This is a genomic window from Paenibacillus solani (genome assembly GCF_001277345.1).
In the GTDB taxonomy this organism is placed as follows: domain Bacteria; phylum Bacillota; class Bacilli; order Paenibacillales; family Paenibacillaceae; genus Paenibacillus_AQ; species Paenibacillus_AQ solani.
This window is the reverse complement of sequence record NZ_LIUT01000001.1, coordinates 3,107,045-3,214,429: the sequence shown is the minus strand read 5'-3', so window position 1 is coordinate 3,214,429 and position 107,385 is coordinate 3,107,045. Positions and strand designations below refer to the sequence as shown.

General features: G+C 44.6%; 122 protein-coding genes and 4 pseudogenes. 103 read left to right on the top strand and 23 right to left on the bottom strand.

What is annotated here, in order from left to right; all coding sequences use genetic code 11:
• The first annotated feature begins 175 nt into the window (after window positions 1-175).
• From AM231_RS14685 to AM231_RS14550, 28 genes and pseudogenes are all read left to right on the top strand, one after another.
• On the top strand, window positions 176-847 hold the full coding sequence (locus tag AM231_RS14685) for an O-methyltransferase (protein ID WP_054403200.1): 672 nt from the start codon (window positions 176-178) through the stop codon (window positions 845-847).
• A gap of 83 nt (window positions 848-930) precedes the next feature.
• On the top strand, window positions 931-1,461 hold the full coding sequence (locus AM231_RS14680; RefSeq protein WP_054403199.1) for a 2'-5' RNA ligase family protein: 531 nt from the start codon (window positions 931-933) through the stop codon (window positions 1,459-1,461).
• A gap of 59 nt (window positions 1,462-1,520) precedes the next feature.
• Complete coding sequence (locus AM231_RS14675) at window positions 1,521-2,033, top strand: hypothetical protein (RefSeq protein ID WP_054403198.1); 513 nt, start codon at window positions 1,521-1,523, stop codon at window positions 2,031-2,033.
• Between the two features lie 31 nt (window positions 2,034-2,064).
• A complete protein-coding gene (locus AM231_RS14670; RefSeq protein WP_242615156.1) occupies window positions 2,065-2,502 on the top strand; it encodes a GNAT family N-acetyltransferase in 438 nt (145 codons plus the stop codon).
• Between the two features lie 54 nt (window positions 2,503-2,556).
• The gene (locus AM231_RS14665) at window positions 2,557-3,165 is read left to right on the top strand and encodes a hypothetical protein (protein ID WP_054403197.1); all 609 of its coding nucleotides are present in this window, start codon (window positions 2,557-2,559) and stop codon (window positions 3,163-3,165) included.
• A gap of 23 nt (window positions 3,166-3,188) precedes the next feature.
• Entirely contained in the window at window positions 3,189-3,803 is a 615-nt protein-coding gene (locus AM231_RS14660) for an alpha/beta hydrolase (protein WP_054403196.1), read from the top strand.
• A gap of 35 nt (window positions 3,804-3,838) precedes the next feature.
• Window positions 3,839-4,051 carry an NUDIX hydrolase gene (locus AM231_RS14655; protein ID WP_054403195.1) on the top strand — a complete coding sequence of 71 codons (213 nt, stop codon included), beginning with the start codon at window positions 3,839-3,841 and terminating at the stop codon, window positions 4,049-4,051.
• Between the two features lie 135 nt (window positions 4,052-4,186).
• Entirely contained in the window at window positions 4,187-4,981 is a 795-nt protein-coding gene (locus AM231_RS14650) for an aminoglycoside phosphotransferase family protein (protein ID WP_054403194.1), read from the top strand.
• Window positions 4,982-5,155: 174 nt separating this feature from the next.
• Window positions 5,156-5,731, top strand: a pseudogene (locus tag AM231_RS14645) (GNAT family N-acetyltransferase).
• 88 nt (window positions 5,732-5,819) lie between these two features.
• Window positions 5,820-6,620 carry a hypothetical protein gene (locus AM231_RS14640; RefSeq protein WP_242615209.1) on the top strand — a complete coding sequence of 267 codons (801 nt, stop codon included), beginning with the start codon at window positions 5,820-5,822 and terminating at the stop codon, window positions 6,618-6,620.
• 80 nt (window positions 6,621-6,700) lie between these two features.
• Window positions 6,701-7,117: a hypothetical protein gene (locus AM231_RS14635; protein WP_054403193.1), complete on the top strand. Its 417-nt coding sequence runs from the start codon at window positions 6,701-6,703 to the stop codon at window positions 7,115-7,117.
• A gap of 45 nt (window positions 7,118-7,162) precedes the next feature.
• The gene (locus tag AM231_RS14630) at window positions 7,163-7,762 is read left to right on the top strand and encodes a class I SAM-dependent methyltransferase (RefSeq protein ID WP_054403192.1); all 600 of its coding nucleotides are present in this window, start codon (window positions 7,163-7,165) and stop codon (window positions 7,760-7,762) included.
• Between the two features lie 273 nt (window positions 7,763-8,035).
• A complete protein-coding gene (locus tag AM231_RS14625) occupies window positions 8,036-8,683 on the top strand; it encodes a FusB/FusC family EF-G-binding protein (RefSeq protein WP_054403191.1) in 648 nt (215 codons plus the stop codon).
• Between the two features lie 169 nt (window positions 8,684-8,852).
• Window positions 8,853-9,542, top strand: coding sequence for a hypothetical protein (locus AM231_RS14620; RefSeq protein WP_054403190.1), 690 nt, complete (start codon window positions 8,853-8,855; stop codon window positions 9,540-9,542).
• 3 nt (window positions 9,543-9,545) lie between these two features.
• The gene (locus tag AM231_RS14615) at window positions 9,546-10,334 is read left to right on the top strand and encodes an SDR family oxidoreductase (protein WP_054403189.1); all 789 of its coding nucleotides are present in this window, start codon (window positions 9,546-9,548) and stop codon (window positions 10,332-10,334) included.
• A gap of 160 nt (window positions 10,335-10,494) precedes the next feature.
• Window positions 10,495-11,022: an RNA polymerase sigma factor gene (locus tag AM231_RS14610; protein WP_054403188.1), complete on the top strand. Its 528-nt coding sequence runs from the start codon at window positions 10,495-10,497 to the stop codon at window positions 11,020-11,022.
• Window positions 11,019-12,212, top strand: coding sequence for a hypothetical protein (locus AM231_RS14605; protein WP_054403187.1), 1,194 nt, complete (start codon window positions 11,019-11,021; stop codon window positions 12,210-12,212). The genes AM231_RS14610 and AM231_RS14605 overlap by 4 nt, the downstream gene beginning before the upstream one ends.
• A 145-nt stretch (window positions 12,213-12,357) precedes the next feature.
• Window positions 12,358-12,804, top strand: coding sequence for a GNAT family N-acetyltransferase (locus tag AM231_RS14600; protein WP_054403186.1), 447 nt, complete (start codon window positions 12,358-12,360; stop codon window positions 12,802-12,804).
• A 56-nt stretch (window positions 12,805-12,860) separates the two neighbouring features.
• On the top strand, window positions 12,861-13,484 hold the full coding sequence (locus AM231_RS14595; protein WP_054403185.1) for an HAD family hydrolase: 624 nt from the start codon (window positions 12,861-12,863) through the stop codon (window positions 13,482-13,484).
• A gap of 51 nt (window positions 13,485-13,535) precedes the next feature.
• The gene (locus AM231_RS14590) at window positions 13,536-13,943 is read left to right on the top strand and encodes a VOC family protein (RefSeq protein ID WP_054403184.1); all 408 of its coding nucleotides are present in this window, start codon (window positions 13,536-13,538) and stop codon (window positions 13,941-13,943) included.
• Between the two features lie 69 nt (window positions 13,944-14,012).
• Entirely contained in the window at window positions 14,013-14,516 is a 504-nt protein-coding gene (locus AM231_RS14585) for a GNAT family N-acetyltransferase (RefSeq protein ID WP_423212924.1), read from the top strand.
• Between the two features lie 43 nt (window positions 14,517-14,559).
• Window positions 14,560-15,033, top strand: a complete 474-nt coding sequence (locus tag AM231_RS14580; RefSeq protein WP_054403182.1) for a GNAT family N-acetyltransferase — start codon at window positions 14,560-14,562, stop codon at window positions 15,031-15,033.
• A gap of 12 nt (window positions 15,034-15,045) precedes the next feature.
• Window positions 15,046-15,558 (top strand): hypothetical protein, encoded by a 513-nt coding sequence (locus tag AM231_RS14575; protein ID WP_054403181.1) that lies wholly within the window; start codon window positions 15,046-15,048, stop codon window positions 15,556-15,558.
• 437 nt (window positions 15,559-15,995) lie between these two features.
• A complete protein-coding gene (locus tag AM231_RS14570; protein WP_054403665.1) occupies window positions 15,996-17,618 on the top strand; it encodes an ABC transporter substrate-binding protein in 1,623 nt (540 codons plus the stop codon).
• Window positions 17,606-18,622, top strand: a complete 1,017-nt coding sequence (locus AM231_RS14565) for an ABC transporter permease (protein ID WP_082341642.1) — start codon at window positions 17,606-17,608, stop codon at window positions 18,620-18,622. The genes AM231_RS14570 and AM231_RS14565 overlap by 13 nt, the downstream gene beginning before the upstream one ends.
• Entirely contained in the window at window positions 18,619-19,461 is an 843-nt protein-coding gene (locus AM231_RS14560; RefSeq protein WP_053492396.1) for an ABC transporter permease, read from the top strand. The genes AM231_RS14565 and AM231_RS14560 overlap by 4 nt, the downstream gene beginning before the upstream one ends.
• 38 nt (window positions 19,462-19,499) lie before the next feature.
• Window positions 19,500-20,423 (top strand): ABC transporter ATP-binding protein, encoded by a 924-nt coding sequence (locus AM231_RS14555; RefSeq protein WP_054403179.1) that lies wholly within the window; start codon window positions 19,500-19,502, stop codon window positions 20,421-20,423.
• Window positions 20,413-21,006, top strand: a complete 594-nt coding sequence (locus AM231_RS14550; protein WP_054403178.1) for an ABC transporter ATP-binding protein — start codon at window positions 20,413-20,415, stop codon at window positions 21,004-21,006. Before AM231_RS14555 ends, AM231_RS14550 begins: the two co-directional genes overlap by 11 nt.
• 103 nt (window positions 21,007-21,109) lie before the next feature.
• Here AM231_RS14550 and AM231_RS14545 read toward each other — a convergent pair whose 3' ends face one another.
• From AM231_RS14545 to AM231_RS14510, 8 genes are all read right to left on the bottom strand, one after another.
• Window positions 21,110-21,595 (bottom strand): hypothetical protein, encoded by a 486-nt coding sequence (locus AM231_RS14545; protein ID WP_053492399.1) that lies wholly within the window; start codon window positions 21,593-21,595, stop codon window positions 21,110-21,112.
• A gap of 153 nt (window positions 21,596-21,748) precedes the next feature.
• Window positions 21,749-22,573, bottom strand: coding sequence for an urease accessory protein UreD (locus tag AM231_RS14540; protein WP_054403177.1), 825 nt, complete (start codon window positions 22,571-22,573; stop codon window positions 21,749-21,751).
• A 1-nt stretch (window position 22,574) separates the two neighbouring features.
• The gene (gene ureG / locus AM231_RS14535; protein WP_053492401.1) at window positions 22,575-23,186 is read right to left on the bottom strand and encodes an urease accessory protein UreG; all 612 of its coding nucleotides are present in this window, start codon (window positions 23,184-23,186) and stop codon (window positions 22,575-22,577) included.
• 32 nt (window positions 23,187-23,218) lie between these two features.
• Window positions 23,219-23,905 (bottom strand): urease accessory protein UreF, encoded by a 687-nt coding sequence (locus AM231_RS14530; protein WP_054403176.1) that lies wholly within the window; start codon window positions 23,903-23,905, stop codon window positions 23,219-23,221.
• On the bottom strand, window positions 23,898-24,353 hold the full coding sequence (gene ureE, locus AM231_RS14525) for an urease accessory protein UreE (RefSeq protein ID WP_054403175.1): 456 nt from the start codon (window positions 24,351-24,353) through the stop codon (window positions 23,898-23,900). The genes AM231_RS14530 and ureE overlap by 8 nt, the downstream gene beginning before the upstream one ends.
• A gap of 11 nt (window positions 24,354-24,364) precedes the next feature.
• Window positions 24,365-26,077, bottom strand: coding sequence for an urease subunit alpha (gene ureC / locus AM231_RS14520; protein ID WP_054403174.1), 1,713 nt, complete (start codon window positions 26,075-26,077; stop codon window positions 24,365-24,367).
• Window positions 26,074-26,397, bottom strand: coding sequence for an urease subunit beta (locus AM231_RS14515; protein WP_054403173.1), 324 nt, complete (start codon window positions 26,395-26,397; stop codon window positions 26,074-26,076). Before AM231_RS14515 ends, ureC begins: the two co-directional genes overlap by 4 nt.
• A 17-nt stretch (window positions 26,398-26,414) precedes the next feature.
• Complete coding sequence (locus AM231_RS14510; protein ID WP_054403172.1) at window positions 26,415-26,717, bottom strand: urease subunit gamma; 303 nt, start codon at window positions 26,715-26,717, stop codon at window positions 26,415-26,417.
• A gap of 407 nt (window positions 26,718-27,124) precedes the next feature.
• Here AM231_RS14510 and AM231_RS14505 point away from each other — a divergent pair, with 407 nt between their 5' ends.
• The 12 genes from AM231_RS14505 to AM231_RS14460 all read left to right on the top strand — a co-directional run bounded on the left by AM231_RS14505 (window position 27,125) and on the right by AM231_RS14460 (window position 32,291).
• Entirely contained in the window at window positions 27,125-27,520 is a 396-nt protein-coding gene (locus AM231_RS14505) for a hypothetical protein (protein ID WP_242615155.1), read from the top strand.
• 29 nt (window positions 27,521-27,549) lie between these two features.
• Window positions 27,550-28,155: a C39 family peptidase gene (locus AM231_RS14500; protein ID WP_242615154.1), complete on the top strand. Its 606-nt coding sequence runs from the start codon at window positions 27,550-27,552 to the stop codon at window positions 28,153-28,155.
• 24 nt (window positions 28,156-28,179) lie between these two features.
• On the top strand, window positions 28,180-28,290 hold the full coding sequence (locus tag AM231_RS30450) for a prephenate dehydratase domain-containing protein (RefSeq protein WP_131724744.1): 111 nt from the start codon (window positions 28,180-28,182) through the stop codon (window positions 28,288-28,290).
• On the top strand, window positions 28,278-28,556 hold the full coding sequence (locus AM231_RS30350; protein ID WP_131724743.1) for an ACT domain-containing protein: 279 nt from the start codon (window positions 28,278-28,280) through the stop codon (window positions 28,554-28,556). The genes AM231_RS30450 and AM231_RS30350 overlap by 13 nt, the downstream gene beginning before the upstream one ends.
• Window positions 28,557-28,623: 67 nt before the next feature.
• Window positions 28,624-29,082, top strand: coding sequence for a GNAT family N-acetyltransferase (locus AM231_RS14495; protein WP_054403170.1), 459 nt, complete (start codon window positions 28,624-28,626; stop codon window positions 29,080-29,082).
• Window positions 29,083-29,085: 3 nt separating this feature from the next.
• Entirely contained in the window at window positions 29,086-29,355 is a 270-nt protein-coding gene (locus AM231_RS14490; RefSeq protein ID WP_054403169.1) for a hypothetical protein, read from the top strand.
• A gap of 64 nt (window positions 29,356-29,419) precedes the next feature.
• Window positions 29,420-30,043: a bis(5'-nucleosyl)-tetraphosphatase (symmetrical) YqeK gene (gene yqeK, locus AM231_RS14485; protein ID WP_054403168.1), complete on the top strand. Its 624-nt coding sequence runs from the start codon at window positions 29,420-29,422 to the stop codon at window positions 30,041-30,043.
• A gap of 7 nt (window positions 30,044-30,050) precedes the next feature.
• Complete coding sequence (locus AM231_RS14480) at window positions 30,051-30,488, top strand: GNAT family N-acetyltransferase (protein WP_341271610.1); 438 nt, start codon at window positions 30,051-30,053, stop codon at window positions 30,486-30,488.
• Window positions 30,489-30,571: 83 nt separating this feature from the next.
• Window positions 30,572-31,030 carry a GyrI-like domain-containing protein gene (locus AM231_RS14475; protein WP_054403166.1) on the top strand — a complete coding sequence of 153 codons (459 nt, stop codon included), beginning with the start codon at window positions 30,572-30,574 and terminating at the stop codon, window positions 31,028-31,030.
• Window positions 31,031-31,065: 35 nt separating this feature from the next.
• Window positions 31,066-31,530, top strand: a complete 465-nt coding sequence (locus AM231_RS14470) for a GyrI-like domain-containing protein (protein WP_054403165.1) — start codon at window positions 31,066-31,068, stop codon at window positions 31,528-31,530.
• A gap of 16 nt (window positions 31,531-31,546) precedes the next feature.
• Window positions 31,547-31,741, top strand: coding sequence for a DUF4083 family protein (locus tag AM231_RS14465; RefSeq protein WP_054403164.1), 195 nt, complete (start codon window positions 31,547-31,549; stop codon window positions 31,739-31,741).
• A gap of 31 nt (window positions 31,742-31,772) precedes the next feature.
• Window positions 31,773-32,291, top strand: a complete 519-nt coding sequence (locus AM231_RS14460) for a GNAT family N-acetyltransferase (protein ID WP_054403163.1) — start codon at window positions 31,773-31,775, stop codon at window positions 32,289-32,291.
• A gap of 106 nt (window positions 32,292-32,397) precedes the next feature.
• On the opposite strand, the gene AM231_RS14455 is transcribed toward AM231_RS14460, so the two are convergent.
• The gene (locus tag AM231_RS14455) at window positions 32,398-33,096 is read right to left on the bottom strand and encodes an ABC transporter permease (protein WP_054403162.1); all 699 of its coding nucleotides are present in this window, start codon (window positions 33,094-33,096) and stop codon (window positions 32,398-32,400) included.
• Between the two features lie 37 nt (window positions 33,097-33,133).
• A pseudogene (locus tag AM231_RS14450) lies at window positions 33,134-33,820 on the bottom strand (ABC transporter ATP-binding protein); the annotation flags it as partial.
• Between the two features lie 180 nt (window positions 33,821-34,000).
• Between AM231_RS14450 and AM231_RS14445 the strand changes: the two are divergent.
• The 8 genes from AM231_RS14445 to AM231_RS14410 all read left to right on the top strand — a co-directional run bounded on the left by AM231_RS14445 (window position 34,001) and on the right by AM231_RS14410 (window position 42,163).
• Window positions 34,001-34,729, top strand: coding sequence for a response regulator transcription factor (locus tag AM231_RS14445; RefSeq protein WP_054403160.1), 729 nt, complete (start codon window positions 34,001-34,003; stop codon window positions 34,727-34,729).
• Window positions 34,720-35,829, top strand: a complete 1,110-nt coding sequence (locus AM231_RS14440; RefSeq protein ID WP_054403159.1) for a sensor histidine kinase — start codon at window positions 34,720-34,722, stop codon at window positions 35,827-35,829. The genes AM231_RS14445 and AM231_RS14440 overlap by 10 nt, the downstream gene beginning before the upstream one ends.
• A 12-nt stretch (window positions 35,830-35,841) precedes the next feature.
• Complete coding sequence (locus AM231_RS14435; RefSeq protein ID WP_054403158.1) at window positions 35,842-36,384, top strand: GNAT family N-acetyltransferase; 543 nt, start codon at window positions 35,842-35,844, stop codon at window positions 36,382-36,384.
• A 142-nt stretch (window positions 36,385-36,526) separates the two neighbouring features.
• Window positions 36,527-36,901 (top strand): hypothetical protein, encoded by a 375-nt coding sequence (locus tag AM231_RS14430; protein ID WP_053492422.1) that lies wholly within the window; start codon window positions 36,527-36,529, stop codon window positions 36,899-36,901.
• A 246-nt stretch (window positions 36,902-37,147) separates the two neighbouring features.
• Entirely contained in the window at window positions 37,148-37,804 is a 657-nt protein-coding gene (locus AM231_RS14425; protein ID WP_054403157.1) for a TetR/AcrR family transcriptional regulator, read from the top strand.
• On the top strand, window positions 37,797-39,080 hold the full coding sequence (locus tag AM231_RS14420) for an MFS transporter (RefSeq protein ID WP_054403663.1): 1,284 nt from the start codon (window positions 37,797-37,799) through the stop codon (window positions 39,078-39,080). The genes AM231_RS14425 and AM231_RS14420 overlap by 8 nt, the downstream gene beginning before the upstream one ends.
• Entirely contained in the window at window positions 39,080-41,395 is a 2,316-nt protein-coding gene (locus tag AM231_RS14415) for an FtsX-like permease family protein (protein WP_054403156.1), read from the top strand. The genes AM231_RS14420 and AM231_RS14415 overlap by 1 nt, the downstream gene beginning before the upstream one ends.
• 9 nt (window positions 41,396-41,404) lie before the next feature.
• Entirely contained in the window at window positions 41,405-42,163 is a 759-nt protein-coding gene (locus tag AM231_RS14410; protein ID WP_054403155.1) for an ABC transporter ATP-binding protein, read from the top strand.
• A 72-nt stretch (window positions 42,164-42,235) separates the two neighbouring features.
• Here the strand turns inward: AM231_RS14410 and AM231_RS14405 are convergent, their stop codons facing one another.
• Entirely contained in the window at window positions 42,236-43,285 is a 1,050-nt protein-coding gene (locus AM231_RS14405) for a PocR ligand-binding domain-containing protein (RefSeq protein ID WP_054403154.1), read from the bottom strand.
• A 206-nt stretch (window positions 43,286-43,491) separates the two neighbouring features.
• On the opposite strand from AM231_RS14405, the gene AM231_RS14400 reads away from it, so the two are divergent.
• The 4 genes and pseudogenes from AM231_RS14400 (at window position 43,492) to AM231_RS14385 (ending at window position 48,164) form a co-directional block, all read left to right on the top strand.
• A complete protein-coding gene (locus AM231_RS14400; protein ID WP_054403153.1) occupies window positions 43,492-44,628 on the top strand; it encodes a glycerol dehydrogenase in 1,137 nt (378 codons plus the stop codon).
• 1 nt (window position 44,629) lies between these two features.
• The gene (gene dhaK, locus AM231_RS28200) at window positions 44,630-46,390 is read left to right on the top strand and encodes a dihydroxyacetone kinase subunit DhaK (protein WP_082341641.1); all 1,761 of its coding nucleotides are present in this window, start codon (window positions 44,630-44,632) and stop codon (window positions 46,388-46,390) included.
• 296 nt (window positions 46,391-46,686) lie between these two features.
• A pseudogene (locus AM231_RS14390) lies at window positions 46,687-47,481 on the top strand (hypothetical protein).
• Between the two features lie 65 nt (window positions 47,482-47,546).
• Entirely contained in the window at window positions 47,547-48,164 is a 618-nt protein-coding gene (locus AM231_RS14385) for an SUKH-4 family immunity protein (protein WP_054403152.1), read from the top strand.
• Between the two features lie 138 nt (window positions 48,165-48,302).
• Here AM231_RS14385 and AM231_RS14380 read toward each other — a convergent pair whose 3' ends face one another.
• Window positions 48,303-49,181, bottom strand: coding sequence for a carbohydrate ABC transporter permease (locus AM231_RS14380; protein ID WP_054403151.1), 879 nt, complete (start codon window positions 49,179-49,181; stop codon window positions 48,303-48,305).
• A gap of 38 nt (window positions 49,182-49,219) precedes the next feature.
• A complete protein-coding gene (locus AM231_RS14375; RefSeq protein ID WP_053492439.1) occupies window positions 49,220-50,146 on the bottom strand; it encodes an ABC transporter permease in 927 nt (308 codons plus the stop codon).
• Window positions 50,147-50,593: 447 nt separating this feature from the next.
• Between AM231_RS14375 and AM231_RS14370 the strand changes: the two genes are divergently transcribed.
• The 4 genes from AM231_RS14370 (at window position 50,594) to AM231_RS14355 (ending at window position 59,263) form a co-directional block, all read left to right on the top strand.
• Window positions 50,594-52,873, top strand: coding sequence for a helix-turn-helix domain-containing protein (locus AM231_RS14370; protein WP_054403150.1), 2,280 nt, complete (start codon window positions 50,594-50,596; stop codon window positions 52,871-52,873).
• A gap of 125 nt (window positions 52,874-52,998) precedes the next feature.
• Window positions 52,999-54,504 (top strand): extracellular solute-binding protein, encoded by a 1,506-nt coding sequence (locus AM231_RS14365; protein ID WP_053492441.1) that lies wholly within the window; start codon window positions 52,999-53,001, stop codon window positions 54,502-54,504.
• Between the two features lie 274 nt (window positions 54,505-54,778).
• Window positions 54,779-56,152, top strand: a complete 1,374-nt coding sequence (locus AM231_RS14360; RefSeq protein WP_054403149.1) for an alpha-L-fucosidase — start codon at window positions 54,779-54,781, stop codon at window positions 56,150-56,152.
• Between the two features lie 3 nt (window positions 56,153-56,155).
• Complete coding sequence (locus tag AM231_RS14355; RefSeq protein ID WP_054403148.1) at window positions 56,156-59,263, top strand: beta-galactosidase; 3,108 nt, start codon at window positions 56,156-56,158, stop codon at window positions 59,261-59,263.
• A gap of 71 nt (window positions 59,264-59,334) precedes the next feature.
• On the opposite strand, the gene AM231_RS29515 is transcribed toward AM231_RS14355, so the two are convergent.
• Window positions 59,335-59,520: a hypothetical protein gene (locus AM231_RS29515; protein WP_054403147.1), complete on the bottom strand. Its 186-nt coding sequence runs from the start codon at window positions 59,518-59,520 to the stop codon at window positions 59,335-59,337.
• Between AM231_RS29515 and AM231_RS14345 the strand changes: the two genes are divergently transcribed.
• The 7 genes from AM231_RS14345 (at window position 59,519) to AM231_RS14315 (ending at window position 66,610) form a co-directional block, all read left to right on the top strand.
• On the top strand, window positions 59,519-61,819 hold the full coding sequence (locus AM231_RS14345; RefSeq protein WP_054403146.1) for a glycoside hydrolase family 3 N-terminal domain-containing protein: 2,301 nt from the start codon (window positions 59,519-59,521) through the stop codon (window positions 61,817-61,819). The two genes, AM231_RS29515 and AM231_RS14345, sit on opposite strands and share 2 nt — an antisense overlap.
• Window positions 61,820-62,074: 255 nt before the next feature.
• Window positions 62,075-62,551, top strand: coding sequence for a DinB family protein (locus AM231_RS14340; RefSeq protein ID WP_054403145.1), 477 nt, complete (start codon window positions 62,075-62,077; stop codon window positions 62,549-62,551).
• 245 nt (window positions 62,552-62,796) lie between these two features.
• On the top strand, window positions 62,797-63,720 hold the full coding sequence (locus AM231_RS14335; RefSeq protein WP_054403144.1) for a DUF7638 domain-containing protein: 924 nt from the start codon (window positions 62,797-62,799) through the stop codon (window positions 63,718-63,720).
• Between the two features lie 64 nt (window positions 63,721-63,784).
• A complete protein-coding gene (locus AM231_RS14330) occupies window positions 63,785-64,549 on the top strand; it encodes a class I SAM-dependent methyltransferase (RefSeq protein WP_054403143.1) in 765 nt (254 codons plus the stop codon).
• A gap of 51 nt (window positions 64,550-64,600) precedes the next feature.
• Window positions 64,601-64,969 (top strand): DUF6508 domain-containing protein, encoded by a 369-nt coding sequence (locus tag AM231_RS14325; protein ID WP_242615153.1) that lies wholly within the window; start codon window positions 64,601-64,603, stop codon window positions 64,967-64,969.
• A 117-nt stretch (window positions 64,970-65,086) separates the two neighbouring features.
• A complete protein-coding gene (locus AM231_RS14320) occupies window positions 65,087-65,494 on the top strand; it encodes a hypothetical protein (RefSeq protein WP_207383572.1) in 408 nt (135 codons plus the stop codon).
• Between the two features lie 279 nt (window positions 65,495-65,773).
• Entirely contained in the window at window positions 65,774-66,610 is an 837-nt protein-coding gene (locus tag AM231_RS14315) for a PIG-L deacetylase family protein (protein ID WP_054403140.1), read from the top strand.
• Between the two features lie 107 nt (window positions 66,611-66,717).
• On the opposite strand, the gene AM231_RS14310 is transcribed toward AM231_RS14315, so the two are convergent.
• Entirely contained in the window at window positions 66,718-67,524 is an 807-nt protein-coding gene (locus AM231_RS14310) for a lipase family protein (protein WP_054403139.1), read from the bottom strand.
• A gap of 239 nt (window positions 67,525-67,763) precedes the next feature.
• On the opposite strand from AM231_RS14310, the gene AM231_RS14305 reads away from it, so the two are divergent.
• The 19 genes from AM231_RS14305 (at window position 67,764) to AM231_RS14215 (ending at window position 83,794) form a co-directional block, all read left to right on the top strand.
• Window positions 67,764-69,314, top strand: a complete 1,551-nt coding sequence (locus AM231_RS14305) for a tetratricopeptide repeat protein (protein WP_054403138.1) — start codon at window positions 67,764-67,766, stop codon at window positions 69,312-69,314.
• Between the two features lie 247 nt (window positions 69,315-69,561).
• Entirely contained in the window at window positions 69,562-70,335 is a 774-nt protein-coding gene (gene murI / locus AM231_RS14300) for a glutamate racemase (RefSeq protein WP_054403137.1), read from the top strand.
• Between the two features lie 889 nt (window positions 70,336-71,224).
• Window positions 71,225-72,337, top strand: a complete 1,113-nt coding sequence (locus tag AM231_RS14290; RefSeq protein WP_054403135.1) for a Gfo/Idh/MocA family protein — start codon at window positions 71,225-71,227, stop codon at window positions 72,335-72,337.
• 144 nt (window positions 72,338-72,481) lie between these two features.
• Window positions 72,482-72,940 (top strand): DUF4830 domain-containing protein, encoded by a 459-nt coding sequence (locus AM231_RS14285; protein ID WP_054403134.1) that lies wholly within the window; start codon window positions 72,482-72,484, stop codon window positions 72,938-72,940.
• A gap of 52 nt (window positions 72,941-72,992) precedes the next feature.
• Window positions 72,993-73,130, top strand: coding sequence for a hypothetical protein (locus AM231_RS29090; protein WP_165593403.1), 138 nt, complete (start codon window positions 72,993-72,995; stop codon window positions 73,128-73,130).
• Between the two features lie 44 nt (window positions 73,131-73,174).
• Entirely contained in the window at window positions 73,175-73,750 is a 576-nt protein-coding gene (locus AM231_RS14280) for a hypothetical protein (protein WP_054403133.1), read from the top strand.
• 122 nt (window positions 73,751-73,872) lie between these two features.
• Window positions 73,873-74,418 carry an NUDIX hydrolase gene (locus AM231_RS14275; protein WP_054403662.1) on the top strand — a complete coding sequence of 182 codons (546 nt, stop codon included), beginning with the start codon at window positions 73,873-73,875 and terminating at the stop codon, window positions 74,416-74,418.
• Window positions 74,419-74,519: 101 nt separating this feature from the next.
• Window positions 74,520-74,972 (top strand): hypothetical protein, encoded by a 453-nt coding sequence (locus AM231_RS14270; protein WP_106406072.1) that lies wholly within the window; start codon window positions 74,520-74,522, stop codon window positions 74,970-74,972.
• Between the two features lie 134 nt (window positions 74,973-75,106).
• Window positions 75,107-76,009, top strand: coding sequence for a phosphotransferase (locus AM231_RS14265; RefSeq protein ID WP_054403660.1), 903 nt, complete (start codon window positions 75,107-75,109; stop codon window positions 76,007-76,009).
• A 70-nt stretch (window positions 76,010-76,079) separates the two neighbouring features.
• Window positions 76,080-76,892, top strand: coding sequence for a class I SAM-dependent methyltransferase (locus AM231_RS14260; protein WP_054403132.1), 813 nt, complete (start codon window positions 76,080-76,082; stop codon window positions 76,890-76,892).
• A gap of 40 nt (window positions 76,893-76,932) precedes the next feature.
• Window positions 76,933-77,226 carry a hypothetical protein gene (locus tag AM231_RS14255; protein ID WP_054403131.1) on the top strand — a complete coding sequence of 98 codons (294 nt, stop codon included), beginning with the start codon at window positions 76,933-76,935 and terminating at the stop codon, window positions 77,224-77,226.
• Window positions 77,223-77,666, top strand: coding sequence for a GNAT family N-acetyltransferase (locus AM231_RS14250; RefSeq protein WP_242615151.1), 444 nt, complete (start codon window positions 77,223-77,225; stop codon window positions 77,664-77,666). The genes AM231_RS14255 and AM231_RS14250 overlap by 4 nt, the downstream gene beginning before the upstream one ends.
• A gap of 33 nt (window positions 77,667-77,699) precedes the next feature.
• Entirely contained in the window at window positions 77,700-78,209 is a 510-nt protein-coding gene (locus tag AM231_RS14245; RefSeq protein WP_054403130.1) for a DUF6886 family protein, read from the top strand.
• 43 nt (window positions 78,210-78,252) lie between these two features.
• Window positions 78,253-78,705 carry a GNAT family N-acetyltransferase gene (locus AM231_RS14240; protein WP_054403129.1) on the top strand — a complete coding sequence of 151 codons (453 nt, stop codon included), beginning with the start codon at window positions 78,253-78,255 and terminating at the stop codon, window positions 78,703-78,705.
• A 19-nt stretch (window positions 78,706-78,724) separates the two neighbouring features.
• The gene (locus AM231_RS14235) at window positions 78,725-79,267 is read left to right on the top strand and encodes a histidine phosphatase family protein (RefSeq protein ID WP_054403128.1); all 543 of its coding nucleotides are present in this window, start codon (window positions 78,725-78,727) and stop codon (window positions 79,265-79,267) included.
• 146 nt (window positions 79,268-79,413) lie between these two features.
• On the top strand, window positions 79,414-80,112 hold the full coding sequence (locus AM231_RS14230) for a response regulator transcription factor (RefSeq protein WP_054403127.1): 699 nt from the start codon (window positions 79,414-79,416) through the stop codon (window positions 80,110-80,112).
• The gene (locus AM231_RS14225; protein WP_054403126.1) at window positions 80,109-81,644 is read left to right on the top strand and encodes a sensor histidine kinase; all 1,536 of its coding nucleotides are present in this window, start codon (window positions 80,109-80,111) and stop codon (window positions 81,642-81,644) included. Before AM231_RS14230 ends, AM231_RS14225 begins: the two co-directional genes overlap by 4 nt.
• Window positions 81,645-81,823: 179 nt before the next feature.
• Window positions 81,824-83,035, top strand: coding sequence for a WD40 repeat domain-containing protein (locus tag AM231_RS14220; protein ID WP_054403125.1), 1,212 nt, complete (start codon window positions 81,824-81,826; stop codon window positions 83,033-83,035).
• A gap of 69 nt (window positions 83,036-83,104) precedes the next feature.
• The gene (locus AM231_RS14215) at window positions 83,105-83,794 is read left to right on the top strand and encodes a stalk domain-containing protein (protein ID WP_054403658.1); all 690 of its coding nucleotides are present in this window, start codon (window positions 83,105-83,107) and stop codon (window positions 83,792-83,794) included.
• A 157-nt stretch (window positions 83,795-83,951) separates the two neighbouring features.
• On the opposite strand, the gene AM231_RS28195 is transcribed toward AM231_RS14215, so the two are convergent.
• The gene (locus AM231_RS28195) at window positions 83,952-84,212 is read right to left on the bottom strand and encodes a hypothetical protein (protein ID WP_082341640.1); all 261 of its coding nucleotides are present in this window, start codon (window positions 84,210-84,212) and stop codon (window positions 83,952-83,954) included.
• Between the two features lie 346 nt (window positions 84,213-84,558).
• On the opposite strand from AM231_RS28195, the gene AM231_RS14205 reads away from it, so the two are divergent.
• From AM231_RS14205 to AM231_RS14190, 4 genes are all read left to right on the top strand, one after another.
• Window positions 84,559-85,392: a creatininase family protein gene (locus AM231_RS14205; RefSeq protein ID WP_054403123.1), complete on the top strand. Its 834-nt coding sequence runs from the start codon at window positions 84,559-84,561 to the stop codon at window positions 85,390-85,392.
• A gap of 166 nt (window positions 85,393-85,558) precedes the next feature.
• Window positions 85,559-86,002 (top strand): GNAT family N-acetyltransferase, encoded by a 444-nt coding sequence (locus AM231_RS14200; RefSeq protein ID WP_054403657.1) that lies wholly within the window; start codon window positions 85,559-85,561, stop codon window positions 86,000-86,002.
• A gap of 312 nt (window positions 86,003-86,314) precedes the next feature.
• Entirely contained in the window at window positions 86,315-86,992 is a 678-nt protein-coding gene (locus AM231_RS14195; protein WP_054403122.1) for a class I SAM-dependent methyltransferase, read from the top strand.
• A gap of 41 nt (window positions 86,993-87,033) precedes the next feature.
• On the top strand, window positions 87,034-87,507 hold the full coding sequence (locus tag AM231_RS14190) for a DinB family protein (protein WP_054403121.1): 474 nt from the start codon (window positions 87,034-87,036) through the stop codon (window positions 87,505-87,507).
• 54 nt (window positions 87,508-87,561) lie between these two features.
• On the opposite strand, the gene AM231_RS14185 is transcribed toward AM231_RS14190, so the two are convergent.
• The 5 genes from AM231_RS14185 to AM231_RS14165 all read right to left on the bottom strand — a co-directional run bounded on the left by AM231_RS14185 (window position 87,562) and on the right by AM231_RS14165 (window position 92,828).
• Window positions 87,562-88,233 (bottom strand): ABC transporter ATP-binding protein, encoded by a 672-nt coding sequence (locus AM231_RS14185; RefSeq protein ID WP_054403120.1) that lies wholly within the window; start codon window positions 88,231-88,233, stop codon window positions 87,562-87,564.
• A gap of 30 nt (window positions 88,234-88,263) precedes the next feature.
• Window positions 88,264-89,826 (bottom strand): hypothetical protein, encoded by a 1,563-nt coding sequence (locus tag AM231_RS14180; RefSeq protein WP_054403119.1) that lies wholly within the window; start codon window positions 89,824-89,826, stop codon window positions 88,264-88,266.
• Between the two features lie 12 nt (window positions 89,827-89,838).
• Window positions 89,839-90,636 (bottom strand): hypothetical protein, encoded by a 798-nt coding sequence (locus AM231_RS14175; protein WP_054403118.1) that lies wholly within the window; start codon window positions 90,634-90,636, stop codon window positions 89,839-89,841.
• Between the two features lie 132 nt (window positions 90,637-90,768).
• Window positions 90,769-92,094: a sensor histidine kinase gene (locus AM231_RS14170; protein WP_054403117.1), complete on the bottom strand. Its 1,326-nt coding sequence runs from the start codon at window positions 92,092-92,094 to the stop codon at window positions 90,769-90,771.
• On the bottom strand, window positions 92,091-92,828 hold the full coding sequence (locus AM231_RS14165; RefSeq protein WP_054403116.1) for a LytR/AlgR family response regulator transcription factor: 738 nt from the start codon (window positions 92,826-92,828) through the stop codon (window positions 92,091-92,093). Before AM231_RS14165 ends, AM231_RS14170 begins: the two co-directional genes overlap by 4 nt.
• A 270-nt stretch (window positions 92,829-93,098) precedes the next feature.
• Here AM231_RS14165 and AM231_RS14160 point away from each other — a divergent pair, with 270 nt between their 5' ends.
• The 9 genes from AM231_RS14160 (at window position 93,099) to AM231_RS14120 (ending at window position 98,718) form a co-directional block, all read left to right on the top strand.
• Entirely contained in the window at window positions 93,099-93,566 is a 468-nt protein-coding gene (locus AM231_RS14160; RefSeq protein WP_054403115.1) for an NUDIX hydrolase, read from the top strand.
• 26 nt (window positions 93,567-93,592) lie between these two features.
• Window positions 93,593-94,132: a YfiT family bacillithiol transferase gene (locus AM231_RS14155; protein ID WP_054403114.1), complete on the top strand. Its 540-nt coding sequence runs from the start codon at window positions 93,593-93,595 to the stop codon at window positions 94,130-94,132.
• Between the two features lie 127 nt (window positions 94,133-94,259).
• Complete coding sequence (locus AM231_RS14150) at window positions 94,260-94,742, top strand: NUDIX domain-containing protein (RefSeq protein ID WP_054403113.1); 483 nt, start codon at window positions 94,260-94,262, stop codon at window positions 94,740-94,742.
• Window positions 94,743-94,983: 241 nt separating this feature from the next.
• Window positions 94,984-95,493 carry a hypothetical protein gene (locus AM231_RS14145; RefSeq protein WP_131724741.1) on the top strand — a complete coding sequence of 170 codons (510 nt, stop codon included), beginning with the start codon at window positions 94,984-94,986 and terminating at the stop codon, window positions 95,491-95,493.
• 17 nt (window positions 95,494-95,510) lie between these two features.
• Entirely contained in the window at window positions 95,511-96,233 is a 723-nt protein-coding gene (locus AM231_RS14140) for an HAD family hydrolase (protein ID WP_341271621.1), read from the top strand.
• Window positions 96,234-96,273: 40 nt separating this feature from the next.
• Window positions 96,274-97,155, top strand: a complete 882-nt coding sequence (locus AM231_RS14135; RefSeq protein ID WP_054403110.1) for an alpha/beta fold hydrolase — start codon at window positions 96,274-96,276, stop codon at window positions 97,153-97,155.
• An 18-nt stretch (window positions 97,156-97,173) separates the two neighbouring features.
• Window positions 97,174-97,686, top strand: coding sequence for a hypothetical protein (locus AM231_RS14130; protein ID WP_054403109.1), 513 nt, complete (start codon window positions 97,174-97,176; stop codon window positions 97,684-97,686).
• 31 nt (window positions 97,687-97,717) lie between these two features.
• Entirely contained in the window at window positions 97,718-98,002 is a 285-nt protein-coding gene (locus tag AM231_RS14125; protein WP_054403108.1) for a hypothetical protein, read from the top strand.
• A gap of 29 nt (window positions 98,003-98,031) precedes the next feature.
• The gene (locus AM231_RS14120; RefSeq protein WP_054403656.1) at window positions 98,032-98,718 is read left to right on the top strand and encodes a class I SAM-dependent methyltransferase; all 687 of its coding nucleotides are present in this window, start codon (window positions 98,032-98,034) and stop codon (window positions 98,716-98,718) included.
• A gap of 388 nt (window positions 98,719-99,106) precedes the next feature.
• Here the strand turns inward: AM231_RS14120 and AM231_RS29970 are convergent.
• Window positions 99,107-99,294, bottom strand: a pseudogene (locus AM231_RS29970) (transposase); the annotation flags it as partial.
• A 142-nt stretch (window positions 99,295-99,436) separates the two neighbouring features.
• On the opposite strand from AM231_RS29970, the gene AM231_RS30345 reads away from it, so the two are divergent.
• The 7 genes from AM231_RS30345 (at window position 99,437) to AM231_RS14090 (ending at window position 105,395) form a co-directional block, all read left to right on the top strand.
• Window positions 99,437-99,517 carry a hypothetical protein gene (locus tag AM231_RS30345; protein WP_340390707.1) on the top strand — a complete coding sequence of 27 codons (81 nt, stop codon included), beginning with the start codon at window positions 99,437-99,439 and terminating at the stop codon, window positions 99,515-99,517.
• A 105-nt stretch (window positions 99,518-99,622) separates the two neighbouring features.
• Entirely contained in the window at window positions 99,623-100,342 is a 720-nt protein-coding gene (locus AM231_RS14115) for a response regulator transcription factor (RefSeq protein WP_054403107.1), read from the top strand.
• Window positions 100,343-100,345: 3 nt separating this feature from the next.
• Window positions 100,346-101,755, top strand: a complete 1,410-nt coding sequence (locus tag AM231_RS14110; RefSeq protein WP_054403106.1) for a sensor histidine kinase — start codon at window positions 100,346-100,348, stop codon at window positions 101,753-101,755.
• A gap of 66 nt (window positions 101,756-101,821) precedes the next feature.
• The gene (locus AM231_RS14105) at window positions 101,822-102,355 is read left to right on the top strand and encodes a hypothetical protein (protein WP_054403105.1); all 534 of its coding nucleotides are present in this window, start codon (window positions 101,822-101,824) and stop codon (window positions 102,353-102,355) included.
• A gap of 215 nt (window positions 102,356-102,570) precedes the next feature.
• Window positions 102,571-103,725 carry an FtsW/RodA/SpoVE family cell cycle protein gene (locus tag AM231_RS14100; RefSeq protein WP_054403104.1) on the top strand — a complete coding sequence of 385 codons (1,155 nt, stop codon included), beginning with the start codon at window positions 102,571-102,573 and terminating at the stop codon, window positions 103,723-103,725.
• A gap of 64 nt (window positions 103,726-103,789) precedes the next feature.
• Window positions 103,790-104,356: an undecaprenyl-diphosphatase gene (locus tag AM231_RS14095; RefSeq protein WP_082341709.1), complete on the top strand. Its 567-nt coding sequence runs from the start codon at window positions 103,790-103,792 to the stop codon at window positions 104,354-104,356.
• A 28-nt stretch (window positions 104,357-104,384) separates the two neighbouring features.
• A complete protein-coding gene (locus AM231_RS14090; RefSeq protein ID WP_054403103.1) occupies window positions 104,385-105,395 on the top strand; it encodes an LCP family protein in 1,011 nt (336 codons plus the stop codon).
• A 344-nt stretch (window positions 105,396-105,739) separates the two neighbouring features.
• On the opposite strand, the gene AM231_RS14085 is transcribed toward AM231_RS14090, so the two are convergent.
• The gene (locus tag AM231_RS14085; protein WP_054403102.1) at window positions 105,740-105,988 is read right to left on the bottom strand and encodes a helix-turn-helix domain-containing protein; all 249 of its coding nucleotides are present in this window, start codon (window positions 105,986-105,988) and stop codon (window positions 105,740-105,742) included.
• 657 nt (window positions 105,989-106,645) lie between these two features.
• On the opposite strand from AM231_RS14085, the gene AM231_RS14080 reads away from it, so the two are divergent.
• Window positions 106,646-107,293: a hypothetical protein gene (locus AM231_RS14080; RefSeq protein WP_054403101.1), complete on the top strand. Its 648-nt coding sequence runs from the start codon at window positions 106,646-106,648 to the stop codon at window positions 107,291-107,293.
• Window positions 107,294-107,385: the final 92 nt, after the last annotated feature.

The following is a 107,385-nucleotide window of genomic DNA, read 5'->3' as shown; positions in this document are numbered from 1 at the left end:
TAGATCCGCTCCTTTAATCTTATCTGCTTATTCTACAAGCCCTTATCTTTATTGTCTAACTAAGTGTAGCCGATCCATTTACACTCATACAGCTTAAGGGATCGATTATTAAAGGTGTTGAATTTAATAAACTAGCTTTCGAAATACATACCGACTCGGGAGTTGTTAGTCAATTTTGTCATCCAATAATATTAATCTTTATAGGAATAACATTGAATATTATTTATTTCATTATAAAAAGGTTGACGAAGGGAGACTAGGATGCGTACAGTTTATCGAAGTAACTCTTACATACCTGAGCTGGTTAAAAAAACAAAAATCACTCGCAAGTGAATATGGATTCACACAGTCATGTACGGATGAGTTTGGTAGATTCCTTTATACGTTAATTGGTCAAGTTAAAGGTAACATTTTAGAAATCGGTACGGGCTTGGGAGTTAGTACCTCTTGGATTGTCTCTTCGATGTCAGCAAACAGCTCTAATCTCATATCAATTGATAATCAGCAAGATTATGTTGGAGCTATTAAACCCCTTTTCACTCAATATAATGTAGAGTTCATTGTCGCAGACTGGAAAGAGATTATCAACAAGGGTCCTTTTGATTTTGTTTTTGCCGATGCTGCCGATGCAAAGAGTACATATGCTCAAGAGCTGTTCAAGTTATTGAAAGTAGGCGGGGTTTTAATCATGGATGATCTTACACCAGAAGAGTATTGGCCAGCTGAGTGGAGAGGAAAGCGAGATGTTGTACGAGATTACTGGTTGAATCATCCTAAACTAGCAGCAACCGAAATATTGTTAACACCACAACAAGCCGTAATTATTGCTTCAAAGTTAGAAGAATAGTACATTTGATCAATGGAGGCAGGTAATATATATAAGAACCTGCTGGTGACAAATAATGGACATTACTTTAGGAGGAATGACAGATGGGGGAGTATGCATTTGCTATTGTTCCATCCTTCGATATTTGCGAAAAGATTATAACGGTAAGGGGAAAATATAAATATGTCAGTAGCTCTGAACCTCACATAACGGTGAAGGCGTCTTGTGGTATTTCAGATGATATGAAGTGGTTACCCGCATGTCGGAATATAATATCTAATTCGGGGATATTTGAAGTAACAGTTGGATTGCCGAACTATTTTGGAAATAAAGATGTATTATACTTGGAAATCATATCAGATGAATTGATAGAGTTACATAAACGTCTAGTTTCTGTTTTTGACGCGGATGAGGAACAAATCAGGAAGTGCTTTGAATTGGAGCATTATAAGCCTCATATTACGATCGCAAGAAAATCAAGGCTGTCAGAAAGTGCGATTGAAGAAATGAGAAAAGATATATCCCCCTACTTCCGCTCAAAGCACGTTTTCTCTGTATCAAGTGTGGGTTTATTTTATCGAGAGGATAATAATGAAAAGTTCAGGAAGAAAATCGATATAGAGATAACAAATTGATCCAGAACATCATGTGCTATAACTGATTGTCAAATGGGTAACCCAAGAAAGGAATAGAAATGAAAAAAATTATTGTAATCTGCTTAGGAGTAATCATACTGTCGAATGGAATTTGGAGTTACATGTATTTTAATAAGCTAAACGTGAACACAGATGTTCACTTATTCACACTGGATGGTACGGGAGAACAATGGGATGTTGTAGGATATAAAATATTAATTTCCCCACACAAAATTCTGAGAGGGGATGCAAAATTAGTATTCAAGGGAGATTCAACCCAAATAGATAAAAGCACATATTATTCGTTTCAATTTAAAGAAAGAATTAATAATAAGGAAGAAGTAGTATATTCAACTGTAGCCAGCTCATACAACGGATCGGTGTCATTATTAAGTAACTTAAATAGTACAGGTGCCATTACAAGTTCATACTCATATGGAGAATTAAATAAGGACAGGACGACCTTTGAGAGCTCAACATTGACCATTACATGGAATGATAACGATGGAGAAATTCACACTGAAACCATAGACCTTGATGTTATTAATGAAATCACTTTAGATGATGAATGACTTTAGTTGTCTAATCAATGGAGGGAATATCTTGCTCGGATCAAATATACATTATCGATGGGCAGCGGACAATGATGCCCAAGCTCTGGTTACACTTAACGATGAATTTAATGGAGCAGGAATCACCGAAGAAGAAGTTATAGAAAATCTCTCTAATCCCAATGAGCTTGTTGCTCTGGCTTTAATCAATGATTACCCAGTAGGATTTGCCTGTGCTCAGCTTTATAGATCCATATGTTATCCTAATCCGTATGCTGAACTTACTGAATTATATATTAGGTATGAGGCACGAAGAAAAGGCATAGCAACAATGTTAGTAAGATTTATTGAAGAAGAACTTATAAGACAAGGTGTGAAGTCGATGAAAGTGCTAACAGGTAAGAAGAATGAAGCAGCAATCAAAACATATGAAAGATTAAGCTATTTTAAGGAAGAGGAACAACTCCTCCAAAAGACATTAATGAGTTAAACTGATATGTAACATTCAAATCTGAGGCTGTAATCCATGCAAAAGGAGAATAACATGGGATCCAGAGTCATGCATTATTGTATTACGGCCCTCCTGGCTAAAGAATTAGAGATTGATGATGATCAATTTTTGTTAGGCGGCATTGCACCTGATGTACATAAACATATGAAAACCCCTAAAACCATATCTCATTTTGTGAGAACAACTAATGAAGGAAAGATTTTTGCAGACTATTTCGGATTCCATCATAAATATCAACATTCTATGAACAAACCATTTTATCTGGGTTACTTCTATCATCTAATGTCTGATGTCATATGGGTAGAAGAAATGTATAACAAGAAAATAAAGGGGTTAACTCAGTCAGAGATAAAAGAAGCGCATTTAAAGTATTATCGGGACTTTTGGAGATTGAATGGAAAACTAATTGATTATTACTCCATTGAATACCGACCGATGGAAGTCACACCAATAGAAGTCGAAGAGATTGATTATAGATACTTGCCGGAATTAATAAAGGATTTAGAAGTTGATTTCGAATTGAAAGATGAAGCGAAAGAACAAGAGCTGGAAATTCTGGAATTTGAAGAAGTTGTTGAAATAATGGATAGAACGGTCAGGGACTGTCTTGCTATTTCTAAGAGGAAAAATGCATTCACCTGAAAACAGGAGAGGATGAAAGGATAATGATAAAGAAAATGGATATTATTACTGTCCCTTCGGTATGGGCGACGGAATTAAAACAAAAACATATCACTGTTCGGGAACAAAATCATAAGTTAGTCGTACTTTTTCCGGGTAAAAATTATCCTTGTGACCTTCCGCTGCTCTATTATGCTGGTAATACGGCAATTCAACATAACTATGATGTATTAAAATTGGAGTACGGTTATCAAGCTGCAAGAACGGACTTAGACATAAATCAATTATCTAATGTCATAGATGAATGCTATGAATCAGTACAAAAGGTAATAAACAATTATGAACAAGTCATTTTTATTAGTAAAAGCTTGGGAACAATTGTTGCGGGCGAAGTACATAGAAGATTCCAATCGCATATTAAACATGTTTTCCTCACCCCTTTGGTGAAAACCATTCCATATATTAATTCATCAGAAGGAACGGTCATCTATGGCTCAAACGATCCGGCATTTACAAAAGAGGATGCAGCGCAAATTGAAAGCAGTCGAAAGGTTGTTGAGATCGCAAGAGCAGATCACGGCTTAGAAACAGGGGATGTGGAAGAGAATCTTAACCATTTAAAAGTTGTTGTAGATATATACAGAGAAGTACTGAAATAAGACAACAGTATGTGTATTTTGGAGAAACGAAGCATATGGACTTTATCTCTTCTGATGAAGGGGAATTATTCTGGATACATAAGAATGAACTGTTGAATTTACATACGTCAAAGCTCATTACATTTTCGATTGAACAATATTTAGAGAATCCAGATCGCGATGATATTCTAGTTGTAACAGTAACGGCTAACCATGAAGCAGAACCACTGATTCGTTGGACAACGATGAAAGAAACAGTGACTTTTTAGTAGGTTCGATTTAGCATTTACTTCATAAAACAACGAGCAACCGCCGGAGATTGCTTAAGATGCTCATAACCCTGAAGACGTAGGCGCTGGCTGGGATTGGTTTGAGAATCATATGTGAGAGAGAGGTGAGGAAACATGTCAGAACACGAGGAAATCCTGTCTGGAGGAAATATTAACGATGTAGTTAAAGTGGGAGAGACGGTTCGGCGTAACGCTGAATCCAATCCTTTTGTACATGAGTTACTTAAACATCTAGAAGAGGTTGGTTTCGCCCATTCACCTAGATTCATTGGAATCGATGAGAAGGGGCGGGAAATCCTCTCTTATCTTGATGGCATCGTGTCAGGGAATGATTATCCAGAGGTTGATAGGTATATGTGGTCAGATGAGGTGCTGGCTGAGCTTGCTAAACTCTTAAGAAGTTATCATGATGCGACCATAGGCTTTACGCCATCCGTGGCATCAATTAATCAGTATCCGGAGTCGTCTCTTCATGAAGTGATTTGCCATAATGACGCTGCATTGTATAACATTGTGTTTAAAAACCAGCGCCCTGTTGGCATCATTGATTTTGACATGGCAGGGCCGGGACCTCGCATATGGGATATTGTTTACACATTGTATACATGTGTTCCGCTTACAGCCTTTTCTCCAGGTGAAGAGGATCGAGTTATTGTAGATTATAACAAAGAGAGTCATGCAACCACTCGTAAAAAACGTATTGAGATATTTTTTAACGCCTACGGGATCGATTTGCCGAGTGACCTTAAGCAGTGGGTCATTTCGCGTATTCAGTTTATGTGTACGACACTGTCAGATCGTGCTGCATCTGGAGAAGCTGCATTTATAAAGCTTGTTGAAGAAGGTCATTTATCTCATTACATGAGAGAGCTTGAATTTCTTGAACAGCATTTTAATGACTGGGTGTAATAAGTGAATTTCAGACATAAAATCATAATGGGGGCTGCGAGATGCAGTCTCCATTGCATATGTGAACACTGTGGTTATATTCAATGGTTTAAGAAAGAAATTAAAAGATATTGATGGGGAAAGAGGAGTACACTTCGCAGAGCAGAAGATGATGAATGTGACAACCGACCTTATATGCAAGGTCCCGAAAGAGAGGTAGCCCGAACAATGCAGGCATTTCCAACACTTAGAACCGAAAGAGTAGTTCTGCGACAATTACGAACACAGGACTCGGAGCATATTTATAATTACTTCTCAACGGATGAAGTTACTAAATATTATGACCTTGATACTTTTACAGACCCCGTCCAAGCAGAAAACCTTATAATTAGCTGGCAAGAAAGATATTACAACCAACAGGGAATAAGATGGGCAATATCCTTTCAAGAGGAAGATCGAATAATTGGCACATGTGGTTTCCATAATTAGTCTAAGAAACACCGAAAGGCTGAAGTTGGATATGAACTATCTCCTGAATATTGGGGGCATGGCATGATGACGGAAGCACTCAATAAAATCATTAGTTATGGAACGGAAGAAATGGGACTAAATCGAATCGGTGCTGTAATTTTTCCTGATAATGCGGCCTCCAGACGGCTTCTTGAGAACACTGGATTTTGTGAAGAAGGAACCCTAAAAGGATACTATTATAAGAATAATAGATTTATAGATGAAGTTATTTTTTCAAAAACGTGCCAAACGGAACAGTGAGACTTAAGAGATCATTAGATGAAAAGAAGTTTTAATTGGTAGGTAGAGATTAAAGTGCATCTTGATCAAGGAGGGATATCTGGTGAAGATGAAGAGAATTACAGCCACTTGTATTGGCCTCGTTATTACTATCTTGTTAGTAGGCTGCCATCATTACAAGACGATATCGAATCAAGCATGGCTTGAAAATATAGACGAAGGTCATACGGTATTTTTATCTGAACCATATTTCCACCAACTTGATAACATATATAGACGAGTGAAATGGGAAAATGAAAAATGGTATGTTTTTGATGGTTCGAGTAAAATTGCAGCCAAAGCCGTCATAACCAAAATGATGAAGGATTTGGAGAGTAATCCTGACGCTTTATTCCATCATAAAAATAATGATCTTTATTTTGAGACCTTTGATCATAACATTAGAAAGCTGAATCGAATTACGGAGGAAATGCATTATTTTAGAAATACATTGAACTCATATAGTGGTGCACCTGAAAGCTTGGACGATATGATCACCTTAGCTTCTGAGCATAAGTGGAAGTTATTCAGTGCGAAATTTCATCGTTATAATTATGATGGAATAAATTCGGCCTACAATGTCAAGTTTATCTCAGCAAATGGTAGATTTGAGGCTGTTTACAATACAGAGACCGCAGCAATCGTCACGGATCCAGTTAATATGGGAACCTACAATTACGCCCCTGGCTCATTAAATCCCATCAAATATTACAAGCATAATCTATATGACTTAATCCCATGGAAAACGTGGGGAAATGTGGATGGAGTATCATATGCGGATATTATAAATCTAGAATCCACACATGGTACAGTCGAACAGAAGACGAATACAAAAAATGTGGAGCAATGGATTGCGAACAAGACGAACTAAAGAATCAACCTGTCGACATAGACAGCAGATAACAACATTCTGTCGCACGAGACTGATCGTAAAATGAATGGAGGGGTACCATGAAGTTGAAATATTCAAAGTTTATATATTACTTGGTTTGGATGATCATAGGTTGGCTCTTATTACGTTATGGAAATGTGATTATGGAGTATTACACGAAGGAAGCACAGAGGAGATTTGATTTAGATGCCGTATTATGGGTATCGGCCTTGGTTCCCTTTATCTATGGATTACATCTCTCTTTATTGGAAGGATTCCCAAAAGCCTTTAAAGTCAAATGGCCTTTACTGTTGCTAGTGTTTCTACCTTGTTTTTTACTGTTTATATATCCAATCTTAGTCATGTATTTTCGTATCGAAAATGTAAAACTCTACATATTTGCTACTACACGTCAGGGGAGCATGTTACTGGGAATCGTTAGTGGATTCACTCTGATAAGATCACTGACAACAACCCATAAAAACTACGAAGGTTAAGAAGCATTCTTGGCTGCTAAAACGCATATAGGAGAAAATCCCGCGATGAAAAACAATACGAATGTTAGGAAGTATAAAGTCTTATCTCCCGTGTATGATCTACTTATGGGAAATCGTATGTTTAGAAATGCCAGAACGAAGGCTTTTTCTCTGGTAGATATAAAACCCAATCAGCAAGTTCTATTGGTAGGGGTAGGCACTGGAGAAGATCTCCCACTGCTGCCTAAACATATTGAGATAGTCGGTATTGATCTTTCGGATGAAATGCTGGAGAAAGCGCGTAAAAAATCTGACCATGCTGTACTCATGCATATGAATGCAGAATCATTAGCGTTTGAGAATGAGAAGTTTGATTTTGTTATTTTAAATCTGATTCTGAGCGTTGTGGAAAATCCCCAAAAAGCGTTACAGGAAGCCGTTAGAGTGCTCTCGCCTACGGGCAGCATCCTGGTATTTGACAAATTTTGGGATGATAATAAAAAACCAGGCATGATGCGTAGAGCTATTAATAAGATCACCTCCGCTATAGGAACCGATATCAATCGAAGTTTTGAAGAGATCATGATGGGAACTTCCTTGAAAATTAAACATCAGGAAAGCTCGGTTTTGAATGGCAATTACAAAATTATTGTGCTGAAAAAGTGAAGGAGCCAAGATATTTACAGCCGGAAGTAAATTGCCCCCTCATGAACTAGCTGATATAATTTTGCTTAGGATATGATGATTGGGGGTTATATCGATGGCAACGCTGAATTGCTCATTAGCTAGGATTTCCTCATGCAAAGCCTGATCTGGGGCGATACTTTGCGTGGGGTGCGATAGAATGAATTCGATCGCCCAAACTTAACATTATCGTTTCTAATAACAGGCTTTGCACCTTATGTTATAAATTTTAATTTATATAAGGGGCTGAAAGCTATGATTACAACATTTATTAGAAACCACCAGTATAACGTAATTAAAAAACAATCCGAATTTCTTCTGAAAACACTGCGAACCGTCGCGGACAGGAAAGTCCTGGAGACCGTTAGATACCGTGCAGGTGTGAATATTATGGAGACATTCTCATCTCTGACCGAAGATCAGAAACTGATGCTGGGAGAGATAGCATCCATCGAGAAGGCCGATGATTTCCAGAGGTATCTTAACACCATGGAACCGTACATGGAGCCTTTCCCGACGATTACGCCGAAACAGATTCAGAAGCTGTTCCCTAAAAATAAGAAATTGAAAATACCGGATCTTTCATCGATTGATTTTCGATATATAACGTATTTAGGCTGGATCGACATCGCAAGTAACAGGCTATTTATCGTATATCCCTATGAAGGACGCTTCATCGGAATCGAGGGAAGATTAATGCCGATCCACAAGAAGGGATACTGTCTATTTTGCAATCGGCATCAAGAACTTGCGTTATTCTCCGTCAAAACCAAGCCGGCCGGTGCTTCGATCGACAATCTCTCTGCCATTAGCCATTACGTATGTCTGGACAGCCAAGGATGCAATCACAGTATTACGGACACAGCATCCCTGGAGAAGTTTATTCTTTCTGTCAGCAAATAAATATATAACTACTAAAAGACTGCTCTTAGGGGCAGTCTTTTTTGTGTGTTCCGGTCGGTAGAAGGTGCTGGACTAATTTATTTGTTAAGGAGGATTATATTCGTCCGCTCTCATTGTTAAAGTATAACACTAGCTCGTAAGGTTGGAATAATGTAGGTGATAAACTATAATGTTAGGAAGCGTGGAGGCCATTGCATCATATAACAATGCATTTATGAAACTGGAGTATGCTGTTGAAGCAGCGTTATATGGAACTTGGGAGAATGCATGGAAAGTGAGGGAAAAGGCTATGAAAATAAGAGATTTAGCCTTTATGGCTGTAAGAATTCTGTCGATCTACCTATTTATTTTGGGGCTTAATCATATTGTGAACATTCTTGAATTTGTTTTACCGACATATATGCAAGTGATTGAGCAGGAGACAACGTACACAGAAGTATTCTTTGTTATTGGGATTCCTACGTTTATTTTGCTGATAAGCAGCGTTGTTTTATGGTTTCTTGCGGATAAGCTCTCAGGATTTATCATACCCAGAAGCTCCAGTGATTCTGAAGGAATATCTCTGCAATCCAAAGAGATAGAGGGGTTTGTACTATCAGTCATAGGACTCATCCTCTTGGTATTATCCCTTACTAGTATTGCCAGAATGATTCTGAATTATATTAACCTGATGGACCAAGGAATTGTTTCCGATAAGCTAGGCTTTATTTATTCCTTAGTTGAACAAGTGATTCGATTTCTGTTAGGTCTTGTTTTATTGTTTAAGGCAGAAGGATTTGCTCTCATGCTGAGAAAAATAAGAAAGCTTGGGTCGAACCATTTAAAGAACGATAGAACAACAAACAAAAATGAGGTGTAATCCATGCACGAGAAACAAGTATCTTCAGATAGAAGAATAGCCATCGTAACAGGTGCTTCCCGCCTTAATGGCATCGGTGCAGCCATCTGTACTACTTTAGCAAGTAAAGGAATTGACGTCTTTTTTACATATTGGACTGCTTACGATCATGAGATGCCTTGGGGAATGGTTTCCAATGAACCACAATTGTTATACAACCATATTTCAGAACAAGGTGTGCGTTGTGAGAAGCTGGAGCTGGATATGACAGATCCTTCAGCATCTGCTAAGTTATTGGATGCAGTGGAAGATACATTAGGAAAGCCATCCATATTAATCAACAATGCGACCTATTCGGTTGATGTAGGATACGATACTTTGACAGCTGATGTACTTGATAAACACTATCAAGTCAATATTCGTGGAACTATGTTAGTAAGTGCAGAGTTTGCAAGAAGATTCAGCCACCCAAGCGGTGGAAGAATTATTAATCTGACTTCTGGTCAGTCACTGGGAGCGATGGCTGGCAATATAGCCTATGCCACGACGAAAGGTGCTATCGATACATTCACTGTAACTTTGGCAGCTGAAGTAGCCTCGAAAGGAATTACAGTCAATGCCGTGAATCCGGGACCAACGGATACAGGATGGATGGATCATCATCTGAAGGATTATCTTCTGACTAAATTCCCAACGGGGAGAATTGGCATGCCTCAGGATGCCGCGCGATTAATATCTTTTCTTGCAAGTGAAGATGCTGAGTGGATAACTGGTCAAATTATTCATTCAGAAGGCGGTTTTCAAAGAGGTTAGCCAATCAGGAATACATAGAACACAAAGGCTCGTTATCTACTGATAGCGAGTCTTCTTCATTCTCAGGGAAGAAAAGTACATGACTTTCCCTCAAGAGATGAACCAATTCGCTAGCCATGACAATATATAGTTGAATGGCCATTCAGGAAGGAGAAGTTACTTGGATATTGATGAGTTAATTGAGCTTGTGCAGCTGCATGGCAAGTCGATCTATGGTTTTTGCTACAAGTTAACAGGGACCAAAGAGGAAACGGACGATTTATATCAAGAAACATTTCTCAAGGCCGTGGAACTTCGACATAAGATGGACGGGGAAAGAAATCCCAAAGCTTTTCTCATAGCGATCGCCGTTCGTCTGCACAAAAATCATCGTCGCAAGCATGCTTGGAGACAAAGAATTGCGCCGACGGTTGTGCTTGATGAAGCGGCGGCAAACAAGCCGGCATCGATCTCGAAGGAAGCGACGCCAGAAGAAGCAGTGCTGTCGCTCGAACTTCGGACCATGATTCAGGATGCTGCACATCATCTGGACGATAAGCTGAAGCTTCCTCTTTATATGTTTTATACAGCGGATATGACCGTGGAGGAGATTGCTTCGGCGCTGAGAATTCCACAGGGAACGGTAAAGAGCAGGCTTTACAAGGCTCGCCAAACAATGAGAAGCATATTGGAGGTTGATTCCCCATGAAGGACATGGACTTTGAACATTTACTCAGGAAATCTTTGGCTTCGGAAGCAGAACCCGAAGACGAGTTGAATCAAATGTTAATAGATCAAATAAAGGAGCGTCGTCAATTGAAGACTAGGTATCGAAAAAGGTTGTCCGTCGGACTTTTAGCTATTGTATTTCTATTAGTGCTGTCTGTATCCGCCTATGCGGCGGTTCAGCATTTCAGTGCCAAGCAGGTCGCTGAGCATTTAAGTGATCAGCTGTTAGCGGAGGCGTTCGAGAGCAAGAATGCGGTTCAGATTAATCAATCGAAAACTTCGGGTGACTATCATTTTACATTGCATGGCCTCGTTTCCGGAGCAGGCCTTAGTGAGTTTAAATTCTCTTCTGAGGAGATATATCCCGACAGAACCTATGCAGTCGTATCCATTACCAGACAGGATGGCAAGCCCATGCCGCCAACAACAGACCCTGAGTATGGAAAAGACTCGTTTTTTATATCGCCCTTGATCAAAGGACAGAAGCCATGGCAGGTTAACATCCTTTCAATGAACGGAGGTTACAGTGAGACTGTGATAGATGGTATCATGTACAGACTCATTGCATGCGATGATGTTGAAATATTTGCCGACCAAGGCGTATATTTAGCGATCAGCAGCGGCTCTTCATTTTATAGCAATGATGCATTTGTTTATGACGAAAATACGGGGGAGATCCAAGCTAGAGAAGACTATCCCGGCGCCTCGCTGTTATTCGATCTCCCATTCGACGTAACAAAAGCAGATCATGAAAAGGCAGAAGCATATTTAAAATCATTGGCAGCACCAACGTCAGCAGAAGAAGATTCTGCAGAAGCAGGGGAAGATGAATGGGTAAACTGGATGGATAATATACGCGCCAAAATACGGGACGGCGAGACAATCGGTGAGACCATTGCCGAATCCGTAAAAGAAGTGACCTATGATGATTCGGGAAAAAATTTGATTTATACTTATGGTGAACGGAGAGCAACGATGTCCTTTGAAGGCATGTTTGAAGATGGGCAAATTGGATTTACGGATCGAGGCATCTCCTTCAGTGGGGACGGCAAAACCTATGAGGCGCTGATATTCCATAGGGACGAACACGGTATAGTTACTGGTAGAATTATTATATTAGATGATCAGTATTTCCCATCAGAAGCAGAACCGGCTAAAGAGAAACGATAATATGATATTAAGAATGTAATGGATTAGAGCTATCGTCCTTCAGTAATTAAGTGTATAATTATGGGAGAAAGCCAGACAGAAACGACCCAGCCTAAGGTGAGAGCCATCAAGGGCTGGGTCGTTTTGTAGATATAGGAGATTAAGCATGGGTCAATTATTACTTAAAGAAGCGAATTTGGACGATGTACATATGCTCACCGAAATGAATCAAGAATTGATCAGAGAAGAGAATAGTGAGAATCCTATGACATACTCTCAGTTATACAATAGAATGTCTGGTTTTTTAGACAATGATTGGAGAGCCGTCTTCTTGATCATCAATGATGAGATTGCCGGGTATGCATTATTTCGTGAAAGAGAGCATGGGTTTGATCCAAACCAAAAAGAAGTCTACATTAGGCAATACCTAATCAGAAAGAGCTACCGTGGAAGAGGATGGGGCAGAACAGGAATACAATTATTAATCTTCAACGTATTCCCTCTGAATGCAACCATACTTATAGATGTATTGGAGAGCAATCCAGTGGGGAGAAAATTCTGGGAGAGTATGGGGTTCAAGCCCTACTATATCAACATGAGACTAAATCGATAGCCTAACCAGTCCTATGGCTGGTTATTGCTACCTTTTTACCGAGGGAGGATAACGAAATGTATTCTACTATAATTTTTGATGTGGATGGAACTTTAATTGATACTGAAATAGCCGTTCTAAGCTCGCTCCAAACCATGCTAAAAGCTGATTATAACCAAGAGTATGCTATGGAGGATCTGCGATTCGTCCTAGGGATCCCAGGAGCTGATGCATTGCACCAATTGGGAATTTCGGATATTGAACATGCCAATGATCGCTGGAATGTTTTCATGAAGGATTACTTTGGATCTATTCACGTATTTCGTGGAATTCATGAATTAGTACAGGAGTTGAACTCCAATAATATTAATCTAGGAATTGTAACCTCAAAAACTAGAGAAGAATTACTCCACGATTTTATCCCTTTTGGATTATCCAAATATTTATCGCATATGGTATGTGCGGATGACACGGTAAGGCATAAACCTCATCCTGAGCCGTTGCAGAAATTTATCGAGATCTCGAATGCTGATCCAAACACAGCTATTTATATTGGAGACACGCGGTATGATTATGAATGTGCGAGGGAAGCGGGAATAGACTTTGGGTTAGCTCTCTGGGGATGTAAGGATCATGAGGGGATCAAGGCCAACTATAGATTTGAGCAACCCAAAGACATCATGAGGTATATCAAGCGATAAACGGATGCGTTTTAACTTGTGTCATATCTATTATATAGAAGGAGACTAGTTATGCCTGATATCTTAAGTCGCATTGACTGTAACTTTATTCCGGTGAAGAATATATCAGAATCCATAGATTGGTATGTAAATAAACTCGGCTGCAAGTTCATGTGGCATGATGGAGGTTATGCTGCATTAAACGTAACGATGAATCAACCCAAAGAAGGACAAGGGAATATTGTTTTAGGCCAAGCGATGATCACGCTGGTTCAAGCTGATGAAATTGTTCCTTTAACATTTTCATTTGATCATCGCAAGCATCCTGTTATTAATTTCTATACAAGCGATATTTATTATACGCATAGCCAATTGAAAGAAAATGGCGTAGAAGTAAGTGAGATCAATGAATACGGGCCTTTAAAAGGTATGGACTTTGTTGATCTGAATGGACATCTATTAGGGGTGTGCAGCTTTTAAAGGATGTGATCCAATTGTGGGACGTGAATTTTAGGGCAATCAGAGTAAAGAAAGGATGACATCAAGTTGATTACGATTGAAACCGCTCCATACCAACAAAAATCAACTTTACGAAATCTCATGGAACTATACCAATACGATTTTAGTGAGTTTGAACCTGATGATGTGAATGAGAATGGATTATATGAATATATGTTTTTGGATCATTATTGGACTGAAGACGGGAGATACCCTTTTTTTATTCGGGTAAACACTAATTTAGCTGGTTTTGCCTTAGTTAGAGAGCTCGGGACCACGGATAATGACGAGACCATCTATTCGATAGCTGAGTTTTTTGTTATGAAGAGATATCGCAAAAACGGAATTGGACAATATATAGCAGTAGAATTATTTAATAGATTCCAGGGCATATGGAAAGTGGCTGTATTAGAATCAAACAAACCAGCTCAGGAATTTTGGAGAAAGATCGTTGAAAGATATACAAATAATCGTTATCAAGTAATCCGAGAAGAAGATTGGGATGGCCCCATTCAAATATTTTCCTCCGCAACCCCGCGAGAAACGAACGCATAATTGCTCGTGATTTCATGAGACATGAATCAAGGTGGTGAGTAAGTTGGAGATTCAAGTTTTTTCGCACGAAAATGCGGACGCAGTTATCCATTTGATGAAAGAGAACAGCTTCCAATTTCCTGATATGGTGATAGAGCGCTATCCGGACAGATGGAGGCAATTTATAGAAACTCCAACATCCCAATCACATTATTATGTTGCTCGCTTGGGGGATAAGATCGTTGGACATGCAGGATACATATGGAATGATGAAGACAGTATATTTGAGATTGTTGGTGTAGTTGTTAGTCTGAACAAGCAAAGACAAGGGATTGGACAGCGATTAATAGAATGGATTTGCCAAGATTTGAAGCTCAAAGGGGAACAGCAAGTCTTCCTGACCACATTAGGGCACGAACGTAATGAAGGAACCGTAGCATTTTATGAACGGTTAGGTTTTGAGAATGTAAAGAACGAGCAGGATTATTTCACAGAGGGATATTCAAGAATTACATTTTGGAAAAAATTAGAGAAATGAAAGGAGAGTTAAATGCTAATTAAAATAAAGGAAGAAGACCTTAAAAAAAATAACCTAAGCTGGTTGTGTATTCAACCGATGTTACTGTCGATCCGAGGAAGGGATCTTAGTGCGAAATCGGAAATGTACAACTTACTAAACGAAGGACAACAGGCTTTGTATTTATTTTACGCATTTCATAATCATAGCAATTCGATATCCGAATTTTACTGGTTCACCACGTACTTCATGGGTGACCTGAAAGCTTGGAATGGTGTAAAAAAAGGTGTGCGTTTTTTCAAGGGAAATGAATTACTAAGTATATTAGAACAGTGGGAACATGTCATTAGCCAGAAGAACAAATTAGCTGACGGTAGTTGGAGAGAAGCTTCACCGTCAGATCTGGACAGAGATACCGAATTATTAGAAATAACGGAGTTTATTTACAAGGAATATCAGGTATTAGCACGAGACTTTATAGAAGATGTGAATGAGTATATTAGAAATAATAAAGAAGATTTCTTCGAAATTGAAGAAACTTCATAAACACCTCCACTTGTGACATATTTCATATAATTTATACTCGGATATGGTAAAATGGCCCAATAACCGCAGCTATCAATAGTTGCAGGCCAGCACATATGAGAAGTCCGACCTACCCCTTGTGAATATAAGTTGCCTATTCGCACATTAGCTATTAAGATAGGTGTAGGACACCGCCCTAAGCATAGTAGTCTCTATGCTTCCCCATTTCTTTCCGCCGTTTCACTCTGTGAACTTTGTTTGCCTTCCAGGTGGGAACAACTTGCAGCATCTCCTATAACAACTCCTTCTGAATGATATTAAGGACACGTCTGTTATATGTAGCTTGGTATGAATTACGTTTGAATAACCGGTTGGCGTATATGCCTTCCATTTATTCCCTTACTTTGCGGTTAAGTAGGGGTTTTTGAGTGGTTGAATTTCAAGATGAGGTGAGACAGATGAGAAAAAAATTAGTTGGAATGATGGCCTTGGTGATGTTGATGTCCATGGTTATCCTAGCAGGTTGTGGTTCTTCCAAACCGGGTGGAAACAATGCAGAAAATAACGCGAGTCAGGAAGAGAAAAAGGACGAGCTGGTATTGGCTTTTGGGTCTGAACCCGAAGCAGGCTTTGATCCGACAACAGGCTGGGGGCGCTACGGCTCGCCGCTGTTCCAAAGCACGCTCCTAAAAAGAGATGACGAGCTGAACATAGTCAATGATCTTGCAACAAGCTATGAAGTAAACCAGGATGGAATGGTTTGGACAGTCAAAATCCGCGATGATGTTAAATTTTCGGATGGTCAGCCCTTAACGGCTGCTGACATCGTCTTTACATTTGAAACAGCAACTAACAATGGCTCGGTTGTAGATCTTAATAGTATGAGTAAAGTAGAGGCTGTGGATGATTACACCGTCAAATTTACGTTGAAAGCGCCTCAATCTACTTTTGTTAATACACTCATAGCAACCGGAATTGTTCCTAAACACGCATATGGTAAGGACTACGCCGAGAATCCCATTGGATCTGGACCATATCAGCTTGTGCAATGGGATAAGGGACAGCAGCTAATTGTTCAAGCGAATCCGGAATATTACGATACACCGTCGTATTTCAAAAAGATCACGTTCCTATTCCTAAGTGAGGACGCTGCGTTTGCTGCTGCTCAAGCAGGAACCGTGGATCTTGCTTATATACCAGCTGCATTTAGTAACCAGAAAGTAACCGGCATGAGGCTGGAATCCGTACAAACCGTTGATAACCGTGGAATCGCGTTTCCTTATGTGAAATCTGGCAGTGTTACGGAAGACGGTTTACCTATTGGTAATGAGGTCACTGCAGACCCAGCCATTCGTCAAGCTATTGATATGGCTGTAGATCGTAAAGCCCTGGTTGATGGAGTCTTGGAAGGACAGGGAACGCCAGCTTATACTTCTGTAGACGGTCTTCCTTGGTGGAACCCGGAAACTGTCATCCAAGATGGAGACATGGAAGGTGCCAAGAAGCTGCTGGAAGAAGCCGGATGGAAGGACACTGACGGGGATGGAATCAGGGAGAAGGATTCCTTGAAAGCCGAATTCACTTTGTACTACTTAGCAAGTGATACCATCAGGCAATCTCTGGCGATATCGGTTGCGGATATGCTGAAGCCGCTAGGAATCCATATCAAGTTAGAGGGCGGAAGCTGGGATGTCATCGGCAAGAATATGTATTCAAGCCCTGTAATGATGGGCTGGGGAAGCCATGATCCGCAGGAAATGTACAATATTTACAGCAGTGAAACCGCAGGGATCGACTATTATAACACCGGCTATTATTCGAATAAGAAAGTTGATGAATATTTCGAGAAGGCCCTTCATGCGAAAACTGAGGAAGAAGCGATTGAGTTCTGGAAAAAAGCTCAATGGGATGGGACTACGGGCCTCAGTGGTAAAGGTGATGCCGCTTGGGCGTGGTTAGTCAATATTAATCACCTGTACCTTGTGAAGGATGGATTGGATATCGGAGATCAAAGGATTCATGTTCATGGACACGGCTGGCCTGCAACCGATAATATCGTAGAATGGAAATGGACGAAATAAAGGTGCGTAAATTAATAGATCGCAAGCTTGGAATATATATTTTACGAAAAGGATTTCGGATGGTTACTTTATTGGTAGCCATCTGTTTCATATCCTTTTTGTTAGTGAAAAACTCTCCGATTGATCCTATTCAAGCTTACATCGGCGCGGACATGTTGAAGGTTAGCCCTGAACAGCGTGCCAAAATCACTGAATACTGGGGATTGGACCAGCCTGTCATGATGCAGTTTTATCACTGGGGTTCTGCCGTTCTATCCGGTGATATGGGAACCTCCATGATCTATCGCCGTCCGGTCATGGAGGTTATCGGTGAACGATTCACGAATTCTCTTGCGCTGATGTTATCTGCTTGGGTTCTCTCAGGCGTGATTGGTTTTGTAATGGGTATTATAGCAGCTATGAAAAAGGGGAGCTGGATCGATCGTTTAATCAAATGGTACTGCTTCACCCTGGCCTCGACGCCTACCTTCTGGATGGGACTTCTGGTTCTTATCGTTTTTGCTGTATGGCTGGGATGGTTCCCTGTTGGCATGGGGGTACCTGCCGGTGTTCTTGCCGAAGATGTAACATTGCTGGATCGAATTCAGCATCTTATTCTGCCGGCGCTGACCCTTAGTATTGTCGGTATTGCCAATGTGGCTCTTCATACAAGGGAAAAGCTGATTGACGTTCTGGCCAGTGATTATGTTCTATTCGCCAGGGCAAGAGGGAAACAAGGTATGGTGTTGTTCTGGAGACATGGCTTACGAAATGTAGCCTTGCCTGCTATTACGCTGCAGTTTGCCGGGTTTAGTGAGTTGTTTGGAGGAGCGGTATTGGCTGAGCAAGTTTTCTCGTATCCTGGGTTAGGACAGGCAACGGTAGAAGCAGGACTACGGGGAGATGTTCCGCTGTTATTAGGAATTGTCATTTTTACAACGATATTTGTTTTTGTAGGAAACTTACTTGCTGATATAAGCTATCGTGTACTTGATCCACGAACAAGGGAGGGGAGGAAGGTATGAATACCATGCCGAAGAAATTCCCTCTGAATCATAAGCAATGGGCGCTTGCGAAGATTATCCTGGCCGCTTTGTTACTTGCGCTTGTCATCATAGGAGGTTTATTCCTCGACGAAGGAAGGATAGTAACGAACCTGACGGATCGGAATTCTCCACCTTCACTGGAGCATCTCTTCGGTACGGATTGGCTAGGACGAGATATGTTTACACGCACAATCATGGGGCTTACTCTAAGTATAGGTGTTGGATTAATCGGGGCGCTTGGAAGTGCCTCAATTGCAATGTTCCTGGGGATGGCAGCGGCAACCATGGGCAAGAGGGCTGACCGGCTTATTTCTTGGTGCATTGATCTGTTTCTAAGTGTTCCTCACCTTGTCACCCTGATTCTAATCGCTTTTACATTAGGCGGGGGGTTCAAAGGGATCGTTATCGGATTAACATTGACCCACTGGCCGAGTCTGGCGAGGGTCATTCGGGCAGAGGTTATGCAGATTCGGTCTGCGGATTATGTCCAGGTGTCTCGGCGGATGGGGAAAAGCCGCTGGTGGATTGCCTTGCATCATATAGTCCCCCATGTCATCCCGCAATTTTTGGTCGGCTTCATGCTGTTGTTTCCCCATGTTATTTTGCATGAGGCGGCTGTGACGTTTATCGGTTTAGGTTTGTCTCCGCATGAGCCCGCGATCGGCATCATTCTGTCCGAGTCCATGAAATACTTGTCTTCAGGGATGTGGTGGTTGGCGTTCTTCCCGGGACTTTGCTTATTGATCATCGTTAGAATGTTTGATCAGATTGGGGAGAATATCCGACTGCTTACATCTTCTGATAGCAATCGCGATTAAGGAGATTCACTGCGTTTCATAGAAAAAGGAGTTAACGAATGTCAATTCTTGAAGTGAACCATTTATCAGTCTCTTTTAAGCAATATACAGCTGGACTTAAACAGAGCCATCATAAGGTCATATCCGATTTGAATGTAAATCTGGAAGCGGGTGAGATTCTTGCCGTCGTCGGAGCAAGCGGCTCAGGTAAAAGCTTGCTCGCCCATGCGATCCTGGGTATACTCCCAGCCAATGCAAGTGTCAGTGGTGTCATGACATATGAAGGGGAAGAGCTTACTCCTGCCCGGCAGAAGGCTTTAAGAGGGAAGGAGATTGCACTTGTCCCTCAATCCGTAAATTATCTGGACCCACTAATGAAGGTAGGTAAGCAAGTGCGCACTTCGGTGCAAACCGGGGATGCGGTACAAGCACAGCGAAGGGTATTTGAACGCTTCCGTCTGGGACGGGAGGTTGAGCGTATGTATCCATTCCAGTTATCCGGAGGCATGGCGAGGAGGACGCTGCTATCGACTGCGATGGTAAGTGGAGCAAAGGTCATCATTGCAGATGAGCCTACTCCCGGTCTGGATCCTGTTGTCATTAAGGAAGCGCTGAGTCATTTTAGGGAGTTTGCCAACCAAGGCTGTGCGGTCATGTTGATTACCCATGATATTGAGTCTGCACTGCAGATTGCTGATAAAATAGCGGTATTCTATGCTGGTACGACCGTCGAAATCGCGAAAGCAGAAGATTTTGCAGGTCAAGGTGAGGCGATCAGACATCCTTATAGCAAGGCTTTATGGCGTGCTTTACCCCAGAATGATTTCGTTCCTATTACAGGGTCCCAGCCTCATCCCAGCGCATTGCCGCCGGGCTGCTTGTTCGCCCCCCGCTGTGCAATGGCAACGCCTGAATGCCTGCAAGCACAACCGGAAATGCGACCGCTTAGGGATGGAATGGTGAGGTGTATCCATGCAACTTAAGGCGAACGATATCGGATTTCGTTATGAGAATGGTCCGTGGCTGTTTCGGGGAGTGAATTTATGTATAGAACCAGGAGAGGTCGTAGGCATTGCGGGACCGAGCGGACGAGGAAAAACAACATTATGCCGAATACTCTCCAGTTATGAAACTCCTTTGGAAGGTTCCGTTACGTTTAACGATGCTCCGTTACCCGATAAGGGGTATCATCCTGTGCAGATGGTTCTTCAGCATCCGGAAAAAGCGGTGAATTCAAGATGGAAAATGCATAGCATCCTGAATGAAGGATATCATCCTGATGAAGAATTGCTAGAAATTCTGGGGATCGAGCAGGAGTGGTTAACACGCTGGCCTCACGAGTTATCCGGGGGGGAGCTACAGCGTTTCTGTGTTGCCCGCGCCTTGGGGCCGAATACTCGGTTTCTCATTGCAGACGAGATGACTACTATGCTCGATGCGATTACACAAGCGCAAATCTGGCAGGCTGTGATGGAAATTGCGCAGAAGCGAGAGATGGGCATTATCGTCGTTACCCACGAAGCGAAGCTGATGCAAAGACTTTGCGATCGTGTCATTGAATTATAACGGCACTGTAGAACGATCTACAGACTCAGCAAAATCGCCCTTGGGCTAGAATGGAAGCGACAAGCATCCATTTAACCAAGGGCGATTTTAATTTTCTGATATTCTAGTTTTTCTGTTCCTCGCTCTGATCCTGTTCATGCTGAGCAACTTTTTCATGGATTTCAGACTCTAATACTTGCACAAGGTCGTCTTCCAGTTTTTGTTGTGGTTGCGGATGAAACCATTGGATTTCTCCATTGTGAACGAATCCCTTATACTCTTCACCCTGCACTTGCAGAGAAAATTGCTGACGCATATGTGCGGTATCTTCAAATATGGGTTTTATTTCCAGGTCCTGAATTTCTTTCGTAACTCCATAGTGCCTCATTAACGAGTAAATGGTGGATTCAATATCGTCCGCTTTCTCTTCACCAATCATCTGCTTGGGGTGAGGGTTAAGCCACATAATTTCATCGTTGTGGAAATGTCCCTTGAACTCATCGCCCTCCACTTTGAAAGTGAACGCAAGTCGTTCATGTACACGATCTTCAAACAGGGTTTCAACTTCAAAATCCTCAAGTTCATGCTGGACATTCTTATCTTCAGTCATATTGTGTCTCCTCTCAAGAAAGTTCCGTTATTAGTTGCCTATTATAAAGGTTTTTGTTCCGAAATGTCCAATTTTTTGGCAAAATAAGCGGAAAATCGTTCTTTTTTAGTATAAAGATAGGACCAGATGAACTGAAGACGGACGCCAGCTGTATTAATATTTACGTAATGAACTTGGCGTACGATGATTCCACTTCTCGCTAAGGATAGCATGACATTGGTTTATGATCCGCTCGATGGTTTGGGTTGTGTTTGCATGAATTCGCAGACAAAATCCCGGGATTGCTACATCTGATATCCCAAATGTAAAATCGGCTTCTACAGTCATAACCGCATCATATAACTCATCGAGGAGAGCAGCATCCATTTGTTCGCTAATCGCTATCATGGAACCTAAATGGGTATAGCCCTCCATGAATCCGAGGCCTGATATTTTCTGCTGCTGCGGCACTAACTTCAAGTGATCAAATACGCCAAGTCTTCCATCCCAATAAATCTCGGTCACTAGCTGGATGGAGTCATAGCTGAATCTTTCTCCGCTTGGTGACCAGCCTGGGGTGAGGATATCGGTATACAGTAAAGTGGCTCCCGGTTCCATATGGACAACCGTTTTCTGTTTATAATGCGCGTGCTGATAAGCAATCAGCGGATCGGGAAGATATTCTAAGTAACTGCCCTTTTTTAAGTTGATTTCCGTCTCCTGATAGGCATGGCTTTTAGGTGTCTTATATATTTTTGTTGCTGATTGTGTGGTTAAAGTAACTTTCGATCCTTCATCTGCCGAGATCTGCATCTTATATCGATCGCCGTCCAAGTAACCGCCGCCGGGATTAAGAAGGTAATAGCAGACCTGCCCTGAATCATCGGCATATATCGGCCGCATCACCTTGAATGCACCCTGGAAGTACACTCGCTTGGCAACGGTCTTCCCATTACGGTCTTCCAGGTCTAAAGATAAAGAGCCAGTCCAATCGTTCATATTACTCTAAACCTTTTAGTAAAGCATGCTGCCTAATCCAGTCCATCACATCAGAAAGACCCTCATCATTTTTTAAATTGGTAAAAAAGAAAGGTTTGTTGCCCCGGAACACCTTCGTGTCACTAGCCATCACATCGAGACTGGCACCGACATATGGAGCAAGGTCGGTTTTGTTAATGATGAATAAGTCGGATTTAATCATCCCTTGTCCACCTTTACGAGGGATCTTCTCACCTTGTGCAACGTCAATAATATAGATTGAGAAGTCGACGAGTTCAGGGCTGAATGTTGCCGCAAGATTGTCGCCGCCACTTTCAACGAATATAAGTTCCACATCAGGATGACGCTCAACCAACTGATCAATTGCCGCGAAGTTCATGGAGGCATCTTCACGAATTGCGGTGTGAGGGCACCCGCCGGTCTCTACTCCAATGATACGATCCTCGGGAAGAACCCCATTTTGGATTAAGAACTTGGCGTCTTCCTTTGTGTAAATATCGTTTGTGACTACCGCCATTTTGATTTCACTTGCTAGATGGCGGGTTAGTTTTTCAACAAGCATAGTTTTACCTGCTCCAACAGGTCCTCCAACACCGATTCGAATTGGATTCATTAAACACACTTCCTTTATATATTTTTTGGTAATTAAGACATAAATATTCTGATATTCACTCGTTCGTGTTTCATTTGCGAGAGTTCAATTCCAGGAGAAACAATGCCGAAATCCTCGATGGTCAACTCCTTGATTCGCTCTACAGCCTGATTTAATTCGGGTATAAACTGATGAATAATCATTTGACCTGCTGTTTGTCCAAGGGGAATAGCTCTTACCGCATTTTGGACTAGACTGGAAATCGCAGAGTACAAATAGTAGAGGATGGTATCTTCTTTGCTTACGGCAAGCCCGTGGGCTACCATCGAAAAAACAATAGCAGGGTGGCCGAATGCTTTCTTGCTTCTTATTTCATCTCTGTATTGCGTTAAGATAGGGAAGCCGTATATGGACTCCGTCAGCTTTAACATCGTTATACCTATCATTTGTGTGCCTTCACGTGTTTCCCGCGGCAAGTTCTGGACTGTTAACAGGCGGTCGAGGTGCCAAATCTGCTGCAGATCATCATTCATCAAAGCTTCGTAAACGAGCTTGGAGGCAAGCCCGTCGGAATAGACGAGCTGCTCATGTAAGTATGCTTTCAACCACTCTAGCATTGTTTCCTGATTATGCACCTTATCTTCTTGTATATAGCTCTCCAAGCCAAAGGAATGGCTGAAAGCGCCTGTAGGAAAATTAGAATCGCATAACTGAAACAAAGAGAGAAGCTGGTTATTCATGGCTGTGGCCTATATGGCGGAATGCCTGTTTCACTTTTCGATCTTCTCGCCCATAAGGAATTTCAAGCTGTTGAAGGAGCTCTTCAACCAGATAATCGTATTGAACCAGCATTTCATCGTCTTCAAATTGAGCTGGAAGATGGCGGTTGCCGAGCTGATGGGCGATGGTGCCCATTTCCTTGATGCTTCTAGGCTTGATAACAAGAAGATCATCGGACAGAACATCAATGACAATCATGTTCTTATCGTCCATATAGAGAACATCACCGGCTACAAGATCCCGGGGTTCACGCAAGCGAATACCGAGCTCGTTGCCATGGTCTGTTTTGACTCGCTGAATGCGCTTCATTAAGTGCGCGCTTTCCAGATACACTTTTTCGATATGTCGTTTTTTAATCTCGCTTTGTTCCATTTGTTCCAGATTGGCTACAATTTTCTCAATAATCAATGTTGTTCACCTCAGAATAAGAAATATCGCTGGGCCATGGGAACAATATCGACCGGTTCACATGTCAGCAATTCACCGTTTACTTTTACTTCATAGGTTTGCGGATCTACCGTAATCTCAGGTGTTTCCGAGTTTAACTTCATATGTTTCTTCGTTAATGTACGAATTCCACCTACGGGCAGAATGATTTTTTCTAGTCCGAGCTTTTCGTGCACTCCGTCGTCATAAGCCGCTTGGGATATAAAGGTGGCCGAGCTTCTGGATAAAGCTTTTCCGAACTGAGCATACATCGGACGATGAATATATGGTTGTGGTGTCGGGATCGAAGCATTGGCATCACCCATTAATCCTGTAACGGCAAAGCCATTTTTAAGGACCATTTCAGGCTTCACGCCAAAGAACTTGGGATTCCACAGAACTAAATCGGCCATTTTACCAACCTCAATAGAACCTACATATTCTGAAATGCCATGAGTAATGGCAGGGTTAATCGTGTATTTGGCAATATAGCGCTTCGCTCGGTTATTATCTGCATATTGGCTGTCGCCGCTTAAGAGCCCGCGTTGTCTTTTCATTTTGTCAGCAACCTGCCATGTGCGCAGAATAACCTCGCCGACACGTCCCATCGCTTGAGAGTCTGAGCTAACCATGCTAAAGACGCCCATGTCGTGAAGGATATCCTCAGCTGCGATTGTTTCTTTTCGAATTCTAGAATCTGCAAATGCAATGTCTTCTGGTACAGAAGGATTTAAATGATGGCAAACCATGACCATATCAAGGTGTTCGTCAATCGTATTTACCGTATAAGGGAGGGTAGGATTCGTTGAAGAAGGCAGAATGTTCAGATAGCCGGCAGATTTGATCAAATCCGGGGCATGGCCACCGCCAGCGCCTTCTGTATGGTACATATGAAGCACTCGATCTTTAACAGCGGCCATGGTATTTTCCATAAAGCCACTTTCATTCAATGTATCGGCGTGAAGGGCAACTTGAATGTCGTATTCATCCGCTACTCGCAGAGCGTAGTCCAGTGATGAGCCGGTAGCTCCCCAGTCCTCGTGGACTTTTAATCCGATGACCCCTGCTCTGACTTGCTCGGCTAATGGCTCTACAGAAGCAGCGTGACCCTTACCTGTAAATCCAATATTGATCGGTAGGCCTTCGGCAGCTGCAAGCATCCGGTGTATATTCCACTCGCCCGGGGTTACTGTCGTAGCTTTGGATCCTGCGGCAGGGCCTGTACCGCCTCCGATAAGAGTCGTTGTACCCGATGTTAACGCCACTTCTACTTGTTTAGGGTTTACAAAGTGAACATGCGTATCGATGGCTCCAGCGGTGACAATTAATCCTTCCCCTGCGATGATCTCCGTGGAAGTACCGATAATGATATCGATGTTATCTGTAATGAGAGGGTTTCCACTTTTACCGATACCGAATATTTTTCCATCACGAATGGCTAAATCGGCTTTGCAGATTCCGGTGTAATCCAAAATGATAACATTGGTAATGACCAGATCGGGCACGCCATCACTCCGAATTGCGAGAGGATGCTGGCCCATGCCGTCTCTTATGACCTTGCCTCCGCCAAAGACAACTTCTTCTCCAAACGATGTGTAATCCTTTTCAATTTGGATAAATAGTTCAGTATCTGCAAGGCGGATCGAATCACCCGTCGTCGGACCATACATTTCAGCATACTGCTTACGGGACATTCTAAAGCTCATTTGGAATCCTCGCTTTCTAATTTTCCATCTACTTTGTTATTGAACCCATACACACGGCGTTCTCCTGAAAAATTAATTAGCTGTATTTCCTTTTCGTCTCCGGGTTCAAAACGCACGGCTGCTCCAGCAGGAACATTGAGTCGCTTGCCATATGCCTCCTGCCGATTAAACTGAAGGGCTTCATTGACTTCATAGAAGTGAAAGTGTGATCCAACTTGGATTGGGCGATCTCCAGTGTTTGTAACCGAAATGGTAAAAATTTCGCTACCCTCGTTACAAATAATGTCTTCGTCTCTTAAAATATATTCTCCCGGTATCATATGAGGCTCCTTTCTCGTTATCGTATTGGGCTATGAACGGTTACTAATTTAGTTCCATCTGGAAAGGTTGCTTCGACTTGTATATCTTCAATCATTTCGGGTATTCCTTCCATACAATCGTCTCTGGTCAAAATGGAAGCACCATACTCCATCAGTTCAGCGACGCTTTTCCCGTCTCTCGCTCCTTCGATGACTTCATAAGTGATGAGAGCGACAGCTTCGGGATGATTTAATTTTAACCCTCTGTCTTTTCTGCGCTTAGCTAGATCGGCTGCGACTACGATCATGAGCTTGTCAATTTCTCTTGGCAATAAATTCATAGCTACACCCTCCTAAGAATATTCACGAACGACAAGAACCCTCCATTCAGAGAGAAAGGAGGGTTCTTCAATTAGAAAAATTATAGACACGATATATAATTTTTCTAGACGGATTATTTCTTCTTCTCTCTGAAGTCTGATATTTCGCCCAACTAGACTAATCTATCATAAATACAGACCAAGATAAAGAAATTTATAAAAGCTCATACTTTTATGCGGTTTCCAAGCTCCGGGGGTACCCACCTCTGCTCTTCAGATGTATAATCATGGAAGTAGTTTATAACAACCAGTGACCCGGCCTAGGAGGAAGAAGTATCTTTAGGCCGGGTTGTTTCATTAGTGCAACTATATGGGGGGGAAACACCATGAGAGCCCCTAATTAGAACTGAATACAGGAGGGAATTATGATGCGTCTGGTTAAATCACCTGGCGGCTCCATTTATCCTTATCATTATAAGGACGGAGAAATACATTGCCTTAAGTACGGAAGTTTCTTTCAGAACCATGCTGCTTTGTTTGATTTGTATAGAGCAGAAGAGGATTTTATTAGAAGCACAAACCGCAGATTAAGGATCTGGGTCGATTTTTATGAGACCAATATATCTGAAGAAGTATTAACGAAATTCCTGGAAAGTATCAACAGTATAAATGATTATATTTTAAAAATATCGATAGTTGGATTATCTTTTTTTGATATATGGCGACTGAACAGATTAAGCAAGAAGGTGGGGGTCAAGTCTAACTGTCCGATTCGATATTACAAGGATCCTGAGGATGCAAAAACTTGGCTTGTCAGTGAATAAGGTTCAATGTAAGAAGGTTAGTAGTAACAATGGGGGCGCTAATTATTTTAAATTTAATCATAGTTATCTTCATAGCAATAATCATGTCCTATTATTATCGGATTCCGCGAAAGGATATGATCAATACAAGCGAAATTCCAGAATCGTATATGATACGAACTCCCAACAGGCTGGATATCCAGCCTCATTATGAATGTGCCGCTTTTTCAAGCGCATATGTTCTGAGACATTTAGGTATCGAAGCGGACGGTAACGAGCTTTATAAACAATTTCCGAGAAAGCTGGCTGATGGAACGGTTACTCCCAAGGGCATCCTAATATTTTTCAAAAAGCGTGGTTACGATGCGACTTTTTACCGTGGCAACCTTCAAACATTAAAGAAGCAAGTGAGTCAAGGCGTGCCGGTCATTGCGTTTATAAGAGTTTCTCCTAAACAGAGGTATTTACACTTTGTACCCGTGATTGGGTATGACCAAGAATCCTTTTACTTGGCAGACTCTTTGGAGCACACCATTAACTGCAAGGAAACCAGCTATAATCGAAAAATAGGTATTCGTGATTTTGAGGTACTGTGGAGGACCTGGGTTCCCTTTTGTAAAAACACATATATCGTAATACATAAGGATGTTTCGTAACTCGAACATTAAGGAGACCATACGATGAAAGTTGCTTATCTTGGACCTAAGGGAACATTTTCTGAAGAAGCAGCGAAACACTATTTTCACCAGGGAAAGTCTGAGTTTGTGATGTACGACACATGTTTGTCATAACGCCGAATCAAGAACAGCCAGGTGTACTATCGTCCATCCTGAATGTTTTTTCAGCTCTATCTATCAATTTGTCATGGATTGAATCACATCCAACGACAAGAAAACTAGGGGTATACCGATTTTTTCTGGAGTCGAATCAATCGGCTAATGACTCAAGTATTAACAAAGCGGTTATTATCCTGGAAACATTGGGCCATGAGGTTCGAATAATCGGGAGATATAATGCTTACGAATGTAATCTAACCAAACCTAACGACATCTTGTAACAGAGTATTATCACATAACATGAATGGAGTTAAAAACTTATTATTATCGAACTGTGGGTGTTTAAATATGAGAATTATACAAGCTGTGGAAACAGACTTAGGCGAGATTCTAGACCTAAAGCATCAATCATACCAAAGTGAAGCTGAGATTTATAATGATTATGCCATCCAACCGTTAGTGCAGACGCTTCCAGAACTGATTGAGGAGTACTCCAATCAACTCATACTAAAGGCAGTATTGGATCATAGGATTGTGGGTTCCGTTAGAGCGTATGAAGTGAATGGCACTTGTATGGTTGGAAAACTTATTGTTCATGAGGACTACCAGAACAAGGGCATTGGGACAAAGCTGATGAATGTAGTCGAGGAGAGTTTTTCACATTGCAGAAGATTTGAATTATTTACAGGGCATAAGAGCGAAAGAAACTTATATTTGTACAATAAGCTCGGCTATCGAACATTTAAATCACTTGTTGTAGACGAAAATCTAACCCTGATCTATCTGGAGAAGTATAAGGGAGGATAATTCATGAATGACAGATCAAGAAGAGAGTGGGAGAAGCTGAGAATCGAAGGAAAGAGTCATTTTGTCATAAAAAGCGGTGTTCTGAGATGGGGTTTGAGTACAGCTATCCTCTATACGCTTTATCTTCATTTATTGGAGAATGGATGGACTCTAAGTGGCAACATTATATCCAAAGCGGTACTAGCTTTTATCTTGTTTCCAATCGGTGGGTACTTCTGGGGGATCTGGGTGTGGAGTTGGCAAGAGAAAAAATATAGGCAGAGCAGCGAATAGTGAGAAAGAACTATTAGGATAATCCACCGCCCAGAGGACAGTACAAATAGAGGAGGCAACAAGGATGCACGCAGTTTTTCAGCCTTTAACCCGGCATCTTGTTCTAACGGGTGACTTAAAGACGGATATTCAATTGTTCTTGTCGGCAAATCAGTGTCCAAGCACAGCAAAGCACTGTATGGATGTTGGTGCAGAATCTAGGAGGATTGCTTTGTTGTTTAATGCAGATCCCGTAGCGGCAGAAATTGCAGGCTGGCTGCACGACATCAGTGCAGTTTTTCCAAACCATGAGAGGATAGACGTAGCAAGACAGCTGCATATTGAAGTATTGCCTGAAGAAGAAATCTTTCCGATGATTATTCATCAGAAGATATCCAAGGTTATGGCGAAAGAGATTTTTAATATTGCGGACCCGGATATCCTGAGCGCTGTTGGTTGTCATACTACATTACGATCCAACTCCTCATTGCTTGACCGGGTATTGTTTGTGGCGGATAAGATTGCCTGGGATCAGGAGGGGACTCCCCCTTTTATTGATGATCTGAATAGAAATTTGAAGGAATCTTTAACGCATGCGGCGTTTGCATATCTTCATTTTTTGTGGGAACGCAAAGAGACCCTGAAAGTAATCCATCCATGGTTAAGAGATGCCTATGAAGACCTGAAGGATAAGGTGCGACTCGTGTAGGGGATTCGTGAGAAGAAATGGAGAATTAAGGAGACTGATTGTGAATTTGGAATATATAATCAATGGTGCCTGTGCTGTCAATGAAGTTCAAGAGGTCTTTAAGAGATCGGGGATCAGGAGACCTGTAGGTGATACAGACCGGGTGCAAAGAATGATAGACAACGCAGATGAAATTATAACGGCAAGAGATGGGGACAAACTGATAGGTTTCTTAAGAGCTATCACCGATTATTCGTATTGCTGTTATATTTCAGATATTGCAGTAGATATAGATTATCAAGGTTCAGGAATTGGAAAAGAGCTAATACGACTACTGAGGAGCAAATTAGGAGAGGAAGAAGTTCAATATGTGCTCACATCAGCTCCGAAAGCTCTAGGATTTTATGAGAAACTCGGATTTGAAAGAAATCATAATGCATTTGTATTAAGAAGAAAAAAGAATTGAAGGTATTGGTGATCCAGATATAAACATCAACTAAATAATTTAGCGAATCAATACTTATTCTAACCATAGGGGAAGTGAAGCAGATGAGAGTAACCGAACTTCAGGAGATGAAGCTGGTTGGGCTTCGGGTGGTTTGTGAGGGCGATCAATACGTTCATGAGATCCCTAATGCGGCAAATCTTCTTAAAAGCCGGCTTCATGAAATCAAGGAAGTTCTTAATCCGGTCCGATTGGTTGGAGCTTTCATTGCGGGAGACTATTCGGAAGCAGAAGATGGCTATTGGGTTTGTGTAGAGGTAAAGGATGTTGTTGAAATACCGGAAGGCATGGTATTCGTTATGATCCCGGCACAGACATATGCTGTCATTAGGCATACGGGACCGAATCATGAGATTAGGCATACATATGAAACTTTGCATAAATGGATGAGGGAGAACGGGTATGAAAGAAAACTCAGAGCCTGGCATCTGGAAATAACGGAGAAATGGGATGTTCTTGATGCAAGTAACGTCGAGGTTGATTTATATGACACTATCCAATAATTCTTATGGTGAAAAAAACACTGGAGGCGGTATGAATGTCTGAGCAAAATGTCGTCAATATAGAGAATTTATGGACAACAAGAACCGAACGCCTGGGAAATCGATTGCTTATCGGAGTGCAGAATCAACTTCCGCAATCTTATGAAGAAGAACAGCAATTGTTTGCCACTTTGGAAGCCAGAAGAAGTGAGATCCAGAACCTGACCATGGATAATAATACATATATGGTGATCCATGACGATGGTTCGCGCATGACAGTAGCTAGGCTGGTAAGTCGTGTAAGCGATGTGCCTGCTGGGATGGTTTCATTGGCGCTGCCTGAAGAAGAATATGCAGTATTCCGGTTTGAAGAAAAGTATATTTGTACATTTTGGCAGTATTTTTGCGATCACGAACATCATCAAAAATATGGCATCAACACCGTGAAGGCAAGATTTGAAACTTTTAATGATACCTTGCAGCCAAATGGAATAACAGAAATTTACTATCCGAAAGAATGAAAGTAGGAGGGATTTTATGGCTACTTGGATGCTTGCAGCTTCTCTAATCTATCAAATCATTATCGTAGTTTTGATGGTGTTGTTTTTTATAGGTTTATATCGATTTGTATCCAGATTAATCCAACATACCAAAAATACAAAAGAAAGTTTGCGAAGACTAGAGGAGAAAGTAGACAAACTGCATGAAGAACTCAATAATATCAATAGATGAATTTTAAATACAGGAATGAGTGAACAACGAGATGGCTGTATACTTAGTAAAACCCTCAGCGGAATTTAAAGACGAGTATTTATCCTTTTATCAGGATTGGAAGGACAGTCAAGAAGATATGGTGCCTTGGGTAATAGCTCGAGATCCTGGAGATTTTGATGACATGCTTCAGTTTCTAAACAACAATGAACAAGGCATTAATATCCCGGAAGGATGGGTCAAGGATTCCACCTATTGGTTAGTTACAGAGGCTAATCGAGTTGTGGGAGCTGTGAATATCAGGCACCAGCTAAACGAAAAATTATTCAATGCCGGTGGTCATATCGGATACGGAATTCGGCCTTCTGACAGACAAAAAGGATATGCGACGCAATTATTATCTCTAGCATTGGAAAAGACAAAGGACTTAAGCATAAATAAAGTTCTGGTAGTGTGTGATGCGGACAACACTGGATCGAAGAAGACCATACTAAAAAACGGCGGGATTCAAGATACCGATTATATTGAAGAGGATGGAAACATAGTAAATAGATTTTGGATATCTATATAGTATGAATGGAACGGATATAGCCAAGGTAAAGTACGAGTCATAGGGTTTAGATCTTGACCTCATGACTCGTCTGTTTTTTTATCCTTTAGCCAAGTACTTAGATCTCTTATGCCACATCACTTTTATCCACTTTGTAGAATGAAAGATAACCGAGTAATAGGCCGATCAGGCAGAGTGTAACCGGAATAGCTAGGAATTGGAACAAGCTGGATGAGCTGCTTCCGTCTGACACCGTTGAATTAATGATGAAACCAATGATGACAGCTGATGTAATTGTGGATGCGGTCGACTTTTTTCGCATGCCAAACCACAGAGGAATCAGACTGATTCCGGCAATCATGAAGGCATTGAGAATGGTGGCGGGAACTTGAGTCATTATATCGACCACATGCACCGGAGATTCAAATAAACCGATCATCGGATTCAAGAAATACGTTAATACACTGATCACAAACGTCGTTATGATGATGCTCATAAAACAAAAAACAAAGACAATGGATAGCTTGGCCTGGAGGATTTTTTTTCGCTGCAGCGGATAAGTGAATAACACTTGGATCATGCTGCTCTTGTATTCATCAATCACTAGACGGGACAGAATAACACTTGAGAAAATAGTAAACGTGATCCGAATTAAAATATCCGACAAAGACATGAATTCAGCAAAATTCATCGGTTCGTTCTCACTTTTAGAACCCCATGACATTAGCGTCACAGCAACAAAAATAGCCACAATGCAAATAGCTAATCCCTTAAGATAACTGGATAAGTTGTTTTTTTGCCATTCCAGTCGAATTAATTTAAGCATATCGCTCACCTCCATGAATGAGTTTGATGAAGTATGCTTCGAGCGATTCGGTTTGTTGTCTTCGAATATCCTCCATCTTGACTTCGGTTAATAATTTCCCCTGATGAATAATGCCAATAGTATCAGCGATTGATTCAATTTCAGATACGATATGACTCGAAATTAATATAGTCGTTCCGTGTTTTTCTTTTAACGTTAGCAAAAGCTCCCGAATATCCTTAATGCCGATCGGATCCAGTCCGTTGATTGGTTCATCCAAAATGAGTATTTCCGGCTTTGTCACAATCGCCCGCGCAATCCCTAACCGCTGTTTCATACCCAGTGAGAATTCATGAATTTTCTTCTTCTCGATTCCGTGAAGGCCTACAATTTTCAGCGCTTCCTTGATCGCGTTCTTATTGTGATACCCGATGTATTCACAGTGATACTCCAAATTCGCTTCTGCTGTTAGCCGATCGTAAAACACAGGGTATTCAATGATGCTGCCGATTCTTCGCAAGTATTCAACGGATGATGGCAAAATCGGCTGATTGAATACTCGGATTTCACCAGAAGACGGCTTGACCAAATTTAATAACATTTTCATGATGGTGGTTTTGCCGGCTCCGTTCGGACCTAAAAAACCATAAATTTCTCCTTTGGTTATGTTCATATTGACGTTCTTAATAGTTTCTGTACCTTTGAATGTTTTGCAGACTTGATGGGTTTGAATGACGGTTTCCACTCCGAGTTCCTCCTGATTCGAATTGATGTGCTACACTCAGCTTAAAGAGTGAAAGTAAAAATAAAGTAAACGCTGTGGAAAAAACTCGTAATATTATTCCTGGAGTAAACTCGTAATCTACGAAAATAGGGTAAGATAGAAACTGATTCAAGGATTAAGTTTTGAAGTGAGGGAGAATTCATGGAGTCTGCTGCTATATTAGCTGTCGATGATGAGATTGGCATTTTGAAGTTATTGGAGATCACACTACGAAAAGAGAACTTTATGAATATTGATACTGAATCATCCGGAAAAGGCGCACTGCAGCGTATTAGAGAAAAGTCATATGATATGATCCTGCTCGATATTATGCTTCCGGATCTCAGCGGATTTGAGCTTTGTATGGAGATTCGGAAACATACGAACGCTCCGATTATTTTTATCAGCGCGCGCTCAACCGATTTCGATAAATTAACAGGATTAGGGATCGGCGCAGACGATTATATCACCAAGCCGTTTAATCCCATGGAAGTCGTTGCCCGAATCAAGGCGATCCTGCGCCGGCAAAGGCTTATGGAGAATACATATCAACTTAATACAGCTAATACAGCGTATGATTATGGGTACTTTTCTTTTCATCCGGAATCGGCCACGTTAACCGTGAAGCATCAACCGGTTGATTGCACGGCAAAGGAGCTTGAGCTGCTGCATTTCTTTTGCAAGCATCCGAATCATATTTTTACGACGGCTCAGCTTTACGAATTGGTATGGGGAAATGACGCGTTCGGAGAAGAAAAAACGGTCACCATCCATATTGCCAAGCTGCGTAAAAAGCTCGGTGATGATACCCGGAAACCCAAAATCATTGTCAATTTAAGGGGAATCGGTTATAAGTTTATTCCTCCGAATGAGGCATTACTATGCGAATAAAAACCCGGTTTACGATTCACTTGGCATTAGGACTCACCCTGTGGCTTCTTGGAACGGGTATTTTTATTGTTATATTGATCGAAGGTCTGCTTCCGTCGCTTGGCTATCATATCAGCATGGATAATGAAGGTCTAATCGTAGGAGTGACCTTTGGAGCCAGCGCGCTGCTATGCATCGCTTTGTTTGGATGGTATTTTGGCGGTCCGCTCGGTTTCATTATGGCTTGGATCCATCAGCTATCGCAAAATAATTACAAGCAGCCTGATGATCATATGTCCAAAATAGTTAACCGAAAAGGAAAACTGCGCATGCGGTACCGCCTATACAAGGAAGTGCTCCAGCATCTTCAATCCTTGAATGGCATCTTGCAGGCGAACGAAATTGAAAGAAACCGCATCGAAGAAGCCAAGCAGGAATGGATTGCAGGGATTTCTCATGATTTGAAGACGCCGTTAACCTATATCAGGGGATACTCTGCACTTTTATTGAATGAGCAGTACGAGTGGTCGAGGGAAGAGGCGAGTTCTTTCATTCGGGAAATCGATGACAAAGGAATGCATATGGAGGCATTGATACAAGATTTAAGCCTCGTTACGCAGCTAAATCGTGCCGACGGCACTCTGCCATTACAGAAGATGAATCAAGATATTGTTGAATTTACAAAAAGAGTGGTTGCCGATATTAGCAATAATCCGCAAGCCAGCAGCTATCAGTTGCATTTCCAAGCAGATCTGCCAGCTATGCATGTGGATTTTGATTCAAAGTTCATGCAGCGCATTCTGCAGAATGTGATGATGAACTCTATCATTCACAACCCTGAACATACGGATATCTACGTGCAGATAGCTGATGCTGGAGAGCATGCTGTCATCCGGATCATGGATAACGGAGTAGGGATGCCGAACCATATGGTAGAGCAGTTGTTTCAGCAATATTACCGCGGGACGACCACGGATACATCCTCAGACGGCACCGGACTAGGAATGGCTATCGTCCAGAAGCTGGTCCAGGCCCATGACGGCAAGGTCACTGTTGAGAGCAAGCTTACCGAAGGGACTTCCTTTACTATTTTATTGCCGAAACAGAGAAGAATAGGATAAGGGGAGATATCATTGAAGAAACTGCCAACGATTCCATTAGGAAGGCTCATATTACGCCCATTCACTTTAGATGATGCGGCAGTCGTTCAAGAACTGGCAGGTGATCCCTATATTGCCGAGACGACATTATACATTCCATACCCATATGAAGATGGGATGGCAGAAGCATGGATAAAAACACATAGTCATCAGTTTGATGAAGACCGATCCTTGGAATTAGCTATTGTACACAAAGAGGAGAACGATGTAATTGGTGCAATCTGCATAGGGATTAATAGGAAGTTTGATCATGGTGAACTTGCATATTGGGTCGGTAAGAAGTACAAGAATAACGGTTATTGTACAGAAGCTGCAAAAGGAATAGTAGAATATGCATTTGCAGAATTGAATTTAAACCGCATTTTTGCCCGTTATCTAGGAAAGAACCCCGCATCGGGTAAGGTCATGGAGAAGTTAGGAATGAAATATGAAGGGATTTTAAGGCAGCACGTTAAAAAGTCAGGTCAATATGAAGACCTTGTGTATTATGGTCTGTTGAAGGATGAATTTGTATGAAAATAGCAAGGGATTTCTAGACTAGGAAACTGCACCGCAGGAGTATCAGAAAAAAACCAACTCTTTAACAGGTGTTTTTGTCTTTAACCATTCTATAACTTTCGTAATAGACTATATCATTCTTAGAAAAGGAGTGATATAGATGGCTAACAGTGATGTACGTCTTGCGCTTTGGTCTGGTAATAACTTTTCAGTTCGGAGGATTCTTTTCAGACGGGGAGGCGTTGCGGTTCGGGATCTTGGAGCATTCCGGTTTAACAATGTCCTCTCCAGCTTCCGACTCAGAAATGTAGCGCAGAGATCTGAAGTTACGCTTGTATTGTTCTCGGGCATTAATTTTCAGGGGAACTTCCGTGTGTTCAGAGGAAGCCAAAATGTAGCGAACCTGGGCAACTTTAATTTTAACAATGTAACTTCTTCTTTCATCGTGGTAGGACGCAATCTGACCAATGCTGAAATTGCTCAAATTCAAAGCACCGGTAGACCGCCTCAAGACATTCTTGTAATCAGACAGTAATTCTGCAGTATCAGTAACTGTGAATGACCTAAAGCAGCCCATTCCTCGCAAGAGGGTGGGCTGCTTTTTTTATAACATAAAGAGTAATCAGCCCCCATTTGCGGGATCAAGGAGCATCAATGGCACATTAGCGGATGACTAGCTAAATCGATGACGATAACATTCCGTTAACAACATCTTGACAACTTAAATAAACATGTTATTCTATTACCGACAGACAGTCGGTCTATTGGAGGTGGTTTTACCATGAGAGTCGTGAAAAAAGCCGAGGAACGTAAGAATGAAATCCTTGACGCAGCGGATGAGCTTTTCGCTCAGAAGGGATTTGACGGCACAAGCACAAACGATATTCTCGAGAAGGTTGGAATAGCGCGGGGCACCTTGTATCATCACTTCAAGTCGAAGGAGGATATAATGGATGCGCTGATTGATCGGTATAACGTCCTTCTATTAGATGGGGCACAGGACATCGCTAAAGATAAGAGCATACCCGTAATCGAACGCATTGTCCGCGTTGTGATGGCACTGAACATAAGCAATGTCGAAAGCGGTAGCAGCAAGGAAATTATGGAACATATCCACAAGCCGCAGAATGCGCTTATGCATCAGAAAATACAAAAGGTCATTGTCAATGGCGTTCCCCCGATTCTGACGGAGATCATCCGTGAAGGCATCGAGCAGGGACTATTCAGTACACCGTTCCCATATGAATGCATGGAAATGGTGGTGATCTATGCGAATGCTGTGTTTGATGGTGATATGGTTACGATGACGGACGAGGAACGCGGATCGCGAATGCTGGCCTTTGTTTGTAACGTAGAGAGGCTGCTCGGCGCAGAAAGTGGAAGCCTGATGGCCGTGATGGCAATGTTTGGTGGAGGGAATGAAGGTGGCGATGAATAAATCAGGGAAGTCTTTTAGAAAATTTCTTCTCTTGTGGTCAGGACAGTTGATTTCAACAATAGGAAACGGGCTTACCGCCTTCGGTCTGGGGATCTATGTGTTTCAGCAGACGGGTAAGGCTTCAGCCATGGCGCTTGTAACCTTGCTTGCATTTATGCCTTCGCTTCTTCTTAGCGCGTTTGCCGGAGTGCTGGCGGATCGCTATGATCGCAGACTCTTAATGATTTTAGGCGATAGCCTCTCCGCGATAGGGCTTGTATTCATCCTCATCTGTATGCTTGGCGGAGAAGCACAGCTGTGGCAGATATGCGTGGGCGTTACCATCAGTTCTATATTTTCATCGCTGCTCGACCCAGCCTATAAAGCGACGGTTACGGATTTGCTTACAGAGGAGCAGTACACGAAGGCAAGCGGTCTTGTCCAGATAGCGGGTTCGGCCAAATTTCTGATATCTCCTATACTTGCCGGGTTTTTGCTCACCGTTTCGGATATCAAGCTGCTGCTTGTCATCGATATCTGCACCTTTTTTGTCACCGTGGCTACTACTTTAGCTGTACGCAGCGGTCTAGCCTCAAAGACATACGAACAGACCCAATCGTTTATCCACGAATTCAAAGACGGTTGGAATGCTGTTTCGAAAAACAGAGGTGTACTGGTTCTCGTGATTATGACATCGGTTCTGACCTTTTACCTTGGAGTTATCGAAACGCTCTCCATACCGATGCTGCTTACTTTTACAAATAGCTCCGTCGTAGGAACGGTTGAAACTATTGTCGCTTCAGGAATGCTTGTATCCAGTGTGATGATAGGATTTCTTCCTATAAAAAAAGGTTATGTGAAAATTCTATCGGTTTCTCTGTTCTTTGTAGGATTGTTTATGGCTGGATTCGGATTTCGTGAAAATATTGTATTCATCTGCATATCCGGTTTTCTGTTCTTTGCGATGCTTCCGTTTGCCAACACGAGCCTGGATGTTCTGGTTCGCACCAACATCGACAATGCGGTTCAGGGCAGAGCGTGGGCACTTATCGGAATCCTCTCCCAGCTTGGATTTGTTGCCGCTTATGCGCTTTCGGGCGTGATGGCGGATTATGTGTTCACTCCTTTATTAGTTGACGGGGGAGCGCTTGCTGACAGCGTGGGACAGATCATCGGCACGGGCGACGGCAGAGGATCGGGATTTCTCATTATCATCGCAGGCATGCTGTTATGCGTGACTTCGATCATTTTGTATCAATTGAGATCGGTTAAAATGCTTGAAAACAGGGGTGCCTAATGTATTTCAGAATAATTCGCAATGACATATCAAATAGCAAGCTGATCACGCTCACGACCATGATATTCGTTGCAGCAGCGGCGATGCTGGTTTCACTTGCGGCCGTGCTTATCGTTAATTTATCCGGTTCAATACATACATTGATGACACAGGCAAAGACTCCACATTTTATGCAGATGCATTCGGGTGACATCGATAGTGCGCGACTGACAGCCTTTGCGAAGCAGCAAGGCAATGTCGAAGATTTTCAGGTGGCTGAATTTCTCAACATGGACGGCGCACAGATCATATTAGGAGAGCATTCGCTTGTGAATAGCGTCCAGGATAATGGATTTAGTACACAGAGCAAGAAATTCGATTATCTGCTTGATTTGGACGGGAACATCATTCACGTTAACGACGGTGAGCTATATGTTCCCATCAGCTATATGAGAGACAATACGGCAAAGGTTGGCGACATTGCGATGATTGGCGGGAAGGAATTTACCATTGCTGGCTTCCTTCGCGATTCGCAAATGAATTCCAGCCTTTCCGCATCGAAGAGATTTCTGGTCAGTGAACAAGACTACGCAGAAATCAAAAACCTGGGCAGTATGGAATATCTGATTGAGTTCAGATTGAAGGATATGTCGGAGCTCCGCGCATTTGAAGCGGCCTATGCTGCCGCAGGGCTTGAAGCGAACGGACCAACGGTTACATATACACTTTTCAAAATGATGAACGCCCTTTCTGACGGAATGATGATTGGGATCATCCTTCTGGTTAGCGTTCTTATCGTTGTAATTTCGTTGATGTGCATACGCTTTACCCTCCTTGCCAAAATCGAAGACGACTACCGCGAGATTGGCGTCATGAAGGCCATAGGGCTGCGTGTATCCGACATCAAAAAGTTCTATCTTGCAAAATACGCAGCGATTGCTGCAGCAGGGAGTATGCTGGGGTTTGCACTTTCGCTTGTTTTCAAAGGCATGCTTCTTGAGAACATACGGCTTTATATGGGGGAAAGCCACAATTCCTCCTATGCCTCGCTGTTTGGAATCATTGGCATACTGTTTGTATTTCTGGCTATTATCGCTTATGCAAACAGAGTTCTGAAACGCTTTCGGACCATATCCGCTGCGGAAGCTATACGTTACGGCACTGCACAGGAAAAAAACACAGGTACCAATCGGTTTAACTTGAGTGGAAACAGGCTGTTCAGCACGAATGTTTTTCTCGGTATCCAAGATGTTCTCTCAAGAAAAAGGTTATACGTTACAAGCCTGATCGTGCTGGTGATTTCCGCATTTATCATCCTGGTGCCCCAGAACCTGCACAATACGATCTCCTCCAAGAGTTTCATTCAATATATGGGGATCGGAAGCTACGATATGCGTGTTGATATTCAACAAACCGACCATATTTCGGAAAAAACAGCTGAGATACTCCATACGATGAATAGCGACCCTGCCATTACCAAGGCAGCTGTCCTTACAACCAAAACCTTCAAGGTCAAAACAGAAGATGGGTCAGAGGAAAACATCAAGATCGAGCTCGGCGACCATTCGATATTCCCTATAGCATATGCCAAGGGCAAAGCACCAGCGGAGGACGAAATTGCACTTTCGGCTATGAACGCCGATGAGATGGGTAAACAGGTTGGCGATGCCATCACGGTGGTGATCAATGGGGATGAGAAAGCTCTCACGGTAAGCGGAATCTACTCCGACATTACCAACGGCGGCAAAACCGCAAAGGCTGTTTTCACCGACGATACGGCGGACATGATGTGGAGTATTGTCAGTGCCGAGCTTTCAGATAAAGCTCTGGTCCATGAGAAGGTTTCCGCTTATGCGGAAAGGTTTGATTATGCAAAGATTTCAGACATTGATGAGTTTGTTTCGCAAACGTTCGGTTCGACCATAAGCTCCGTTAAAAAAGCTGCCAAAGCCGCAATTATCGTCGCGCTGATCATAATGGTTCTGGTTACCTTACTGTTTATGAAAATGCTTGTTGCCAAAGACAGACATGCTATCGCAGTTATGAAAGCGTTCGGTTTTACAAACTCGGATATGAAGATACAGTATATCTCGCGTTCAGTCATTGTTCTGATTGTCGGAATCATAGCCGGAACCCTCCTCGCCAACACGGCCGGAGAGATGCTTGCAGGTGCGGCGATCTCCTCGTTCGGAGCGTCGATGTTTCGTTTTGAGATTGATCCGCTATCGGCATATCTGTACAGTCCAATGATGATGATCGGCTCGGTACTTATTGCAACCGTGATTGGTGTTTCCGGCGTTGGACAGATTAAAATATCCGAGAATATGAAGGAGTAACCTTAACCTATGAAAAAGTTGATTATCGGTGATCATATCGTAAAATCCTTCGGCGAAGGTGATGAACGGCGACATGTACTGGACGGCGTATCGGCCTTCATTAAAGAGGGCGAGTTTGTTGCAGTTATGGGACCTTCAGGCTCTGGAAAATCAACGTTAATGTTTGCATTGAGCGGGACAGATGACGTGAATGGCGGGACGGTCGTCTTTGACAATCAGGATTTATCGGCTGCCTCGGAGAATGAGCTCTCCGATATACGCAGAACCAGCATGGGGTTTGTGTTCCAGCAGCCAACGATGCTTAAGAATCTCAATATCCTCGATAACATCATTCTTCCGTCGATGCGGGATCATCGAAGAAATGCTGCATCCTTAACGATAAAAGCAAGGGCACTTATGAAAAGAGTGGGGATTGCGGAGCTCGAAAAGCGCGATATTACCCAGGTTTCGGGAGGACAGCTTCAGCGGGCGGGAATCTGCCGGGCGTTGATGAACAGCCCAAGAATCATTTTTGGAGACGAGCCTACGGGTGCGCTCAATTCCAAATCCGCGCAGGAAATCATGGACATTTTTTCTGAAATCAACGAGGAAGGTACTGCGATCATGCTTGTAACGCATGATGCCAATGTGGCTGCGCGGACGGAGCGGATTATGTTTATGAGCGACGGAAACATTGTCAGTGAACTTCAGCTTCCCAAGTTTGACGGAACGGATATGGATCGCAGGGTAGAGAGCGTAACGGCGAAAATGCTGGAAATCGGAATATGATAATTTAAATAAATGTGTAAACCCCTTCGTTTAAGGACGAAGGGGTTCTTTATGGTCGTTAAGATGAACAGATTACTTAGCCGAGCTCTCTGCATACATGTTCCGGTACACGGCCGGAGTGAGGTTTTCGAACTTTTTAAAGGTTTTAATGAAATAGCCCGTATCGCAGAAGCCCAAATCATCGCTCACTTGATGGATGGGCGAATCGGTGGTCTCTAGCAGCTGCTTGGCCCATTCAATCTTGAGCCGGGCGATGAAGACAGAGAAATTCTCTCCTGTTTCTTTTGTAAAGATGCGGCTGAAGTAGCTTGGACTTATATGGCATAGTTTAGCCATCTCTTTCAGGCTGAAACTTTCATGTTTGTGGGCAAAGATGTAGTCAAACGCGGGTTGCAGCACGGAGTTCGAAGAGACGAACCCTTGAGCGCCATTCTTCAATTTGGTATCGATCAGCGCCCCTGACAGCTCCTGCTGAATGGATTGGATGTTGCGGACCGCACGATTCGACTCATGATGAAAGGTTTCCATGGAAGCTGGCACATCCGTGCCGGAAGTAAGCACCTTTTTGTATAAATCGATCGTGGTATGCTTGTGAATGGCTTCTTCCACAATATAGGTGCTTAATTGCAGCAGCAGATCCACGCACTTTGTAACTTCATCGTAGGATAAGACGGGCAGTGCATCATAGTGCTCCTCGAGTTCCTTGAATTTTCGATTCGATTCCACGTTAGGCGGCCGTGATACAATCTGTTCCAGCATCGGGGCGTCGGGTTCACGAAGCTTGAGCTGTCCGGCCATGATTGCACCTAAATACTGGTTATCTATAATGATGGGGATGGCAATATCGATAATATTGAAGTGGCATAAATAGATATAGGGCTTGTTCTGCCGAACGGCTTCAATGCCGGCACGGGCATCACATTTTTGACAATATTGCGAGAGATGGGCATCTTGGCGCACACCATGACAGAAGGGCTGACAATAGCTGTGTTTGGTTACGGGTACACCTTTGTAATCAATCGTAAGAATCGCCATTTTGGTAACGAGCGATAAGGAATCCTGCAGCTTCTCCCATTTCTCCAAATCAATGATTTCTTCTAAATCGAACCGGGATTTGGACATGACGATGTTCTCCTAAGAAAGTTATAGTCGTTCTACTGAATATTATATCGAATGATTCTATTATAGGACAAGATAATACAATTTTTTATGAGGATAACAAAAAAATACGATAAGAAAACGCTTTAATCTAACCTTATTGTTTCATGCTTCCCGCATATTTGTAACCTATAATGATAGATATAATATGAAGCCCAGGAGGAATGAACATGAGAAGAGCGTTTATTAGCCCGACGAAATACGTGCAAGGTGAAAATGAATTATATAATTTAGGCTATTTTGTTAAAACATTTGGTGATTCCGCCCTGCTGATTGCTCATCCCGATGATGTAGCCCGGGTGAAAGACAAGCTGGAGTCAACGAAACAGAAGTTTAATATAACGCTTGTAGAAAGCGGCTTCCATGGTGAATGCTCTCGTCAGGAAGTTGCCAGATTACAAGCCTTGGCCAAAGAGCATCAATGTGCCTGCACGATTGGTCTCGGTGGGGGCAAAGCAATTGATACGGCAAAATGCGTCGCTGAAGGTGAGGCGCTGATCATCGTACCGACGATTGCGGCAACCGATGCACCGACTAGCCACTCGGCAGTACTTTATACTCCGGAAGGGGAATTCGATGATTATGCGTATTTTAAGCAAAGTCCGAGCGTAGTCATGATTGACACGACGGTGATTGCTAAAGCGCCGACTCGTTTTCTCGTAGCTGGAATGGGGGATGCGCTCTCTACCTACTTTGAAGCAAGAGCAACCGCCAATTCGTATTCGAATGTCAATGCTGGTCTGCCATGTGGTGTTCGCGAAGGGGTGTGCGGCGAGGCAAAAGGGACCGTCACAGCCCTCGGAATTGCCAAACTGTGCTATGAAACACTGCTTAAGAATGGATATAAAGCGAAGCTGGCCTGCGATCAAAATATCGTGACCCCTGCGTTGGAGGATATCATTGAGACGAATATTCTATTATCCGGACTAGGCTTCGAGAGCGGCGGTTTGGCGGCGATTCACGCTATTCACAACGGCTTGACTGCGTTGGAAGGAACACATCATTATTATCATGGCGAGAAAGTAGCCTTCAGTACGATTGCTCAATTAATGGTTGAGAATGCGGACCGTGAAGAAATGAAGGAAGTGCTGGACTTCTGTCTGTCGATCGGTCTTCCTGTATGCCTGGCGGATATCGGAGTTGAGCATGTGACCTACGAGGAACTGCTTGAGGTTGCCAAGAAGGCATGCATCGCAGAGGAATCCATTCATTCGATGCCATTCCCGATTACGGAAGAAGCAGTAGCGTCGGCCATTATGGCTGCTGACCAGCTGGGACGCCAATATAAAGTGAATAAGGAGGTATAACATGAAAAAATTGATGAACGAGCCGGAAACGCTGGTTCGGGAAATGTGCAATGGGCTAGTGCTGGCGCATCCTGAGCTGGATTTCAACTCCAAATTCAAAGTGATTTCCAAAAAAGAGATCAATCAAGATAAAGTGACGCTGATCAGCGGCGGCGGAAGCGGACACGAACCGGCTCATGCCGGATTCGTGGGGAGCGGTATGCTGGATGCTGCCGTGTGCGGGGATGTGTTTGCTTCGCCTTCCCAAATCCAGGTATATCAAGCGATTCGGAACTCTGCTAGCAAGAAGGGGACTCTGCTAATCATCAAGAACTACAGTGGCGACATCATGAATTTCAAAAATGCCGCTCATCTCGCAAGCGAAGACGGTCTTCAAGTAGATTATGTCAAGGTTGATGATGATATTGCTGTGGAAGACAGCCTCTACACAGTAGGGAGACGCGGAGTTGCCGGAACGGTACTCGTTCATAAGATAGCCGGAGCGGCGGCCGAAGCGGGTCTGTCCCTGCCTGAAGTGAAGGAAGCGGCACAGCATGCGATTGACCATGTGCGCAGCATCGGCTTCGCTTTCACATCCTGTACGGTTCCTGCCAAGGGGTCCCCGACATTCCATATCGAAGATCACGAGATGGAATATGGCGTAGGCATTCACGGTGAACCGGGCATTCGCAGAGAAACAGCGGTACCTGCGGATGAGCTGGCCCAACGGATGGTCACGTCTTTGCTGGACAACTTGCAAATGAATGACTCAGTGGAACAAGAGGTTACTGTATTGATCAATGGATTTGGCGGCACTCCCTTGCAGGAGCTGTACTTATTGAACAATTCCGTGATACGAGAATTGACAGCCCGTAACAAGCGGGTATTCAAAGCTTTTGTCGGCAATTATATGACCAGCATCGATATGGCTGGCGCGTCGGTTACGATTATGAAGCTGGATGAGACGCTTAAGAAGTGGCTGTCTGCGCCATGTGATGCGCCAGCACTGTCGATCAAAGGTCCATTTGAGCCTGTGAATTATGTAGAGGTAATCCAGGAAGAGAAGCCGGAGGGCAAGGTTTCGTATACAAATAACACGGAAGCTGCCGCAGCAGAGATTAAGAACAATCAGCTATCCTTGCAAAATATTGTATTTCTGGTTGATCAAATGAGCGAGGTCATTATCGAGAACGAAGTTCCTTTCTGCGAGCTCGACGCCCATGCGGGAGATGGTGACTTTGGCATGAGTGTGGCCAAGGGCTTCAAACAGCTAAAGGAAGAATGGGACGATATTCTAAACCAACACCTCAGTGATATCGGTGATTTCCTCGATGCCTGCTCGATGATCATCATGGAGCATTGCGGCGGGGCTTCCGGACCGATCTGGGGGTCCGCATTCCGAGCGGCGAGTAAATCTGCCGGTCAGAAGCAGGAATTGTCTGTTCAAGAGGTCGCTGATATGATGCAGGCCGTCGTTAAAGGAATCCAGGATACGGGTGAGAGATCGTTCGGAAGAGGAGCTGTCGTTGGCGACAAGACATTGATTGATGCTCTCGTACCTTTCGCAGATGCCTGGTCGCAGAGTGCGGAGCAAGGCGAAGAATTGAAGCAGGCAGCAACCAAAGCAGCGGAAGCGGCGGTGGTTGGCGCCCAGAAGACTGCCGACATTGTTGCCCGAATGGGCAGAGCAGGTACGGTGGGCGAACGCAGCATTGGTTACCCGGATGCTGGCGCTCACGCGCTCGGGGTTATTTTCACGGAGCTTGCGAAGGTGATGAAGTGATTTTCTGATTCTCATAAGAGAGAAGTTCAAATTTGTGTGGTCCGGAAATCTGGAGGGAAAGCGGTGCAGCTGGGTTTTAGGTGCTTTGCTGGTAATGCTCTTCGCCCGCGGACCTTTGCTTGTCCACATTCATAACTAACATTCATACCCCATCTGACCCGGCCTGAATAATGGCCGGGTTGTTGTCGTTGTGGAGCAGCTTCTTTTAATGCAGTTAGATGCCGTTTATATTCGCTTTCAAGGCTTATTTTGATATGATAGAAAAAAGAAAAAATGGGAAGTAGGAAGTGGAGAGTATGGACAAAAAGGCAAAGAAGATCTTAATGCAAACGTTCTGGTCATCCAGAGGCTGGAAGAGCAGTCCTCTACCGTTCGCTGGGGAGGATTATGATTACGCGAAAAATAAGGGACTGATGTTCGATCCCATCACCATCGGACACGACGAGTTGATACAGCGGCTGCAGAGCCTGCACCAGGAGGTTACCAAAGAGAGGGTAGCTGATGCATTCCTGCACAGCCTGTCCACTAGACAGGTTCATTTGCGTAGCGCGCTCTCCAGCTGGGCACTAACCTCGCACCAGCCACTACATACGTATGAAGAACGGCGCTCGGCCTTGCCGAATTACAGCAGCTACGGGGATTGCAATCATGCCGGGATTCAGTCGGATCGTGACTACCTACAGGCCGACTTGAACGTGCTAAATTTCGAATAGGTCAAATGGGGAGGCATCCGTTTAAATCACTTGCTCTACTGCTGGCTGGACCTGGAGCAGCTGAGCCATGAAGAGAGCGTGTCGGTGAGCGACGAAGATATTGCGATCCTGCACAATTTGCTTAGAGCTGTCGAAGAATGCGGTGATCAAGAAAGCCCCCGGCATCTGGAAAAGCGCTGGAAGGATCTTCTGCCTTCAAGCAAGCATGAACGAGATGTGCTTATGGAAGTTTGGGGATATGCCGGCATACTGGATCCGCAGGATACGCCTCGCACACGTCCGAGCAGGGACGACGATTTCTTCTCGATGTCGGAGTGGCAAGGAAGCGACGGATATTCCCGGAAAGCGTTAGCGTTCTATTTTGAAGAATATCTATAGATCGCGTTCAGTCACAATGCATTTAAATCTGCGTACTGGTTCAGGTTTATAAGGGAGGTATCTATATGAAGCCGCAATACGAAACGTTGTATGCTCATGGAGCACTGTCTTATACCAAGGATACTTTAAACAGCTTGGGGATGCCCGAGGATGCAGCAGAATTACTGGTACTATGGGGACTGCCGGACTTTAATAAACAGGAGCCTCCTTTAGGTATTCAGTTTCATGAAGCTCTTCAGCTTAAAAACGTTCATGGCGACTATATCGCAATCGGAAGGGAGATTTGGGGCGAAGGACTTCATGTCGCGATGAATACAGACACAGGGGCGATTTGGGCAGTAACCGAGGGCGGTGCACAGAAATCCACCTATATGAACGCCTCCATCGATAGCCTTCTCGCATTTATGGACCGGGTGCTCGTATTCAAACAACAAACAGAGCACTTACAGCCGGATCCTCCTCCTATGATCTTGACGGCAGAAGAATCACGCGAGCTGCTTGAGAAGTTCAGGAGAGGGGAGATCAAGCCGAAGACCCGTCCGGATGCCATGCAGGCTCAGCGTGAATGGAAGGCTGCTTTCAGCAGCATGAAAGGGGAGCTGAAAGACTTGGATCCGGATGCGATGCGTTCTTCTTCATGGTGGGGAATTGTTCTGGAAGAAATGAAGGATCGCTTGCGTTAGTAGAACAATAATCCAACAACTGTTCATCAATATAAAGAGGCTAACCGCTCTCGCGGTTAGCCTCTTTGGTTCTAGACGATTCGATTCCCGCCTCTATGTCCTGTGACCTTCACAGCGAAAGTATAGCTAAAACGCCACCTACTCCTTCACAGATCCAATCAGCAGACCTTTAATAAAATACCGCTGCAGGAAAGGGTAGAACAGCACGACCGGGCCGATCGTTAGAATGGCGGTAGCCATCTTCACCGATTCCTGAGGAAGTGTCTGGCTGCCAAGAATGGCTCCGCTGCTCTGCATCTGCTGGATCATGCTGATTTCGGAGTTTAGCTTGAACAGCAGGTATTGAAGGGGATAGAGCTTCTCATTGTCCACCAGCATAATGGCGTTAAACCAGTTGTTCCAGTAGGCAATGCCATAGAACAGCGTGATGGTGGCAAGGACGGGCATGCACAGCGGAAAGAAGATCCGGAATGCGATAAAGAAATCGCTTGCACCATCGATTTTAGCCGCTTCCGAAAGGGAAGGCGGAATTTGGGACATATAGTTGCGCACGAGAAACAGGTTGAACGGGTTGAACACCAAGGATGGAATGATCAGGGCCCAGATCGTGTTATTCATGCCGAGTTTGAGGTTGATCAGGTACCAGGGCACCAAGCCCGTGTTAAACACCATCGTGATGAAAAAGAACAGTCCGAGTCTGTTGCGATAACGGATATGCTTGGCGGCTAGCGTATACCCGGCCATGGCCGTAATGGTGACCGCAAGGACTGTGCCGACTACCGTCACAATGATCGAAATCATATAACTCCTGTATAGCGGCGTGCTGCCGAATAGAAGCAGCTTGTAGGCATCAAGGGACAGTTCGGTTGGAAACAGCTGGTATCCGAATTGTTTAATGCTGGCTTCATCCGTGAAGGACACCATAAGCACTAGCAGCATCGGTAGGACGCAGAGGATGGAGATGAGGCCGATCACTGCGGCGTTTACACCATCGATAAATTTAGGTCTGGATGTCATCTAAGTTTCGCTCCTTTCCGAACGGTTCCGACTCACCTTTAGAACAAGGCATGGTCCGGATTCACCTTTTTCACGATTTTGTTACTGCTCCATACGAGAATAAATCCAACCACGGATTGATACAGACCAACGGCCATCGCCTGTGCCGGATTTCCGATGGTGCGGAGGGAACGGAACACATACGTGTCGATGACATCGACGGTCGGATACAATAGACCGTTGTCTTTCACGATGGCGTATATCATGTCGAAGCTGCCGTACATGATTTTGCCCAAAGCCAATAGGGTTAGAATGGACACGGTCGGCAGCATGAGCGGAATGGTAATATGGCGAATGAGCTGCCAGCGCGAGGCACCGTCGATTCGGCCGGCTTCGTAGTAACTGTCATCAATTCCCGTAATGGCCGCTAGATAGATGACAAGGTTCATCCCAATGTCCTTCCATACCGCTGCAGTCGTAAGAATCCCGGTCCAGTATTGCGGCGAGGCATACCAGTTGATGGGATCGATGTTGAAGAATGCCAAGATCTGGTTCAGGATACCGTAATCGGTCGACAGCAAGCTGTAGATGATATAGCTGACGATGACCCAAGACAAGAAATGCGGAAACAGAATGGTGGATTGGGTCACCCTCGAGAACCAGCGGCTGCGCAGTTCATTGAAGAGGATGGCCAGCGCCATAGCCGCAATAGTGCCGACGACGATGAATAAGAAATTAAGTTTCAGTGTATTAAATGTGACCTCCCATGCTCGAGGTGACGAAAAGAAAAACTTGAAGTTGTCAAAGCCGACCCAAGGGGAATTGAAGAGTCCCGTTTTGAAGTTGAATTTCTGGAATGCGATCAGCATGTAGGGAAGCGTTAAATAACCGAAAACCAGCGTATAGATGGCTGCCGGTATGACAAGCAAGTAAGCGGATCCGTTCGACCGGATTTCACGCAGGAAGCCGGAGCGGCTTTTTTTCATAGGTGGGCACGTCCTTTCGTTTGTGATGGGTTTGCAAGCGTAGCGGTTCTGACTTGAGTGTAAAGAGAGTTGCCGCGAGCGGTAAACTATGAAAATGGAGATTGAACGGTTTGAAGGGATAGCTGCGTGCTTTGAAAAACGAAAAAAACTTCAAATTCGAGTATTTCGCACAGCTTCATCCGAATTGAAGAATGACCGAAAACCCTTGTTTTATAAGGGTTTAGTCCTAAGATCATATTAAATTATAGCCTGGGAAGGAAAATAAAGAATGCGTTTTCATATTGATGAATGCCCTGAGCAAATGTAAGATTAGAGTGAAATATGTATCCCTTCCATGTGATTGGATCGCTAGGAAGTATGCTTACAATTAACATACAGATTACATATCGTGTTAGTAATGGATAAAATTTCACCTATTATAATGACCAAATGGCAAGGAGGGAGAATATGATCCGGCAGCGATTATTCCGTTATGCAGTTTACCGAAATATGTTTCTCAACTTTGTTTTGCTTACGGCAGCCATGATTGCCCTCGTAACCGTCGTCCTGTATATGATGTTCTCCTGGAGCACCGCGAAGGAGGTAGGGAAAATATCCGAGTCGATGCTGAAGCAGAACAGCGCAGTATCCAGCGTAATTCGCGACCAGGTATATAATGTGGGCAATCTTTTGCTTAGCGACAAGGAGATCGTGAACGCCCTCTTGGACAAAGAAGCCGATCCGCTGAAACAGTATGGAGTGTTCGGCACTCTTAGCCGAGTCCAATCCACATACCCGTTCATCCATTCGATCGGGATTTACAACGGCTCTAACGTCACGTATTTGAACACGAAGGGCATCACCAAAGAGCAGGAGGAGGTGCTGCTGGAGGAGATCAACAGCAAGAATACATCCTATTTTCAGCTGTTCCCGCGCACAATCTCATCCACCACTTCGGCAAACCAGAGCGAAGACGTCCTTACTTTTGTCCTCCTCCCAAGCTACTATTCGCCGCTAAGCTCCAAAGGTGCGATCGTGATCAACATGAGCACCGATACCATCCAGGATCTTATCGGAGGCTATAGTAATGAAGCGGTAGATTCGCTATACGTCATCGACGACAATGGGACCATCATCACCCACTCGGATCGGTCCAGGTTCATGGAGGATATTTCGCAGGAATCCTACGTTCAATCCATTCTGGCATCGGATACAAAGAGCGGCTATTTCACCCGCTTCATTGATGGCCGCAAGAGCCTTGTTACTTACGTCAAATCCAAGGATATGAACTGGACGTTTATTAGCGTAAGTCAATATCAAAATTTGCTGTTTAATATGCAGGCCTTACGTACCTCGGCTCTGGTTCTGGCACTGGCATGTTTTGTGGTTAGCATGTTCTTGTCGATTTGGCTGACTCATCATGCATATAATCCAATTCGGCATCTACTGGAAAAAATGAGTTCCATTCCGAAAATGAAGGAGAACCAGCGGCAAATCAATGAATTTACGATATTGGACACAACGTACGCCGAAATGACGGAGAAGATTCGCTCGATGGAATCCGAGGCCTCCGTCGCGCGAGCGGCTCATGTGCTGCAGCTGCTGAAGGGCGGCGACGAGACGGCATATCGCCGTTTGGCAGGAGAGGGCAGGGGACCTTATTTCTTGGCAGCAGTACTTCTGCTCGACAGCCAGGACGGTTCACCCGGAGGCGAGGATGAGGAGCTGCAATCGTATTCCTCTGCTGCCGTTGCCAGAGCGGTACAACAAATGCTGGAGCCGGAAGGAGCAAGTGTGGCGACTGTCGAGGACGGAACCGTGGCGATCATTCTCCCCATGAAACAGAGCAGGCCTCCCCTTCATGTATTGGGCATGCTGGAGGAGATCCAGGGCGAGATTCTCCGTACGCTCCGCGTATCGGTTACGGTCGGTATTGGAACCGCGGCGAAAACATACGCAGAGCTGCTCGAATCGTTTGGTTGCGCGCAGTCCTGCTTCCACCAACGTTTCTTTAAAGGCAAGGGCAGGCTGTTTTACGGCGATCCGATCATCGCCTCTGAGGCGGAGCATTCCGAGGCGCAGTATCCGGACAAGCGGGAGAAGCGTATCATTGAAGCCATCAAACTGCAGCAGCGCGATAAACTGGAGAAGGAAATAGATCATTGGATCAAGGAAATTCGCGATTACAACTATCATGAAGTCATGTTCTTCTTCAACCAGTTCATCGGCGGACTATATAAGCAGCTCAATGTCCATACGGTGAAAAATCAGGACAGCGCGGACCTCTTCCTCGATTTTACGCGGCGGATCACCCGTTTCCAGACGCTTCAGGAAACCGCGGATGCCTTAAAGGATCTCGCCCTGCGGCTGTGCAGCCTGTCTGAAGAATCGGGAACGGTTCGACACGCGGAGGTAGTGGATTTTATTCAGATCTATGTACGGAAGCATTATGCAAGACCAGATATGTCGCTCGAACAGGTTGCTGGTGAGGTAAAGCTATCCCGAAGTTATGTCGGCAAGCTGTTCAAGGCACATTGCGAGCTGTCGTTCAACGATTACCTGAATGCCGTGCGATTGGAAAAAGCGAGGGAGCTTCTGGCGAGCACCGAAGAATCCGTTCAATCGATCAGCGAACAAGTCGGCATTCTAAATACGACCTATTTCTACACGTTATTTAAAAAACATTATCAAATCTCGCCAGCACAGTTCAGAAGCCAGCATGCGATCGAGACGAAAAAGGCTCAGTAACGGGCATTTCTAGCGTTTTAAAATGGCGAAATCCATCATTTTGAAGTATACGTCATCCCTAATGTCTCCTTAAGATAGGAATCGTACTGCATGACAAAACAAAATGAAGACAGGGGGAGACACACATGAAAAAAAGGAAAGCGCTAGCATTATTCTTGGTCGCGATATTCATGGTTTCCATGATCGCAGGCTGCTCCGGCGGGAGCGATAGCGAATCGGCAAGTGGGGAGAAAGACGGCGTGGCCAAGCTGCCTGTACGGTATTTGCTTCCGGGTTCCGCGCCGCAGGATCTGGAATCGGTGGTCAAGGCGATTAATGAGAAGCTTGAGGCGGATGGTCTGAATCTTACGTACGAACCGACATATATTGCTTGGGACGTATGGGATCAGAAGACGAACCTCATGATGTCGACGGGTGAGGAATTCGAGCTGATCGCCATCATGCATGATAGTAAAGGCCCGACGGTCCTCGCCGGCAGCGGCGGGATCATTCCGATCGACGATCTGCTGGATCAGTACGGCAGCGAGCTGAAAGCCTCCATGCCGGAATGGATTTGGGAATCGTCCAAAATCAACGGAAAGATCACTTATGTGCCGAACTTCTGGGCGGATACCGCTTTTAATGACGGCATGTTCACGATCCGTACCGACCTGCTTGAAGCCAACGGTCTGAAGCCACCGACTTCACCGGAGGAGCTGCTAGATGCAGCGGAGACGCTGAAGAAAAACTGGCCGCAGGACAACAAGAACGTGTACATCAAGATGCTGGAGGAGCCTGCCTACTTCCTTCATACGACGTACGATACCTACCCTTTTACCGTAGCGGACAATATGATTTACGTGGACCAGCAGGGGAATGTGAAGTCCTGGTTTGAAACCGAGGAGTTCAAGAAAGATGTATTGTACATGAACAAGGCATACAAGCGCGGGCTCATCATGAGCGACTTGCTTACAACGCCGACGGAAGTCATCAATCAGGAAGAATTGGCGGGGCGTTATTTGTACCGGCCTGGCGATGTTGGCGTGAGCGACACGATTCGCCAAACGTTCCCGGACGCGAAACTGGATATTTATTATTTGGCTGATCAGCCAAAGTTCAGATCTTATGCGATCCGGAATTCCAACGGCATATCGGCCACATCCCCTCATCCGGAGGCTGGCGTTCAATTTTTGAACTGGGTATACAGCAGCCAGGAGAACATGGATCTCGTCCAAAGCGGTGTGAAGGACGTGCATTGGAAGGATACCGGCAAGAATACGAAGGACTATCTGGCTAAGAACGATAACGGTTCTCCGGCTTATGAGCTTCCGTACTGGTTGCTCGGCCATGTAGAGATGAACCGTTATCCAACAAACACAGACCCTGAACGGCTGAAGCGCCGGACGACGGTTGCCGACGATGCGGTGAACAGCATCACGATCGGCTTCACTTTTGATCCGTCAAACGTAGCTTCGCAGTACGCGAATTGCATTGCCGAGCTGAAGACCAGTGTTTACCCGGTCATGCAAGGAGTCGTGAAATTTGAAGATGGCTACGACAAAATGCTGGCGGCTATGAAGTCGGCCGGTCTGGATGAGGTCGTGGATGAGTATCAACGGCAATTCGATGAGTGGAGAGCTGGCCAGTCGTAAGCGCTGCGCCTTAAGTGATACGAAACATTTTGGAACAGGCAATCCCTTACCTGGCTTCAGGGCCGGAGAGGGGTTGCTTTTTTTTTGCCTTCAATATTTCGATATTGACTGAAATTAAAGTTTTCTCTCAAAAGTAAAGTGTTCAAGACAGGGACACCCGGGCTAGAGTAAAGGACATAGGAAGCGTTAATGCATCTCGTAGGACAACAATGATAACCACGATCAAGCATGACCACATCTAAAAGAGCGGTGCAGCATAAGGAGGACGCAGTTCATGACCAAACAAGAACAAACCATTCGAGAAGGATGGCAATGGTTTACGGAAAGCCGGTACGGCATGTTTATTCATTTCGGTCCCTATGCCCAATACGGGCGAGGCGAACAGGTTCTGTTCCGGGAGCATTTGGACCAGAAAAAATATGCGCGACATGCCTGCGAGTGGAATCCGGTGTTCTTTGACGCCGAGCTGTGGGCATACACAGCGCGCAAGGCAGGTATGAAATATGCCTGCTTGACGACAAGACATCATGACGGATATTGCTTATGGGATACGGCAACAACGGATTATTCAAGCGCGAAGCAGGCGCCCGGCCGGGATCTGGTACGCGAATTTACCGATGCATTCAGGGCTCAGGGTCTTCGGGTCGGCTTATATTATTCCTGGATCGATTGGCGCATTCCGGCTTATTTCGACGGGCCGGAGAAGGACCCGGAGGGCTGGGATGATATGAAACGCTATTTGCATGCCCAGGTGGAGGAGCTGATCACGAAATACGGACGCATCGATCATTTCTTTTTTGATGGAGTCTGGCCGCGAACCGCGGAGGATCTGGACAGCATCAAGCTGGTAGAGCGGATGAAATCGATTCAGCCGGATATTCTGGTCAACAACCGTCTTGGACTGTCTGAGGAGGAGAAGCTGCACGCAGATGGCGGCGGCGGATCGGGAGATTCCGAGGTGCTTGGCGATTTCGGCTCGCCGGAGCATGTCATCGTCCCGGATCAGAAGCGCTTGTGGGAATCCAGCCAGGTAGCAACGTGGCGGCTGTGGGGATATACAAACGGCGAACGATGGCGCCCTGCCGACGTCCTCCTCGACATGCTATGCGAATGCGCGGAGAAGGGCGGTACCGTGGGCGGGAATTTGCTGCTTAATGTCGGGCCGCAGCCGGACGGTCAGCTGCCGCCAGAGTTTGTGGAGCGAGCGCTGAAGATCGGCGAATGGCTAGATGTCCACGGAGAGGCCATTTACGGTTCGGACGGAGGCAACCTCACGGAGTTTATTACCTATGGGCGGCAGACGATGAAAGACAATCAGCTGTATCTTATCATTCGTTTCTGGGATGGGAGGCCGGTGCTGAGGCTGTCGGATCTGGTCACACCTGTGGTTCGGGTGACCCTGCTGACGACAGGACAGGAGCTTCCGTTCCGCCAGGAGGATGATGTCCTGTGGATCGAGGGGCTGCCGCGGGAACGACCGACCGAGCTGTTCCCGGTCATCCGCATCGAGTGTGAGAGCCGGCCGGAGACTAATCAATGGGGACAGGAACGCCTTTGGACCGGTGATCCCTCCCGCATTGCAGATTGGGCAAGGAGCCGTGGAACGTCCGTGTACGTTGACGGTAAACCACGAACGGGAAAGGAGTAGAGTATGAAAACACTATTGTTTTATGATGAACATTTTCCTTATGAAGGTGAACGCCCGACTGCGAAGGCAATGGAACGTCTGCGCGTATGGGCGGAGGTCGCTGGTGCTGCGGATTTGGCCGAGCGGTTGGCGGAAGGCGGTTGGGATGTTCTGATCCATCTTCACGGCGCGTACTTTCCAAAAGCGGCATGGACGGCCATCGAAGCCCATCTGAAGGCTGGCGGTGGCCTGGTGCATGCCGGAGGCGTGCCATTCCGCAGGCCAGTCCGGGAGGTAAATGGAGCCTGGCATGCCGAACGCGAGCAGTTGGCCTATCATCAGCGAATGGATATTCATGATGCTCTGGCAGTTGATGTGTCACGAGTCCGTGAGCTGAAGGCATCTGCCGAATATCCGATTCTCCAAGGGCGCGAGGCGTTGTTCGGCATCGAACCTACCTGGGGCTTGACGCTGCATCCGACCAAAGCGAGCGACATTCCGTCCGAGATGGGCGCGTGCGGTCCGATGGATGCTGTCATTTCGCCGCTGCTGACGGGAATAGACCAACATCAACGCGAGAGGTCTGCACCGGTCGTGATGCTGGAGCAGCACAAAGGCGATTATGCCGGCGGTCGCTGGATACTGCTCAACCAGCAGCTTATTGCCTCATTCTGGGAGACGGGCGGGCTTGACGTCCTGCAGGAGCTGGCTGAATATGCTGGTGCGGGCGTTACGGAGCTCTGGCTGAAACCGAACTATGCCTCCTACGAGCCAGGTGAACAGCTGCGGTTAACGATTCAGCTGCAGGCCCTGTCGCGGACGTCTGTTCCGGAGCGGAGATGGAATTTTGCGGTTCGCGTTATAAAAGTGGACAACGGGGAGGCCGTCTGGACCGGACATGCGGCAACGGATGCCGACATGGATCAGCGGGATTTGCAGCAGATTCGTTTGTCGGTGCCTGTACGGTTGGAAGCGGGGCTGTACCGTATCGTTTGCGAAGCCGTGTCCGAATCTGGAGAACACCGCTGCCTGACCCAGGCGGTCTGGGGCGTTGACCGTTCTCTGCTGCAAACCGGAGAAAGGCTGGAATGCGGACGCGATTACTTCCGCCGCGAAGGGCGGACGGTTCCCATCGTGGGCATGACCTACATGACCTCCGACGTAGCGCGGAAGTTTCTCCATCTGCCAAACGTGCAGCGGTGGGACGCGGATATGGCCGAGATGAAGCGGGCAGGGATCAATTTGATTCGGACGGGCATATGGACAGGCTACCGGATGATTATGTTTGCCGATGGCCATGCCGTCGAAGACGTGATGCGGGCGATCGATGCCTTTGTCCTAACCGCCAAGCGGCATGAGCTGGAAGTGACATTCACGTTCTTCTCGTTTGCCCCAGAAGCATGGGAAGGCGTGAATCCGTACTTGGATCCGCGTTCGGTGGAGGCGCAGAAGCGCTTTATCTCTTCTATCGTAACTCGTCACCGAGGGACAACCAATGTGCATTGGGACCTGATCAATGAGCCCTCTCTGTTCGATCCGAAGCGAATCTTCGAAGGGCCGGTGACGGTAGGGGACCGCTTTGAGCGTCAGGCCTGGGCCGAGTGGCTCACTGAGCGTTATTCAGGTGATATTGAACTTCTGCAGGAGCGCTGGAACATGACGCCAGGCGAGCTTCCGTCGTTCGACTCGGCGCCAGCGCCGAATCCGGACGACAAGCTGTTTAACAGCGTGCTGCAGCCGAAGAAATGGGGACCATGGGTGGATTTCACGCTGTTCACGATGGACATGCATAATCGCTGGGCATCCGAGCTCATCGGGACCATACGCCGCTCAGACCCTCGCCAGCTGGTAACGGTCGGGCAGGATGAGGGGATCTGCTCTCAGCGTCCATCGCCGTCATTCTACGGTCCTGTCGTCGATTACACGACGGTCCATTCCTGGTGGCAGAACGATCATCTGGCTTGGGATAGCATCTTCACGAAAACACCGGATAAGCCGAATCTGATCCAAGAGACCGGCATTATGCACGTTCAGCGTCCGGACGGGATTGCCAAGCGAACGGAGGAAGAGCTGCGCAACATTCTGGAGCGCAAGTATGCTTACGCGTTTTCGACAGGAGGCGCCGGGGCAGTTCAGTGGATTTGGAATATAAATTATTTTATGGACAATGCCAACGAATCCAACATCGGAGCGCTGCGGGCTGATGGAACGCAGAAGCCCGAGGCTGATGTGTCTTATGACTTCGGCGGCTTCATGAAGGAAGCGGCTGGTCTGTTCGACAATGAACGGCAGCTGGAGGACATTGCCGTCGTATTCCCGTATTCGAATGATTTTTCCAGCCGCAAGCTGGCGTACGAAGCTACAACAAGGGCCATACGCACGCTGACGTTCGGCATGAACGTCCATCCGCGCGGCATCGGCGAATACCAGCTGGAGGACCTGAAGCGCTATCCAGCCAAGCTGATCATCGTGCCAAGCGCGCACAATTTTGACGATGTGGCGTTCGCGCAGCTCCTCGAGCTGGCAAGAGAAGGAAGTACCGTCCTGTGGACAGGCCCGCTGCGCACCGATGCGTATTGGGGACAGGTATCCGATCGTCTGCAGCAGGAGATTGGGGAAACCGTCCATGCTAACGTTCTCCGGGAAGAAATGCTGGAGCTGGCGGGAGCGCATTATTCCGTTTCGTACGGTGAGCGGAAGATCAACGCGCTCGCGGTGGATCGTCCAGCGAGTCGGTTGGATGGGCCGCTAGAGCCGATTACGGTAACCTTGGGTTCAGGACGATTCATCTGGTGCCCGCTCCCGGTCGAATTGAACGAGCGTTGGGAGCCGATTGAGGCGCTATACGCTGAAGCCATTCGCACCGCAGCCGTATCACCTGAGCTGGAATGGCTGAAGGGAGGCGAGCTCCCGGGGATTTATGGACGCAAGCTGTCGTTTGGACAAGGAAGCTTCTATGTCTTCGTCTCCGAGTATGGGGCAAACGCAGAAATTGAAGTAAAGGACCCTATTTCAGGGACGGTCTATTCCTTCGGGTTGGAACGGGAACGTACCGTGATGTTCACGACCGACGCGGGGGGAAGTGTGCGGACGATATACCGGCCGGAGGAAGTTTGCATCTTGCAGAGCTAACCTTCTAAATCTTGAAGTGCTTTCGCCCTTAAAAGGTAAGATGCGTATTCGCTTGAGGATGACCAGGGTACTCAAGGCGTAAAGCGATCCTTCTGCAGGAACACATATAGAGGCTCTCCGGCTGATTGAATCGTACCGGAGAGCCTCTTCTTCAAATGGGGAATAACCGTTGGGTTTGTGTAGCGGCGGGCATTGAATCGGATGGAAATGAACGTAATCATTCGAACAATCAAACGGAAAAAGGAAGGGTGTACCATGGATTACAAAGATGCATCACTCCCCGTTTCGGAGCGAGTCGAGGACTTGCTGGAACGGATGACGGCAGAAGAGAAAATAGGTCAGCTGATCCAGCCGTTCGGCTGGAAAGCTTATACAAGAAATGACGATGGTACGATTCGGATTACAGAAGAATTCAAGTCGCAGCTGATGGAGGGAGGGATTGGCTCTTTGTACGGTACGCTGCGTGCCGATCCTTGGACGGGTGTGACGCTTGCGAACGGGTTGTCTCCCCGGGAAGGGGCCGAAGCGGTCAATGAGATTCAGCGATATGCCATTGAGCATTCCCGGCTCGGGATTCCGATTCTGTTCGGAGAGGAATGCTCCCACGGACATATGGCGATCGGAGCGACGGTATTTCCGGTTCCGCTCACGATCGGAAGCACCTGGAACACGGAGCTGTTCCAAAGCATGAGCCGAGCTGTTGCTGCCGAGACCAGGGCACAAGGGGGAGCGGCAACCTATTCGCCGGTGCTGGATGTGGTAAGGGATCCCCGCTGGGGCCGCACCGAAGAAACCTTCGGTGAAGACCCCCATTTGGTAGCCGAATTTGCGGTTGCTGCAGTGCGGGGACTCCAAGGCGAGAGCCTTGATTCGCATGACAGCCTTCTGGCTACGCTGAAACATTTTGCAGGCTACGGCGCTTCCGAAGGGGGGAGGAACGGAGCACCCGCTCATATAGGCATGCGGGAGCTTCATGAAGTCGATCTGCTGCCGTTCCGCAAGGCCGTTGAAGCAGGAGCCCTGTCCGTCATGACCGCCTATAACGAGATTGACGGAGTGCCTTGCACCTCTAATCGGTACCTGCTGCAGGACGTGCTTCGCGAGGAATGGGGCTTCGACGGCTTTGTCATCACCGACTGCGGCGCTATCCATATGCTGACAAGCGGCCATAATACGGCTGGTTCGGGCGAGGAAGCCGCGGCTCAGGCGTTAAAATCCGGTGTCGACATGGAAATGTCCGGGACCATGTTCCAAACGCATCTTCATCAAGCGCTGGAGCAGGGACGGATCACCGAAGACGATCTGAGCAAGGCAGCCGGACGCGTGCTGGAACTGAAGTTCAAGCTCGGTCTCTTTGATCGTCCTTATGCAGATCCGGCATGGGCGGAGCGAATCATAGGATGCAAGGGACATGTAGCACTGGCCTATCAAGCAGCAGCTGAAGGAATCGTGCTCCTCAAGAACGAAGAAAACACGCTGCCTCTGGATCCGAATGTCGGAACGATTGCCGTCATCGGTCCCAATGCCCATGCAGCATACAATCAGCTTGGCGATTATACCTCCCCTCAGCCACCGGGGCAGATCATAACAGTGCTGGAGGGCATCCGCAGCCGGCTGGGAAATACGGCGGACAGCCGCGTTTTGTATGCGCCGGGCTGCCGCATTCAAGACGATTCCCGCGAGGGCTTCCCTCACGCGCTCGATTGCGCTGCTGAGGCTGACGTCATTGTGATGGTGCTTGGCGGCTCTAGCGCACGGGATTTCGGAGAGGGCACCATCGATCTTAGAACGGGTGCTTCGGTCGTGACCGGGCATACCGAGAGCGATATGGAATGCGGGGAAGGCATTGACCGCTCGACCCTGACGCTGATGGGTGCGCAGTTGGATCTGCTGCAGGAGATCTATAAGCTTGGCAAACCGGTGGTCGTCGTCTATATCAATGGGCGGCCGATAACGGAGCCGTGGATCGATGAGCATATCCCGGCAATTGTGGAAGCATGGTATCCCGGACAGGAGGGAGGCAGCGCAATCGCGGACATGCTCTTCGGCGATGTTAACCCGTCCGGCCGTCTGCCGCTGTCCATTCCGAAGGAGGTTGGTCAGCTGCCGATCCATTACAATGCCAGACGGACCCGGGGCAAGCGTTACCTGGAGACGGATCTGGAGCCGCGATATCCGTTTGGCTACGGGTTAAGTTATACGGAATTCCGCTATGACGGTTTGAAGATTGAACCGGCTGTCATTCCTATTGGCGGGGAAGCCACGGCCCGGATCAGAGTGACCAATACGGGGGCACGGGACGGCGCCGAGGTCGTTCAGTTGTATGTCTCAGATCTGGCCGCATCCGTTACCCGTCCGGAGAAGGCGCTGAAAGGGTTCCAAAAAGTGTTCCTGAAGGCAGGGGAGACGCAGGAAGTGATATTCACTATATGCAACGAGCAGCTGGAACTGATCGGCCTTGACATGAAGCCGATAGTGGAGCCAGGCGAGTTTCGCATTCAGGTCGGCCCCGACTCGACAAGTGGAGAGGTCGCGAGCTTGCGGGTGGAAGGCTAGGATCGCAAGGTCTTGACCGACTTTCCGAAAGCTTGCCCAGGCAAAGCCACTTCCTGCACCCATGTAGTTAGCCCCAGGCGCCGGTTATTGTTGCCGGTTCATTTACGGGGAAACATGACTTCTCATCTCGTTGTAATCCCGGGACCCATTTTATTCAATAATGTGGTATGATTTTCTAGTGAGGATAAGGCTCAGAGGGGCGTACCTGGTAGCCCGAGGCTTTCCGAGTAAGGAATCCAAGTGAGGAGTGGTAGGATGAACGAACCGTTTCTTCATATGTACGACTATAGCATTTGGGCGAATGAAAGAGTATTTATTCATATGCAATCTTTGCCGGAAGGCGTGTTTCTCCAAAAAGTAAGTCTGGGCTTCAACTCTATCGCGGAAGTCTTCGGTCACCTTGCGGCTGCGGAGGAAGTTTGGTTTGCCCGGATCAAGGAGGAAAGTCCGTCGCCGCTTACTGCGAGACCATTCGCGAATATGGAAGTGGCCCGTCATTACATGAGGCAGCTTCAAATCCGGCACCGCGAATATTTAGCTTCGATTGATGATATGGGAAAGGTTGTGACTTATCACAACACTGCAGGTGAGGCATTTCAGAATTCGATTTCAGAGATTCTCCAGCAGGTCGTAAATCATGGAACATATCATAGAGGTAATATCACAACCATGCTTCGGCATTTGGGACACAAAGGGGTAATAACGGATTACATTGCCTTTATAAGAGCGTAATTACAAGCTGCATCCTTTTAAACAAGGACTTCCTGCTACCATGATTCTCATGGGGCAGGGAGTCCTTTTTAGGTAGAGAATATTTATGAAACATATATGGTATGGTTCTTCCTGCGGCTCTCTTATATGATGTAAGTAGTGCTCACATAATACATGGGAAGATCAACAAATAAATACAGCAAAATATCCCGAGAATGTTAGCTATTAATATCATCTAGATTAGCAATAATGGGAAGGTGATGTTTGTGAAGAAGATTCGAAGATCCAAAATCGTTGAAGGTACTTCCATACCGGGGGTTATCTGTAACGGAGGGCAGTACTTTTATATTGACGTAGATATCTATGAAGATGGGATGACGAATTGCTGGGAGCTTGTTGACCTTAAAGGCTTAAGAAACAAAATCGATTCAAACTGGCTGACAGCAATCGTTCCGGTTGGCCGAAATTTCTCAATTCACAGCCTGGGTTCGTTCCAAGTCAAGGAAGCGGTCTGGAAATTTGATCAAGACAGCTACTATGAACACATTGGTCAGACCATTCGTATGATGAATCCGGAATTCGTGAATATATATGAAGTTTCAGAACGAGAACAGGAGCAGCAGGAAGCCAGAAGAGTGGCTCACTCCCCTCAATCCACTGAATTTTATGTAAAAAGCGAAATGTTCTATCAGACGGTGGAGGGTGACGGTTTCCACATTTTTATGAAATACGAAGGTGCGAACTATTTGATTCATATGAATGTTTATCAGGACGGTCAAGTCATGATCTACAACCTGCCTGAAGAAGTCCAGTGTAATATTGATGAAGCAAGTGCTTGGTTTCAAGACGGGACTTTGTTTACAAGATTTGATGGCGATATTCCTATTCGCATTCTGGGACTTGGCGAGGTTACGTTATCTGAACCGTTGTATGCGGCAGAGATTGAGGAGAAGTTTAAAGAACTCATCGACATCCATAAGAAATTGAACGGGGAGAAATCCACTCACGAAGAATGCAGGGATGCATATTATTTATATTTAGAAACTCCCACCGAGTTTTACAGGGAGAACCTAAGAGAGAAATATGAACGTGTACCCGAACATGAACGAATGTACTTGGGCGATATGGATTCTAAAGATTGGGACTACCAAAGGATCCTCTATCGACCGGATGAGAAACGGGAAGTGTAATGTGATCATGTCAGCCGGCTCGATACGAAATAAAATATATTTTTAAAAAAGTGAGGTCAACGCGATGTATAGTTTGTACGGAGAGCTATGTACGGAAGTATATGATCTGAGTAAGCCACTAGGATTCTCATTTGGAGACGTGGAGTATTATAAGGAGCGCCTGAAAGACGTGAAAGGGAAAGTGCTGGAAGTGGGCTGTGGGTCGGGCAGAGTGCTAATCCCGCTGCTGCAGGCGGGCATCGATATTGATGGCGTGGATAATTCCGCTGCCATGCTGGATTCTTGCAAAAAACATTTGGAAGGATTGGGCCTTGCGGCCAAGCTCGTTGAAGATGAGATGCATAACTTCTCATTGACCGATCTATACGAGGCCATTATTATTCCTGCGGGATCATTCCAATTAGTGGAGGGGCGGGAGCAGGCAAACGCTGCATTGAGGCATTTTTATTCTTACCTGAAGCCCGGTGGCCGATTAATACTGGATTTGTTTATCCCTACTAATTTTGAAGCGAATCATGCCACTACCAGAAGTTGGGATACGCCGAATAATGAGGTCATCATTCTCGAAGAGAGACGTACGGAATGTAATCTGCTTGAACAGCGGATGGTTTCGATTTTGAGATATGAAAAGTGGATGGAAGGCCAGCTGTTACAAACCGAGCTGCAGCGTTTTCCTCTCAGCTGGTATGGAAATTATGAATTTGAACTTATGCTGGAGCAGCAGGGGTTTGAAGAGATTACCAAGTCGGCAGATTACAAATGGATGAATACACCTGCAACAGCAGATCAAATGATTACATATGAGGCTAAGAAGTCTTTGATGGATTAGTGATATAGACGCAAAAGAGGTGATTGTATGACGTATGACTCAAACTTAAGCATGACAGATATGGATCGATTACTCTCATACCTCGATTATTTCCAAGATCTTGATTCGGTATTTGGTTATGAAGCGAACGGCTACATGTGTCAAAGTCAAGAAGTCAGAAACTTCTGCACAACCTTAGATGATGTCGGTTTCTTACAGGTATTTAATTGGCATGAATGGTTAGCTCAGCATGAGGTTTATAAGGACCTAGACCATCCTATTGCGAGCAGCATCATGAATGCCGATCTGGACACCCTCCGCAAATTAATGACCAGCTATATTCGCGGGGATCGGTTCAATGAAGGTTTATTCATCGAAGTGTGCAGGAAAGGGCATATAGCCAGCATTCTGTTAAGACTGAGAGAATTGAGAGATGCATGATGAAGAGCTCGGATGAGTCGACTTTACCTTAAGGAGGTGGAAGGGATCGTTCGCATATTACTCTTAATCGGTGTGTTGTTATGTGTATTATCTGGATGTGCTCCTGCCCCTGATTCAATGGAACACGATCAAACCAAGCAAGCAGCATTAGATAGATTTATTGAAAGAGAGAACATCACAGGTACACTTGTGCAATTGAATGTAGATGATCATATAGGAATCCTTCTGGCTGAGTATAAAACGCGTGCTTATTATGTAGGGGAATGGATTGAAACAGAAAAGGGTTTCTCAGCGGTGAAGCTGTCACCCACGTTCGACATCGAGAACACCTCTGGCGTGACATGGGATTTTAAGACATTGGATGGTGATCAGTACAGTATTTCAACCTTCAAAGAGAAACAAGCTAATATACCAACCTATATTAAAGAATTGGATTTATATGTATCCATCGTGAAGAAGGGTTCCAAGAAAGAACCGACACCCGCAACACACGACCTAATAGATTCATATGAGGTTTTGTTATGAAACCACACGAATGGTCGGAGGGTTTAAGAATTGAACAAGAAGGAATATCCTCGATGAGAGAAGAAAGATTTATAGACCCGATCCATTAAAAATAAAACTCATGCGGAGGGATTTAATTATGACGTCGAATACTCCAACATCCATTCAGAAAGTGATTTGGAACGATTCCCGGATATTTCGTTTGTTACGATCCAAGATCCGGATGGCAATATCCTGATGATCGTTCAAGAAGATATGTGAGTCACCCTATGAGTGCGGCCAGAGAGGAGAAACTATAATATGTCCAATATTCTCAATGTGATCGTCATAGCAGCGCATCCGGATGAACCCGAAATCTACGCGGGAGCCATTTCGGCTGCCTATGCAGAGCGGGGGCATCGGGTAAAATTCCTGACATTAACCGATGGATGCTGTGGTCATTATGAAATGAGCGGGCAACAGCTCGTCGATCGGCGTAAACAAGAAGCTCAAGAAGCGGCTAGACGTCTTGGGGTTCTTGAATATGTCGTTCTGCCCATTCCCGACGGGGAATTGATGCCATCAATCGAGATACGCAAGGAAGTCATCCGCCAAATTCGCGGCTGGGAGGCGGATATTGTTATCACGTTCCATGCGGATGGACCCGGTCATGCGGATAACCGCAGTGTGGGAAAGATCGTGCGTGACACGGCCGATTTTGTAGCGAATGTGCCAAATGCTGTGCCTGAAGTTCCGTCTCTAAGGAAGTCTCCCATTTTCTTGCTGATGCCGGACTATGCAGCACGAGCGTCATATAAACCCGATATTGTGATTGATGCAGGAGAGGTCATTGAGAAAAAGCTGCTGGCCTGTGACGCCCATGCTTCCCAATTCTACGAATTTGCCCCATGGCAGGGCGGTTTCTTGAATGCCGTTTCGAATACGTGGAAGGAGAAGCGGAACTTTATTTTGAAGTATTGGAATCGCTTCCTCAGTGTGTCGGATGAAATGGGCCCTGCGCTCTCAAAGTATTATGGGCAGGATGCTGCGGCTAGCGTAAAATATGCAGAGCCTTTTGAAATTGCCAATTATAGCAGAAGACCGGATGAAGCGGAAATGAAGGTTCTATTCCCGATGCTGACGGATATTCAGAAGTAATATATACATCACGCTGCAAAGAGATTGAAGAAGCGGATTCCCCTGAAGGGAATTCCGCTTCTTAAGCATTGCCATACATAGTTCCATTGTCAGCCGACTTATTCCAGTTACACGGTCTCTATCGGTGATTCTGTAATGGGGCAGAATCCAGGGTTCGTGGAACATAGTTGTTCAGCAAATTGTGGCTGCAGCTGGGCAAGCTCAGCATAATAACTACCAATCACATGATTGCTGCTTACCGAGCCATTTTGAAAGTTCAACGGCCAGCGGGTATGAACATGACTATAATAGTACGTTTTCTCTCTTTTTGGCATCTTGTATATATGAGGCGGAGCGTGAGTTACAACATCAAACAAGTTGGCGATGCGGCAGCTGCTGCGAACATATTTGGTGAAAGCCTTGGCAAAATCAGGATCCCCCACGCGTGGAGCCCCATAAGTGAACACATAGGGCAGGCGATTTTCGGTATTGGCGGCGACATCGACCGCACATAAGGTTGCGAGTGCTCCTCCAAGACTGTGGCCAGTAATGAATAATGTCTTGTGTGCAGCCAGCCTGTTAAGCGCCGATATGATCTGTCCTCGAGCGGAGGCGTAGATGTTAGTGAAGCCACGGTGCGTGAGAGTAGACTCCTTTATATATTTGAAGTTTTTTTGGGAGGCGATGGCATCCGAGATCCAGTTCGTCGTTGAACTCGTGCCTCGAAAGGCGATAATAATGTTGTCCTGTGATTCCAGAATAAATCCAAAGCGTTCGGTCACGCTGATTAAGGAGTTAGCTTCAATGGTGTCGTAAAGTGAATAATTCAGTGGAAGGACGAAGGAGCCGTCCGTATTGGTGAACTGCGTATAGGTCTGTCCGCAGATTGCAGCCAGAAAAATGGCCCATTGTTCTTGTTCCATGCTCGTACCCATGCACATCCCGCCCTTCTGTTCTTTTACACTATATTAGGAAGAGGATGGAAAGGTGCCTAAGTGTCTAAATGTCGAAGAAGCTCGTTTCATGAATCTACTGAAGCCGATACGCCGAAATTCTTCCTGTGATGGTTTGGGAAGATGCGACTTATGTGGTACGATTTAATATAGCCCCACAGGTTGACCAGTGTATAACCAAGCGTGGAATTAATGATACATAGAGAGCAGGGTTAATTCGAATGACAGAAACTAATGAACAACGATTCCGCTTCAGTGAAGCGCCTATTTGGGATTTACAGAGGACATACTACGAAGATTTGGGAATGAAAGCATGGAATAATGACCAAGTCCCGCAATATATTACAAGCAATCCCATGATTGCCACAGCTTATGCCGAGATCATATTTGGATTTTTGCGAGACCGCGCCAATCAAGGCGATACGACCGAAACCGTAACGATTCTGGAATTGGGAGCAGGAGCCGGCCGATTCGGTTTCCATGTACTCCATAAGCTGTGCGAGTTGAGAGATTATGCAGGTATGACGCTGCCCCCTTTCCGCTATGTGATGACCGATTTACCGACTAAAAATGTAACCGCATGGAGCCAACATTCTGCCATGCAGCCTTATATTGAGCAAGGACTTCTGGATTTTGCCAGATTCGATGCTGTGCATGATTCGGAATTGAATTTGGTTGTATCGAAGAAGACGATACGTCCTGGAGATCTTAAGCAGCCGCTGCTGGTTGTGGCTAACTATTTTTTTGATAATATCCCTCAAGAATTGATCTACGTAGGGGAAGGCAAAATTTATGAGAGCGATGTTATCGTTGAATATCCCGAGCAGCATACCAAGCTCAAACCTGCCGATCTTTTGAAATCAATGAAGCTCACATACGAGCATCGCCGGGAACCAAGATACGAAGAGGAGAACTACCCGTATCGAAACGTGATTGCTTATTATCAAGAGGAGTTGGAGGATTCGCATATCCTGTTTCCGGAGGTGGGTTTGGCCTGTCTGGAACGATTGAATCAGTTATCCACGTCAGGATTTATGCTGCTCACGGCGGATAAGGGAGATCATCGCATCGAGAACTGGAAATTTGCGGAGCCGCCGGAATTAATATTTCATGGCAGCTTCTCATTAACAACAAATTATCATGCGATGCAGCATGTATTCGACCACAGAGGCGCGCAGACGACTTTTCCCACGCAGCATTATAAGAATATCAACGTCGGCTGCATCCTCATGCTGGATGACCCCACGATATATGCGAATACCCGGCTGGCTTATTATCAATTTATTGAACGTTTCGGGCCGGATGAATTCTTCAGCCTGAAGGAATGGATCGACCCGAATATTGAGAGCATGGGCATGCAGCAAATTTTGTCCTTTTGGCGATTAGGCGGGTATGATGCAGAATTTTTCATCCAGAGCGCGAAGCGCATTTCCAATCTGCTCCCGGATGCCCATGACGAAGAAATGTTGGATATCCGATCAGGCATCTACAAGATGTGGTCATCGTATTATGTGATGGAGCAGCGTTATGATTTGGCGCTGGACGCGGGGTTAGTGCTGTTCGAGATGGATATGTACGAGGATGCGAAATTTTTCCTGAAGGAATCCATTGAAATCGATGAAGACGAGCCGGTACCAACGGTTTTATACTGCTTGGCGATTTGCTGCTATGAGCTTGGGCTGGATGCAGAGGCACTGGACTATACACGTCAGGCGCTCGTTCTGGAACCCGATCATGAAGAGGCCTTAGCATTGCTGAAATGCTTTGAGTAAAGCACGAGTCTTCTTTTTGGCATGTTAGAAGCTTATGTATCTTCTCGCAACTGCATAGAAATCGCACACGACCCGGCCGCTCCAGATTCGTATGAGCCCGGGTCGTTTTGTATTTGGGGAGATTGTCATACATGCTTTTCATTGGGTCAGATGGCAAATGCGAGAATTTGAGCAGTGGAGTATAATGATGAAAGGCACTAAAATGAATTGATCCAGACAGAAAAACATACAACGATAGGTGAACATAATGAGAATAGCTTTTTTGGATTCAGGTTTAGGCGGTTTAACAGTGTTATCAGCAGCGATGAGAGAACTGCCGCAGGAGGATTTTTTGTTCTTTGCGGATACTCTTCATGTTCCATATGGGACCAAAGCTAAAGAAGACGTAAAATCCTACATACATCAAGCTATGGATACAATCATGCAGGAAGAAGTTAAAGCCGTTGTGGTTGCATGCAATACGGCTACAAGTTTGGCTATTACTGATCTGAGGAAGAAGTATCCGATTCCGGTCATCGGTATGGAGCCAGCCGTAAAGCCCGCCGTCGAGATCAGTCGTTTGAGCGGGAAACGAATCTTGGTGCTTGCAACACCGCTTACTCTCAAGGAGTCAAAGTACAAGGATCTCGTTCGACGGGTGGATAGCGAGCATATCGTAGACTCCTTGCCTATGCCGGAGTTGGTGGAATATTGCGAAGACTTGAATTTTGATGTACAGATCATGTCTGCATATTTTACCAAAAAGTTTGAAGCCTTCGACATGAATGAATATGGAACCATTGTCTTGGGCTGCACGCATTATCCTTTTTATAAGAAAATCTTGTCAAATCTGCTGCCGGAACATATTCGAATTATCGATGGCAGTAGAGGGACCGTGAACAGACTCATCCAGGTATTAGATGACCATCATCTTCGCAGCTCAAGGGGACATCAGCATGTGAAGTTATTGAATTCGAGTCATTCCGCTGAGTATACCGAGAAGATGAAGGAAGCGCTCAGCATATATAGGTCAATGGAGTAAATTTTATCGAATTTATGAGGGATAGCGTGTTGGTGACGCAAGCAGGCTATGAATTTGATCTGCCTCTATTGCGGAATGAGTGCAAGAGATTCGGACTTCCCATCATCAACAATTGCTGCTTGGATACTAAGGCACTCTTCACGTACCTGCATCCTGAAGTCGAGTGGATCATATCAACTGATTTTTTAATAAAATATTATCAGATCAATGATCAGGACTTAAAGCGGCATGACGCATTAGGCGATAGTATATTAATTGGACGTATTTTTATTAGGATATTGGAAGAGTTCAAGGCTAGAAATCTGCAATATATTTATTTTAAGGATGAGGTAGTGGTCAAAAGATTTCAAATCCCCTCTTAGTATACGCTCCCTCATTGATTATCGATCAATAACCAATAAACGAATATAACTGACAACATATGATCCGACCTAAGATGAAGACAATCTAGGTCGGGTTATGTCATTTTGATGAACCACTTAAGAGCTGAGACTCAAGATCAGAACCGGATTTTTGGATGGTATTTTCAAGAAAAATGGTTCTATGCTTCCGGAGCTGCCGGCTGACATTGTGTAGTTATACCGGAGTTCAATGCGGTAGGCGTTCGGATGCTGAACAAATATACGGAGAATTATAGCGAAGATCAGGTCATGTTTAATGAAACATTTTATGAGTGCTTGCGGTCATAAAGGTATGGGGGGGAAGTGAACCCGCCTACGATTAGAGCATACAGAAGATGCAATCTAAGGAAACATTTTAATTTGTTGACCATATAATCATGTTGTTCGCGGAGTACATGAACTGCCATATAGCTTTTGATGTTATGGTATGGGCTATAGATTTATGATGATGAGGCGGGTAAGTCCAAATCTTAGATACAGGTGATTCCATGAAAATAATCAAGCTGGGCATGATCGGCAGCGGTCATGTCAGCAATCGTTATTTTGAACAAGCTTCAATAATTGAAGGTGTACAGGTTGTGGCAACCTGCTCCAGGCATTTGGAGAATGCGAAGAAGAAGGCAGAAACATATGGAATTACCAGATGGTATGATGATTACAGACATATGATGGACAGCGAGGAACTTGACGCGGTGGTGGTTACCACACCTCATTCGATGCACGCTGAGCCTGTCCTTGCTGCACTGGAGCGGGGTTTGCATGTTATGAACGAGAAGCCTATGGCGACCTCGTTTACAGATTGTAAACAAATGGTTTCACTAGCAGAGGAGAAGGGGCTAATCTTCATGAGTTTGCCTTTTGATTTGAATCCAGTATATCTAGCTGCATCTGAGTTCATTGATGAGCGATACATTGGAAAGATAACAGGCGCAGAAGCGCAACTCTCTCTCCCAGGCCCGTGGCGTGATAACTGGTATTATGATAAATCCGTTGCGCATGGAGGTGCAGTTCTGGATTGTCTGGCCTATTCCGTTAGCCGTCTGATAGGATTGCTAGGTCCCGCTGTAAGCGTGGTGGCAGAAGTCAATACACTGATTCCCCATCGTATTGTCGGTAATGGTAAACAAGTGAACAGTGACGTGGATGATAATGTAACTCTTATCCTTCAATTTGCCGGTGGGCAACAAGCGGTTATTCGCTCGTTATGGGGGATGTCCTTTAAGCAAAATAATACGCTGATCTATGGAAGAAAAGGTACCCTAGTTTTAAATGACAGCGGCTATCCATTGGTCATTCATACAATGGAAGAAGCTGTTCCAAACGCCGAACAGGTGAATTGGCGTGGCAATGAAAGCTGCTTTGTACCGCATCATAAGATCTCTGAGCAACGAAATGAGAGTGCCATTGCCCACTTTGTCCGATGCGTTCGCACAGGTGAGCAGCCTGTTCAGTCTGCGAATCAACAGCTGCACGTCCATGAAATTCTGTTTGGTGCCTATCAATCAGCTGAAACTGGACAGCGATACTTGTTAACGACATCTTTTACGTTATCGACTCCACTAGACCCTCTCATTTGGGATACTCGCAGCCATTATATATAGGGATTTGATCTGAATGATCATTTCAGTGAGCTCACGATTGAAGATGTAGACGGGTATCGTATAGCGTTTGGTGGATAAACGAAAAAGTCCTCATTCGAATGTAGGATACATATTTGCTATGGCGGGAAAGGAGTGAGGAATTAAGTGAAGCTCAAGCTATTTTTCATTTTTATGCTCGTTATCCTTGTGGGTTGTAATGAACAGAAAGATGAGATTGTCACGGAATTGCATAAAGAACAGCATATTAACTATCTGAAGGATTACGGCTGGAGCATTGATCGATTTGCTTCTGACTTCAAATATGCTGCCTCATCACTCGAATCTTTTAAATCACATGTGAATGATATTGAAGAATTAGGGCAAGTTGACCTGGCCCCTTATTTTGATAAAGAAGTTATTGAGACGGGCTACATCCTCCAAGAGAAAACAATGACGTATAACAAGATTGTGGGTTATATACTAGAGTCAGATGATGAAATCATAGGCGGTTATTTGGAATTTAATCATGAGGCAGAACAAGAGGATGGGACACTTGAAATTGATCAGACAGAGATAAGTCCTATGCTTCATCGCAAGGAGCTGGGGAGTAATTATCCTCGTTAGCAGGTAGAAGCGTTACGCTTCATACTATTAGAACCGGGAGGCGCTATGATTTATGATGGTATTCATCGTAATTGTGTTGATTGTTGGCTTGGCCGGGATTATTACGAATCAATATTCTTCGCTCAGAAGAATGGAACGCATGCAGCGTTCGCTTGATGAGCTTAACAGAAAGATGGAAGAGCGGAAATAACATCCTTTAACCTTGAAAATGTCTATATTAGCGGAGTGAACAACATGAATCGATTTAAACATTCAAAAAAAGAAATCAGAACGAAGTTCGAAATTGATTTACTGCACCAAGCCCAGGCCAAAGAACCTGCGAAGCCTCCTCATCCTTGGATTCATGAGGTGATTATTCCGGCTGGCGGGTGTATCGCATGCGGTTGGGACGCCGAGGAGAATCTGGTTCTGATCAGCAGCTCTGGTTACAGCATAACGCAGCCCCTAACCGGAAATCGAATATACAGGGACCAGAATCCTAATATTAGCGATTCACATATGAGCGCTGACTCCTTGAGTTTCCGGATTCCGCACAGCGGACAGGACATTCCGATATTTGGATTTGAGTCTGGAGATGGAAATCATATAACGAACGATGGATGGATGCTTGAAGTTATTTACCCTTGGTGGCCAAGGGCATCCGTTGTATTGGATCAGCTGTTTGTGCCTGGCTATGAATATCTCCAACAAGCAGTGATGATCAATTTAAATCGGCTGGATGGGAGAATCAAATGTGGTTTTTCGCCGTCTGGTCGGCATTTCGTCATACTGGGATCTGGCGGAGCATTAATCTATTCGCGAGAGTTTTGAATTTGGTATATTCAAACTGTATTAGACTGTATAACATCTAAAGAAATAGAGAACTCGATCGAAGATTCTGTCTATGATGATGGAGTTTTTTGCAGCCGATGTGGAAAGGAAATCAGTATCATATGATCAAATACAATATTTGTTTTGTACGGCGTGGTGATGAGATTTTATTGTTGAATCGTAAATGTCCGCCTTGGATGGGGTGCTGGAATGGCGTGGGAGGCAAGCTGGAGACAAACGAAGCTCCCCGAGCCTCTATGATACGTGAGCTAGAAGAAGAGACTCATATACAGGAATACAGTCTAAGCTTTAAAGGAGTAGTGACTTGGTCTGTCAACGGTGGCATAACGGGTGGTATGTACTTATATCTAGCAGAGGTACCCGAAGTTTATGTCTATGAAACTCCGGTTGCTACAGATGAAGGAATCCTGGATTGGAAACCCGTCGCATGGATTATTGACAAGGCGAATGCTGGTATTGCGGCTAATATACCTGGTTCGCTAGAGCTCATCTTACATGATCCGAATTGCTATGATCACCGATGTACATATGAGAATGGTAAGCTAATCGAACAAACACCACTTCAAATAAGTTCTTCTATTGAAACGGATGAAGAGTTAAGAAAGGCGTTTTTTATCAACAATTTGGGAAATGAAGTTACAATTTAGTTTTAACAGACTAATAGAAATCTAATAGTTCAAACATCGCAGACCCGACTTAGATAGGACATATCTTAGGCTGGGTTTTGCTGTCATCAGGGGGGGAAATCATGCGATATACGTGGATTGGAATTAAATTGCTACTGGTTATGCTGCTTCTGGTTGCATGTTCATCTACCGAACAACCTGTACCATCCGAAGTTATGGCCACGGTAGATGCTCAAAAGGAGCTGGTAGATTTACAGGCGAAGATATTGAAGGTGTCAACCGACCTGTCGTATGAGACCAATTGGTGGGTGGTTCCTCAAGATATCGATACAATGACCATATATGTAGAGGCTGAGAATGTGGATACGGTTTTATTCTGGATTGCTCCTAAAGGGACGGAAACTTGGAAGGAAAGGGAGCTTATCGGTTATGACATAGACGGGAGCGATGGGTGGTCGTTGACCTGGAAGTTTGGAGACCGACAATTCCATGATCATATCGCCGTGCAAGCGCTAGGTACGGATGGTCTTACGCAAGCTAAAGAAAGCATCAGTGTGCATACGTTAGAAGAGTGATTAGAATGAAAAAAGACGAAAAGTACCAATCATCCAGAAAGTTTTATTTTAACAGTTATATCTCTTTAATTGATTGTTGCCCTGCTATAAGATGATGCTATTAACATCCTGAAGGAGATGAGGCATTGTCTGACATGGAGAGATTTAATTATCAATTGCAGCGCGCTGCTATTGCGGATTTCGGGCTGACTGATGTCACTCCTGTTGTCTTAAGCAGGGGAGGAAATATCATTATACATTTGGCCCCCCATCCGATCGTTGCCAGGGTTGCAGCACTCACTAATGCAGATCAACAAGATCATCATATATGCAAGAAACTTGAACAAGAATTACTCGTAGCTTCTCATCTTCACGAGCAGGGTGTTCCCGTATTACGACCTGTATATCTCGCGGGGGGAGGAGCATATAAGCTGGAAGGGCACTGGATGACGTTCTGGGAATATGTGCCTCCAACAACGTTATCATTTCCTTCACCGAGGGACGCGGTTGATATGGTAAATACACTCTCTCTTGCTATGGAGCAATATACCGGGCATATTGCTATTCTGGGGGTATGGAGCAGGATACATCAATCGGTAAACCGATTAAGCAAGTATCCAGATGTACGGATACAACATTTAATCCATAAGTTTAATGAATTAGACCAACAGATGCACGCAGATTCCACGTTGTTAGTCCCTAGTCATGGTGATGCACATGCCCGTAATTTATTGCCGAGCCCCAGGGGCTGGATCTGGATGGATTTTGAAGATGTATCCTGGATGCCTCGATACTGGGATCTGGCATCATTTGTGGCAAACCTGGCTTTATTTAAAGGAGAGCAGGAACCAACGCTGCGGTTTATGATCAACAATCCCGATGTGGTTGCTGACCGGGATGCCTTTGGATTTGCTTTGACCGCACGTATATTGATGTCTACACTAGGTAATTTCGATTATGCCGTTTCAGGTTATGGGGATATGGATTTCGCTAGTGAACAAGTGAAACTTGCAGGCGAGTTTATTAACCGCGTGGAGCATATTTTGAAGGGTTCTTAGCTGCTGGATTTTGAATATCTCTTGAAAGGTTGAAGTAGAAAAATTAGAAAGTGGAGTGGAGGCGCTTCTAATGAACAAAGTGATAAATTATTATAACTCGTTCGATGAATGGGGGCGGTTGGATCGGGAACCTATTGAGTTTATTGTCAATTTGCATCATATCCTGAATACGCTGCCGGGAAAGGGGCATATCCTGGATAACGGTGCTGGACCCGGAAAGTACTCGATGGAACTTGCCAAGCAAGGTTATAAGGTGACCTTAACGGATCTAACTTCGAGATTAGTCGAAATTGGGGCTGCCAAGGCGAAGGAGCTTAAGTTAGATGGGCAATTCCAAGGCTTTCATTGTGCCGACGCAACCGATTTAAGCCTGTTTCAAGAGGAGCATTTTGACGCTGCACTGATGATGGGACCGTTATATCATTTGCAGTCAGAGCAGGATCGATCTATGGCTGTGAAGGAACTGTATCGTGTTACCCAATCGGGCGGTTATGTCTTTGTGGCATTCATGACTCGAATTCGACATTTGATGTCTTCATTATTGTTTCCTGAACATTGGAAACCGAACAATACCATTAGCAGTATTAAAGAATTTGTTAGGACCGGGATATTCAATCATAGCGATGAAGGAAGATTTACCGGTGCATATTATTACGATTTGGAAGACATTAGGCCGTTCATGGAATCACATGGCTTCGAGACGATTAAACTGATTGGCTCGTCAAGTATAGCTGGGTCTTTCATGGCAGAGCAATTCGATTATTGGCGTTCTCGAGGGGAAGAGGAGTTTCAAGAAGTGATGAATTTGATATATGAAGAAGCAGAGAATCCAAGTATTCTTGGAATCTCATCTCATTTGCTGTATATCGGCCGGAAACGATAAGAGATTACTATGAAGGCGAAGGTATTTAAGGAGGGAGACGATGAAAAAGGTTATTGCAGGCGGGCTTTTTTTACTCAGTGGAGTCATTCTATACATAAGTGTGCATATACCCGCAGCATTTCACGCAGCAACATTAGGCGGATGGTCTTCACCACCTGGTAGGCTGAGTACAGCCTTAGAACAAATGGGCGGAGCAGCAACTAGAAATGGGTCTGTATTACTCATAATAATCGGCGTTGTTGTGATATTATGGGGAGCTTTTGAAGAAGAATTGAGAAAACTTTTCAAGAGTAAGAAGAGTAGCGCGAAAATAGCAGACCATGAGTTGCCATGAACAAGATGATCATTCACGAAGTTACTCATTTGGTTACAGCCGACCTTACCGAAATCTTGAACGAAAGTACGGAGAAAGGATTCAGACATATTCATCGACTCATTCATGACTACAACGAAGGTATTAACAGGTTTCAACTAGACAATGAAGCCTTGTTTGATTGCCGAATTGATCACAGAGTTATCGGTGTATGCGGGTTGAATCAGGATCCGTTCTCTAATGAAGACATGGGGAGGATACGCAGACTCTACGTATTGGAGGAATTTAGGGGACAAGGAGTCGGTAAAAGACTGGTAGAAGCAGTTATTCATAGAGCAAGAGGCCATTACAGCAAGCTTGTATTGAGAACTGACAACCCCATGGCAGGGGAATTTTATAAAAAGTTAGGTTTTAGAGAATTGCAAAATGATGAACGGATAACGCATGAACTAGATCTATGAAATGTTCCCGATATCAGACCAGGAGGACCTGCCGTGCTGTATCATTTTAGCGAGGAGCCGGATATTCGCATTTTTGAGCCGAGGGTCTTATACACTCAGAAGGACGAACATGCTAAAGTATGGGCTATCGATGCACATCATGCTCCTCATTATTATTTTCCAAGAGAATGTCCGAGAATTTGTATTGAAGCCGGCGAGAGCACCACGGAAGATGATGTAAATATATTCTTTGGCATGTCGCGTGTACGGAGGATGATTGCTATTGAAGCGGGGTGGTATGAACGGGTTAGAACAGGCTGTGTCTACCGTTATCACTCTGATCCGGCTGCTTTCCAGCTGTTTGATGCGAATGCGGGATATTATATTGCAACGAAATCAGTTGCCCCGATTCAAGTGGATCGGATGGATGATCTGATTACGTCGATTTTACAAGAAGACATAGAGTTAAGGGTTACCCTTTCTCTTATGCCAATGAAAGAACGGATACTGTCTTCTACAGTGAATTTTTCGATGATTCGCTTGAGGAATGCTGTAGACAGGTAGAGGCGCAAGGAAGATAAGCGTATACAAGTAGAGGAGGGACAAGATGTCCAGTTTATTTGCTCGTTCAATTGAAAGGAATGAACTTCCCAAACTGCTTCAATTGTATAAGCATCTGCATGAACAGGACCCTGAATTAGAGTTTGATGATCAACTTGATCAGCTATGGGAGGAGATCCTAAAAGATGATTATATGAAGATCATTGTGGTTGAACAAGATGGTGAATTGGTAGCTACATGCGTGCTGAATATTTTGAAGAATCTGACTCGCCATGCCAGGCCCTATGCCCTGATCGAAAACGTGGTTACCCACCAGGACTACCGAAGACAAGGACTCGGGCGGCTCCTTATGAACCAAGCCATTGAAATTGCAAGGCAGAGAAATTGCTATAAAGTAATGCTGTTAACAGGGCAAAAAGGTGAGGAAATTCATCTGTTCTATCAAAGCCTTGGGTTTAGGAATGATGTAAAAACAGGGTATAATCTAAAATTGGAATAAGCTTTAATTAAGGAGTCCTATGAAAATTGGATTGGTAAGGCATTTTAAAGTCATACATAAACATGATGGGAGCTGGATGACGTCCGATCAGTTCAACTCTTGGGTAGAAGCTTACAACAACGCGGAAATTGAAGATACCGACTTGGAGTATGGTTTGTCTGAGTGGAATGTGTGCATATCCAGTGACTTATCCCGAGCCGTTCAGACTGCGGAAATGATATATCCGGGCTCTGTCATTGTAACCGATCAATTAAGAGAGATTGAGATTCAATCGATTCATGCTTTGGGGAATCTAAAGCTTCCTTGCCAAATGTGGATGGTGATGGGACGGATAGCTTGGTTTTTTTCACACAGCTCACAAGCAGAGAGGAAGAACGAAACCGTGGACCGCGCTCGGCATACTATAGAATGGATCGAAGAACATTACAGCAATCGGAATGTTTTAGTGGTTAGCCACGGCGCCTTTATGAAAGTGCTGACGCAGGAGTTGTTCAAAAAAGGTTACCGGGGCAAGGGATTAATGAATCCGAGGAATGGCGCCATGTATATATACGAAAAATAAAGTGTAACTGAAAGAGAGCCCATGGGCTCTCTTTTTGCTGTTATAGCGTAACTCCAACCGCTCCAGGTTGAATTAAGGAGCCGAATACGTTACCATCATTGCACTAGTAAGTGTTGTAATCGGCCAGAAAAGGAGTTCTATCTGCGATGACTAAAGTACTTGTGGTGGATGATGAGATTAGCATCTCGAGCGCAGTGGCTTATGCACTGCGAAGGGAAGGATATACGGTTGAAACGGCTGGGGATGGGCAGGAAGCGCTAGAGCTGGTGGAAACATTTAATCCTGACGTAATGGTGCTCGATGTGATGATGCCGAAGCTTAGCGGATATGATGTTTGCCGCAGGCTTGAGGATCGTCAGGGCCCCGCCATTTTGCTGCTGACCGTGAAGGACGATATTGTAGATAAGGTGCTCGGGCTGGAGCTTGGTGCGGATGATTATATGACAAAGCCCTTTGATATCCGGGAAGTGATCGCCAGAGTCAAGGCACTGTCCCGAAGGAGCCGCAAGACTGAGGCTGACGTGCAGCAGCAAGTTCCCGACCAGCATGTCATTCGGATATCCGGCCTTACGATTAATTTATGGAGTCGCACGATACATGCCGGAGGCAGGCGGCTTGAACTGACGCCCAAGGAATTCGATCTTATGGCCCTTCTGGCCCGGAATCCGGAGCGGGTATACTCGCGGGAAGCTCTGCTTGAACAGGTATGGGATATGGATTTTGCCGGCGGCACGCGTACGGTCGATATTCATGTTCAGAGATTGCGTAAGAAGCTGGGGTCTTATCATGAAGTGATCCAGACCGTGTATGGCATTGGGTATAAAAGCACGGAGATCCCCTCATGAGTAGTAGAAGAGTGCGTTTTGGCTTAAAGTGGAAAGTCGCACTTCTTCTTGCCCTGCTGCTGATTGCCGTTGTTGTTGTTCTAAGCACACTGGTCCTAGCTGGGATTCGCGAGGATCAGCGGGTCCGCTTGGAGCAGTCCTTCGCCCATGAAGAAGAAGCAGCCAATCTCAGGGTACACCAAGAGTTATTAACGAATCCGCACATGCAGCCGGATGAGTTTATGGAAAATGTCGGTCAACGGCTAGCGGTCGATCTTGGAACCGAGAGCGGCATGCCGGTGACTCTATATATGCTGGATGGAACATTCGTAGGGACTTCGCTGCCGTTTCAGCCAAAAATGGATGTAGAGGACGCGCTTGCATATACCGCGCAAGGGCGTTCTGCCTATATTACCGAGGGTGACCAGCTGATCTATCTTGCACCAATTCGATATATGGATAAGCTGATCGGAACCATTCAATTCCATGCTTCGCTGGCTGAGCAGCACGCTTTCTATGACCGTATCCAAAACCTGTTTATTGTGACGGGTCTTAGCGTATTGGCCGCAGGCTTCCTCATCGGGTTTCTATATGTTTGGCGGCAGGTGCATATCATCAGCAGGTTGAATCAGGCCGCGCAGAGGATTGGTGAAGGCGTATATCTTAGTGAGCCGACGGTAAAGCGTAAGGATGAGCTTGGCGAGCTGGCGCAAGGTATATATGAAATGAGTGAGAACATATCCTCATCGGTGAGCCAACTCACAGAGGAGAAGCAGAAGCTGCTGGATGCCATCGACCGACTGCAGGAGCTGGAACAACAGCAGAAGCAGTTTATCGGAAATATAAGCCATGAATTGAAAACGCCGCTGACTTCCATACTGGCATACGCGGATCTGCTAGAAATGTATCGCGATGATCCATTCTTGCTTGAGGAAGCCAGAGGACAGATCAGCAAGGAAGCACAGCGTCTATTTCAACTGGTAGAAAAGGCGCTTCAGTTATCTTCCATGGACATTTACGAATTCGAAACGCATGCGGAGCAGGTAGAGCTTCCGCCGATTCTTCAAGAAGCGGCAGCCCGATTGGAGGCCAAGGCGGAGCAATCCCATATTACCATTCAATCATTCTTAACAGATGGCAGGGTATGGGCCGATCCTGAGAATTTGATGCATATGGTGCTGAATCTACTGGATAATGGAATCAAATACAATAACCCCGGCGGGAGCGTAACGCTCTCAAACGAAGTGAAGCATGATGAGCATGGCCACGATCGGATGGTCATTAAGGTAAGCGATACTGGAATTGGAATCCCTGAGGATGCCAGAGAACGGATCTTCGATCCATTCTATACCGTGAGCAGCGACCGCTCACGGGTTCACGGAGGAACAGGTTTGGGGTTATCCTTGGTACGAAATCTGGCAGAGAAACAGCAGGGCTCTGTAAAGCTGGTGGAATCGGGGCCTGGCGGTTCTACCTTTCTGATTAGCTTGCCGATGAACCGGCCGCAATCGTCAGAGGTTATTTCGGCAGAAGAAGGTTCAGACTTGGGATAAGGTCTGGACTTTCTTTTTTTTTTAAGAATGATTATTTGTTTACAAGTTCGTTACAAGCTCGATATCGTATCGAGATATTCACATTCTATACTGAGTTCAACAGGGAATAGGAGCATGCCAAGGCTCATTAGTTGCAGCTGCCATAGCTCCTTGAGGGATATGCATAGGAGGAACCTGTTATGAAACATAGATTCAGGAATTATGGAGTCAAGTTGCTATGCATTGCTGCTATTTCTGCAGCCTTGACGGCTTGCCAGTCTCAGGATCGGTTGACGATCGTGGAACCGGAGGCGGGAGGGCATCAAACCAGCCAGCCACCTGTTTCAAGCGGAGGTAAGACGCCGGGAGAGCGCAAGCTCACGGTTGTCGAAGGGACGAACGGGAAATCCGGTCAGGAACTTATCGTGAATGGGACACATCGTATTGCCTCGTCCAACATTGAGGCTTGGCTATCGGAGAATGAGGTTAAGGTTACCACAACCAAATTGATCAAGGAAGCAACCGAAACAGAAGAACCAAAATATGCGTACACGACTGAACAAGTAAGTATCAGTACAGGTGAGCGGCATGAGGTCACGAATCATGGAGAAGCTCCTCCTGACCAACATCTTGTTAAGGAAGAGGTTTCCCCGAGTGGCAAATACAGCTTTGTACAGAAATGGAGGGATAAATACACGGCAGACAACTTCATGAAGAATCTGAAGTCAGGCGAGACCATACCGGTTAAGGGTGGCAACTATATGGAGATCGGCGGTTGGCTGGATGGAGACACCTATGTTCTTGCAGCAGGCTCCATGAGCGGCAAGGGGGAGATACGACTCATATCCACGGACGGCACTTATACTACCACGGTCATAGAGGATAAAGATGTTGAATTTTATAATCAGTTTGGCGCAAGTAAAGGCCGGATCTATTATACTGATGCGAACCAAATGTTGAAGGTTGTTGAACCAGGAGCGTCGAACCCGATCCCTCTCATTGAGAATGTATGGAACTTTACCATCTCGCCTGATGGAGAGTATATTGCCGTCTCAACAGCCACTAATACAGGTGAGGATCAAGTTAGCAAACTGCTGATCTATGATGCGGCTGGCCATTTGCAAGGCTCACTAATCGGCAAGGGCAATCTGATATCCTATTTGTCCTGGTCGCCGGATTCATCCCGATTTGCCTTCGATGTATATTCGGAGAATGAGAGCGGAATGAACGGAGTATATGTGTTCGATACGGCTTCCGGCAAGGTGAGTTGGATGGCTCCTTATTATTCTGCAGTGCATCCTGCTGCCCATCCGGTGTATCCGCTGACATGGAGTCCCTCTGGAGAAAAATTAGGAATTACGATTGATGATCAAGAGGCTTTACTTGCAACGTATGTCATCGATTTTAAATAGGAAAATATCGTGCTCAACTATACTACCCATTGAGTTCAAGCTGGTGGGACAACGAGAGGAATGGATAACATGAAATTATTTAAAAAATCATTTGCAGTAGTTGCCGTGCTGGGTATGACGTTAACGGGAGCAGCGGGCGTCTATGCGGGGGCCAATCTAGAGAAAATTTCTGCTTATCTGAATCACAGCATCGGTATCAAAGTGGACGGGACTGTATATAACACGGGCAAAAAGTTAACCCCTATCACATATCAGAACACAACATACTTGCCAGTTCGTGCGCTCGCTGATGTGCTGGATGTTCCTGTACAATATGATGCAAAGAATAAACAGGTGTTAATCGGGAGCCATCCTGGAAACGGTGAGGCAATCGAGCTGACTAACGTAAAATACAGTGATGCTGAGCGAAAGGCAATCAAAAGTGCATTCGCCAAGTTCGATGGTTTTCAAACACCTTATGCCCCAAGTCAGATGATAAAAGGAGATATGTACCAGAAGACGGGTGCATCAGAAGATGGCGTCAACATGCTATTCAAACACATGACAGTATATATTTCCCCTAGAGACTACTCTTATGGATATGACAGCAAACCGGTTACTTTGTCTAATGGAGTTCAAGCAAAATGGTACACGCCCGATGATACAGCCATGCTCGGATTTCAGATTAAGGACCGCTTTGTAACAATCAGCTCACCAGATCATTCCTTAAGCAAAGCACAGCTTGAGAAGGTTGCTGTAAGTGTTGCTCAATTGAAATAAAAAGAGTTACACGGGTATTGATAAGATTTAGAACAGATAAAAAAAGCAACTGTAGTTGCAAAATGGAAAAGCTTGCAAGACCTTATAGATGGTCTTGCAAGCTTTTGATTATATGAAACTCATGAAGATATATTTCCTGGGCAATTTAATCCGAATACTAATTACGCTGCAATAGCAGGTAACCACTAATGCTGGAAGTTCTTTTACGGAATACGATTTTGAAGCCTACGTCATTATCCAGTAAACAGGCTAAGGCAGTTCTTAATAATGCATTTGGTGTCAAATCAGCCCGGCAAGGGGAAGCATTGCCAATGACGCGAGCGGCAACGATTCTACGCGGAGAGCCTGCAACTAACGGGTTTCTTGACCAGCTGATTAATACTAAGTCAGGTTGGCGGACAGCAGCGACACGACCCATTCGAATCACCTCTCTTCCAATAGTAGAGTCACTATAGTAAATGATAAGGTGAGATGAAGGGTGCCAACGAAAAGCGGAGTTTTTCAAACATGGATGCAACCCCATTGTTCAAGGGGGGAATGCCCTTTGGAGCATTATTAACGAATAAAATGACACAGGCGTATCTCAAATAAGACCGTACCATTCGATGATGATCGAAAGTACGGTCTTTCCTAAATTAGATCAAGAATGGATCGAACAGTATCTTGTATTTGTACTGATAATAACACACACTCACAGATAAAAACAGACTTGAAATTTTTGGGAATCCTCATACAATACAGACATGAGGACAGGAGGCGATACCATGACGTATTCGATATTTGCGGGAACGATGGCTGATATGAGTTGGATGGAAGTACAGAAGAGTATTGAGAGGGGGGCTGTAGCACTTATCCCATCAGGTGTAATTGAACAGCAGGGTCCCCATCTTCCCACAGGAACAGATGTGTATGGAAGCCATTTAATATGCAACAAAATGAGATCAGAACTGAACAAGAGTCATATTGAATGTCTGATCACACCTCCATTTTATTGGGGAATCAACCATGTTACGGGAGCGTTTCCCGGATCGTTTACTTCCAGGAAGGTAACGGTCAAATATGTACTACTCGATATGTTCGAATGCTTGTATCGTTGGGGAATTCAACATGTGTTCCTTGTAGATATTCATGGAGATCAAGCGAATGGGGCAGCGCTATATGAGGCGATCGTGGAAGGGAGAAAGAATTATGGTCTTGATATCCGCTCCGTCATCTCTAATTGGATTGCAGATGATCTGGGATTGGACAAAGAAGACGAGAATTTCCTGGTATTTGATGTTCCACTTCCAGATCTTCCTGAATCTGCATATTTGGATATCCATGCAGGGGAGAGCAGTACAGCGGGCATGCTCAAGTATTTTCCCAAGCTTGTTGATACGCAAGTTGCCGATAAACTGGAACCTACGAATTTATCATTGGAAGATTTGAAGTTATGGCAATCAGGGGGCGAGATTGCGAGAAATATGACGCCACAGGGATATTTTGGAGCACCAGCAGCATACAGCCATTTGAATATCGAGGAAATCGACTTTTACGAAGGTTTTGCAAAATATGCTTCACTGGAAATGAAGCATTATCTCAATAAGACACGAACATGAGAGGAAATTAAGGATAGGAAAAGTTAGTCTAAATCATTTTATTCCGAGATAACTGTACCATCACATGGTACAATTTGGATGATCAGGTGATTGACGGGGATTAATGAAGTCCTTGGGGTTCAATCACACACTGTTATGGATTAATGATAGTCTGAAGGAGATCGACATGATTAGGCTGCAACCTATTGATAAAGATAATTGGACCGAATGCATTAAACTGAAAGCGAAACCCGAACAGGAAAAATTTATTGCCTCCAATCTGTATTCTATCGCGCAGTTTCAGTTTCTCGAACATTTTGAAGCGATGGCTATTTATGATGATCAGACCATGGTCGGATTCACGTTGTATGGTTTGGATTCTGATGACGGTAACTATTGGATTTACCGTTTTATGATTGATGGGAACCATCAGCGGAAGGGTTACGGAAGACAGGCTTTACAATTTATAATCGAAGAGATCCGAAATAAACCTGACCGGACGGACGTGCTGATGTTGAGTTTTGACCCGAAGAACGAACTGGCCAGACAGTTGTACGTTAAAGCGGGTTTTGAGGAAATCGGTGTTATGCCTTGGTCTATGGATGAATCGGTAGCGACACTGAAGCTATAGTTAATTTCAAATAAAAAGGGAGTGTATACTGTTTATAACAGTTGAGCACTCCTTTTTACTCGCCAAAATTTGGAATAAAAATCCGTTAAGGTAAAGTCCTAGCATGTATCGAGTATCATACATAATCGGTTTTTTTATAAAAATTCCTAATGTAAACGTTGACATTGCGGAACAAAATGGTAATATTTTAATTCATTAGATATATATCGGTTGTTCAGTACCTACCGGTTGTGCTTGATCATGATCATGTCGCTACAGTTTTGCCCAACTTGGTTGTGGATGCATTGCAGACTATCAGGGAGGAGGTATCGTATGGGTATGGATTGGTATGACATGATCGCACGCAGAAACGGAGGGTACAGAGGAAGGGCGAGATGCACGATCGTTGGGAGATCAGCAGAAGATGTCTTTGAACAGCGGTTAGTGGAGATGCTGCCACGGTTCCAGTCGGTGCTTGATGCTGGCTGCGGGCATGGCGAGTTCACGATGAAGATGTCGAGACATACTGGCAAAATCATTGGATTTGACAACTCCGCAGAGATGATCAGGATTTCTAAGTCATTGCTTGAGAGCAGCGAAATTCGAAATGTGGAATTTGTTCATGCTACCACGAAGACAGCGATGCCTTTTCAAGACGGACAGTTCGATCTCATCTATGATCGCAGAGGCCCTACTTCGATTCTAGATCATCCAAGACTATTGATATCCGGCGGTACGGTTATCGGTATACATACGGATGTGACTGCCGTTAGAAGACGATTGTCCGAGAATGGTTACATTGATATTGAAATTGAGGAGTATAACGAAGCCATAACTTACTTCCCGGATACGCATGAATTCGCATTGTACTTGTCGGATACGCCGGGTAACCCCGACTTCACCTTACCAGAACGAAAGGGCGAGCTAGAAGCCAAGATTAGGGAGCATCAAATTGATGGTCAATTGGGCATACAAGAACATAAATATATTTGGAGAGCGATGAAGCCGTGAAATAACTTATTTTAATCTTATTTAAGAAGGAGTGTTGCATAATGGAGCATGATTTCAACCGAAAGTGGCTGGAGGACAAATTTGAGAATATTCGCAGCCGTACCTTAAACGTATTGGTACAGTTAAATGATCAGCAGGTCAATTGGCAGCCTAATCACTCAAGTCTAAGCATATCCACGTTGATCAGGCACATTGAAGGCAACATTCAAGAGAGGATTACAAAAGGGATTCTGCAACAGGATATTACCCGGAACCGAGAGGAAGAATTGACCCAGACATTTGTAAGCAGAGACGATCTCATTCAGATCCTTAAGAACCGTTTTCAATATCTTATTGATACGGTAAAATCCATGACGAACGAAGACTTTGAGCGGGTACAAATGGTTAGGGGCAAGGAGCGGAGCAATCTCGACATTCTGCATCAATGCGCCACGCATTATTCAGAGCATATGGGCCAAATTTTCTATATCGCGAAGCAATGTTTAGGAGTTCAATATAAACCCACATCGGTATAATAAGCAGTCCCCCTTAGATGGCGTACCAAGCGATCAAGGGGGATTTTTTATAATTTATCGTCTTCGAAAATAGGTTTCCTTAAGTTCTTCCGTAAGGAGCTCCATATGGCCCCCCTGAATAATGTACAAAGTATCACACAAAGACTCCAAATCATCATAATTATGACTCGTTAGCAGCATGGTTTTATTTTCTGCTTTTAAGCCTCTGATAATTTCTTTCATATCATTATAGGTCTGATAATCCAGTGCATTGAACGGTTCATCCAGGACGAGGATATCCTGTCCCTCCATAATCGCTTGCGCGATGCCGAGTTTTTGTTTCATACCAAGTGAGTAGTTGGCGACATGGGTTTTAAGTTCAGGGTCAAGCCCAACAAGCTTCATGGCTTCCTTGATCTCGGTGCTGCCAATTCTACGATTAATGTCGGCAAGAAACTTCAGATTCTTGAACCCGCTATAAATGCCGATATAGCCTGGGGAGTTGATAAATACCCCAACATTCTCAGGGAAATCAAGCTCGGTACCCAGCTGTTTGCCGCGAATATACACTCTGCCCTGATTTGGAGCAATGAACCCGCAAATGATCTTGAAGAGAACGGACTTCCCGCTGCCATTAGCACCGACAATTCCGATCGTGGAGCCTTGTTCAACCTCCAGATGGATATTGGACAGGACAGGGATACCATGAAAAGCCTTGGATACGCCCTCTACTATAATCTCCGCCATGTTGTTTCACCTCTCTATAGTTTTATTAATTTAACGAAAGCGTTTCTTATAACCGGCTAACAATACATAAAGACTTGATGTGATCACCAGGCTTCCAAGATAGAGCAGGATAAAGCTCCCCGAAAGTCCAGGCGCAGATGAATCCATAGCGGTTCCAAACTCACTACGCTGCACCAAACTGGACATGCCAACCGGGATATATTGAAGCCATGGGTAAGGAAGAAGATATAATCCATACAGGATCAGTATACCGACCATAGCTGCCGTCGCCTGGCGACTCCATAAATAGATAACGAACAGGAATAGGAATTGGAACAAGAGCTCAAGCAGCTTCGCTACGAGAAGATATAAATAAATTTCAGCCGTTCCCATCGACAGGCCAGGTATAAGCTGCCCTTCGCCAGCTGGCAAACCGCTGGTGCTTGCAACGAGCAGAGTACCGCTAGTTAACAGTAGAGTGTACATGATGAGAAATAAGCTGCTCATGCGAAAGATGGAGGCTCCCCAGAGCCATTTCGACCGAAGGCGCACGGTTAGCATCATGCTGTGGTCCTTTTTTTCATTCTCCAAAAAGAGCGCAAGCAGATAAATCGGCAAGGAGTTCATGATTATCATTGAAATGAAATCCTTCGGCTCAAAATAGCCGTGTCCATGTCCCCAGAACATAAAGATCATGTAATCGGTCATAGTGCTTTCTGGTAAAGCACGTATTTGCAGCAGTTTCCACAAGCTGAACACGATTATGGATACGAGGAGGCTGGCTATATTTTTGCGTGAAAAGAGCTGAGCTCCCAGATAAGCCGAGAATCCTCGGGGCAGCAACGTTCCCCAGTTGCTCTGTGGACGTGTGTGCCAGTATTTAATGATCAAGAAGGCAGAACCACCCGCCATTATCGCTAATGAGATGTAGCTGATCCATAAAGCATAGGGGTAGGTCAGGTTATAGAAGAACAGGATATAATTATTAATAAAAATGAACGGAATTCGGGTGAGCTCTGGGTGCTTGGACTTCATGCCATATACCATGAGAAAATAGAGCGTTATGGTAATGATGGCTACGGTCCTTCTCTCCGAAAAGTGATGAAGCGTCATGAAACAGAAGCTGAGCACGATAAGTCCAATGATCATATGTACTACTGACACAGCGGCAGCCTGCCAAGGATACTGGAAATAGTCGCTAAGAAACCACAAAACCGAGAGCGAAGATTGTTGTGAATCAGGCAGCGGGAAATCCGAACCGGACGGCAAGCCGATGCCGACGATTATGAACACAGCTAATTGAAGAAGAACGAAGAATGAGACGTTTACAGTCATCGCGGCCGTATTTATTCCGAAATAACGTGGATAATTCTTGATCCGAATCAACACATAGTCCAAGTCCTCTTCCACATGAGCATACAAGATATACAGAAATACAGGAGTCATGAAAAAGGTTATATAATAATGTTCCACGAGCATAGACAACACAAAGTTATCATAGGATTGGGAGTATCCTTTACGTTCTGCCAGGCTGAATAAGATGCAGCCCAGTATCAGAAGCAGGAGCCTAGGTGACAGAAACCGCTGTATTTCCCGAATGAAAATGGCTCTCATACGGCATCCCTCCTATGACGGGTAGACCGTGACTTTTTTGATTTTGGCAAAATAGAATAGGGTGAGTGCCGATACAAGCAAGACAAGCGCCGGACCGAAAAGCAGCGGCCAATAGCCGTATTTACTAGCGTTATAGAATTCCGGGTTGAAGCTGATATAGATTCGAAATGACTCATAACGAAGCAAGGAAAGGATGAAATTCTCCAGCATTACATAGATAAAAGGTCCTGTCAGAATGACAAAGATATTCCGAACAAACAAGGATATGACAAATCCTAGGGTAGCTATGATCGCGGAGAGCAGGCCTTGCCATAGACCTAACAACATCCCGTAAGCCAATGGATGATGAACGAACAACGAGCCCAGGAAATGTTGAAGTTCAAGTCTTGGAATTGTATTCCCCGTCGCCGTATCCACAAGGCCGTAGACCGGGGTGATTTCCGGTTTGAAATACAATGCCGTGATGACACCAATAAACATCGCTATGAACATGATGAGAAAGGAACTGCTCGCTACCACAATCCATTTGGACCACAAGTATCGGCTCTTCTTCACCCGCGGCAATGTATACATCAGGAATTGGTCTTTTCGCTCGAAATACATCAGCCAACAGACGGGAATTACAGCGACCAGGGGGAATAGAAAGACAATAATCTCAATTCCGATCTCCCACGCTTCCAGATCGTGCTCGAGGGAGTACCCCTTATATAGAGTCCCGGTCAAAACGGAAACGGTTAGGGTTAATCCAATCATGGAGATCAGAACAGGCCATTTGAGCTTGCTCCATTCGAGCAGCATTAAATTCTTCATGAAATGATAACCTCCTTGTGGTCTTCACTATAGCTTGTCTGTTACAGCTGTACAATAGATTCAGAACGAACAAGGGTTTTACAGGAACGAACGCTTTTCGTTCCCGTAAAACCCTTGCTTGAACCGTGCTTCTTATGGAATTCGTACACCAATTGAGAGGTAGGGGATACCTTGGTATTCGGTGTTGCGGGCAATGATTTTGCCGTGATGCTGAAGAACGATTTGCTCCACATTATATAGTCCGTATCCACGCGTGTTGTGTGATCGGTTCTTGGTCGTATACCCTTTGGCAAACATCTGCTTGAAGTCAATGCTGGTTTTAGGGGGATACGGATTCATCACTGTAATTTCAGTCAGCTCGCCTTGCTCTGCCCGCTTGGCTGTCACGATAATCGTATCCCCTGGATATGAAGCCTCCAGCGCATTATCAATCAGCACGCCGAGGATTTCGACAAGCTGATGCTCCTCCGTGCGCATAGACACGAGACGGACGTGAATATGAGGGAGAATCGTCATTTTCTTCAGTTCAGCCATCTTCATTTTTGTATATAGAAACCCGCCGATGACTTTGCTATCAAGCTGCAAGATTTCCCGCACATCGCTGTTTAGGATGACATCCTGTGTATAGGCTGAGATTTGGGACCTTGCTTCGGGCAGAGATGATGCGGTCTCCACGATACTATGAATAGCCAGCAGCTTGTTATGAAATTCATGCTGTCTGGCACGCACCTCGGATACCAGTTCATCAATGACCGGCAAGTATTGTTCAATTGCAGAAATCCTTTTATCCTGGCGTGATCGTTTGAAGTATTCATAGATCATCCAGATATTCATGCTGATGACAAGCGAGAAGACAATCAGGATTAACAGCAAATTCTGGGTGACAAAGGACGTTTCGAAATTGGCGTACACCATCATTCCAAGGACGGTGGCAGCGGACTGAATGAGCATGATTTTGGTGAATATCCCGCTGTAGTCTCCCAGGAAGTTATACCCTCGCTTCACGATAAGCACATAGTACAAAACTAAAGCCAGCAGAAGTGTAGCAGCTCGGTGGATGTAAGGAAACATCACTGCTTCACTTGGAAGGATGAGACCTGCCATGACAATACTGAATGTACGCAGCAGAACCCAAATCAGAAAGCTCAGGAACGAAACCGTAATTACTTTCATATTAGACATGGGGCGAATGAGCGAACTGTTCAGAATGAACACAATAATCAGCAGCGTCAATAAGAGAACAGGATTGTTCACTGGCAGCAAATCATAGTTGTTAATCTCAAAGCTACCCCAGAGAGAAACACCACCAAACACCTGATATCGAAACATCAAGCAGAGCACATGAAAACAGAGGAACCACATCATAACATTCTTTTCAAGACGAAGCGGCTGTCCCGCAAGTGCATAGCAGAGAACAAGCATGATGAGAGAGTCGATCAGTATTTGAAAATAGATCATTCGCAACCTCTGTTTAACAGAGCATCTCTGAATTTGTTGCCAATAGGTATGGATTCGCTGACACCCGATAGTTCCAAGAGCGACGCAGACTTATCAATTCTAGAAATATACGCAGTGTTAATAATATAGCTTTTGTGACATTGAAGAAATTCGGCATGATCGCTAAGCATTTCCAGCATTTTTTTCATCGAGAGTCCCGAGAGCCGGTCTATTCGGACTGTTGTACCATCAGTTTTTACATGAAGCTCCAAATGCTTACCGTACGATTCGATATATACGATGTGTTCCAGGTCATATTCGAAAATAAAACTCTTCTGCTCAATACGAAGGATCTTGGGCTTATGCTGCTCCTCCAGAGCAAGATGCTGGCAGTAGCGAATTGTATCCTGCAGAACTCTGATCACTTCATTCTTGGTAAAGGGTTTAATCAAAAAGCTGTAGCATTTAATTTCCCGGTAGGCGGTGAGCTCTTCATTCGCAAGAGCCGTTGCAAAAATGATCGGGGTATAGGCATACCTATCAACTGAACGCAATTGTTGGGCAAGCTGGGTGCCTTTGTAATCTTCCAATTGAATATCCAGTATAAACATATCCATAGGATGGTTATTTGCCAGCTCCAAAGCTTCGCTTGATTTACCGGTTGTATACACCTGAGCGGAAGGAGCGGTTTCACGTACACAGGCAACCAGCAGCTTTTCTATGAATACATCATCTTCGACAATTAGTATGTTCAAAAGGGCCCCCTCCTTGAGTTGATTTTGGGCAGCTTAACGTAATCCATTGTAAACAAGGAGGAGAATAGAAGCAAAGCTATTTAGTTAATTGGGTACAATCTGGGCATGGTCTTGTATGGCCTATTTGCAAATCAGGCGTGATTGCGCATTATAAGCGTTCAGGATAGAATGTTGTTAAGCAGCAGATATAACTTCTAAGAACCCGCCTCGTGGCTAACACCCAAGGTGGGTTTACGTTTATGTAAGGTAAACGCAAAGGAATGTTGTTAAATGAAAAAAGATATTGTTCTGGTGATGAGTGTGTCTCTTCTCCAGGAGGATCAAGTGCTCCTGATCCAAGAGAATAAACCCCTCGTTCGTGACACATGGAATTTCCCGGGTGGGCGGATTGAGCCGGGGGAGGCTATTCTAGAAGCAGCCAGAAGAGAAGTGAGGGAAGAAACAGGTTATGAGGCCGAATTGACAGGCACGACAGGCGTGTATCATTTTCTCAGCAGTTTGAATCACCATGTCATCATGTTCCATTTTACGGGACAGGTGGTAGGGGGATCTCTTCAATGGGCAACGGACGAGATTCAGGATGGCCGATGGGTCCCGATGTCTGATGTATTCGAGGATCATTGCATGGTTTTTCGGGATCCAGTGGTGATGAGACAGATCGTAGAGAACCTCAAGAATGGCGTGTTGCACCCGCTTACTCTTTTTAATCCGGCATCTTTGATTTCAACTTTGATGTAATCGTGAACGTTAGGAGGATATATCAAGTGGATGCCATCCGTTATCCGATTGGTCCGTTTATACCTCATGAAGAACCTACCAAGGAAATCAGGCAGCAATACATTCATCAGGTGCCTTCGATTGTACCGACACTTCGGCAGATTGTTATCAATCTTGCGCCGCCGAAATGGGATCAGTCTTATCGGGATGGTGGATGGAGCATACGGCAGATTATTCACCACATGGCTGATAATGATATGAACGCATACTTGCGTTTTAAACGTGCATTGACCGAGAATGATCCCCTAGCAAGTTCGTATCGGGAGGATTTATGGGCTGAGTTGAGTGACTACAGAGAGGTTCCTGTTGAGAGTTCGCTTACGCTTCTGGAAACACTTCATTTCCGGTTGCTTGTATTGCTTAAAGAACTTCAGCCTGAGGATTTTAGAAGAACGATGAGAACCCAAGTGCTCGGCAGCATCACACTGGATATCGCTTTGCAGCGATTTGTATGGCACAACCGGCATCATATCGCGCAGATTACCTCTATTATCAACCGTGAAAGCCTAAAGTTACATAAGGAGTGATCCGAGAAAACGCGATACCGACGCATTAATCAGCGCCATACATGTTAGGCATACTTTATTAGAAGAGCGATAAACGCTAAGCTTCGTCCTTATCATACATCATGAATTCAAAGGAGCTGTACTACCCATGGGAATGTCCGATTACTATAAAGATTTAAGAGACAAGATCGGGAATCAATTAATATTTATGCCTTCTGTTGCAGGAATCATCCGAAATGATGAGGATCATATTTTGTTCGGCAGGAAGCATCGCGAAGAGTTGTGGGGACTCGTGGCGGGTGCCATCGAGCTGGGAGAGTCGCCGGCAGAGGCAATGATTCGGGAAGCGAAGGAAGAAACGGGACTTGACATCATTCCTGAACGAATCATTGGGGTTTATGGCGGAGAGGAACGCCGGTATACATATACTAATGGTCATCAGGTGGAGTACTTGACGATTGTTTTTGAGTGCAGCGTGACGAGCGGCAAGCTGGATCAAGAGAATGACGAAATGGCGGAACTTGTGTTTTATCCAGAAGCGCAGCTGCCCCCTACGGCAGTGAAATATCCGAGGCATATATTCATGAAGGCCAAGGGAGAGCGTGCTCATTTTGAAGTGAACAGGGAATAAGGATTTGGAGTAATGACACAGCTCAATCATTGAGCATCTGGGTCGCGATCAGGACAAAGTGGGCAGCATCACGATCGAAGTGAGAGTTAAGGACGATGAGAAGATTGTGTACTGAGTTGCTGATGAATTTTTACCATAAGTGGATCTGATTTAGTTGGGAGGTGAGTGGCCTATAGTAAACCAGCAACAGTTACGTTGGAATTCGCATGCTGCTGTACTTGGTACGGTATTACTAATATACATGGTGGTTTACATCAGCGTTATTATCCGGTTGATCTACCATTATCGAATTGCGCTGTCGTTCGAGTCGGTATCTTTAGTAGCTTTACCCGTCCTATTGCTGCTGCTTATTCTTTATCTCATATCAAGAACATCATGGAGTAAATTGTACACCATGCACTATTGGATTGCAGGTATTATAGGTGTATTTCTCATAGGGTTTTCAATCTATGCTTTGAGTGATAACCAATCTCAGCAGCGCTTCGATTATAACCGTTGGGTCGGTTATCCTGACCAAAGAGCGATAATGGTGGACGATTTCTTGCAGAAATATGATTTGATCGGATTAACCCATACGGAGGTTATGAATCGTCTTGGTGCTAATGACAATGCTAAGCGGGTTCAGGACGATGAAGGTCAGGTCGTGTATGATCTCGGATCAAAAAGAAGGACCGATTACACGAATGAGCGTCTCATTATTTACTTTGACGAACGTGGTTATGTTAAAAATTACGAAATCTTGCCTAAGTAGAAAAACAGCCAAGTCCTATTCTTACAACCCCGGCAGCGGGAAAGCAGGTATTCAAGATACTAACAGCAATTATCTTCGATCTGGATGAAACGCTGACGGACAGAAGGGCTACGATTGACCTGTTCATTCAACGATTAATTGACCGATACTTTCCTAATGCCGATGAACATACTCAGCATAAGATAGCTAAACGCTTCAAGGAAGCGGATCATAATGGCTATCGGGATAAACAAGAAGTGTACCGGATAATGATTCAAGACCTTCAGTGGGTGAATCCGCCTACGGCTGATGAATACTTGTCATTTTTCAGGGAACAGATCCCCCTATGTATCCAGCCGATGGATCAGCTGCATTCCGTGCTGCGTTATTTGAAGTCTAAGGGACTAAAGCTTGGGATTATTACCTATGGAACCGTACAAGTACAACAGGCAAAGATCCATCAACTCGGTATAAGTGGATATTTTGATTCAATCGTGATATCTGAAGAGGCTGGCATCAAAAAACCAGATTCACAGATCTATATGAAGGCTCTTGATCAGCTCAAGGTAATGCCAGCAGAGGTTTGGTATGTTGGAGATCATCCGCATAATGATATTGTCGGAGCAGCAGGGTGCGGTATTAAGGCAATATGGTGTACGCGAGATGGAGAGTGGGATGATTCCATAGAAGTAAAGCCGTATCGGATCATATATAAGCTGGAAGAATTGATTCATATTTATGCCGAACATCATGAGGGTTAGCACTTGCTAAAGAGTTAAAAGTGATGGAGGTGTGTAGGTATTGAAACGATACAAAACCGAAGATGGGCAAAAGCTCATCTATGAATCTTATGACCGGTTGTTGGCTGATTGGAATGTAGAGCATGTACCACAGATGATTCCTACAACATATGGTGACACTCACATTATTACGGCAGGATCTCCCGATCAACCTCCACTATTGTTACTGCATGGAACGGGCGATAACGCAGCCATGATGTGGATCTATAACATGGAGGAGCTGTCCCGCAGCTTCTACGTTATCGCTGTGGATAACATCGGCGGCTCGGGAAAAAGCGAACCGAATGATAAGTATTTTGGAGACTTTGATCGTGCGAAATGGCTGGATGAAATCCTCGGGGCAATGAATATAGAGTCTACCTATATTACTGGGGTATCCTATGGGGCTGCCCTTGCTCAATATTATGCCATTGCCAGACCAGACAGAGTAAGAAAGCTGGTATGTATGGCTGGAGGGATTTCCGGCAGTCAGTTTGAAGTGATGGGCAAAATGATGAAGGCATTCATGCCGGAGGCTCTGTTTCCCTCAGAACGAAATACACGGAAACTGCTCCGCAAGCTGTGCGGCACCCGCACAGATGTATTTGAGAGTAAACCTGACCTTATGCAGCACTGGTACTATCTGCTGAAGTACTTTAACAATCGCTCCATGATGAAGCATACTGTTACCATCCACTCGCCAGCCGAAATTCAGTCGATCCGCAGCAAGACTTTGTTTGTTATCGGTGATCACGATTTGCTCAGTTATTATCCGAAATCACTTGCCAGACTGAAGTCGAATGGGATGTTGTACCGTATCGTGAAGGGTGCTGGCCATGCGATCAATCATGAGATACCTGAGGTTGTACATGAAGAAATTATAGGGTTTTGCAAGGAAGCTTGAGCGAGGGAATGATGACTTTTGAAAATTAAACGATTCACCGGTCTACTCGTCAATATGCTTGTCAGTTTGATCCTGGTTCTGTTCGGACATGCCATGACACCACGACCCGGCACCAGTTCCGGAAACGGAAATCCTGTCATATTGCTGTTCATCCCGCTAATCATTCTTATTCTGCTGATGGTGTATCAATGGATTCGTGTGTTCCAAGATGCGAAGATATCTGTAGGGAGATTGAGTTTGTTCGTTACAGTACTGGTTGGTTACATCATCGCGGGGTATGTATATCAGCTTCATAGGCTTGAAATCTATAGAGAAATCCAGGCAGAAGCATTTGAATCGAAAAATGGTTATGTTGATTGGCCTCATATAGAGTCCATTACGTCCGGTATTTTATCGATCCAAATGAACAATCAATTCTTCAATTGGAATACATATTTTATGATGTTGGCTTTCTCGCTTTTGCTGTGTTTCCTGTACAGATTGATTCAAGGGCTCCTGAACAGTAAGCGAGCGACACGAGGGGAATGTTAGGCGTGTATTTGGGTTTCGAGAGGAGGATCACATGACTTATTTCGATAGGACAAGAAAATGCTCCATCGTCTTTTTTAGCTTGAGCGCATTGTTCTTTATTGCAACGATGATTGCGTTTATGACCAGCCAATTCTCCGAGATCCTTGCTTACAATTTTACGAATGACTTAAGAGGCAGCATACTTACGGTTATTTTTTTGCTGATTGCCATCATACTGCTAGTTGCCGGCATAGTGATGAGGGCGATATGTAAGGATGCAAAAGAAGACTTTCATCGGATCGACAAGCTGATAAGCGAGTTGGAAAAGCGAGATTAATCGTTCCGATTTAGGAGGGGGTATACGTGGTGTCTATTGATGAAATTTACGGCCAACAGGCTAAAGCCTATGAGGCCATGGTTAGCAAACAGCCCGACTTATCCAAGATTATTCGTGAATTAAAGCCTTATGAGGGACTGGATGTGCTGGATTTGGGAGCCGGATCAGGGCGGATATCCATGCTGCTTGCTCCAGACGTAAGATCCTTGATCTGTACCGATATATCCGAGCCGATGTTACATATATTGGACGAGAAATTATTTGAAGCTTATGATTTCCGCAATTGGACTACCGTAGTCGCTGATCATCGCATCCTGCCGGTTGATTCCTCGAGTGTTGATCTGATTGTATCGGGTTGGAGCATTAGTTATTTGGCCAATTCAGGCGAAGAGGATGGCCGTGAGAATCTGAGGCTTGTCATGGCGGAACTGAGGCGTGTCTTGAGGCCGGGCGGAACGATGATTATTCTGGAAACGATGGGAACCGGAACGGAGACGCCGAATCCCCCTCATTTCCTAACCGATTATTATGCTGGATTAGAGCAGGAGTACGGATTTAGCCATCGGTGGATTCGGACGGATTATGTTTTTGAGTCGGTCGAAGAGGCACAGCGGAGCACGGGGTTCTTTTTCGGTCAAGCGTTAACTGACAAGATCATAGCGAATCAATGGTCCACGGTGCCGGAGTGCGCGGGGATCTGGTGGAGGCATTTTTAGATAGCAGTGTATTAACAATAAAGCTTGTGAAAAATACTACAGTTAAAGGCGATGGTGCAGTATACTCTATCTTGTGGTTTATGTTGTTTTGTTTATCCTTAACATTCCGTTATACAAGTGGATCTACAGACGGATTTTTGATAATGTGGACGATCTGAAGCAGTCGGTGCAATACTCGTTAACGCCGGATATCATCTCCTTGTTCCGCAGACGTTTCTGGAAGGATCAGTGGGGTGAGTTTAAGTTATCTGTTTTCTTAGGAAGCTGTTTTTTTATATTCGCGATCGAGTGTGTAATAGTGATCAAAATAGTGGACGTAATTTTTCAATAGGGTTATCTGAGGGTGTGTACTTTCATCTGTAGTAGTCCTTTTTTCTGCGACGGATTGTCAAGCTGAGTACGATAACTCCTCCATAAAGGCTTCGTGAGCAGATTTCCACCTCAAGCACTTACGGGGGCGGTTTTTGATGAGCCAGCGGCCTCAGCTAACACTTCATCCGAGATACCAGCAAAGCCATGACCTTTGGGAATAAATTCTCTTAAAAGACCATTGCTGTTCTCATTGGATCCCCGTTGCTAAGATACGGCTTTGCTCTCTCCTCGCTGGAAATGGCCTAAATAAAATTTCAAGAACATGTACTGGTTTATTACGGAGCAATATGCCCAATGACAACGAATAATATACCCCAATTGATTTACCAAGGAAAGGTCACTGTATTTGCTGCAACACGCTCATAATCCAGTTGACAGGATTCCTTGGTCAGTAGAAGCTTTTGACAAGTTAATCAATTTAGAGTAATATCCACATGTAATAATTACACAGGTAAGAATAAGGATCGGAGTACAAGGCTGTCTCTTTACAGGGGGGGCTTTTTTTGCGTTTTTACGTGTTAGAAATCGAGTTATGGGGGTGGAAGCTATAAATACCGCTAATCGTAATCAAGTACTTATTGTTGAAGATGATGCACATATTAGACGTTTTGTATCGATAAATTTAATAAATAACGGATTTGTGGTGAGTGAGGCTGCATTTGGAGGAGAAGCGATACAACTCTTCACTACGAATCGACCCGATGTTGTTGTTCTGGACATTATGCTGCCAGATGCTGATGGATTTGAAATCTGCCGACAGTTAAGAGAGATAGAGCCTGCGGTCATTATCGTCTTTTTAACTGCCCGCGGACAAGATCTGGACAAGATCAAAGGATTAGAAATCGGAGCTGATGATTATATTGTCAAACCGTTTAATCCGTTAGAGCTTGTAGCACGAATTAATGCGATATTGCGCCGAACAGAAACTGCTCTAAAACCGCAAAGATCCGTGATTCAATCCGGTCCAATTCGGATGGATCTGAATTCCAATAAAGTGTTCAAACATGACATCTTTATTGAATTAACGCCGAAGGAATTTCAACTAGTTAGAACCTTTCTAGAACATCCCGATACAGCACTATCCCGGAATGAATTATTAAATCTCGTATGGGGAGAGGATTATGTTGGAGATCCTAAAACAGTAGATGTTCATGTGCGAAAGTTACGGGAAAAGATTGAAGATGATGGCTCCAAGCCACATTGGATTGAAACGGTATGGGGAGTAGGATATCGCTTCAGGAAGGACGGTTAAGAAGTGGGTATTCAGAAAAGATTAGTAGGAAGTTATTTTGTGGTCATCTGTATCACTGTTCTCATTCTTGAGATTTTTCTCATGGTTTACGTGAGATATTATTATCTTCATAATGTTGAGCGGATTCTGATGAATCAAGCGGAGCTGTCTGCTTCTTTTTTTCAGCAATATTTTGCCGATGAAGATCTGGAGAAACAATCGTATCGATTATTAAAGGGGTTTGCACATAACTCGGATGCGCAAGTACAGATTATTAATTCCTCAGGCCGACTTTTGCAGGACTCTACCGGACTTCCAGGCGGCAATGACATGACTACGTATTTAGATGTACGAACTGCACTCCAAGGACAACCCGGCACATGGAGGGGCAAGGACCCTTCCACCCAAGAAGCGATATTAGCGGTATCTTATCCCTTACGAGCCAATGATATCATCGTGGGAGAAGTCAGATTTGTCACTTCCTTGACTGAAACACTACAGACAGTTAATCGTATTTCAATCGTACTGATCTGTGTAGGTCTGTTTGTTCTTGCGATTGTTACCGTTCTTGGACTATTGTTGTCTCGGACCATAACGAGATCAATTAAGGATCTTAAACAGGCGGCAGATCAGATGACAGAAGGAGACTTCAGCATAAGAGTACATAAACGCTATCAGGATGAGCTGGGTTCTTTGGCTGATACGTTAAATATGATGGCAGGTAGAATTTTGAAGAGCGAACAGCTTAAAAATGATTTTATTTCATCCGTGTCCCACGAACTGCGAACGCCATTAACGTCAATTAAAGGCTGGGCCATCACGCTGAAATCGAGTGGGAATCACAACGAGCAAATCCTTAAAGAAGGATTGGATATTATTGAATCAGAAAGCGACAGGTTAACTTGTTTGGTGGAAGAACTGTTAGATTTCTCTAAACTGGATAACGGAAGGATTGTCATACACTCAGCACCTGTCCATCTATCAGAATTATTGCATCATGTGGGTAGACAACTTGCCCCAAGAGCTGCTCGGCAAGGAGTCTCACTCGAAATACAAGCAGAGGAGAATCTCCCTAACATTCATGCAGACGAGAATCGTTTGAAGCAAGTACTAATTAATTTAATTGATAATTCACTCAAATTTACAGATGCCACTGGTCGAATTCTTGTACACGCTTATACAGCTCAAGAACAAGTCGTTATTACCGTTGAGGACACTGGCTCAGGAATCGCAGAGGAGGATCTAGAGAATGTGCTGCAAAAATTTTACAAAGTTGATCCACATGCACCTGGCAGTGGTCTGGGTCTATCGATATCAGATGAGATCATTAAGTTACATCATGGAGAATTACGCATAATTAGTGAGGTAGGTAAGGGTATGACAGTCCAGATCTACTTGCCGATAAAAGAAAAAATAAATTTAACTATTTCATAACCACTTCGTTCCCTTTCAAAGATAGAATAGTAAATAACCTTGACAATCGAGGAGTTGGTAATCGGAATGCTCAACAAACTCATTAGAATAGGTTTCATATCGACTGCGTTATTGTTGCTCGGAGGATGTGGGATTCCCGCAACACCAATAGATATGATTAAGCCTCCGTTATCAGAAGCAAGTATTCAGCGAGACAAAATCAGCCATGAACTTATCAAATTACTACCTGACGAGGTTCAATTGTTAGTTCCCACGCAGGGAAAAGACGGTAATGATATCTCGTTCGGAGATATGGACGGGGACGGTATCGATGAGGCTGTCGTTGTATATGAAGAGAATAAAGCGACAGGTAAAATGTTAAAAGCGGCGCTATTTAAGCAAGATAATGAGGAGTGGCGAATCGTATCGGAAATCAAGGGCTTTGGTTACGGCTTGGAGTATGCTGGATTTCCAGATATCGATGAGGACGGTCGATCCGAGCTCGTGCTTGGCTGGTCATTAGGGGCTGCAGGAAATGGTCTGGACATTTATGGCTTGAGTGAAGATAAATTGATGCTGTTATCCAAGAAGGAGTATCACGGTAAGTTCGATCTTGAGTAATCCTTCCCAAGGATTGTAGTTAACAAGAGGGAGGTGTCCTATGATTTGAACGGTAAAATAAGGGCCGACCTGATTGTCTCCGATGGCCATCATAAAACACAATAGTCCGTAGCACTACGTCATGAAACAAGGCGTATGTTCGCTCATCGGATTATTTGTGATGTTCATTTTTAGGGGTGTTCCTACAGAAATTCAACAAAATAGAGGTACTCATCATGTTTATAACCCACATAATTTCAAAACTAGATAAATCCATGCTGTTCATTATATTGTGTCTTGTTGCCATTGGTACGATTGCTATTTATGGAGCCACAGTGGATACGAATTTAGAAGGCCTTCACATAAGTTATTTATATCTATTCGGTGCATTCTGCATTCCTATGCTGGTACTCGCATTGTTAGATTATAAAGTTCTGTTAGGTAAGATATCCTACGTTCTCTATGGAATTGGCATAGGGATGCTGGTTCTTGTCAAGTTTACCGGAGAGAACATTAACGGTGCTGTTCGTTGGCTAAGTATTGGAAGTTTTCAGCTTCAACCATCTGAATTAGCTAAATTATTTACAGTGCTTCTGATTGCTCATTTATTAGGCAAGCGAGAGGGAGCTCAGCTTCGTATTGTTCAAGATATATTACCGATTTGTATCATTTTCATGATTCCTATCATCTTAATCATGCAGCAGCCGGATTTAGGCACTTCTCTAGTTTTTGTGGGTGCACTGCTTAGTATGCTGTGGATGGGTAACATCCGTTCATTATATATGATTCTGTTCATCAGTATTATGATCATTACGGTAGGCATCATATTATGGCTATACTATGCCAATTTCGAATTGTTATCCAAGATTGTTGAGCCTCATCAAATGTCAAGAATTCAGAGTTTTCTTGACCCAGCCAGCGATCCCGATAAATCATGGCATGTTAAAAACGCACAATATGCGATAGCTTTGGGAGGATTGACTGGAAGTGACGTATCTTTTTTACGTAGAGGGTTTGTTCCTTATGCGTATTCCGATTCGATCTATGCGGTCATAGGCGAGGAATATGGTTTTTTGGGTTCTGCGGTGCTGTTACTGTTATATTTCCTTCTCATATATCGTATGGTTCATATCGTCAAAGATAGTAGAGAACTTGCAGGGTCATATCTTGTTACCGGGCTTATAGGAATGTTAGTCTTTCAAATTTTCGTTAATATAGGCATGCATATCGGTTTGGTACCCCTGACGGGTATTTCCTTACCGTTCATAAGTTATGGAGGCAGCTCACTACTTAGTAATATGATTGCAATTGGTTTGGTGTTAAGTGTCAAATTTCATAAAAACGATATCTATATAGATGAACTAAAGACAACCTTATTATTACATAAATAGAAAGCAGGTTAAGAAATTGGGCATTTCTCAAACAGATGATCTCGTATTTCAATTCATCAATCAAATGGCAGTAACATTCTCTGCATTAAATCCATTCATGCGATTTTTATCAGAAAAAGCGGAATACCTCTTTTACCTGGGGATTATTGTTTATTGGTTTACTCGCATCCATAAGAACAGGCAAATGGTGATAACAACTCTTTCGTCAGCTTGTGTTGGATTTGGTGTTGGTAGTATACTTTCTCACTTTTTTTATAGGGATAGGCCTTTTGTCCATCATACGGTTAACCAATTAATTGAACATGCCCCTAACGCTTCATTTCCAAGCGATCATTCGATTGGAGCCTTTGTAATCGCAACAGGTATATGGTTGTTTCGTAAGAAAGATGGCGTAATTTGGCTTGTATTGGCAGGTTTGATCTCATTCTCCCGAATTTGGAATGGTGTTCATTATCCTTTTGATGTCATCACAGGAGCATTTATTGGTGTAATTAGTGCATTTATGGTTTATCAAATGGTTCATCGATGGTCTGTAGCTCATAAATGTTTGAACGCTGGCATCAATCTTTATGAAAAAATCGAGAAAAATATTTGGAAAAGTTATAAAAAAGCTTCTAAACTCAAAAATTGAATATTATTAGAATTGAGTGGAGGAAATTATGTCTATCAAACCTAAGAGAAAAGCAATTCGTAAAGTTATGATGAGCATTTACCTTGTTATAAGCGTCCTGATACTTGGAGTTGGAATCTATGCGGGGTATATATATTATAAGGCGGATGCTGCGATTCAACGTGTGGCAGCTCCAAAGCTGGCTGATGATCCGATTGATTATGTAAAGAAGGAATCGATTCAACCCATGACATTTCTTTTGGCGGGTGTAGATAGTCGGGATGGTGGTGGTGGGGTGATGAATACAGATGTTCTTATGCTTGTCAGTTTCAATCCACAAACCCAATCTGCTAGTTTGTTGTCCCTGCCGCGTGATTTGCTGCTAAAACCTAAATCGTTGCCTGCTCATAAATCCAATTATTATTATGCATATTACTATATAAAGGATAAGTCAGAGGCTATTCCTAATACAAAACGTTTTTTCTCTGATTTGCTAGGTTTTCCAATTGATCATATGGTCGTGTTGAATTTTGATGCCTTACGGCAGACGGTGGACGCACTTGGCGGACTGCAAATCGATGTCGACATGGATATGAAATATAACGATTCCGCCGACGGAACGCATATCGATTTAAAAAAGGGCTTGCAGACTCTTGATGGTCAACAAGTGCTCGACTATGTCAGGTATCGTAAATCAAATCAAGGGACTCGGGAGTCCTCCGATTTCGCACGTAACGATCGACAGCAGCAAGTGATCAAGCAGATCATTGAGAAATTGGGGGATTTTCAAGGGATTTCCCAATGGGGAAACGTATTGGACATTATCGGTGAAAATGTGAAGTCTGATATTCCTGAATCTGATCTTCAACAATGGGTCTATAATTTCCCGAAAATCAAACCGAATCAGATTCGTTCATTGCAGTTGGAATCCAGTTGGAAAAGTCCCTATGTTTACGTAAACAAAGAGGATTTGCAACAAGCGTTGATAGATCTAGCTGATGAAGCAGGTATCCGTTCAGAAATTTCGTTTAAATGGGAAACTATTGGGGTATTGGAGTGATCAGTGCATTGAGTCCTTTAGTTGGTCAGACCTGATTTAACTTCATCTCAACTTTCGCTATTTAAACAATTAAACGAACCCTTGATGTAACTAGGTAAACTAGAGATCCAATCCTGCAGTTGAGATAAAACAGATGTTTGATTCTTCTGGTTCTACGCTTTAGCAAAAATGAAGTCATGAGTTGCTGGAGCGCAATCTGGTAGACCAGATCGCGAAATCGCCGGTCCGATAGTGGAAATATTTGACCGACATATATGTTGGTTTTATTTATATCTTTTAGTAATTGGCTTTATACAGCAAACCTTTGGCAAAGCAGAGTTCTTAAAATTAAGAAACGGAGAGTCCTACTCAAGGGACTCTCCGTTTTTTAGGTTTACTTGCTCCTCAACCAATCCTACCAACTCAGCAGCCTTCATATCCAGCGCCGCAGCAATCGCAAGCAATGAATTTAAAGTTGGTTGGTGAATTCCTCGTTCAAGCATAGATATGTATGTTCGATCAAGATTACTGCGGAACGCCAGTTCTTCTTGGCTTACCTTCTGCTCCTTGCGAATGTTCTTTAATACTTGGCCAAAAATTGCTTCTGATTTCAAGGCAATACCTCTTTTTGTAATCATTATCATTGTGTTTGTAATTGGGCGTCCACGGAGCATACTCTACAAAAAGATGTAAATATCTATTTTTTTGTGATATGATCTATTTGGAAGTAGCAACATATACCAATCGAAGAGGAGAACGAATGAAATGAAGAATTGTCCGAATTGTGGAGAATAAAAGGAACAGCTGGATTCCTTGTACAACTGCAAGATTTGATTTAAGGTATATTGTCCCCGTTATTTGCAGATGCCATTCAGCAAAAAAAGGTTAATATGAGAGTTGCATTTTTATAACGAGAAGTGAAGAGGAACGAAGCAAACGATGTGCGCCGCTGGATTTGGCGCCTAGTGAACGGGCAAAGATCAAATTTTACAACATCTACGAGTTTGAGTCCAGAACAAATCATTCGGATAGAGATAACCACAGAACAGTTTATGCCGGAGCAGACTGTAACCTGGATAAGGAAGAACCCTTGGACAATCGGTAGGGATTGGGAAAACTGTCGTAAAGCATTCAGTATAACTTCATTTTAATAAGTTTTATGAGCCTGTAGTGTAGAAATTCATTAGGAGGCTTAATTTTGACTTATTAATGAAGATACATAGCAATATAGTTACTGTTTTAGCGGAAGAAATAGTGTATGAGGATCAAGCATGTTGATAAGACCGACTCAAGAAAAATACGGTTTTATGGGAGTTGGAGCGATGGCAAATAAGAATAGGCTTTCAGGCATAAACAGCCGTGGAAGTAATCAGGTTAGACTGGAAGGTGAACAAATGATGCCAGAACAGCCTCAAAGTGAAAATGAGCAGATAAGTATTGAGCATCAGGCAGAAGAAGTTCAAGTTCGTGAAGAGACAGGGCAAGAACAAACTCAACAAGAAAAGCTAGTCTCGGTTATGGAAGAATCAACTCCAATTGAGGTAGCTAATGAGAATTCAAATGAAAAGCCGATTATTCAAGAGGAACAGGAGATCGTCCCTGAACAAGGGGATAGCAAATATCAGCAAGAAGATTCGTCACAGCAGGAAGCAGTATTAAATGAAGCCAATACGCAAGAGTTGAAGCAAGAACTATATGAAGACAAAGAAGAGCGACCACTTGCCATTGAAGATATTGTAAAGCCGGGAAAATTCGGAGTAACGAACAGCCAAATGATTCCGGCCATTAAGCAAGTGATCGCGGATGGCTCAGTAGAAAAGCTGAGGATGCTTCGCTCCATCTACCTATATTCCTTCGAGAATTCACTAAGGTATCTGAAGAAGTCGGAGCGAGAATTCATTCAAAATAACATGAAATAGAACAAGCCGGAGCATGGATGAACTGCACCCCAATTGTTAGACACACTCTAACAGTTGGAGGTGCAGTTTTTTATGACTAAATTTACGAAGGA

Coding starts and splice junctions, on each gene's coding strand:
- AM231_RS14160 (WP_054403115.1), top strand. CDS start 93,099: ATGAAAAAAGATATTGTTCTGGTGATGAGTGTGTCTCTTCTCCAGGAG.
- AM231_RS14260 (WP_054403132.1), top strand. CDS start 76,080: ATGAACAAAGTGATAAATTATTATAACTCGTTCGATGAATGGGGGCGG.
- AM231_RS14215 (WP_054403658.1), top strand. CDS start 83,105: ATGAAATTATTTAAAAAATCATTTGCAGTAGTTGCCGTGCTGGGTATG.
- AM231_RS14465 (WP_054403164.1), top strand. CDS start 31,547: ATGGCTACTTGGATGCTTGCAGCTTCTCTAATCTATCAAATCATTATC.
- AM231_RS14235 (WP_054403128.1), top strand. CDS start 78,725: ATGAAAATTGGATTGGTAAGGCATTTTAAAGTCATACATAAACATGAT.
- AM231_RS14275 (WP_054403662.1), top strand. CDS start 73,873: ATGATCAAATACAATATTTGTTTTGTACGGCGTGGTGATGAGATTTTA.
- AM231_RS14430 (WP_053492422.1), top strand. CDS start 36,527: ATGGCTAACAGTGATGTACGTCTTGCGCTTTGGTCTGGTAATAACTTT.
- AM231_RS14410 (WP_054403155.1), top strand. CDS start 41,405: ATGAAAAAGTTGATTATCGGTGATCATATCGTAAAATCCTTCGGCGAA.
- AM231_RS14360 (WP_054403149.1), top strand. CDS start 54,779: ATGACCAAACAAGAACAAACCATTCGAGAAGGATGGCAATGGTTTACG.
- AM231_RS14220 (WP_054403125.1), top strand. CDS start 81,824: ATGAAACATAGATTCAGGAATTATGGAGTCAAGTTGCTATGCATTGCT.
- AM231_RS14105 (WP_054403105.1), top strand. CDS start 101,822: ATGCTCAACAAACTCATTAGAATAGGTTTCATATCGACTGCGTTATTG.
- AM231_RS14680 (WP_054403199.1), top strand. CDS start 931: ATGGGGGAGTATGCATTTGCTATTGTTCCATCCTTCGATATTTGCGAA.
- AM231_RS14145 (WP_131724741.1), top strand. CDS start 94,984: ATGGTGGTTTACATCAGCGTTATTATCCGGTTGATCTACCATTATCGA.
- dhaK (WP_082341641.1), top strand. CDS start 44,630: ATGAAAAAATTGATGAACGAGCCGGAAACGCTGGTTCGGGAAATGTGC.
- AM231_RS14080 (WP_054403101.1), top strand. CDS start 106,646: ATGTTGATAAGACCGACTCAAGAAAAATACGGTTTTATGGGAGTTGGA.
- AM231_RS14240 (WP_054403129.1), top strand. CDS start 78,253: ATGTCCAGTTTATTTGCTCGTTCAATTGAAAGGAATGAACTTCCCAAA.
- murI (WP_054403137.1), top strand. CDS start 69,562: ATGAGAATAGCTTTTTTGGATTCAGGTTTAGGCGGTTTAACAGTGTTA.
- AM231_RS14305 (WP_054403138.1), top strand. CDS start 67,764: ATGACAGAAACTAATGAACAACGATTCCGCTTCAGTGAAGCGCCTATT.
- AM231_RS14440 (WP_054403159.1), top strand. CDS start 34,720: ATGCGAATAAAAACCCGGTTTACGATTCACTTGGCATTAGGACTCACC.
- AM231_RS14460 (WP_054403163.1), top strand. CDS start 31,773: ATGGCTGTATACTTAGTAAAACCCTCAGCGGAATTTAAAGACGAGTAT.
- AM231_RS14190 (WP_054403121.1), top strand. CDS start 87,034: ATGGAGCATGATTTCAACCGAAAGTGGCTGGAGGACAAATTTGAGAAT.
- AM231_RS14635 (WP_054403193.1), top strand. CDS start 6,701: ATGAAGTTGAAATATTCAAAGTTTATATATTACTTGGTTTGGATGATC.
- AM231_RS29090 (WP_165593403.1), top strand. CDS start 72,993: ATGATGGTATTCATCGTAATTGTGTTGATTGTTGGCTTGGCCGGGATT.
- AM231_RS14265 (WP_054403660.1), top strand. CDS start 75,107: ATGGAGAGATTTAATTATCAATTGCAGCGCGCTGCTATTGCGGATTTC.
- AM231_RS28195 (WP_082341640.1), bottom strand. CDS start 84,212: ATGGGTCGTGTCGCTGCTGTCCGCCAACCTGACTTAGTATTAATCAGC.
- AM231_RS14515 (WP_054403173.1), bottom strand. CDS start 26,397: ATGATACCGGGAGAATATATTTTAAGAGACGAAGACATTATTTGTAAC.
- AM231_RS14565 (WP_082341642.1), top strand. CDS start 17,606: ATGGACGAAATAAAGGTGCGTAAATTAATAGATCGCAAGCTTGGAATA.
- AM231_RS14650 (WP_054403194.1), top strand. CDS start 4,187: ATGTCAGAACACGAGGAAATCCTGTCTGGAGGAAATATTAACGATGTA.
- AM231_RS14270 (WP_106406072.1), top strand. CDS start 74,520: ATGCGATATACGTGGATTGGAATTAAATTGCTACTGGTTATGCTGCTT.
- AM231_RS14325 (WP_242615153.1), top strand. CDS start 64,601: ATGACAGATATGGATCGATTACTCTCATACCTCGATTATTTCCAAGAT.
- AM231_RS14550 (WP_054403178.1), top strand. CDS start 20,413: ATGCAACTTAAGGCGAACGATATCGGATTTCGTTATGAGAATGGTCCG.
- AM231_RS14320 (WP_207383572.1), top strand. CDS start 65,087: ATGGAACACGATCAAACCAAGCAAGCAGCATTAGATAGATTTATTGAA.
- AM231_RS14540 (WP_054403177.1), bottom strand. CDS start 22,573: ATGAACGATTGGACTGGCTCTTTATCTTTAGACCTGGAAGACCGTAAT.
- ureG (WP_053492401.1), bottom strand. CDS start 23,186: ATGAATCCAATTCGAATCGGTGTTGGAGGACCTGTTGGAGCAGGTAAA.
- AM231_RS14115 (WP_054403107.1), top strand. CDS start 99,623: ATGGGGGTGGAAGCTATAAATACCGCTAATCGTAATCAAGTACTTATT.
- AM231_RS30450 (WP_131724744.1), top strand. CDS start 28,180: ATGAAAGTTGCTTATCTTGGACCTAAGGGAACATTTTCTGAAGAAGCA.
- AM231_RS14365 (WP_053492441.1), top strand. CDS start 52,999: ATGAAAAAAAGGAAAGCGCTAGCATTATTCTTGGTCGCGATATTCATG.
- AM231_RS14630 (WP_054403192.1), top strand. CDS start 7,163: ATGAAAAACAATACGAATGTTAGGAAGTATAAAGTCTTATCTCCCGTG.
- AM231_RS14205 (WP_054403123.1), top strand. CDS start 84,559: ATGACGTATTCGATATTTGCGGGAACGATGGCTGATATGAGTTGGATG.
- AM231_RS14555 (WP_054403179.1), top strand. CDS start 19,500: ATGTCAATTCTTGAAGTGAACCATTTATCAGTCTCTTTTAAGCAATAT.
- AM231_RS14620 (WP_054403190.1), top strand. CDS start 8,853: ATGTTAGGAAGCGTGGAGGCCATTGCATCATATAACAATGCATTTATG.
- AM231_RS14530 (WP_054403176.1), bottom strand. CDS start 23,905: ATGAATAACCAGCTTCTCTCTTTGTTTCAGTTATGCGATTCTAATTTT.
- AM231_RS14605 (WP_054403187.1), top strand. CDS start 11,019: ATGAAGGACATGGACTTTGAACATTTACTCAGGAAATCTTTGGCTTCG.
- AM231_RS14185 (WP_054403120.1), bottom strand. CDS start 88,233: ATGGCGGAGATTATAGTAGAGGGCGTATCCAAGGCTTTTCATGGTATC.
- AM231_RS14100 (WP_054403104.1), top strand. CDS start 102,571: ATGTTTATAACCCACATAATTTCAAAACTAGATAAATCCATGCTGTTC.
- AM231_RS14385 (WP_054403152.1), top strand. CDS start 47,547: ATGAAGCCGCAATACGAAACGTTGTATGCTCATGGAGCACTGTCTTAT.
- AM231_RS14355 (WP_054403148.1), top strand. CDS start 56,156: ATGAAAACACTATTGTTTTATGATGAACATTTTCCTTATGAAGGTGAA.
- AM231_RS30350 (WP_131724743.1), top strand. CDS start 28,278: ATGTTTGTCATAACGCCGAATCAAGAACAGCCAGGTGTACTATCGTCC.
- AM231_RS14170 (WP_054403117.1), bottom strand. CDS start 92,094: ATGATCTATTTTCAAATACTGATCGACTCTCTCATCATGCTTGTTCTC.
- AM231_RS14150 (WP_054403113.1), top strand. CDS start 94,260: ATGGGAATGTCCGATTACTATAAAGATTTAAGAGACAAGATCGGGAAT.
- AM231_RS14445 (WP_054403160.1), top strand. CDS start 34,001: ATGGAGTCTGCTGCTATATTAGCTGTCGATGATGAGATTGGCATTTTG.
- AM231_RS14280 (WP_054403133.1), top strand. CDS start 73,175: ATGAATCGATTTAAACATTCAAAAAAAGAAATCAGAACGAAGTTCGAA.
- AM231_RS14255 (WP_054403131.1), top strand. CDS start 76,933: ATGAAAAAGGTTATTGCAGGCGGGCTTTTTTTACTCAGTGGAGTCATT.
- AM231_RS14500 (WP_242615154.1), top strand. CDS start 27,550: ATGGGGGCGCTAATTATTTTAAATTTAATCATAGTTATCTTCATAGCA.
- AM231_RS14570 (WP_054403665.1), top strand. CDS start 15,996: ATGAGAAAAAAATTAGTTGGAATGATGGCCTTGGTGATGTTGATGTCC.
- AM231_RS14090 (WP_054403103.1), top strand. CDS start 104,385: ATGTCTATCAAACCTAAGAGAAAAGCAATTCGTAAAGTTATGATGAGC.
- AM231_RS14425 (WP_054403157.1), top strand. CDS start 37,148: ATGAGAGTCGTGAAAAAAGCCGAGGAACGTAAGAATGAAATCCTTGAC.
- ureC (WP_054403174.1), bottom strand. CDS start 26,077: ATGAGCTTTAGAATGTCCCGTAAGCAGTATGCTGAAATGTATGGTCCG.
- AM231_RS14180 (WP_054403119.1), bottom strand. CDS start 89,826: ATGAGAGCCATTTTCATTCGGGAAATACAGCGGTTTCTGTCACCTAGG.
- AM231_RS14420 (WP_054403663.1), top strand. CDS start 37,797: ATGAATAAATCAGGGAAGTCTTTTAGAAAATTTCTTCTCTTGTGGTCA.
- AM231_RS14330 (WP_054403143.1), top strand. CDS start 63,785: ATGTATAGTTTGTACGGAGAGCTATGTACGGAAGTATATGATCTGAGT.
- AM231_RS14660 (WP_054403196.1), top strand. CDS start 3,189: ATGATAAAGAAAATGGATATTATTACTGTCCCTTCGGTATGGGCGACG.
- AM231_RS14495 (WP_054403170.1), top strand. CDS start 28,624: ATGAGAATTATACAAGCTGTGGAAACAGACTTAGGCGAGATTCTAGAC.
- AM231_RS14615 (WP_054403189.1), top strand. CDS start 9,546: ATGCACGAGAAACAAGTATCTTCAGATAGAAGAATAGCCATCGTAACA.
- AM231_RS14370 (WP_054403150.1), top strand. CDS start 50,594: ATGATCCGGCAGCGATTATTCCGTTATGCAGTTTACCGAAATATGTTT.
- AM231_RS14405 (WP_054403154.1), bottom strand. CDS start 43,285: ATGTCCAAATCCCGGTTCGATTTAGAAGAAATCATTGATTTGGAGAAA.
- AM231_RS14345 (WP_054403146.1), top strand. CDS start 59,519: ATGGATTACAAAGATGCATCACTCCCCGTTTCGGAGCGAGTCGAGGAC.
- AM231_RS14470 (WP_054403165.1), top strand. CDS start 31,066: ATGTCTGAGCAAAATGTCGTCAATATAGAGAATTTATGGACAACAAGA.
- AM231_RS14310 (WP_054403139.1), bottom strand. CDS start 67,524: ATGGGTACGAGCATGGAACAAGAACAATGGGCCATTTTTCTGGCTGCA.
- AM231_RS14600 (WP_054403186.1), top strand. CDS start 12,358: ATGGGTCAATTATTACTTAAAGAAGCGAATTTGGACGATGTACATATG.
- AM231_RS14590 (WP_054403184.1), top strand. CDS start 13,536: ATGCCTGATATCTTAAGTCGCATTGACTGTAACTTTATTCCGGTGAAG.
- AM231_RS14400 (WP_054403153.1), top strand. CDS start 43,492: ATGAGAAGAGCGTTTATTAGCCCGACGAAATACGTGCAAGGTGAAAAT.
- AM231_RS14490 (WP_054403169.1), top strand. CDS start 29,086: ATGAATGACAGATCAAGAAGAGAGTGGGAGAAGCTGAGAATCGAAGGA.
- AM231_RS14475 (WP_054403166.1), top strand. CDS start 30,572: ATGAGAGTAACCGAACTTCAGGAGATGAAGCTGGTTGGGCTTCGGGTG.
- AM231_RS14415 (WP_054403156.1), top strand. CDS start 39,080: ATGTATTTCAGAATAATTCGCAATGACATATCAAATAGCAAGCTGATC.
- AM231_RS14640 (WP_242615209.1), top strand. CDS start 5,820: ATGAAGAGAATTACAGCCACTTGTATTGGCCTCGTTATTACTATCTTG.
- AM231_RS14655 (WP_054403195.1), top strand. CDS start 3,839: ATGGACTTTATCTCTTCTGATGAAGGGGAATTATTCTGGATACATAAG.
- AM231_RS14455 (WP_054403162.1), bottom strand. CDS start 33,096: ATGCTTAAATTAATTCGACTGGAATGGCAAAAAAACAACTTATCCAGT.
- AM231_RS14290 (WP_054403135.1), top strand. CDS start 71,225: ATGAAAATAATCAAGCTGGGCATGATCGGCAGCGGTCATGTCAGCAAT.
- AM231_RS14095 (WP_082341709.1), top strand. CDS start 103,790: ATGGCAGTAACATTCTCTGCATTAAATCCATTCATGCGATTTTTATCA.
- AM231_RS14230 (WP_054403127.1), top strand. CDS start 79,414: ATGACTAAAGTACTTGTGGTGGATGATGAGATTAGCATCTCGAGCGCA.
- AM231_RS14375 (WP_053492439.1), bottom strand. CDS start 50,146: ATGAAAAAAAGCCGCTCCGGCTTCCTGCGTGAAATCCGGTCGAACGGA.
- AM231_RS14595 (WP_054403185.1), top strand. CDS start 12,861: ATGTATTCTACTATAATTTTTGATGTGGATGGAACTTTAATTGATACT.
- AM231_RS14675 (WP_054403198.1), top strand. CDS start 1,521: ATGAAAAAAATTATTGTAATCTGCTTAGGAGTAATCATACTGTCGAAT.
- AM231_RS14125 (WP_054403108.1), top strand. CDS start 97,718: ATGACTTATTTCGATAGGACAAGAAAATGCTCCATCGTCTTTTTTAGC.
- AM231_RS14225 (WP_054403126.1), top strand. CDS start 80,109: ATGAGTAGTAGAAGAGTGCGTTTTGGCTTAAAGTGGAAAGTCGCACTT.
- AM231_RS14175 (WP_054403118.1), bottom strand. CDS start 90,636: ATGAAGAATTTAATGCTGCTCGAATGGAGCAAGCTCAAATGGCCTGTT.
- AM231_RS14250 (WP_242615151.1), top strand. CDS start 77,223: ATGAACAAGATGATCATTCACGAAGTTACTCATTTGGTTACAGCCGAC.
- AM231_RS14315 (WP_054403140.1), top strand. CDS start 65,774: ATGTCCAATATTCTCAATGTGATCGTCATAGCAGCGCATCCGGATGAA.
- AM231_RS14560 (WP_053492396.1), top strand. CDS start 18,619: ATGAATACCATGCCGAAGAAATTCCCTCTGAATCATAAGCAATGGGCG.
- AM231_RS14545 (WP_053492399.1), bottom strand. CDS start 21,595: ATGACTGAAGATAAGAATGTCCAGCATGAACTTGAGGATTTTGAAGTT.
- AM231_RS29515 (WP_054403147.1), bottom strand. CDS start 59,520: ATGGTACACCCTTCCTTTTTCCGTTTGATTGTTCGAATGATTACGTTC.
- AM231_RS14625 (WP_054403191.1), top strand. CDS start 8,036: ATGATTACAACATTTATTAGAAACCACCAGTATAACGTAATTAAAAAA.
- AM231_RS14505 (WP_242615155.1), top strand. CDS start 27,125: ATGCGTCTGGTTAAATCACCTGGCGGCTCCATTTATCCTTATCATTAT.
- AM231_RS14340 (WP_054403145.1), top strand. CDS start 62,075: ATGAACGAACCGTTTCTTCATATGTACGACTATAGCATTTGGGCGAAT.
- AM231_RS14510 (WP_054403172.1), bottom strand. CDS start 26,717: ATGAATTTATTGCCAAGAGAAATTGACAAGCTCATGATCGTAGTCGCA.
- AM231_RS14195 (WP_054403122.1), top strand. CDS start 86,315: ATGGGTATGGATTGGTATGACATGATCGCACGCAGAAACGGAGGGTAC.
- AM231_RS14380 (WP_054403151.1), bottom strand. CDS start 49,181: ATGACATCCAGACCTAAATTTATCGATGGTGTAAACGCCGCAGTGATC.
- AM231_RS14200 (WP_054403657.1), top strand. CDS start 85,559: ATGATTAGGCTGCAACCTATTGATAAAGATAATTGGACCGAATGCATT.
- yqeK (WP_054403168.1), top strand. CDS start 29,420: ATGCACGCAGTTTTTCAGCCTTTAACCCGGCATCTTGTTCTAACGGGT.
- AM231_RS14665 (WP_054403197.1), top strand. CDS start 2,557: ATGGGATCCAGAGTCATGCATTATTGTATTACGGCCCTCCTGGCTAAA.
- AM231_RS14575 (WP_054403181.1), top strand. CDS start 15,046: ATGCTAATTAAAATAAAGGAAGAAGACCTTAAAAAAAATAACCTAAGC.